The organism is Candidatus Accumulibacter similis (assembly GCA_013347225.1).
In the GTDB taxonomy this organism is placed as follows: Bacteria; Pseudomonadota; Gammaproteobacteria; order Burkholderiales; family Rhodocyclaceae; genus Accumulibacter; species Accumulibacter similis.
The window spans coordinates 460629-575971 of record CP054595.1 but is presented as its reverse complement, the minus strand read 5'-3'; the positions used below and the strand labels follow the sequence as shown (position 1 = coordinate 575971).

The 115343-nt window shown below is 66.5% G+C and carries 96 protein-coding genes and 3 pseudogenes (2 of these 99 cut by a window edge); 52 read left to right on the top strand and 47 right to left on the bottom strand.

The window, feature by feature from the left end:
* Positions 1–47 carry the beginning of a hypothetical protein gene (locus tag HT579_02545; GenBank protein QKS27930.1) on the bottom strand. Its footprint begins 601 nt before the window's first position, so only the first 47 of its 648 coding nucleotides appear in the window; the start codon lies at positions 45–47; the stop codon falls past the left edge of the window.
* A gap of 97 nt (positions 48–144) precedes the next feature.
* Positions 145–1599 (bottom strand): ribonuclease G, encoded by a 1455-nt coding sequence (rng, locus tag HT579_02540; protein QKS27929.1) that lies wholly within the window; start codon positions 1597–1599, stop codon positions 145–147.
* A 93-nt stretch (positions 1600–1692) separates the two neighbouring features.
* On the opposite strand from rng, the gene HT579_02535 reads away from it, so the two are divergent.
* The 6 genes from HT579_02535 to murB all read left to right on the top strand — a co-directional run bounded on the left by HT579_02535 (position 1693) and on the right by murB (position 10141).
* A complete protein-coding gene (locus tag HT579_02535; protein ID QKS27928.1) occupies positions 1693–3009 on the top strand; it encodes a tRNA 5-hydroxyuridine modification protein YegQ in 1317 nt (438 codons plus the stop codon).
* Positions 3010–3022: 13 nt separating this feature from the next.
* Positions 3023–4141: a hypothetical protein gene (locus HT579_02530; GenBank protein ID QKS27927.1), complete on the top strand. Its 1119-nt coding sequence runs from the start codon at positions 3023–3025 to the stop codon at positions 4139–4141.
* Positions 4138–4683 (top strand): ubiquinol-cytochrome c reductase iron-sulfur subunit, encoded by a 546-nt coding sequence (petA, locus tag HT579_02525; GenBank protein QKS27926.1) that lies wholly within the window; start codon positions 4138–4140, stop codon positions 4681–4683. The genes HT579_02530 and petA overlap by 4 nt, the downstream gene beginning before the upstream one ends.
* Before the next feature lie 31 nt (positions 4684–4714).
* A complete protein-coding gene (locus tag HT579_02520; protein ID QKS27925.1) occupies positions 4715–5104 on the top strand; it encodes a hemerythrin family protein in 390 nt (129 codons plus the stop codon).
* Positions 5105–5369: 265 nt separating this feature from the next.
* Positions 5370–9077: a methionine synthase gene (gene metH, locus HT579_02515; GenBank protein ID QKS27924.1), complete on the top strand. Its 3708-nt coding sequence runs from the start codon at positions 5370–5372 to the stop codon at positions 9075–9077.
* A 26-nt stretch (positions 9078–9103) separates the two neighbouring features.
* A complete protein-coding gene (gene murB / locus HT579_02510; protein QKS27923.1) occupies positions 9104–10141 on the top strand; it encodes a UDP-N-acetylmuramate dehydrogenase in 1038 nt (345 codons plus the stop codon).
* 26 nt (positions 10142–10167) lie between these two features.
* Here the strand turns inward: murB and HT579_02505 are convergent, their stop codons facing one another.
* Positions 10168–10869 (bottom strand): rRNA pseudouridine synthase, encoded by a 702-nt coding sequence (locus tag HT579_02505; GenBank protein QKS31454.1) that lies wholly within the window; start codon positions 10867–10869, stop codon positions 10168–10170.
* Between the two features lie 303 nt (positions 10870–11172).
* The gene (locus HT579_02500) at positions 11173–11517 is read right to left on the bottom strand and encodes an FKBP-type peptidyl-prolyl cis-trans isomerase (protein QKS27922.1); all 345 of its coding nucleotides are present in this window, start codon (positions 11515–11517) and stop codon (positions 11173–11175) included.
* Between the two features lie 437 nt (positions 11518–11954).
* Here HT579_02500 and HT579_02495 point away from each other — a divergent pair, with 437 nt between their 5' ends.
* Both HT579_02495 and HT579_02490 read left to right on the top strand, forming a co-directional pair.
* Positions 11955–12515: a sugar transferase gene (locus tag HT579_02495; GenBank protein QKS31453.1), complete on the top strand. Its 561-nt coding sequence runs from the start codon at positions 11955–11957 to the stop codon at positions 12513–12515.
* 207 nt (positions 12516–12722) lie between these two features.
* A complete protein-coding gene (locus HT579_02490) occupies positions 12723–13454 on the top strand; it encodes an SAM-dependent chlorinase/fluorinase (protein ID QKS31452.1) in 732 nt (243 codons plus the stop codon).
* Between the two features lie 46 nt (positions 13455–13500).
* On the opposite strand, the gene HT579_02485 is transcribed toward HT579_02490, so the two are convergent.
* Positions 13501–14442, bottom strand: coding sequence for a cation transporter (locus HT579_02485; protein ID QKS27921.1), 942 nt, complete (start codon positions 14440–14442; stop codon positions 13501–13503).
* Positions 14443–14966: 524 nt separating this feature from the next.
* On the opposite strand from HT579_02485, the gene HT579_02480 reads away from it, so the two are divergent.
* Positions 14967–15992, top strand: coding sequence for a DnaJ domain-containing protein (locus HT579_02480; GenBank protein ID QKS27920.1), 1026 nt, complete (start codon positions 14967–14969; stop codon positions 15990–15992).
* A gap of 7 nt (positions 15993–15999) precedes the next feature.
* On the opposite strand, the gene HT579_02475 is transcribed toward HT579_02480, so the two are convergent.
* Together HT579_02475 and HT579_02470 are read right to left on the bottom strand one after the other, a co-directional pair.
* On the bottom strand, positions 16000–17103 hold the full coding sequence (locus HT579_02475) for a VanZ family protein (protein QKS27919.1): 1104 nt from the start codon (positions 17101–17103) through the stop codon (positions 16000–16002).
* 34 nt (positions 17104–17137) lie between these two features.
* Positions 17138–18637 carry a sodium:solute symporter family protein gene (locus tag HT579_02470; GenBank protein ID QKS31451.1) on the bottom strand — a complete coding sequence of 500 codons (1500 nt, stop codon included), beginning with the start codon at positions 18635–18637 and terminating at the stop codon, positions 17138–17140.
* A 285-nt stretch (positions 18638–18922) separates the two neighbouring features.
* Between HT579_02470 and HT579_02465 the strand changes: the two genes are divergently transcribed.
* Positions 18923–19330 (top strand): YjbQ family protein, encoded by a 408-nt coding sequence (locus HT579_02465; protein QKS27918.1) that lies wholly within the window; start codon positions 18923–18925, stop codon positions 19328–19330.
* A gap of 72 nt (positions 19331–19402) precedes the next feature.
* Here HT579_02465 and HT579_02460 read toward each other — a convergent pair whose 3' ends face one another.
* From HT579_02460 to HT579_02450, 3 genes are all read right to left on the bottom strand, one after another.
* The gene (locus tag HT579_02460) at positions 19403–20824 is read right to left on the bottom strand and encodes a carbonic anhydrase family protein (protein QKS27917.1); all 1422 of its coding nucleotides are present in this window, start codon (positions 20822–20824) and stop codon (positions 19403–19405) included.
* A gap of 267 nt (positions 20825–21091) precedes the next feature.
* Positions 21092–22753, bottom strand: a complete 1662-nt coding sequence (locus tag HT579_02455) for a cation acetate symporter (GenBank protein QKS27916.1) — start codon at positions 22751–22753, stop codon at positions 21092–21094.
* Positions 22750–23076, bottom strand: coding sequence for a DUF485 domain-containing protein (locus HT579_02450; protein QKS27915.1), 327 nt, complete (start codon positions 23074–23076; stop codon positions 22750–22752). The genes HT579_02455 and HT579_02450 overlap by 4 nt, the downstream gene beginning before the upstream one ends.
* A 121-nt stretch (positions 23077–23197) precedes the next feature.
* Between HT579_02450 and HT579_02445 the strand changes: the two genes are divergently transcribed.
* Entirely contained in the window at positions 23198–24331 is a 1134-nt protein-coding gene (locus tag HT579_02445) for an efflux RND transporter periplasmic adaptor subunit (GenBank protein ID QKS27914.1), read from the top strand.
* A complete protein-coding gene (locus HT579_02440) occupies positions 24328–27390 on the top strand; it encodes an efflux RND transporter permease subunit (GenBank protein QKS27913.1) in 3063 nt (1020 codons plus the stop codon). The genes HT579_02445 and HT579_02440 overlap by 4 nt, the downstream gene beginning before the upstream one ends.
* A gap of 84 nt (positions 27391–27474) precedes the next feature.
* Here HT579_02440 and HT579_02435 read toward each other — a convergent pair whose 3' ends face one another.
* The 4 genes from HT579_02435 to HT579_02420 are packed head-to-tail and all read right to left on the bottom strand — an operon-like array spanning position 27475 to position 29791.
* Positions 27475–28440, bottom strand: coding sequence for a helix-turn-helix domain-containing protein (locus HT579_02435; GenBank protein ID QKS27912.1), 966 nt, complete (start codon positions 28438–28440; stop codon positions 27475–27477).
* The gene (locus HT579_02430) at positions 28437–29327 is read right to left on the bottom strand and encodes an EamA family transporter (protein QKS27911.1); all 891 of its coding nucleotides are present in this window, start codon (positions 29325–29327) and stop codon (positions 28437–28439) included. The genes HT579_02435 and HT579_02430 overlap by 4 nt, the downstream gene beginning before the upstream one ends.
* The gene (locus tag HT579_02425) at positions 29314–29589 is read right to left on the bottom strand and encodes a DUF1272 domain-containing protein (protein QKS27910.1); all 276 of its coding nucleotides are present in this window, start codon (positions 29587–29589) and stop codon (positions 29314–29316) included. The genes HT579_02430 and HT579_02425 overlap by 14 nt, the downstream gene beginning before the upstream one ends.
* Complete coding sequence (locus HT579_02420) at positions 29582–29791, bottom strand: hypothetical protein (protein ID QKS27909.1); 210 nt, start codon at positions 29789–29791, stop codon at positions 29582–29584. The genes HT579_02425 and HT579_02420 overlap by 8 nt, the downstream gene beginning before the upstream one ends.
* Before the next feature lie 301 nt (positions 29792–30092).
* On the opposite strand from HT579_02420, the gene HT579_02415 reads away from it, so the two are divergent.
* From HT579_02415 to HT579_02385, 7 genes are all read left to right on the top strand, one after another.
* Positions 30093–32033, top strand: coding sequence for a DUF47 family protein (locus HT579_02415; GenBank protein ID QKS27908.1), 1941 nt, complete (start codon positions 30093–30095; stop codon positions 32031–32033).
* A 12-nt stretch (positions 32034–32045) separates the two neighbouring features.
* Positions 32046–33707 carry a pyruvate, phosphate dikinase gene (locus tag HT579_02410; GenBank protein ID QKS27907.1) on the top strand — a complete coding sequence of 554 codons (1662 nt, stop codon included), beginning with the start codon at positions 32046–32048 and terminating at the stop codon, positions 33705–33707.
* Between the two features lie 470 nt (positions 33708–34177).
* Positions 34178–34687 (top strand): SH3 domain-containing protein, encoded by a 510-nt coding sequence (locus HT579_02405; protein QKS27906.1) that lies wholly within the window; start codon positions 34178–34180, stop codon positions 34685–34687.
* A gap of 71 nt (positions 34688–34758) precedes the next feature.
* A complete protein-coding gene (locus HT579_02400; GenBank protein QKS27905.1) occupies positions 34759–35031 on the top strand; it encodes a hypothetical protein in 273 nt (90 codons plus the stop codon).
* A 120-nt stretch (positions 35032–35151) separates the two neighbouring features.
* Positions 35152–36195 carry an AI-2E family transporter gene (locus HT579_02395; protein QKS27904.1) on the top strand — a complete coding sequence of 348 codons (1044 nt, stop codon included), beginning with the start codon at positions 35152–35154 and terminating at the stop codon, positions 36193–36195.
* 130 nt (positions 36196–36325) lie between these two features.
* Positions 36326–37240: a YihY/virulence factor BrkB family protein gene (locus HT579_02390; GenBank protein QKS27903.1), complete on the top strand. Its 915-nt coding sequence runs from the start codon at positions 36326–36328 to the stop codon at positions 37238–37240.
* 396 nt (positions 37241–37636) lie between these two features.
* On the top strand, positions 37637–39310 hold the full coding sequence (locus HT579_02385; protein QKS27902.1) for an anion permease: 1674 nt from the start codon (positions 37637–37639) through the stop codon (positions 39308–39310).
* Between the two features lie 136 nt (positions 39311–39446).
* Here the strand turns inward: HT579_02385 and HT579_02380 are convergent, their stop codons facing one another.
* The 3 genes from HT579_02380 to HT579_02370 form a co-directional block, all read right to left on the bottom strand.
* Positions 39447–40706, bottom strand: coding sequence for a patatin-like phospholipase family protein (locus HT579_02380; GenBank protein QKS27901.1), 1260 nt, complete (start codon positions 40704–40706; stop codon positions 39447–39449).
* Positions 40707–40858: 152 nt separating this feature from the next.
* Positions 40859–42310 carry a GntP family permease gene (locus HT579_02375; protein ID QKS27900.1) on the bottom strand — a complete coding sequence of 484 codons (1452 nt, stop codon included), beginning with the start codon at positions 42308–42310 and terminating at the stop codon, positions 40859–40861.
* Between the two features lie 257 nt (positions 42311–42567).
* The gene (locus HT579_02370; GenBank protein ID QKS27899.1) at positions 42568–45087 is read right to left on the bottom strand and encodes a mechanosensitive ion channel; all 2520 of its coding nucleotides are present in this window, start codon (positions 45085–45087) and stop codon (positions 42568–42570) included.
* Positions 45088–45593: 506 nt separating this feature from the next.
* On the opposite strand from HT579_02370, the gene HT579_02365 reads away from it, so the two are divergent.
* From HT579_02365 to HT579_02315, 11 genes are all read left to right on the top strand, one after another.
* Entirely contained in the window at positions 45594–46988 is a 1395-nt protein-coding gene (locus HT579_02365) for a DUF2252 domain-containing protein (GenBank protein ID QKS27898.1), read from the top strand.
* An 88-nt stretch (positions 46989–47076) separates the two neighbouring features.
* Positions 47077–48171 (top strand): efflux RND transporter periplasmic adaptor subunit, encoded by a 1095-nt coding sequence (locus HT579_02360; protein QKS31450.1) that lies wholly within the window; start codon positions 47077–47079, stop codon positions 48169–48171.
* Complete coding sequence (locus HT579_02355) at positions 48168–51236, top strand: efflux RND transporter permease subunit (GenBank protein ID QKS27897.1); 3069 nt, start codon at positions 48168–48170, stop codon at positions 51234–51236. Before HT579_02360 ends, HT579_02355 begins: the two co-directional genes overlap by 4 nt.
* A gap of 73 nt (positions 51237–51309) precedes the next feature.
* Entirely contained in the window at positions 51310–51816 is a 507-nt protein-coding gene (locus HT579_02350; GenBank protein QKS27896.1) for a Na+/H+ antiporter subunit E, read from the top strand.
* A complete protein-coding gene (locus tag HT579_02345; GenBank protein ID QKS27895.1) occupies positions 51809–52105 on the top strand; it encodes a hypothetical protein in 297 nt (98 codons plus the stop codon). Before HT579_02350 ends, HT579_02345 begins: the two co-directional genes overlap by 8 nt.
* Positions 52102–52395, top strand: a complete 294-nt coding sequence (locus HT579_02340) for a monovalent cation/H(+) antiporter subunit G (GenBank protein QKS27894.1) — start codon at positions 52102–52104, stop codon at positions 52393–52395. Before HT579_02345 ends, HT579_02340 begins: the two co-directional genes overlap by 4 nt.
* A gap of 51 nt (positions 52396–52446) precedes the next feature.
* Positions 52447–53412 carry a DUF4040 domain-containing protein gene (locus HT579_02335; protein ID QKS27893.1) on the top strand — a complete coding sequence of 322 codons (966 nt, stop codon included), beginning with the start codon at positions 52447–52449 and terminating at the stop codon, positions 53410–53412.
* Positions 53409–53729, top strand: a complete 321-nt coding sequence (locus HT579_02330; GenBank protein QKS27892.1) for an NADH-quinone oxidoreductase subunit K — start codon at positions 53409–53411, stop codon at positions 53727–53729. The genes HT579_02335 and HT579_02330 overlap by 4 nt, the downstream gene beginning before the upstream one ends.
* Positions 53730–53813: 84 nt before the next feature.
* The gene (locus HT579_02325; protein ID QKS31449.1) at positions 53814–55502 is read left to right on the top strand and encodes an NADH-quinone oxidoreductase subunit J; all 1689 of its coding nucleotides are present in this window, start codon (positions 53814–53816) and stop codon (positions 55500–55502) included.
* Positions 55503–55650: 148 nt separating this feature from the next.
* On the top strand, positions 55651–57093 hold the full coding sequence (locus HT579_02320) for an efflux transporter outer membrane subunit (protein ID QKS27891.1): 1443 nt from the start codon (positions 55651–55653) through the stop codon (positions 57091–57093).
* A gap of 87 nt (positions 57094–57180) precedes the next feature.
* Positions 57181–58458, top strand: coding sequence for a phospholipase A (locus HT579_02315; protein QKS27890.1), 1278 nt, complete (start codon positions 57181–57183; stop codon positions 58456–58458).
* Between the two features lie 93 nt (positions 58459–58551).
* On the opposite strand, the gene HT579_02310 is transcribed toward HT579_02315, so the two are convergent.
* Positions 58552–58959 (bottom strand): hypothetical protein, encoded by a 408-nt coding sequence (locus tag HT579_02310; GenBank protein ID QKS27889.1) that lies wholly within the window; start codon positions 58957–58959, stop codon positions 58552–58554.
* A 353-nt stretch (positions 58960–59312) separates the two neighbouring features.
* Here HT579_02310 and HT579_02305 point away from each other — a divergent pair, with 353 nt between their 5' ends.
* The 4 genes from HT579_02305 (at position 59313) to HT579_02290 (ending at position 63490) form a co-directional block, all read left to right on the top strand.
* The gene (locus HT579_02305) at positions 59313–60281 is read left to right on the top strand and encodes an amino acid ABC transporter substrate-binding protein (GenBank protein ID QKS27888.1); all 969 of its coding nucleotides are present in this window, start codon (positions 59313–59315) and stop codon (positions 60279–60281) included.
* A gap of 27 nt (positions 60282–60308) precedes the next feature.
* Positions 60309–60764: a glycine zipper 2TM domain-containing protein gene (locus HT579_02300; GenBank protein ID QKS27887.1), complete on the top strand. Its 456-nt coding sequence runs from the start codon at positions 60309–60311 to the stop codon at positions 60762–60764.
* A 30-nt stretch (positions 60765–60794) separates the two neighbouring features.
* Positions 60795–62030 (top strand): amidohydrolase, encoded by a 1236-nt coding sequence (locus tag HT579_02295; GenBank protein QKS27886.1) that lies wholly within the window; start codon positions 60795–60797, stop codon positions 62028–62030.
* A 242-nt stretch (positions 62031–62272) separates the two neighbouring features.
* A complete protein-coding gene (locus HT579_02290) occupies positions 62273–63490 on the top strand; it encodes a patatin-like phospholipase family protein (protein ID QKS31448.1) in 1218 nt (405 codons plus the stop codon).
* Positions 63491–63506: 16 nt separating this feature from the next.
* Here the strand turns inward: HT579_02290 and HT579_02285 are convergent, their stop codons facing one another.
* Together HT579_02285 and HT579_02280 are read right to left on the bottom strand one after the other, a co-directional pair.
* Complete coding sequence (locus tag HT579_02285; GenBank protein ID QKS27885.1) at positions 63507–67277, bottom strand: hypothetical protein; 3771 nt, start codon at positions 67275–67277, stop codon at positions 63507–63509.
* 294 nt (positions 67278–67571) lie between these two features.
* On the bottom strand, positions 67572–69038 hold the full coding sequence (locus HT579_02280) for a DegQ family serine endoprotease (protein QKS27884.1): 1467 nt from the start codon (positions 69036–69038) through the stop codon (positions 67572–67574).
* A gap of 302 nt (positions 69039–69340) precedes the next feature.
* On the opposite strand from HT579_02280, the gene HT579_02275 reads away from it, so the two are divergent.
* From HT579_02275 to HT579_02245, 7 genes are all read left to right on the top strand, one after another.
* Positions 69341–69553 (top strand): hypothetical protein, encoded by a 213-nt coding sequence (locus HT579_02275; GenBank protein ID QKS27883.1) that lies wholly within the window; start codon positions 69341–69343, stop codon positions 69551–69553.
* Between the two features lie 493 nt (positions 69554–70046).
* Positions 70047–71627: an alpha/beta hydrolase gene (locus tag HT579_02270; GenBank protein ID QKS27882.1), complete on the top strand. Its 1581-nt coding sequence runs from the start codon at positions 70047–70049 to the stop codon at positions 71625–71627.
* Positions 71628–72083: 456 nt separating this feature from the next.
* Positions 72084–73013, top strand: coding sequence for a hypothetical protein (locus HT579_02265; GenBank protein ID QKS27881.1), 930 nt, complete (start codon positions 72084–72086; stop codon positions 73011–73013).
* Positions 73014–73537: 524 nt separating this feature from the next.
* Positions 73538–73915, top strand: coding sequence for an SHOCT domain-containing protein (locus HT579_02260; protein QKS27880.1), 378 nt, complete (start codon positions 73538–73540; stop codon positions 73913–73915).
* A gap of 76 nt (positions 73916–73991) precedes the next feature.
* Entirely contained in the window at positions 73992–74579 is a 588-nt protein-coding gene (locus HT579_02255) for a hypothetical protein (protein ID QKS27879.1), read from the top strand.
* 303 nt (positions 74580–74882) lie between these two features.
* Entirely contained in the window at positions 74883–75971 is a 1089-nt protein-coding gene (locus HT579_02250; protein ID QKS27878.1) for an META domain-containing protein, read from the top strand.
* Between the two features lie 208 nt (positions 75972–76179).
* Positions 76180–76401, top strand: coding sequence for a DUF1049 domain-containing protein (locus HT579_02245; protein QKS27877.1), 222 nt, complete (start codon positions 76180–76182; stop codon positions 76399–76401).
* Positions 76402–76546: 145 nt separating this feature from the next.
* Here HT579_02245 and HT579_02240 read toward each other — a convergent pair whose 3' ends face one another.
* The 4 genes from HT579_02240 to leuA all read right to left on the bottom strand — a co-directional run bounded on the left by HT579_02240 (position 76547) and on the right by leuA (position 81911).
* On the bottom strand, positions 76547–77887 hold the full coding sequence (locus HT579_02240; protein QKS27876.1) for a citrate transporter: 1341 nt from the start codon (positions 77885–77887) through the stop codon (positions 76547–76549).
* 11 nt (positions 77888–77898) lie between these two features.
* Positions 77899–78921, bottom strand: coding sequence for an amino acid ABC transporter substrate-binding protein (locus HT579_02235; GenBank protein ID QKS27875.1), 1023 nt, complete (start codon positions 78919–78921; stop codon positions 77899–77901).
* Between the two features lie 621 nt (positions 78922–79542).
* Complete coding sequence (locus HT579_02230) at positions 79543–80034, bottom strand: hypothetical protein (protein ID QKS27874.1); 492 nt, start codon at positions 80032–80034, stop codon at positions 79543–79545.
* Positions 80035–80216: 182 nt separating this feature from the next.
* The gene (gene leuA, locus HT579_02225) at positions 80217–81911 is read right to left on the bottom strand and encodes a 2-isopropylmalate synthase (protein ID QKS27873.1); all 1695 of its coding nucleotides are present in this window, start codon (positions 81909–81911) and stop codon (positions 80217–80219) included.
* A 175-nt stretch (positions 81912–82086) separates the two neighbouring features.
* Here leuA and HT579_02220 point away from each other — a divergent pair, with 175 nt between their 5' ends.
* Both HT579_02220 and HT579_02215 read left to right on the top strand, forming a co-directional pair.
* A complete protein-coding gene (locus HT579_02220; GenBank protein QKS27872.1) occupies positions 82087–82557 on the top strand; it encodes an Lrp/AsnC family transcriptional regulator in 471 nt (156 codons plus the stop codon).
* Positions 82554–83180 carry a trimeric intracellular cation channel family protein gene (locus tag HT579_02215; GenBank protein ID QKS27871.1) on the top strand — a complete coding sequence of 209 codons (627 nt, stop codon included), beginning with the start codon at positions 82554–82556 and terminating at the stop codon, positions 83178–83180. Before HT579_02220 ends, HT579_02215 begins: the two co-directional genes overlap by 4 nt.
* 184 nt (positions 83181–83364) lie before the next feature.
* On the opposite strand, the gene gcvA is transcribed toward HT579_02215, so the two are convergent.
* The gene (gcvA, locus tag HT579_02210) at positions 83365–84297 is read right to left on the bottom strand and encodes a transcriptional regulator GcvA (protein QKS27870.1); all 933 of its coding nucleotides are present in this window, start codon (positions 84295–84297) and stop codon (positions 83365–83367) included.
* A gap of 113 nt (positions 84298–84410) precedes the next feature.
* Between gcvA and HT579_02205 the strand changes: the two genes are divergently transcribed.
* On the top strand, positions 84411–84737 hold the full coding sequence (locus HT579_02205; GenBank protein ID QKS27869.1) for a DUF2917 domain-containing protein: 327 nt from the start codon (positions 84411–84413) through the stop codon (positions 84735–84737).
* Between the two features lie 232 nt (positions 84738–84969).
* Positions 84970–85611 (top strand): glutathione S-transferase family protein, encoded by a 642-nt coding sequence (locus HT579_02200; protein QKS27868.1) that lies wholly within the window; start codon positions 84970–84972, stop codon positions 85609–85611.
* A 105-nt stretch (positions 85612–85716) separates the two neighbouring features.
* Here the strand turns inward: HT579_02200 and HT579_02195 are convergent, their stop codons facing one another.
* The 4 genes and pseudogenes from HT579_02195 to HT579_02180 form a co-directional block, all read right to left on the bottom strand.
* Complete coding sequence (locus tag HT579_02195; protein QKS27867.1) at positions 85717–86952, bottom strand: hypothetical protein; 1236 nt, start codon at positions 86950–86952, stop codon at positions 85717–85719.
* 85 nt (positions 86953–87037) lie between these two features.
* Positions 87038–87691 (bottom strand): annotated as a pseudogene (locus tag HT579_02190) (histidine phosphatase family protein).
* A 216-nt stretch (positions 87692–87907) separates the two neighbouring features.
* Positions 87908–88570, bottom strand: coding sequence for a carbonate dehydratase (gene can / locus HT579_02185; protein QKS27866.1), 663 nt, complete (start codon positions 88568–88570; stop codon positions 87908–87910).
* 224 nt (positions 88571–88794) lie between these two features.
* Positions 88795–89382: pseudogene (locus tag HT579_02180) on the bottom strand (phosphoenolpyruvate carboxykinase (GTP)).
* 260 nt (positions 89383–89642) lie between these two features.
* On the opposite strand from HT579_02180, the gene HT579_02175 reads away from it, so the two are divergent.
* The 3 genes and pseudogenes from HT579_02175 (at position 89643) to HT579_02165 (ending at position 91381) form a co-directional block, all read left to right on the top strand.
* Positions 89643–90047 carry a MarR family transcriptional regulator gene (locus HT579_02175; GenBank protein QKS27865.1) on the top strand — a complete coding sequence of 135 codons (405 nt, stop codon included), beginning with the start codon at positions 89643–89645 and terminating at the stop codon, positions 90045–90047.
* Between the two features lie 167 nt (positions 90048–90214).
* Positions 90215–90656: pseudogene (locus HT579_02170) on the top strand (transposase).
* Positions 90657–91039: 383 nt separating this feature from the next.
* Positions 91040–91381, top strand: coding sequence for a multidrug efflux SMR transporter (locus HT579_02165; GenBank protein QKS27864.1), 342 nt, complete (start codon positions 91040–91042; stop codon positions 91379–91381).
* Between the two features lie 488 nt (positions 91382–91869).
* Here HT579_02165 and HT579_02160 read toward each other — a convergent pair whose 3' ends face one another.
* Positions 91870–92235, bottom strand: coding sequence for a DUF1622 domain-containing protein (locus tag HT579_02160; GenBank protein ID QKS27863.1), 366 nt, complete (start codon positions 92233–92235; stop codon positions 91870–91872).
* A gap of 316 nt (positions 92236–92551) precedes the next feature.
* Here HT579_02160 and HT579_02155 point away from each other — a divergent pair, with 316 nt between their 5' ends.
* Complete coding sequence (locus tag HT579_02155) at positions 92552–93775, top strand: adenylate/guanylate cyclase domain-containing protein (protein ID QKS27862.1); 1224 nt, start codon at positions 92552–92554, stop codon at positions 93773–93775.
* Positions 93776–93860: 85 nt separating this feature from the next.
* Here HT579_02155 and HT579_02150 read toward each other — a convergent pair whose 3' ends face one another.
* The 14 genes from HT579_02150 to scpA all read right to left on the bottom strand — a co-directional run bounded on the left by HT579_02150 (position 93861) and on the right by scpA (position 109250).
* Positions 93861–94298: a nuclear transport factor 2 family protein gene (locus tag HT579_02150; protein QKS27861.1), complete on the bottom strand. Its 438-nt coding sequence runs from the start codon at positions 94296–94298 to the stop codon at positions 93861–93863.
* Entirely contained in the window at positions 94295–95080 is a 786-nt protein-coding gene (locus HT579_02145; protein ID QKS27860.1) for an SDR family NAD(P)-dependent oxidoreductase, read from the bottom strand. Before HT579_02145 ends, HT579_02150 begins: the two co-directional genes overlap by 4 nt.
* The gene (locus HT579_02140; GenBank protein QKS27859.1) at positions 95077–95619 is read right to left on the bottom strand and encodes a DUF3833 domain-containing protein; all 543 of its coding nucleotides are present in this window, start codon (positions 95617–95619) and stop codon (positions 95077–95079) included. Before HT579_02140 ends, HT579_02145 begins: the two co-directional genes overlap by 4 nt.
* Positions 95616–96911, bottom strand: coding sequence for an MFS transporter (locus HT579_02135; protein QKS27858.1), 1296 nt, complete (start codon positions 96909–96911; stop codon positions 95616–95618). The genes HT579_02140 and HT579_02135 overlap by 4 nt, the downstream gene beginning before the upstream one ends.
* Positions 96908–97432: a chalcone isomerase family protein gene (locus HT579_02130; protein ID QKS27857.1), complete on the bottom strand. Its 525-nt coding sequence runs from the start codon at positions 97430–97432 to the stop codon at positions 96908–96910. Before HT579_02130 ends, HT579_02135 begins: the two co-directional genes overlap by 4 nt.
* Entirely contained in the window at positions 97429–98664 is a 1236-nt protein-coding gene (locus HT579_02125) for a class I SAM-dependent methyltransferase (GenBank protein ID QKS27856.1), read from the bottom strand. The genes HT579_02130 and HT579_02125 overlap by 4 nt, the downstream gene beginning before the upstream one ends.
* Positions 98661–99425: a DUF1365 domain-containing protein gene (locus HT579_02120; GenBank protein ID QKS27855.1), complete on the bottom strand. Its 765-nt coding sequence runs from the start codon at positions 99423–99425 to the stop codon at positions 98661–98663. The genes HT579_02125 and HT579_02120 overlap by 4 nt, the downstream gene beginning before the upstream one ends.
* A complete protein-coding gene (locus HT579_02115) occupies positions 99422–100750 on the bottom strand; it encodes an FAD-dependent oxidoreductase (protein QKS27854.1) in 1329 nt (442 codons plus the stop codon). Before HT579_02115 ends, HT579_02120 begins: the two co-directional genes overlap by 4 nt.
* 17 nt (positions 100751–100767) lie before the next feature.
* The gene (locus tag HT579_02110; protein ID QKS27853.1) at positions 100768–101583 is read right to left on the bottom strand and encodes a GTP cyclohydrolase I FolE2; all 816 of its coding nucleotides are present in this window, start codon (positions 101581–101583) and stop codon (positions 100768–100770) included.
* A gap of 44 nt (positions 101584–101627) precedes the next feature.
* On the bottom strand, positions 101628–102182 hold the full coding sequence (locus tag HT579_02105) for a glutathione peroxidase (protein QKS27852.1): 555 nt from the start codon (positions 102180–102182) through the stop codon (positions 101628–101630).
* Positions 102183–102401: 219 nt separating this feature from the next.
* Entirely contained in the window at positions 102402–104390 is a 1989-nt protein-coding gene (locus tag HT579_02100) for an acetyl/propionyl/methylcrotonyl-CoA carboxylase subunit alpha (GenBank protein ID QKS27851.1), read from the bottom strand.
* A gap of 19 nt (positions 104391–104409) precedes the next feature.
* Complete coding sequence (locus HT579_02095) at positions 104410–105942, bottom strand: acyl-CoA carboxylase subunit beta (protein ID QKS27850.1); 1533 nt, start codon at positions 105940–105942, stop codon at positions 104410–104412.
* A gap of 102 nt (positions 105943–106044) precedes the next feature.
* A complete protein-coding gene (gene meaB, locus HT579_02090; protein ID QKS27849.1) occupies positions 106045–107043 on the bottom strand; it encodes a methylmalonyl Co-A mutase-associated GTPase MeaB in 999 nt (332 codons plus the stop codon).
* Positions 107044–107075: 32 nt separating this feature from the next.
* A complete protein-coding gene (gene scpA, locus HT579_02085; protein QKS27848.1) occupies positions 107076–109250 on the bottom strand; it encodes a methylmalonyl-CoA mutase in 2175 nt (724 codons plus the stop codon).
* 201 nt (positions 109251–109451) lie between these two features.
* On the opposite strand from scpA, the gene HT579_02080 reads away from it, so the two are divergent.
* On the top strand, positions 109452–110126 hold the full coding sequence (locus HT579_02080) for a GntR family transcriptional regulator (GenBank protein ID QKS27847.1): 675 nt from the start codon (positions 109452–109454) through the stop codon (positions 110124–110126).
* The gene (locus HT579_02075) at positions 110123–110902 is read left to right on the top strand and encodes an enoyl-CoA hydratase/isomerase family protein (GenBank protein ID QKS27846.1); all 780 of its coding nucleotides are present in this window, start codon (positions 110123–110125) and stop codon (positions 110900–110902) included. Before HT579_02080 ends, HT579_02075 begins: the two co-directional genes overlap by 4 nt.
* Positions 110903–110909: 7 nt before the next feature.
* On the opposite strand, the gene HT579_02070 is transcribed toward HT579_02075, so the two are convergent.
* The 3 genes from HT579_02070 to HT579_02060 are packed head-to-tail and all read right to left on the bottom strand — an operon-like array spanning position 110910 to position 114302.
* Entirely contained in the window at positions 110910–111710 is an 801-nt protein-coding gene (locus HT579_02070; GenBank protein ID QKS27845.1) for a sulfite exporter TauE/SafE family protein, read from the bottom strand.
* Positions 111711–111743: 33 nt separating this feature from the next.
* The gene (gene rfbB, locus HT579_02065; protein QKS27844.1) at positions 111744–112820 is read right to left on the bottom strand and encodes a dTDP-glucose 4,6-dehydratase; all 1077 of its coding nucleotides are present in this window, start codon (positions 112818–112820) and stop codon (positions 111744–111746) included.
* Between the two features lie 54 nt (positions 112821–112874).
* On the bottom strand, positions 112875–114302 hold the full coding sequence (locus tag HT579_02060; GenBank protein ID QKS27843.1) for a mannose-1-phosphate guanylyltransferase/mannose-6-phosphate isomerase: 1428 nt from the start codon (positions 114300–114302) through the stop codon (positions 112875–112877).
* Positions 114303–114465: 163 nt separating this feature from the next.
* Here HT579_02060 and waaC point away from each other — a divergent pair, with 163 nt between their 5' ends.
* On the top strand, positions 114466–115343 hold the 5' portion of the coding sequence (waaC, locus tag HT579_02055; protein ID QKS27842.1) for a lipopolysaccharide heptosyltransferase I. It continues 79 nt past the right edge of the window; the window shows 878 of its 957 coding nt (coding positions 1–878); the start codon lies at positions 114466–114468; its stop codon lies beyond the right edge, outside the window.

Genomic DNA, 115343 nt, shown 5'->3' with positions numbered 1-115343 from the left:
AGGCTCGCCGCAAACGACCACCACCGGGTTTTCAGGGTCGGACGCATCGCCTCTCCTTCCTTTTCTGGCTTGCCAGTCGTCATGATACCCCCCACATCGCCTGCCTCGGCACAACATGGGCCGCTGCGGACTGACGGTGGCGACTCACATCAGAACGATGTCGTACTGCTCCTGTGAGTAGCTGGGCTCGGCCTGCAGCGAGATCGGCTTGCCGATGAAGTCGGAGAGCATCGCCAGCCCCTGCGACTCCTCGTCGAGGAAGCTGTCGATCACTGCCTGGCTGCCGAGGACCCGATACTCGCGGGCATTGAACTGGCGCGCCTCGCGGAGCAGTTCGCGGAGAATCTCATAGCAGACGGTGCGCGCCGTCCGCACCTCGCCACGACCGCCGCAGGTCGGGCACTCCTCGCAGAGAACGTGAGCCAGCGACTCGCGGGTACGCTTGCGTGTCATTTCGACCAGGCCCAGCGCGGTGAAACCATTCACCGTCAGGCGGGTGTGATCGCGCGCCAACGCCTTGTTGAACTCGCTGAGCACTGCCGCCCGGTGATCGTCGTTCTCCATGTCGATGAAGTCGATGATGATGATGCCGCCCAGATTGCGCAGGCGCAGCTGGCGGGCGATCGTCTGCGCGGCCTCGAGGTTGGTCTTGAAGATGGTGTCGTCGAAGTTGCGGACGCCGACGAAGCCGCCGGTGTTGACGTCGATGGTGGTCATCGCCTCCGTCTGGTCGATGATCAGGTAGCCGCCGGACTTCAGGTCGACGCGGCGCGCCAGCGCCTTCTGGATCTCGTCCTCGACCCCGTGCAGATCGAACAGCGGTCGTTCGCCGACGTAGTGCTCGAGCAGCGGCGCCACCGTCGGCGTGTACTCGACGGCAAAGGCAGTCAGGCGCTGGAAGTTCTCGCGCGAATCGATGACGATGCGTGTCGTCTCGGGGTTGACGAAGTCCCGCAACACGCGTTGCGACAACGACAGCTCCTGGTAGAGCAGGGCCGGCGGTGCGGCCGTGGTCGACTGCGCCCGGATGTCGCGCCACAGCTTGCGCAGGTACTCGATGTCCTTCGCCAGTTCGGCTTCGGTCGCGCTCTCGGCCATCGTGCGGACGATGAAGCCACCCGGTTCGTCGCCGGGCACCAGCCGTCCGAGCTTCTCGCGCAGGGCCTCGCGATCGGCCTCGCGCTCGATCCGCTGCGAGATGCCGATGTGCTTGTCCTGCGGCAGATAGACCAGCATGCGGCCGGCCAGCGACACCTGGGTCGACAGGCGTGCCCCCTTGCTGCCCATCGGATCCTTGATGACCTGCACGAGAATGCTCTGGCCTTCGCACAGGAGGCGCTCGATCGGTCGCAGTGGCTCGTCGCCGGAGCGCGGTTCCCGGATGTCGGCAACATGGAGAAAGGCGGTCCGGCCGAGGCCGATGTCGATGAAGGCGGACTGCATCCCGGGCAGGATGCGCACGATGCGTCCGAGGTAGACATTGCCGACGAAGCCACGACTGGCACTCCGTTCGATGTGCAGTTCCTGGACCACACCCTGGTGGGTGACGGCGACGCGCGTTTCCTGTGGTGTGAAGTTGATCAGGATTTCTTCTGACATGAGATGTCGATCCGCGCAAAGGGAGTGGGAACTGCGGCAACGAGAGTAAGATTCCTGCTGGCCTCATTCTACCCTCTCCGACCGCCGCGCCGAATGTCTCTTCCCCCTGCAAAGCCCCGATCTCCCGAATTGCTCGCTCCCGCCGGGTCGCTGGCGATGCTGCGCACGGCACTGGCCTACGGTGCCGATGCGGTGTACGCCGGGCAGCCGCGCTACAGCCTGCGGGTGCGCAACAACGACTTCGGCGATCTGCAGGCGCTCGCCCAGGGTATTGCCGAGGCGCATGCGGCGCAGCGCAAGCTGTACGTCGTCAGCAACATCCTGCCGCACAATGCCAAGCTGCGCACCTACCTGGCGGACATGGCGCCGGTCATCGCCAGCCGGCCGGACGCGCTGATCATGGCCGACCCCGGGCTGATCGATCTGGTTCGTGAAGGCTGGCCCGAAATGCCGATACACCTCTCGGTACAGGCCAACACGCTGAACTTCGCTGCCGTGCGTTTCTGGCAGAAGCTCGGCATCGCGCGGATCATCCTCTCGCGTGAGCTGTCGCTGCACGAAGTCGAGGAGATCCGGCAGCAGTGCCCCGATATCGAACTCGAGGTCTTCGTCCATGGCGCTCTCTGTGTCGCCTACTCGGGACGCTGCCTGCTGTCCGGCTATTTCAACCACCGCGACCCGAACCAGGGCAGTTGCACCAACTCGTGCCGCTGGGACTACCGCCTGCACGCCGCCGGGCACGATGCGACGGGTGATCTGCAGCCTTTGTCCGGCGAAGCCGGTCGGGGGCGCGCGGCCGGCTGGCTGCTCGAGGAGAAGGAACGTCCCGGCGAGATGATGCCGATCGACGAGGACGAACATGGAACCTACATCATGAACTCGAAGGATCTGCGGGCGGTCGAGCACGTTGGCCGGCTGCTCGAGATCGGTGTCGATTCGCTGAAGATCGAGGGGCGGACCAAGTCTCCCTATTATGTCGCGCGCAGCACGCAGGTCTATCGTCGCGCCATCGACGATGCCGCTGCCGGCCGGCCGTTCGACCCCGCACTGCTCGGCGAACTCGAGGGCCTGGCTAATCGCGGCTATACCGCCGGTTTCCTGCAGCGGCACCACGAGCACGACATGCAGAACTACCTGCGTGGCCACTCGGAGTCCGGGCGCAGTCTCTACGTGGGCGATCTGCTGACCTGGGATGCCGTCGGGCAGCGTGTCCTGATCGAAGTCAGGAACCGCTTTTCGGTCGGCGACCGCCTCGAGGTCATCCATCCCTCGGGCAACCGCCGGCTGACACTGCAGTGCATGCACGACCTGGCGGGGCGCGCGATCGGTGTTGCGCCGGGCAATGGGCATCGCGTCTGGATTCCCTGTCCCGTCGAGCTGCCAGGCGCATTGCTGGCGCGTTTCCTCTGAGCCAAGCCGAAGCATGCCTGCCCCGCATCTCTTCGTCGACATCTCGGCGCACGGCTTCGGACACCTGGCGCAGGCAGCGCCGGTGATCAACGCTCTCGTCGAACGCCTGCCGACGCTGCGGCTGACCATCCGCAGCGGACTGCCGGTGGCAAAGCTGCACGAACGGCTGCGATGCGGCTTCAGTCACCTCGCCGCGTGTAGCGACTTCGGCTACGTCATGCTCGACGCGATGCGCGTCGACCTGGAGGCAACGGCGCAGGCCTACCGCCGCCAGCACGCCGACTGGGAACAACTGGTCGACCGGGAAGCACGCCTCTTCGCCAACCTGCAGCCGACACTGCTGCTCAGCGACGTCGCCTACCTGCCGCTGGGAGGCGCAGCCCGCGCCGGCATCCCGTCGGTGGCGCTTTGCTCGCTCAACTGGGCAGAGCTGTTTGCCCATTTCTTCGCTACCGCCGACTGGGCGCCGCCGATCCACCAGCAGATGCTGGCCGCCTACAACGGGGCCGAGTTCTTCCTGCGTCTGACGCCAGGAATGGCGATGGCGGATCTGTCGCGGCGACGGTGCATTGGCGTGGTGGCGGCCCTCGGCGTCGATCGCCGGCAGACGCTGCGCCGTCAACTCGCCTGTCGTGCCGACGAGCGGCTGGTGCTGATCGCCTTTGGTGGCATCGACACACAGTTGCCGATCGCCGACTGGCCCCAGACGACGGGCATCCGCTGGCTGGTGCCGCAGGGTTGGCGGCTGCGGCAGGCCAACACGACCGATTTCGAGCCGCTCGGCCTGCCGATGATCGATCTCCTGTGCTCGGTCGATGCGGTGATCGCCAAACCCGGGTACGGCACCTTCGTTGAAGCGGCGTGCAATGCGACACCACTCCTGTATGTACGACGACAGGAGTGGCCGGAGCAGGACTGCCTGATCGACTGGCTGCACGCGCATGCCACGTGCGCCGAGATCGGTGCGGCCGAACTGCGCGCAGGCCGCCTGCAGGCGGCACTTGCCGACCTGTGGCAGCGACCGCTGTCGCGACCGCCCCTGCCCACGGGCACCGACGAAGCCGCCGCTTGCCTCATGCCCTGGCTCGCAGCCGCCGCGTCACCGGTCGGTGGTCAGCCGTCTGCAACATGAGCCAGGAATCGACGCGCGGCCCGCAGCGCCGTCGCCTGCAGGTGGCGGCGGGCATCTGCATCCTCGGCGCCGGCCTGGGCATCGGCAGATACCTGGCGGAACGGCCGGGGCCACCGACCGGCAAGCCGATCCGCACCGACCTCTCCGATCTGCCGCCGGGCAGGCTGCGCGTGCTCGACTGGCAGGGACGGACGCTGTGGATTCTGCGGCGCTCCAGCGACGAGGTGGCGACGTTGGCGAAGGACGAGAGTCTCCTGCTGGATGCCGCCTCCGAGCACTCGCTGCAGCCGGAGAACTGCCGCAATCGCCATCGTTCGCTGCGGCCGGACGTCTTCGTTGCCATCGGCCAATGCACGCATCAGGCGTGTACGCCACAACTGCGCAGCATCGCCGGCCATGCCCCCGGGTTCCTGTGCCCGTGCCACAGTTCGAAGTTCGACCTTGCCGGCCGCGTCTACCGCGGCGGCCCGGCGCCGGCCAACCTCGTCATCCCGATCCATCGTCTGCACGGTGAGGCTCAGATCGTGGTTGGCGAAGCCTGACAGTCCAGCCAGACCTCCACCGGAGAACGCCGTGCCCGATCACCTGCCGACCACGCCAGCACGCAACGCCACCATGGATGGTGAGCACCGCATTCAACTCGAACTGATCGCCGCCCTGTGCGCCGCGGTCGATGCGCATGCCGGAAACGAGGAGATCAGCGTCATCCTGGAGCGGCTGCTCGACTTCAGCAAGGCGCATTTCCTCTCCGAGGAACTCCTGATGCGCCTCGACAGCCATGACGAGTTCGATGACCATGTCGAAGACCATGCGCAGATGCTCGACGCGCTGGAGGCCATGCTCGACACTCACCGGGTCGGTGGCACGGCGCTTCTGCCCGGCCAGGCCGGAAAGCTCCTCACGTTCCTCGTCCGCCACATCGAGACGCGTGACGCGCGCTACGCCCGGACACCAAGGATCTGATCGTGCCGGCGGTGCTGCCGCGCCGCCGCCGATGGTGACTGGCGTTGGCGTCGACGCCAGCTTGACAAGCCATGCCGTGGCGGGTAGATTCGCACCCCTGCCTCGGGTTGCAATGAGGTGGCGCCGATTTGACACCAACAGATTGCGGGCGCGTTAGAAATCCAGCTAAAGCGAGGCTCACAGCACAACCCGTCGCGCCTTGCGCCGACGGGTTTTTGTTTTGTCCCAAGCCACTCCTCGCCAGAGGGTAAATCAGGAAACCAGCATGCAGCCCGACCGGACCGCCGAACTGAGAGAACGCCTCGAACACCAGATCCTCGTTCTCGACGGAGCGATGGGAACGATGATCCAGCGCCACAACCTGTGCGAGGCCGACTATCGCGGCAAGCGTTTCGCCGCACACGCGCATGACGTGAAGGGCAACAACGACCTCCTGCTGCTGACGCGCCCGGAACTGATCCGGTCGATCCACGCCGAGTATCTGGCGGCTGGCGCGGACATCATCGAAACCAACACCTTCAACTCGACCAGGGTCTCACAGGCCGACTACCACCTCGAAAGCATCGTCCACGAGTTGAATGTCGCCGGTGCACGGCTGGCACGGGAAGTCTGCGACGAGTTCACTGCCGCCGATCCGGCCAGACCCCGTTTCGCCGCCGGTGTGCTCGGGCCAACCTCGCGTACGGCGTCGATCTCGCCGGACGTCAACGACCCCGGCTATCGCAATACCAGTTTCGACGAACTGGTCGCCAACTACGAGGAGGCCATAGACGGGCTCTGCCAGGGGGGGGTCGACCTGCTGCTGGTCGAGACGGTCTTCGACACGCTCAACGCCAAGGCGGCGCTGTTTGCCATCGCGAGCCATTTCGAGCGGGCAGGACGGCGCTGGCCGGTGATGATCTCGGGGACGATCACCGACGCTTCCGGCAGGACGCTGTCGGGGCAGACGGCCGAGGCCTTCTGGAACTCGCTCAACCACGTGCGGCCGCTGAGCTTCGGTCTCAACTGCGCTCTCGGTGCCGGCGAACTGCGGCAGTACGTCGAAGAGCTGTCCCGGATCTGCGACTGCTTCGTCTCGGCGCACCCGAATGCCGGGCTGCCGAATGCATTTGGCGGCTATGACGAAACGCCGGAACAGTTGGCGGCGGAGATGGCCGACTGGGCGCGGCACGGTTTCGTGAACATCGTCGGCGGCTGCTGTGGCACCTCGCCCGCGCATGTCGCGGCGATCGCCCGGGGCGTTGCCGGAATCCGGCCACGGCGGGTTCCGGCCAGCGAAGGAAAGATGCGCCTGTCGGGACTCGAGCCCCTCAACATTGGCCAGGATTCGCTGTTCGTCAATGTCGGCGAACGAACCAACGTCACCGGCTCGCGAGTCTTCGCGCGGATGATCCTGGAGGGGCGCTTCGATGATGCGCTGGCTGTCGCCCGGCAGCAGGTGGAGAACGGTGCGCAGATCATCGACATCAACATGGATGAGGCGATGCTGGATTCGCGGGCAGCGATGGAGCGCTTTCTCAGGCTGATCGCCAGCGAACCGGATATCTCGCGCGTGCCGATCATGCTCGACTCGTCGAAATGGGAAGTGATAGAGGCCGGGCTCAAGTGCATTCAGGGCAAGGGAATCGTCAACTCGATCTCGATGAAGGAAGGCGAGGCCGAGTTCCTGCGGCAGGCCAGGCTGGCGCGCCGCTACGGAGCGGCGGTGGTGGTGATGGCCTTCGACGAGTCCGGTCAGGCCGACAGCTTCGCGCGCAAGACGGCAATCTGCAGCCGCGCCTACCGGTTGCTCACCGAAGAGGCAGGCTTCCCGGCCGAGGACATCATCTTCGATCCGAACATCTTTGCCATCGCCACCGGCATCGAAGAACACAACGACTACGCCGTCGCCTTCATCGATGCCTGCGCCTGGATTCGCGCCAATCTGCCGGCAGCGCAGATCTCCGGCGGGGTATCGAACGTCTCCTTCGCGTTTCGTGGCAACGACGCGGTGCGCGAAGCCATCCACACCGTCTTTCTCTATCACGCCATCCGCGCCGGTCTGTCGATGGGTATCGTCAATGCCGGGATGCTCGGGGTCTACGACGATCTCGATCCGGAGTTGCGGGAAAAGGTCGAGGATGTGGTCCTCAACCGTCGTCCAGACGCCGGCGAGGCGCTGGTCGATTTCGCGCAGACGGTCAAGGAGGGCAAGGCGAGGGACAGTGGTCCCGATCTCGCCTGGCGCGCGCAACCCGTCGCCGAGCGTCTGACGCACGCGCTGGTCAGGGGAATCACCGACTTCGTCGTCGCCGACGCCGAGGAGTGCCGGGCGGCGCTGGCGGCTGCCGGCCAGCCGCCCCTGGCGGTCATCGAAGGGCCGCTGATGAACGGCATGAATGTCGTCGGCGATCTCTTCGGCGCCGGCAAGATGTTCCTGCCGCAGGTGGTCAAATCGGCGCGCGTCATGAAGCAGGCCGTGGCACACCTGATTCCCTACATCGAGGCGGAGAAGCTGCGCACCGGCGTCGGCAACAAGGGCCGGATCGTCGTCGCCACGGTCAAGGGAGACGTACACGATATCGGCAAGAACATCGTCGGCGTCGTGCTGAGCTGCAATGGCTACGAGGTCATCGACCTCGGCGTCATGGTGCCCTGCGACCGCATCCTGCAGGCGGCACGCGAGCACGCGGTGCAGGCGATCGGCCTGTCCGGACTGATCACGCCCTCGCTCGAGGAGATGAGCCATGTGGCGGCCGAGATGGAGCGACTCGGATTCGCCACCGCCGCTGACGGTGGCGCAGCGGTGCCGCTGCTGATCGGCGGCGCGACGACCAGCCGCGCACACACGGCGATCAAGATCGCACCGAATTACTCCGGACCCGTGGTCTACGTTCCGGACGCTTCGCGCGCGGTGGGCGTCGTGACGCGACTGCTGTCGGTCGACAGTTCGAGCGCGTTCGTCGACGAGGTCGCGGCCGACTACGCGCGGTTGCGCACCCAGCACGCGAACAAGAAGGGCAGCGTCCTGCTGCCGCTCGCCGAGGCACGTGCCAATCGCTTCGTCTGGAATGCTGACCCCGGCTACCGACCGTGTCCGCCGAACAGACCGGGACTGCACGTGCTGTCGCAGGTGGATCTGGCGAGCCTGGTACCGTTCATCGACTGGGGTCCATTCTTCCAGACCTGGGATCTCGCCGGCAGCTACCCGAAGATCCTCGACGATGCGGTCGTCGGCGGCACCGCGCGCGCCGTCTTCGCCGACGCGCAGAAGATGCTCGAGCAGTTGATCGCCGGGAAGTGGTTGCATGCCAACGCCGTCTTCGGGCTCTTTCCGGCGAACGCCGTCGGTGACGACATCGAAATCTATGCTGACGAGTCCCGTCAGGAACGGCTGATGACCTGGCACAACCTGCGCCAGCAACACGAGCGCCCACCTGGCAAGCCGCACTATTGCCTGAGCGACTATGTCGCCGGCCGCGGCACGCCGGACTGGGTCGGCGCCTTCGCCGTCGGCGCCGGTTTCGGCATCGACGAGAAGCTCGCCGAGTTTGCTGCGGCGCACGACGATTACCATTCGATCATGCTCAAGGCGCTTGCCGACCGTCTCGCCGAAGCCTGTGCCGAGTGGCTGCATCTGCAGGTCCGGCGGGACTACTGGGGCTACGCTGCCGGCGAGACACTCGAACAGACGGCGCTGATTCGCGAGGAGTATTGCGGCATCCGCCCCGCCCCCGGTTATCCGGCATGCCCCGACCACACCGCGAAGCGTGCGCTCTTCGATCTGCTCGATGCGCCGCACAACGCCGGCATGGCCCTCACCGAGAGCTTCGCCATGACGCCGGCAGCAGCCGTCTCGGGCTTCTACCTGGCGCACCCGCAGGCACGTTACTTCGCCGTCAGCAGGATTGGCAACGACCAGCTCGAGGACTGGGCGAAGCGATCGGGCTTCAGCCTCGATGAGTCGAGGCGCTGGCTGGCGCCCCTGCTCTGATCCGACCCCGGACCGAAGTGCCGTCGATGCCCGCGCGCGCCCTGCCCGACTTCGTCACTGCCGACGTCGATCTGGCCGGGCGGACGACGCTGGCCCTTCCCGGGCGCGCGGCGTATCTTGCCGCGATCCGCTCCTGTCGCCAATTGGCGCAACTCGCCGGGTGGCAGGCAACGCGACGCTTCGTTCTCGGTGGCGGCAGCAACGTCGTGCTCAGCGGAGACTTCGACGGCCTGCTGCTGCAGATGGCGATCGCTGGCCGCGAACTGGCCGGCGAGGATGCAGAAGCGTGGTACGTCCGCGCCGGCGCTGGCGAGAACTGGCACCAACTGGTTCTCTGGACGCTTGCCAATGGCTGGCCGGGTCTCGAGAATCTGGCGCTCATCCCGGGCACTGTCGGCGCGGCGCCGATTCAGAACATCGGCGCTTACGGGCTCGAGCTTGGTGATCGTTTGCAGTCGCTCGAGGTGTTCGACATGGATCGTGGCAGGCCGCTGCAACTAGATCGTCCCGCCTGCCGCCTTGCCTACCGTGACAGCGTTTTCAAACAGCAGGGATGGCATCTCGATGCCCGCCGTGTGGTCACCAGCGTCACCTTCCGCCTGCCAAAGAACTGGCGGCCACTGACCGGCTATGCCGATCTGGCCGCCGAACTGGAGCGTCGACAGCTCGCCCGGCCGGATGCGCGGCAGATCGCCGATGCCGTCATCGCCGTTCGCAGCCGCAAGCTGCCCGACCCGGCTGTTGTGCCGAACGCGGGCAGCTTCTTCCAGAATCCCGTGGTTTCGGCAGAGATCGGCGAGCGACTGCGGCGGCAGTGTCCCGATCTTCCATGTCACGTGCAGCCGGATGGGCGGCTGAAGATTGCCGCCGGCTGGCTGATCGAACAGGCCGGATGGAAGGGCCGCGACCTCGGCCGTGTGGGCATGTACGAGAAGCAGGCACTGGTCCTGGTCAACCGCGGCAGCGCCCTCGGGAGCGAGGTGATGGCGCTGGCCCAAGCCGTCCAGGATGCCGTGCGGCGGCGCTTTGCGGTCGAGCTGACGCCCGAGCCGGTCGTCCTCTGACGGCATTCCGGCGCCGCCGCCGAGCGTCAGAAGACCTCGTCCGGGCGCAGGAAGCGCCACTGCCCGAGCGGCAGGTCGCCGAGTCGGACGGCGCCGATGCGGACGCGCTTGAGGCCGAGCACGCGCAACCCGACCAGTTCGCACATGCGCCGGATCTGCCGCTTTCTGCCCTCGCGCAGAACGAAGCGGAGCTGATCGGCGTTCAGCCATTCCACTCGCGCCGGTTTCAACCGGCGATCATCGAGGCTGAGTCCGTTGTTGAGCAGCGCCAGCCCGCGATCGTCGAGCTGGCCATCGACGCGCACCAGGTACTCCTTGTCGATCTGCGAATCCTCGCCCACCAGCTGTCTTGCCACCCGCCCGTCCTGCGTCAGCACGAGCAGTCCGGTCGAATCGATGTCGAGCCTGCCCGCTGGAGCCAGTCCCCGCAGGCAGGAGGGATGGAAAGCTGGCGTATCCGCAGTGCGGAACTGCCTTTCCGGCTGGATCAGGGCCACCGCCGGCGTGCGGCCGGGTTCCGGCTGTCCTGAGACATAGCCGACAGGCTTGTGCAGCAGGATCGTCCGGCGCGCTTCCTGATTGGCCAGAGCCCGCCGGTCGAGGGTGATCACTGCGCCCGGGGAGGTACGGGTTCCGAGTTCGCTGACCCGCTTGCCGTCGACGAACACCCAGCCTTGCGCGATGTAGTCGTCGGCGTCGCGACGCGAGCACAGGTGACGCTCGGCCATCAGCTTGGAGACGCGAACGGTGGCTGGCGGAGCGCTGACGTCGGTCGCCCCCCCCGTCGGCTCGCCGGAAACCACTGCCGGCGATCGCTGTGGCGGTGCCCGCAAGGGCGGCGCCGTACGGCGGTCGACCTGCTGCCGCGGCGGGACCTGGCCTGTCGCTGCACTGCGCTGCGGTCGCGCAGCGCTATCGGCCGGCGCCAGCGCCGAGCCGGCCATCGCCTTCACCGGTCGCGTCCTGGATGCCTCCTGGGGTGGCGGCCGCGAATGCCCTGGCGACGGTCTGTCTGGCCGGGCAGCCATTGCTCAGGCGATGTCGAGCAACTCGATCTCGAACACCAGCCTGGCGTGTGGCGGGATCAGCTTGCCCGCGCCGCGCGCACCGTAGGCCAGCTCGGCCGGAATCGTCAGCTTGCGGATGCCACCGACGTTCATTCCAGGAACCCCCTCTTCCCAGCCGGCGATGACGTGGCGCCCGTCGAGAGGAAAGCGGAAGGGCTCGTTGCGGTCGACGCTCGAATCGAATTTCTTGCCATCGGCCAGCCAGCCAGTGTAATGGACGATGACGTGCTGGCCGGAGGTCGCCTTCGGGCCGCTGCCGACGATGATGTCTTCGATCTGCAGACCGCTGGAGGTGGTGACGATTGGCATTCTGGCTCCTCGATGATTGGCAAAGCCCGAAGTTTAGCCCAGCATGGCCAGAGACGGCCAGTGGCATGAAGCATGCGGAAGTGCTCATCGCTGCGTGCCGCCGGCAACCTGGCGGCGGCACGATCCGCTGCTTGGTCCGTCCCTGTCCTGCTCAGCGATGCAGCGGATGGAGCGGCGACGGCGACATCAACGGGGGCTTCGTCGATGGGTATTCTTGCTGGTATCATTCTTCCGGGCATTGAACGCATGGCTGGTGATCAGGCCAGGCAGGACGGGCCAGCGGTCGCAACCGCCGATGGCAGCCTGCAACCCCTGCCCGGTGGCTGCCAGGCTGCTTCTGCGGTCGCGGCGACAGCGTTGGGGCGACTCGACCGGCGAAGACGATATTCGCCTGCAGAACGGTGGGCTTCATGAAATTCCTTAGCACGCGTCCGGCAATGAAGCGTCTGCTCGACCTGGCCCTTGCAAGCATGGCGGCGCTCCTCTTCCTGCTGCCGGCGACCCTGATCGCATTGCTCATCAAATTGACGTCCCGCGGCCCGGCTCTCTACTGGTCTGATCGCGTCGGCCAGCACAACCGCGTCTTCCGGATGCCCAAGTTCCGCAGCATGCGGCTCGGTACACCGGCTGTGGCAACCCACCTGCTGGCGGATCCGCAGGCGTACCTGACTCCTGTCGGATCGTTTCTGCGCCGCTCGAGTCTTGACGAACTGCCGCAACTGTGGAGCGTCCTGGTCGGCGACATGAGCCTCGTCGGACCGCGACCGGCCCTGTACAACCAGCACGATCTCATCGAGTTGCGAACGCAGCGCGGCGTCCACAGCCTGCTTCCCGGGCTGACGGGTTGGGCACAGGTGAATGGCCGCGATGAGCTGCCGATCCCCGACAAGGTCGAATACGACGTCGAGTATCTGCGCAACCAATCCGCATGGCTCGATCTGCGCATACTCTGCCTGACAGCCGCCAAGGTCTTGTTCCGCGATGGCGTCAGCCATTAGGCACCGACACCCACGTCGCTGCGGCCCGCATGGGTCTGAAAGCCCGTGCGGAGTGCTCGTGAGGAAGTCGTCGCGAACGTGGCACGAGGTGGGGCACGCGCGCGGAGACCAAGCAGGGTCCCGGGTGGCACTCCGCGCCGTGCGCCGCCGTCAGCGGCTCGCGGTGCGCGTCATGCTGCTGGTTGATGAGCGACCGTGCTGCGCGCCATGATCGTCCTGTTCACCGATTTTGGCATCGATGACCCCTACGTCGGGCAGATGAAGGCAGCGCTGCTGCGGGCGGGCCGCCGTGACATGCCGATCGTCGATCTGCTGCACCGCGTACCCGACTTCGCCGCGCGCGCCGGCGCTCATCTGCTGGCTGCGCTGCAATCCACCTTCGACCGTGGCAGCGTCTTTCTCGCGGTGGTGGACCCGGGGGTCGGCAGCGATCGCCAGGCGGTGGTCGTGGAGGCAGACGGCAAGTACTATGTCGGCCCGGACAATGGCCTGCTGTCCGTGGTGGCAGCGCGTGCCCGCGAGCGGCGATACTGGCGCATCGTCTGGCAGCCCGAATGGCTGTCGACCTCGTTCCACGGGCGCGACCTGTTTGCTCCGGTCGCTGCCCGCATCGCCGCCGGCGACTGGCCGGCAGGCTGGCTGGCAGCGAGCGACGGGCTGCAGCAGACTCTGCCGGTCGACGACCTGGCGGAAATCATCTATGTCGATCACTATGGCAATGCGATGACCGGGATGCGGGCAGCGAACCTGCCGCAGCAGGCGAGACTGCGGCTTGGCAGGCGACACGTACCGCGGGCGCGAGTCTTCGCCGAGGCTGCTGCCGGTGAGGCGTTCTGGTACGGGAACAGCATCGGTCTCGCAGAAATCGCCGTCAACCGCGGCAGTGCCGCATCGCTCCTGCTGTTGGCTCCAGGGTCGCCGGTGGAAGTCGTCGGCTGAGGTGCCGTCCGGGGACCGGGGAGGCCGATCGCAGGAGAAGGGATGTTCAGGGCGACGCGATGTCGCGCCGCGGCCGCCGCTCGAGGTCCTGATCGCTCATCGACAGCGGGTCCTCGAGCGGTTCCAGGTGGGTCGTCACGTGTGCCTGCGGCAGAAGCCCGCGGATCTCGTCCTCGATGCGCTCGACCCGGTCGTGGCCCTGCTGCACCGTCCACTGCCCGGGAACGAGGACGTGCAGGCTGACAAAGCTGCGGCTGCCTGCACGGCGGGTCCGCAGCGCATGAAAGGCGAGGCCCTGCGCCCGATGCACTGCCAGCAGGGCTTCGATCCGTGCCAGCTCCGGGGGCGGCAGCGACACGTCGAGGAGACCGGAGAGCGACCGCCGCATCAGCTGGAAGGCGGTCCACACGATGTTTGCTGCAACGACGAGCGCGATCGCCGGATCGAGCCAGAGCCAGTCGCTGAGCCAGACGAGCGCGACACCGGCGATCACTCCCGCCGAGGTCCACACGTCGGTCATGAGGTGCTGTGCGTCGGCCTCGAGGCTGATCGAATCGTGCTCGCGACCGACGCGCAGCAGGATGCGGGCCGTCGCCAAATTGATGGCCGAGGCCAGCAGAGAAACCATCAGCCCGACACCCACCTCTGCGAGCGGCTGCGGGTCGAGCAACCGGACGAGCGCGGCATAGCCGATGCTGAGCGCCGCCAGCAGAATCAGGAAGCCCTCGAAGGCACTCGAGAAATACTCGGCCTTGCTGTATCCGTAAGCGTACTCATCATCGGCCGGAAGCGCCGCCAGGGTCAGCATCCACAGCGCCATCAGCGCACCGGCAAGGTTGACGAAGGATTCGATGGCATCGGAGAGCAGACCGACCGATCCGGTCAGCCACCAAGCCACACCCTTGAGGGCGATCGTCAGCGTCGCCGCGGCGATCGACAACCAGGCATAACGTGTCAGCGATGCCCTGCGCGGGGCGCCTTGGTTCATCTTGCCGGCCTTGTCCATGAGTTGCTGATCCTCATCGCTTCGCGCTGTCCTCCCGGATGTCCACGCGCCAGCCTGCCGCGGCCCCCCCTTGCGGCTCGCGGGCCAGGTTCTGCGTCCGGGCGGCGGCGGATACCCGGATCCAATTCCTGCCAGTCTACCGCAGGGGCAGCGCGAACGAGGAAGAAGAGGTTGCTGCGCCGGATCCAAGCGACGCACCAGGCGCGCCTTCCTGACCACCGCGACGCGCAGCACGAGGGCGAGGGTTGGGCTGTCGGCCGCGATGCCGGTCGCCTGCCGGCCAATGATCCGTCGCAAGCTCGGCGTAAGGAAGTCACGGCAGAATGGTGGTCTGCGGTGGACGGGCCGCTTGTGGCGGCACCGCACCGGCTGGCCCCGGACTGCTGTTGCTTGCCCCCATCGTTCGCCGCCACGCGCGTCGTCACCGGCCGACAAGCTTCCCAGCCCGGGATGTGCTGCGCTTTGTTCCGCTACTTCCCGAGCGTGCCTGCCGTGACAATGAGTCAATGACCACCTGCGAGGATCCTTTCGTCGTTCTCGGCGTTGCCCAGGAGGCATCACGCGAGGACATCAGGAGCGCCTACCGCCGGCTGGCGATGCGCTGGCATCCGGACCGCAACCCATCGCCGGCTGCTGCTGCCGAGTTCAAGCGACTCCATGCAGCCTACGAGTTGCTGCTCGACGACGAGCGCCTGGCCGCGTGGCGCGCGGCTTGCCACGGCGCCGCGGCGGATGGCGCGGCGGTCGGCGACGATCTCGTGCAGTCGTTGACGCTGACTCTCGAACAGGCAGCAGCGGGTTGCCACCGCACCGTCGAGCTGCTGCATCGCGTTCGCTGCAGCAGTTGTGCCGGCAGCGGCCGTGTGCAACACAGCCATTCGGTACCATGTCCTGCCTGCAGCGGTTGCGGCAGGGTCGTGCGCACCGGCGGCAGGACCGCTCGCTGCGACACCTGCGGGGGCCATGGCTACCTGCGCGAGACCGCTTGCACGAATTGTGCCGGCAGCGGCTGGCGGAACGAGCCGCGCACGCTCGAAGTGACCGTTCCACCGGCATTGGTCGGCGGCGAGCGCCTGCGCCTGGCGCGGCAGGCACCACTGTCACCGGGAGACGAGCGCAGGGTCGCCGGCGATCTCTACCTCGAGATCAACCTGGCTGCGCATGAACTGTTCGTCCTCGACGGGCTGGATCTGCACTGCCGGGTTCCGGTGAGCATCTTTCGCCTTCTGTGCGGCGGTCGCATCGAAGTCCCGACGCTGAACGGCACGACATGGATCGAGCTGCCGCCGTGGTCACCGACTGCCGGCGATCATCGCCTGGCTGGCCTGGGTTTCCCTGGCAAGGGGGAGCGTGCCGCTGGCGATCTGGTGCTGCACCCGCAGGGCGTCCAGCCACAGCTTGCCGCGCGCGAGGACTGCCAACTTCTCGAACTGCTCGACTGGCGACTCGCCGCGGACCTCGAGCAGCGCGCGCCGCTGCTGGCCGACTGGCAGCAGCAGCTGCGCGCGCGCCGGGAGGGGCCAGTCGTTTGAGGCTGCCTCAGAGGCGGCGGCCGACAGCGGTCAGGTAGGGCAGTGCCAGGAAGGGCCAGAGGCTGGCCATCCAGCGCGTGAGACCGTTGAAGTTGAGAAAATGGCCCTGTTTCCAGGCCGCGAGTGCCGCTTCGGAATAAGGGTTGGCCGGCGTCAGGTTGACCAGGGCCGTGCCCGCCATCAGCGCCACCGCGGCCAGGGCCACGCGCATCGATGCCGGCAGCAACAGGCTCAGGGCAAGCAGGACGCCGCCAATCAGCAAGCCGACCTCGGCACCGGGAGTCAGCCAGGCGAAGGCCTCCTGCGGCGCGACCAGGACCGCCGCGGCCAGCGTCCTGATCACCAGCGCGAGGCTGAAGAAGGCAAGCAGCGCCAGGTGCGTCGGCGAGCGGTCGGCGAGCAGGGTGCGTACAAACAGGCCGATGACGACCGTGTTGCAGCCGATGATCGCCGCTTCGAGGACGAAGAAGGAGTGTGCTGCATAGGGGACGGCCGGCGTCAGCTCGAGTACGTTGCGCAGGTCGCCGCAGCCGAAGAGCAGGGTCTCCGGAGAGGACTGGGTCAGCAGCCAGATGGCGAGGAGTACGAGCCCGGCCTCGGCCTGCGCCGTCGGAGCGAGCAGTTGCTGTTGCAGGCCAGCGATTCGGCGCAGGATGCGCTTGCCATTCCAGGCACCGAGCAGCGCGCCGATTGCCGTACCGGCGGCGTTGCAGGCCAGATCGAGATTCGAAGGTACGCGGGCCGGCAACCAGTTCTGTAGGCACTCGAGGCCGAGACTGAGCAGGCTGCCGACGAGCACCGCCACCGTCACCGCCGCCGCGCGTCCGCCCGGCAGGTGCCGCAAAGCCAGGGTCAGCAGAAAACCGAGGGGCAGGTAGGCGAAGACATTGACGGCGAGATCGAAAGCGGTCCAGTAGCGTGGCCAGCCCGCGTCGAGGAAGTCCAGCGGTGCAACGCCGAGATGGCGCCAGTTGGCGAAGGGGTAAAGGCTGGCGTAGACGACCAGCACCAGATAGGCCAGCGCCAGGTAGAGTGGCAGGCGTGTCGGTCGGGGCAGTGGCCGACCGGTCCGTCCGGCGCCGACCGTCGCGTCGCCGTTCGACCCGAACATCGGCGTGAGGCTTGCGTCCGATCGCGCCTGGTACTCACTTTCGACCATGCTGGTGCAGCGCTGTCGCGTGGTGCGTCTGGGCGGCTGCACGGTGGTGCATGCGGGCATGCAGATCATGCGCCGGAGTCGACCCACCGATCCGCTGCGGCAACAGCGAGCCGGCGATCATGCCGAGCATGCTGACCCCGAGTCCGATCAGTTGTGCGGGAACCAGCGGCGCGTCAACCAGCAGTTCGATCAGCAGCCAGGAGACGAGGCCGCCGACGATCGCCGCCAATGCGCCCTGGGTGGTGGCGCGCTGCCAGTAGGCGCCGAAGAACAGCGGCACGAAGGCGCCAGCAAGCGTCACCTTGTAGGCGTTCTCGACCATCTTGAAGATCGAGGCTTCGGAATTCAGCGCGAAGACGAGGACGATGGCGGCGAAGCAGACCAGCGTCAGGCGCATGATGCGCAGGAACGCGTGGTCGCCGATCGCGGGAAAGAAGTTGCGCACGATGTTTTCCGAGAATGCCACCGAAGGTGCCAGCAGCGTGGCTGAAGAGCAGCTCATGATCGCCGACAGGACGGCACCGAAGAAGATTGCCTGCGCGAAGACCGGCGTGTGTTCGAGGACCAGTGTCGGCAGGACCAGTTGGGCATCGCTTTCGATCAATGCGTTGAACTGCTCCGGATTGATCAGCGTCGCGGCGTAGGCGATGAACATCGGCACGAAGGTGAAGCAGAAGTAGAGCCCGCCGCCGAGGATCGAAGCGTAGATGGCGATCCTCGCCGTCCGTGCCGAGGTGACGCGCTGGAAGACATCCTGCTGCGGGATCGAGCCCAGCATCATCGTCATCCAGGCGGCGATGAACGCCAGCCACTCGGCAGCACCGGTGTCTGGGAAGAAGTCGAGCTTGCCGGCCGCTGCCGCCTGCCCGACGACGACCACGACACCGCCGCTGATGCCGGCAATCAGGTGGGCGATGTAGAGCATGCCTCCCATGACGACACTGATCTGCACGAAGTCGAGAACGGCGACCGAGAGCATGCCGCCGAAGGTGGTATAGGTGAGGACGATCAGGGTACCGAGAATCATGCCGGCGGCAGGCGGAATCGCGCCATCGGTGACGACACTGAAGACCAGGCCGAGGGCCTTGATCTGTGCCGACACCCAGCCGAGATACGAGGCGACGATGCATAGCGTCGTCAACACCTCGACCGTGCGGTTGTAGCGCAGACGGAAGAAATCGCCCAGGGTGAGGATGTTGAGCCGGTACAGCGTGGTGCCGTAGAAGATGCCGGCGATCACCAGGCACAGGCTGGCGCCGAAGGGATCGGCGACGACGCCGCGCAGACCGTCCTTGACGAAGGTTGCGGAAACGCCGAAGACCGCCTCGGCGCCGAACCAGGTGGCGAAGACCGTGGCCGTGACCACCGGCAGCGGCAGCGAGCGTCCGGCAACGGCGAAGTCCTTGCTGTTGTGCACGCGCGTCGCTGCATAGAGCCCGATGGCAATCGACAGCAGCAAATAGATGACGACGAACCAGATCAGCATCGCGAGGCCCCGGTTGCGCACGTGGTTCTTCCGGCAACGCACCGCAGACCGGAAGCTGTCGCATTTCGTCCGGCGTCGGCGCTGCTGCATCCGGCTTCCGGAGCCCCGTGCGGCGGGTTCGCGGCGTATTATCCCAGAAAATGCTGCGGCTTCGCAGCCCGCTGCCTTGCCTGACCGCCGCGCACGCGCGCTTCGCCGCTGGCCACGGAGGCCGGCTGCACGGCTGAAGACGGCAGCCGGTTGCCGCGGCCCGCAGCCGCTCGGCACGATCAGGGAGGGCAAAGCATGCGCGAGACGGTGACCATCGCTACCCAGCGGCGTGAGCAACTGCTGGACATCACGCACGAGGTGGCAGCGGTGGTGGCGCGCAGTGGCATCCGCGACGGCCTGGTATCACTTTACGCACAGGGTGCGACCTGCGCCATCATGATTCAGGAGAACTGGGACGAAAGCGTCCAGACGGACGTGGTCAACCTGCTGCAGCGGCTGATTCCACGTGGCGTCTGGCTGCACGACGAGCAGGACGGCAATGGCGACGCCCATCTCAAGGCCGGGTTGGTCGGTCCGTCCGAAACGATACCGCTGATCGATGGCCGGCTCGGCCTGTCGCGCTGGCAGAACGTCTTCCTCTGCGAGTTCGACGGACCGCGTCGCGAGCGCCGCGTGGTGTGCACGGTGATTGCCGATGCTTGACGGCTGGTGACGAAGCCGCGCCTGCGTGGCACCTGCCGAGGCGGCAGCCGGCACGGCGTAGCCGCCCCCGGCTCAGCGCGATTCCTTGACCATGCGACCGAAGCTCGGCTGGATCGGGCGGGCATTGTGCCGGTAGAGGCGGGAGAATATCGCCAGTTGCTCGGCGGAAATCTGCAGCGGTTGCCGCAGCACCAGCCACAGCACGCCCTCGCTGCAGGGCGGTGTGGTCAGCGAGCCCATGTAGGTGTAGTAGCTCCGGTCGGCCGGCAGCAGTTGGGCGAGATCGATGCCCAGGCCAGGGGGCATCACGTACTCCCCCTTCTCCAGCGGCAGGTTGTTCCATACCGTCTGGATCAACGGGTGCTCCATGCCCTTCTCGAGCAGGACGGCGACGACCGCCAGGCGGCCGTCGTCCGAGCGATGAACGAGATGCGCCACCATCTCGAAGGCCTTGCCGTTCACGCGCTCTTCCGACGGCCGATGAAAGTGGAACTGGATCAACTCGTAAGTCTTGCCGAGGAGGCTGATGCTGCTGCCGCCGACCTCGACCTGGATCGTGTGCCCGTTGTCGATGACGCGAAGCTCGGACTGACGATAGCGGAACTGGATCGGCTCCAGGTCAACGCGAAAGCCATCGCGTATGTCGATCGGCGACTGTCGCATGCCGGACGCGCAGAGGGCGTACTCGGGCTTCAGGTTGCCCCAGTGTTCCGGACCGGTCTCCCCTTCGTACGACCAGTCATGCGGTCGGGCTGGCCGCAGGGCGCCGCCGGGGTCGGAGCGGTCCACCGCCTGCGCCCTGCCGGCACGTGGCGTCATGGCGGTCGGCTCGGTGCGCGCGACCTGCGTGCCGCGCACGGAACGAGGCACCGGGGTGGCCGGGGCGGCGGAGGCGGCCGCGGCGGTCGCCCCGGCGGGCGGAACGCGCCGCGTGCCGGGCTCGGGCTCGGGTTTCGGGGCGGCCGGCGGCGGAGTCTGCAGGTTGGCACGGCGGACATCGTTCTGTACCAGTGCCTCGTTCGCCTTGCGCAGCTCGCCAGTGGCCTCGTTGACCTTGTCGGCGGTGCGGCGGGCGGCGATGGCCGCTTCGCCGCCGGGCTTTGGGCGACATACCTCGCGCAGCAGCTTGTCGTCGAGCATCCCCGAGCGAACCGGCATCTCGATCTGCACCTTGACCTCATCCTCCCGCAGCAACTGGCCTTCTTCCTTGAAGTAGCTGCGCTTGAGCGTGCTGTAGCTGCGCGCCGCACAATCGTAGCTGCTCAGCGCCTGGACGATGCGGTAGGCCGAGGAGGTCTTCGGATCGATGATCGGCTTGTCGAGGATGATGCGCCCGAGAGCGACGGTACGTCCGCGCTCGTCGCGAGTGATGCTGCCACGGTCGATCTCGATCCGCTTGCCCGGCTCGGCCGAGATCACCTGCCAGGCAGCCGGCGCCGGCGATGGCGCCAGCGCGATCAGAGTGGCGGCGATGATTCTGGGGTGTGGCTGCATCCGGCGGCTCCGCTGATTCGTTTCCTAGACGAGTGAGTTCACGGCGGTTGCGGAGATTTCTTTAGGCGCGTGCGATGCTGCGGCCAACGGGGCAGGCATCGGCGTGGCGAGGGCGGACGACAGGAGCTCTACGGAGGGGGACCCGCCGGAGCGGTGTGCAACAGCCGTCGGTCCATTGCAGCAGCGTTCGCTCGCCGTCGACAGCGCAGACGGCAAAAAGCCCTGGCGGGCTGCTGCCCCGCCAGGGCTGAAGGTGATGCGACCGACTCAGTGGCTGGCGCCGGAGGCGCCGAAACCGGTCTGGGCACGCACGTACTGGTCCTCGAAGGCGTCGATCTCGGCCTTGGCACGCGGACTGGTGTCACTCTTCGACATGATGTAGGCGAGGAGGAAGGCGATCGGCATGGCGAACAGCGCCGGCTGCGTGTAGGGGAACAGCGCCGCCTTGTTGCCGAGCACGTCGACCCACACCGACTTCGAGAAGAGGACGAAGAGGACGGCCGAGATGACGCCGCCGTAGCCACCCCAGATCGCGCCGCGCGTCGTCAGTCCCTTCCAGTACATCGACAGGATCAGCACCGGGAAGTTGGCTGCGGCAGCGACGCCGAACGCCAGGCCGACCATGAAGGCGATGTTCATCTTCTCGAACGCGATGCCGAGGACGATCGCCAGCAGGCCCAGACCGATGACGGCGTAACGCGAGACGCGCACTTCCTCCTTCTCGGTTGCCTGGCCCTTGCGGATGACGCGCGCGTAGATGTCGTGCGAGATCGCCGCCGCGCCGGCCAGCGCCAGCCCGGCAACGACCGCCAGGATGGTGGCGAAGGCGACCGCCGCCAGGAAACCGAGCAGCATGTTGCCGCCAACTGCCCTGGCAAGGTGCATGGCGACCATGTTGCCGCCGCCGATCAGCTTGCCGCCGACGACGCCGCCCTCGAAGAACTCGGGGTTCTGGCCGACGATGAGGACCGCACAGAGGCCCATCAGGAAGATGACGTTGAAGAAGAAACCGACGAAGCCGGAGGCATAGACCACCGATTTGCGCGCCTCCTTGGCGTTGCCGACGGTGAAGAAGCGCATCAGGATGTGCGGCAGGCCGGCGGTACCGAACATCAGGCCGAGACCGAGCGAGATGGCGGTGATCGGATCGGCGAGCAGGCTGCCCGGTGCCATCAGCCTGGCACCCAGCTTGTGCACCGCTTCCGCCTTGGTCAGCAGTTCGGTGAAGGAAAAGCCGAACTGCGTGTAGGCGAGGATCAGCGTCAGCGTGCCACCGCAGAGCAGCAGGCAGGCCTTGATGATCTGCACCCAGGTCGTCGCCACCATGCCGCCGAAGGCGACATAGACCATCATCAGGATGCCGACGATGAAGATCGCGATATTGTAGTCGAGGCCGAAGAGCAGCTTGATCAGCTGCCCGGCGCCAACCATCTGCGCGATCAGGTAGAAGACGACCACCACCAGCGACGAGATCGCCGCCATCGTCCGCACCGTGCCCTGGTCGAGCCGGTACGAGGTGATGTCGGCAAAGGTGAAGCGGCCGAGGTTGCGCAGACGTTCCGCCATCAGGAAGAGGATGATCGGCCAGCCGGCGAAGAACGCGAGCATGTAGATGTAGGCGTCGTAGCCCTGGCTGTAGGCCATCGCCGTCAGACCGAGCAGCGTCGCTGCCGACATGTAGTCGCCGGCGATCGCCAGACCGTTCTGGAAGCCGGTGATGCCGCCGCCGGCGGTGTAGAAGTCAGCCGTCGTCTTGGTCCGGCTGGCCGCCCACTTGGTGATGAACAGCGTCAGCGACACGAAGATCAGGAACATGATGATCGCGTGCCAGTTGGTCGCCTGCTTGGCGGCCGCTTCCACGGCCGGGCCGGCATGCGCCAGGCCGGCAAGGCCAAGGAACGCGAAGGCCGATAGGGTGCGTGCGATCATTTGCCCTCCCCCAGTTTCTGTGCTTCCTTGATCATTTCCTGCGTCAGGTCGTCGAACTCGCCGTTGGCGCGGCGGACGTAGACCAGCGTCAGCAGCCAGAAGAAGACGAACAGGACCATTTCGACCGTGTAACCGATGGGCCACATCGATCCCTCGGCGATCTTCTGCCCGAGCAGCCCCGGGTTGAAGGCGACGAACATGAAGAAGCCGTAGAACAGGATCAGGACGATCGCCGACAGGGTCCACGCGAAGCGCCCCCGCTTCTGGACCAGTTCCTGGAATTTGGGATTCACCCGCATTCGCTCATACATCACACTACTCATGATAACTTGACCTCCTCTTTGGTATTGTTTACGCCAATTTGCAGTGGTGTTGACCAGGTACAGACAAGACCATCCCCTTGCCGCGCGGAATACTAACCCAGATCAATGGCTTGTTCAAACGATGACGACAGGCAAGAACACGCGGATCGTCGCCTTCGCGGCGGCGGTAGCGACAGTCGCGATGGCCGGGTGCCAGCCGCAGGCATCCTCCTCCGCGCCGCAGCCGGCGGCCCGGCCGGCGCTGACGGTCAGCGCGGTGACGCCGGAACTGCTCGACTGGCCGCGGACGCTGGCGGCGGGTGGCAACGTCGCCGCCTGGCAGGAGGCGATCATCGGCCCCGAGCTGAGCAATTACCGCATCACCGAGGTGCGCGCCAACGTCGGTGACCGGGTACGCAAGGGCGCCGTCCTGGCGCGCATCGACAGCGATGCGGTCGACAGCGAACTGGCCGAGACGCGGGCGGCAGTGGCCGAGGCCGCAGCGACGCTGAGCGAGGCGCGCGCCAACCACGAGCGCGCGAAGCAGTTGCGCGACAGGGGATTCTACAGCCCACAGCAGGGGATCCAGAGCCAGACCGCCGCCGAAACGGCGCTCGCCCGGCTGCATGCGGCACAGGCCCGCCTGCGCTCGGCCGAGCTGCGGCGCGGCAAGGCAGATGTCCTGGCGCCGGACGACGGCATCATCGCCGCCCGCACGGCGACGGTCGGTTCGCTGACGCAGCCGGGGCAGGAACTCTTTCGCCTGATTCGCGGCGGCCGCCTCGAATGGCGTGCCGAGGTCACTGCCGGTGAGCTGGCGTACTTCCGGCGCGGCGTCCCGGCGCGCCTCGAGGCCCCCGGCGGCTCCCGTGTCGAGGGCAGCGTGCGCGCCGTCGCGCCGACCGTCGATCCGCAGACGCGCAACGGCCTGGTCTATGTCGATCTGCCGCCGGCTGCCGCCGATGTCCTGAGCGCCGGGATGTTCGTGCGCGGGCAGTTCGAGTTCGGGCGCCGCCCGGCACTGACGTTGCCACAGTCGGCAGTGCTCCTGCGCGACGGCTTCAGCTTCGTCTTCCGCATCGATGCGGCGGCGGCGGCAAGCGCGGAGCAGTTGGCGACCGTGCGCCAGGTGAAGGTTGGCAGCGGTCGTCGCCAGGGCGACCGGGTCGAGATCAGCAGCGGTCTGGCCGCCGGCGAGATGGTGGTCGCCAGCGGCGGCGCCTTCCTTGCCGATGGCGACACGGTTCGTCTGGTCGCTGCCGAGACGCGGCAATGAATGTCTCGGCGTGGTCGATCCGCAACCCGATCCCCTCGTTGCTGCTCTTCGCCCTGCTCACGCTGCTCGGCCTGATGGCCTTCAACGGGATGGGCATCCAGCAGTTTCCCGACGTCGACCTGCCGACCGTTGCCGTCAGTGCCAGCCTGCCCGGAGCGGCACCGGCACAGATGGAAAACGAGGTGGCGCGCCGGATCGAGAACTCGGTGGCGACGCTGCAGGGGGTCAAGCACATCTACACCAAGGTGCAGGACAGCCTGGCGACGGTCACCGTCGAGTTCCGGCTCGAGAAGCCGACGCAGGAAGCAGTCGACGACGTACGCGACGCGGTTTCCCGCATCCGCTCCGATCTGCCCGCCGACCTGAAGGATCCGGTGATCTCGCGGGTCACTCTCGCCGGTGCACCGATTCTCACCTACACCGTCGCATCGAGCCGCCTCGACGACGAAGCACTGTCCTGGTTCGTCGACAACACGGTGACGCGAACGCTTCTCAGCGTGCGCGGGGTGGGCTCGGTCACCCGCGTCGGCGGCGTCAGCCGTGAAATCCGCATCGAACTCGACCCCGCCCGCCTTTTGGCACTGCGGGCGACGGCGGCGGACATTTCGCGCCAGTTGCGCGAGGTGCAGCAGGAGGCCGCCGGTGGTCGCGCCGATGTCGGCGGGGCCGAACAGTCGGTGCGCACGCTGGCGACGGTGCAGTCCGCCGAGGAACTCGCGGCGCTGGAGATCGCCCTCGGCGATGGCCGGCGCGTGCGCCTGAGCGAGCTGGCGACGGTCAGCGATACTGTCGCCGAGCAACGCTCGGCAGCCCTGCTCGATGGTCGGCCGGTTGTCGGCTTCGAGATCGTGCGTGCCCGTGGCGCCAGCGAGGTGGCCGTCGCCCAGGGTGTGCAGGCGGCGCTGCAGGGCTTGCAGGCGGCACATCCGCACATCAGCATCAGCGAAGCGTTCAACTTCGTCGACCCGGTGGTCGACAACTTCGAGGGCTCGATGTGGCTGCTGCTCGAGGGCGCGTTCCTCGCCGTCGTCGTCGTCTGGTTCTTCCTCCGGGACTGGCGGGCGACGCTGGTGTCGGCAGTCGCCCTGCCGCTGTCGGTCATCCCGACCTTCGCCGCCATGTACCTGCTGGGCTTCACCCTGAACGTCGTCACCCTGCTCGCGCTGTCGCTGGTGGTCGGCATCCTCGTCGACGACGCGATCGTCGAGATCGAGAACATCATGCGCCACCTGCGGCTCGGCAAGACACCGTACCAGGCGGCGATGGAGGCCGCGGACGAGATCGGCATGGCAGTCATCGCGACCACCTTCACCCTGATCGCAGTGTTCCTGCCGACCGCCTTCATGAGTGGTGTCGCTGGCAAGTTCTTCGTCCATTTCGGCTGGACGGCAGCGATCGCCGTCTTCTTCTCGCTCGTCGTCGCACGCATGCTGACGCCGATGATGGCCGCCTACCTGCTGCGCCCGCCGCGCGGCAACCAGCCGGAGGCAGCCTGGCTCCGGCTCTACAGCCGTTGGGCGACCGTCTGCCTGTCGCACCGGCGGACGACGGTGGTCGCCGCGCTCGCCTTCTTCATCGGCTCCTTTGCGCTCCTGCCACTGCTGCCGAAGGGCTTCCTGCCACCCGACGACCTCTCGCAGACGCAAGTCTATCTCGCGCTGCAACCCGGCAGCAGCTTCCGCGAAAGCCTCGCCGCCGCCGAAGCGGCGCGGCGGATCGTCGAACGGAACCCGCATGTGCGAATGGTCTACACGGCCATCGGCGGCGGTGCGACCGGCAGCGATCCCTTTGCGCCGCGCGGCGCGGCCGAGGTGCGCAAGGCGACGCTGACCATCAACATGACGACGCGCGCCGAGCGCGGCGGCGTCAGAAAGCAGGACGTCGAGCAGCAGTTGCGTGCCGCCCTGAGCGCCCTGCCGGGTGTCCAGGTGAAGGTGGGTCTCGGCGGTTCGAGCGAGAAGTACATTCTTGTTCTGGCGGGTGAGGACGGCGCGCTGCTCGCCGAGCATGCGCGCGTCGTTGAACGCGAACTGCGCAGCCTGCCTGGAATCGGCGCCATCACCTCGAGTGCCGGGCTGGTGCGTCCGGAACTGGTGGTCCGGCCGGATTTCGCCGCCGCTGCCGACCTCGGTGTGACTTCGGCGGCGATCGCCGAAGCACTGCGCATCGCCACCGCCGGCGACTACGACCAGAGCCTCGCCAAGCTCAACCTGGCGCAGCGGCAGGTGCCGATCGTCGTCAAGCTGCCAGCGGCGGCGCGCCAGGATCTGGGCCTGCTCGAGCGTCTGACGGTACCGGGAACGAATGGCCCGGTGATGATCGGGCATGTCGCCAGCCTGAATCTCGCCGCCGGTCCGGCCGAGATCGACCGCTACGACCGCCTGCGCAACATCAACTTCGAGATCGAACTCAACCAGCAGCCGCTGGGTGAGGTCGAGGCGCTGGCGCTGGCGCTGCCGAGCCTGCAGAAGCTGCCACCGGGAATCCTGCAGACGACGGTCGGCGATGCCGAGGCGATGGGCGAGCTGTTCCGCGGCTTCGGGCTGGCGATGCTCACCGGCGTGCTCTGCATCTATGCCGTCCTGGTCCTCCTGCTGAAGGACTTCGTGCAGCCGGTGACGATCCTCGTCGCCCTCGTCCTGTCGGTACCCGGCGCCTTTCTCGCCCTCTTCGTCACCGGGACGGCGCTGTCGATGCCGTCAATGATCGGCCTCATCATGCTGATGGGAATCGCCACCAAGAACTCGATCCTGCTCATCGACTACATCGTCCTCGCCCGCCGGGATCTCGGTCTCGACCGCTGGCACGCCCTGCTGGACGCCTGCAGCAAGCGCGCCCGGCCGATCGTCATGACGACCGTCGCCATGGGCGCCGGCATGCTGCCGATCGCCATCGGCCTCGGTACCGACCCCAGTTTCCGCGCGCCGATGGCGATCGTCGTCATCGGCGGACTGATCACCTCGACCTTCCTCAGCCTGCTCGTCATCCCGGTCGTCTTCACCTACGTGGACGACGGTATCGCCTGGCTGCACCGGCTGCTGCCGCGGCGCCGCTCCTGACCGTCGCGTCGCCATACGAGCAGCGTTGTCGCCGCGGGGACGCTGCTGCGGCCGGCGCTGCTGAGCAACGAGACAGACGGACGGCTAGCAGCCCGCGCTCGTTGCCTTCCCTCGCCGCGCACTCGGGGCAGTGCCTTCGTGGCGTCGCCACACGCGGCGGAAGTCGCGTGCCGAATTGAAGCCGCTCAGTTCGGCGACGCGCTCGACCGACAGCCGCCGATCGCCAAGCAGTTCGCGGGCACGCGCAATCCGAAGGTGCTGCTGGTAAGCGGTGACACCGATGCCGGCGTGTTCGGCAAACAGTCGCGTCAGGTGCCGCTCGCTGACGTGCGCCCGTTGGGCCAGTTCAGCCAGCGTCCAGGCTCGCAGCGGTTCGCTCGCAATGGCGTCCTGCGCGCGATGCACGGCCGGATGCAGGTGGTTGCGATGGCTCAGCCATGGGGAAAGTTGCTCGTCATGGCCGCTGCGGCGCAGGTAGACGACCAGACGGCGCGCGACCCGCGCGGCCAGCGCGGCACCCGCATGGCGCTCGATCAGGTATAGCGCCAGGTCGATGCCGGTAGTGATGCCGGCGCTGGTCAGCACCGGTCCGTCCTCGACAAAGATCCGGTTCTCCTGCACCAGTGCAGTCGGTGCCGCCACCCGCAGATCGTCGATCAGGCTGTGGTGGGTCGTGCACTGGCGATGGTCGAGCAGGCCAGCAGCAGCCAGCAGCAATGCGCCGGAGCAGATGCTGGCGATGCAGGTGTCGGCGCGTGGCGCGCGGCGCAGCCAGTCGACGACGGCGAGCGCTTCCGGCCGCGCGTAGTCCTCCACTTCGCAGGCGTTGCCGGTGACGACGACCAAGCTGTGCGACGGCAGTTCGGGCGGCAGCGCACTCATTCCTGCGATGTCGACAGTTAGCGAGGTGGCGAGGCGCGGCGTCGGCGCGACGTGGTGGAGAAGGAAGTCGCCGCCCATCTCGGCGGCCATGCGCAGAGTCTCCGCGGGCCCGACGTAGTCGAGCAGCAGGACGTTCGGGGTGACGACGAACCACACCGACAGCGTCATGGTCGCACTCCGACCCGGACCAGCAGGCGGCGGCCGAACAGGTTGATGGCGAGGCCCAGCATCAGCAGCGCGGCACCGGCGAAGTGGACCGGTTGCAGCGTCTCGCCAAACGCCAGCCAGCCGGTCGTCAGCCCGACCAACGGCACCAGCAGGCTGAACGGCGCAACTTGGTTGACCGGGTAACGGGCGAGCAGACGCGTCCACAGACCGTACCCGAGCAGCGTCGCTGCCCATGCGAGATAGGCCACCGCGGCGAAGGAGCGGAGGCTCAAGGCGCCGATCGCCGCGTCGATCGCCGGCAGCCCCTCGAGCAGCAACGACAGCACGAGGAAGGGCAGCGGTGGCACGAGGCTGGCCCAGACGACGAAGGCGAGTTGGTTGATCGGCCCGCAGTGGCTCACGGCACGGGTGACGATGTTGCCAATCGCCCACATCGTGGCGGCGGCGAGCGTCAGGAGAAAGCCTGCCAGGGGCATCGTCAGGCCATGCGCCGAACCGATCAGCGCCAGGCCACCCGCTGCCAGCAGCAGTCCGCCGAGCTGGTGGCCCCGCCAGCGCTCGTTGAGCCAGAAGGTGGCGAAGACCATCGTCAGGAAGGCCTGTGACTGCAGGACCAGCGAAGCAAGGCCCGACGGCATGCCGAGGTGGATGGCCGAGAACAGGAAGGCGAACTGTCCGACCGAAATGGTCATGCCGTAGGCCAGATAGAGGCGCCACGGAACCTTCGGTGGGCGCAGGAAGAGCAGCGCCGGGAAGGCCGCGAGCAGGAAACGCAGCGCGCCCAGCAACAGCGGCGGCACGTCGGCAACCCCGATGCGGATGACGGAAAAGTTGAGGCCCCAGACCGTCACCACCAGCAGCGCCAGCACCAAGTCACGCGGCTGCATGGTTCCCGGGCCTGTCGCCGCTGCCGACAACCGCCGCCGGCTTGTAGACGCGCCGCGTGGACGCCGGGTGACGCGCCAGGCCGTCCGCCGGTCGCCGCGGACGACGCAGCAGTTCGCCGCGGCAGTTGGGGCAACGCCCGCCCAGTCGTGACTGGGCGCAGGCAGCGCAGAAGGTGCATTCGAACGAGCAGATCATCGCCTCGCTCGAGTCCGCCGGCAGGTCACGGTCGCAGGCCTCGCAGTTCGGGCGCAGTTCAAGCACGCGCTTCTCCCGGATCCTGCAGGCATTCGTCTACGCCCGGCACGGGCGCAAAGCGCCCGGCAAGCACCAGCTCGCTGTGATCCTTGATCTCCGCCGGCGGGACGGTGGGGCCGTTGCATGGGCGCGTCATGGCCGAGGTCAGAGTCGCGTCGATGGCGACGAGTGCGGCGCGGCGCTCGCCGGAAACCCCTGCTGCGGACATTTCTGCACCTCGATCAATGTGAACACCGCCAGCTTAACGCCAGCCAGAGAGGATGGCGATACCGTCGCCGGACGCGAAGCGGACATCATCCGCCATCCATGGCGGGGAACGGTGTGCGCCCGCGAGGGACTGGCGAATCGTCGCTCGCAGCGGCAGCGTCGCCCGGTCGCCCGGCTTGCGGCGTTTCCCGGCACTCGGCCACAGCCGGCGGCACCATCGTCATCGATCCGCAACCGCGAAGACATCGGGCTGCAACACAGGCCGTGCATTGTGCACCGGTCCCGTCACCAGGTCCTTACACATGACTGAAAAGCTCAAGATCGTCGGCGCGCTTGGAGAGGACGCGCTCCTGCTGCCGACGCTGGTCAACGATGCGCTGACCGCCAACGACCGCGCCAAGTACTACTTCTCGCTGCTGCAGGGCGCACGCTTGCGCGCCGACAACCTCGAGCGCCCCTTCTCCACACTGCGCGAGGAGCGCATCGCATCGTCCGTCGATCAGCCCGAACTCGACCAGGTGGTCGCTGCGGCGCGGCGCAGTCCAGAAGGCCCGTACCTGGTTCCGCACTCGGGGGCGATCGTGTGCCAGCTGCTGGCCGCGGTACGCGAGATGATCGCACCGCTGGCGGCAGTCGCCGACGGCGAGGTGAGCAGCAGCTACGGCGAGCGACTGGCATCGCTCGCGGTGGCGGCCACGACTGAGGACGACATGATCGAAGCCGAGTGCATCGACGCCATGACGCGTGCCGACCGCCACCATGGTGACAGCCTGCATCTGCTGGTGATGGACCTGCACAGGGAGCTCAACGTCCTGCAGGCGGCTCTGGCGACCGAATTGGTGGACGACGCGATGACCTACGGTCTGGCGGACGACGATCGCGAACTCGTCGCGGCCTTCATGCAAGGGGTCAGGCGCACGGCACCGCTGAAGTTCGATCATCCGGGACTCGGCACGACTGCCGCACGTTCGGGCGGGGTGGTGGTGATCCAGAACGACATCGGCACGACCGACGCGCATGTCCTGGTGATCCGTGTCGACGACCTGAGGGTGACGACGCTGTACTCGGATGTGCACCTGCAGCGACTGAACTTCTTCGCTTCGCTGTTCGCGTGCTGGGACGTACGCTGGGATGACATCCTGTCGCGCCACGACGGCGCCATGGACGACGGCCTCTATCACCTCGCGGTTGCGCGCCATGAGGCCGGCGACCGCGATGGGCTGCTCGACTTTCTCACCTTTCTCGGTTCCCGGCTGGTCTTCCTGATCGACTGGAACAGAGCGCGCAAACGGCTGCGCAGCCTGCTCGGCAAGGCCGACGCGGCCGAGCTGCTGAAATGGGCGGCCGACGAGGACATCGGACACATGGGCTTCCTCAAGTGCGGGGGCGAGGAACTGATCTATCGCGGGCTGGCGCTCGCGGCGAAGGGCGATTACCGACCCGGCCTCTTCCTGCACGACGTGCTGCCGCGCCATCTGGCGCGGCAGTTCATGCAGTTCGTCTTCCGCACGGCCACGCTCGGATTGCGCGAAGGCAAGCAGATCCTGCTCATCGAGGACGAGGTGGTCGTCGAACTGTCGCGCTTCTTCCGCAGCGCGGAAGAGCGGTTGCTGGACATGGCGGCCGAGCACGCGGCGCTGACCTGGGAGGTGGCTGCGGGCCTGCGCGACTGTCTGCTGCGCGCCCGCCTGGCCGACTGGCAGCGGCACTTCGGCAACAACGCCGAGCGCGCCAAGGCGTGGGAGTCGCAGGCCGACGAATTGGTCCAGTCGGCACGGCTGGCGATGCGCCGCAGCGACCCGGCGGCCTTTGTGACGCAGCTCATCGAAGCTGCCGACGAGGTCGTCGACTGCCTCGAGGATGCGGCCTTCCGCCTGACGACCCTGCCCGCGGAAAGCGGCGGCGAGCTTTGCCGCCAGCTCGAGACGCTGACGCGGCTGGTCCTGGCCGCCGCCCAGGAGTACGTCAAGGTCGTTGCCACCGCCCGCAGTGGTCGTGACGGAGCGTCACGCGAAGACATCCAGGACCTGCTCGCCGGTGTGCACCGCATCGTCGCCCTCGAGCATCAATGCGACGACGCCGAGCGCGCGGCCGAGGCCGCGCTGCTGGCCCGCGCCGGCAACTTCCGCGAGCTCCATGTCCTGGCGGAGACCGGCAAGAGCCTCGAACAGGCGGCAGACGAGCTGATGCGCGTCGCCCTGAAGTTCCGCGACCACGCACTGAGCGAAGTTGCCGCACACTAGGAGAATGACATCATGGCTGCAGCATCTGCATCACCACGCCCGGTGTTCCTGTTCGGCGGCAAGGTGGCCGCGTCGCGAACGGGCAGCGTAGACGAAATGGGCTTCAAGGCCTTCAACCTGGTGGCGATGACCGCTGCCGGGCTGCCGGTCCCGCAGGGCTTCGTCGTCTCCACCGGTCTCGCCAGGCAGGCCGTCACCGCCGCAGGCGGCGCAACGAGCGAATTGCGTGACGCACTCGCCGACGGGATCCGCCACATCGAACGGGAGAGCGGGCTCGGTTTCGGCGCGCGGCGGCGGCCGCTGCTCGTCTCGGTTCGCAGCGGCGCGCCGATATCGATGCCCGGGATGATGGAAACGCTGCTCGACGTCGGCGTCAACGATCTGACGGTCGACGCGATCATCCGCAGCACCGGCAATCCGCGCCTGGCCTGGGACTGTTACCGCCGCCTCGTGCAGGGCTTCGCCGAGGTGGTGCACGATTGCCCGGCAAGCGCCTTCGCCAGCGGTCTCGAGGAGTGCATGCGCGCCTGCGGCGCCGGCAGCCCGCGCGAGATCGATTTTCGCAGTCTCGCCGCGCTGACGCGCGACTATCTGGCGCTCTTCCAGGAACTCACCGGCGCACCGTTTCCGCAGGACCCGATGCGGCAACTCGAGCAGGCGGCAGTGGCGGTGGTTCGTTCATGGCAGGCGGAGAAGGCCGTAAGCTATCGCCGGGCGCGCAACATCGGTGACTCGCCGGGGACGGCAGTGACGGTGCAGCGCATGGTCTTCGGCAACGCCGGGGGCATGTCGGGTGCTGGTGTGGCCTTCTCGCGCGACCCGTCGACCGGAGCCAACGAGCTCGACATGGATTTCCTGTTCAATGCGCAGGGTGAGGACGTGGTCTCGGGTAGGCACGCGCTGGCGGACGAGGTGCCACTGGCGAAACTCTTACCGGACACCCGGCGCGAGATCGAGGCGATCGCCGTGAAGCTCGAGGTGGAGTTCGGCGACGCGCAGGAGTTCGAGTTCACGGTCGAGGATGGCAGGCTGTTCATGCTGCAGACGCGCGCCGCCAAGCGGACGCCACTGGCGGCCCTGCGCATCGCAGTCGAAATGGTGGCCGCCGGACTGATCGATCCCGCAGCGGCATTGGTGCAACTGCAGGGAATCGACGTGGCCGCCATCGAGGAAGTCACACTGGCACGACCGGACGAACTGCAGCTCCTGGCCAGCGCGACCCCGGCAGGAATCGGCATCGCCGTCGGTCGCCTGGTTCTCGACGTCGAAGCCGCGGAGCGGCTGGCAGCGGCCGGCGATCCCGTGCTGCTGGTGCGCCACGAAACCGCGACGGCGGACATCGCCGGGATAGCGATCAGCGCCGGTATCCTGACCGCCCTCGGTGGCCGCACCTCACATGCAGCGGTGGTGGCGAGACAGCTCGGCAAGGTCTGCCTGGTCGGCTGCCGCGAACTGGTGGTCGACCCGCAGGCGCGCCGCTGCCGGATTGGCAGCCACGACCTCGCCGAGGGCGACTGGCTGTGCCTTGACGGCAACGACGGCCGCATCCATGCGGGCAGGCCGGAAGTGGTCCGGAGGAGGCCGGACGACTTGTTGCAGCAGGTGGAGAAGTGGCGCCGTGGGCTCGCCGCCGACAGCGCGATCGATACGACTGCAGTCGCGCGCGCCGCCTGAAAAACTTCGCCGACAGCCGTACAGGCGAACGTCGGCCGTGCGTCAGCACTGGCTTGGCGGCAGCCCGGACGCGGCTTCCCGCGCGCCCCCTGCCGGCGCGGATCCCTCCCTGCGCGCACGCCGCAGCCGATCCCGTGCCGGGCATGGTCGGTGGTGCCACTCGTTGTTCAGCGACGCTGACCGCAAGCGGATCCCGCTTCGCCAGCGCTGGCGCGCGAGCCTGGGGCAGGACTGGGACCCCGGGCCGAACGGCGGGCACGGCTTGCGCGCCTCCTGGGCCTCGATCCATGATGGAAACTCACGTTGACCGGTGCCGCGGCGATCAAGGATAATTTCTCTCAGGTTCTCGAATTTCCATCCCTTTCGCCGGCATGCGCCAGTGACTTGGCCGCCATATGCCATTCCGGTAAGCGGCAACGAGCCAACCGCTTCGGGCGGTCTCCGCCGACGAGTCTGCGAAGGCGCTGCCGGTGGTGGGCAGTCGTGGCGCCAAGATTGAATCAACCTTCGACAGGATGTCTATGCTCAGGCCTCTGAAATTGGTGCTCGCACTGGCCCTCGCCGGTACCTCGTGCCTTTCTGCTGCGGCGGAACTGACTGCGACCACGACAACCTCTGTCAATGTCCGCGCGGGACCCGAAAAGAACTTCCCGACCGTCACTTGGCTCTTGAGCGGGACAAGGGTGACGGTTGTCGGCTGTGTCGCCAACTGGCGGTGGTGTGATGTCACTGCCGGTCGTGACCGCGGCTGGGTGTACTCTCGCTTCCTTTCCATCCCGTTCAATGGCAGCGCAGTCACCATTCTCAATGGCGGCCCCAACCTCGGCCTGCCGCAAACCGATTTCTCTCTCGGCGAATACTGGGACAGCCATTACCAGCGTCAGCACTGGTTCGGACGCAAGGCCTATTGGCAGAAACGCTGGGACCGCCGCCCGCCGCCGCGTGAGTGGCGCGAGCCCTCGTCGGCGGCAAGACAGTGATCGGTGATCGCGAAGCAGTGGCAGTTGCCACTGTGGAAAGGCGGTTTGGCACTGTTCGCTAGCCTGCCGACGTGATCCTGCGTCCATTCGCCGGGCCCGACCTGCCGCTGTCCAACGACGTCGCCCAACAGGCACTGCGGCGCCGGTTGGTTTGGCGCGCCATCAGCCACGGCACCGGATCTGAAGAGGGGTCCCGTGCCTTCGCTTGCCTCGTCAGCCTCACAGGGAACTGCGGTCGTCGCGGCGAAGCCGCCTGGCAGAGCCTCGGCACCGCCATCGCCGCCGCCACCGCTCGCAACGGCTTGCAGCTTCCCACGATCCCCGCCATCCCGGCAACCGTGTAGGCGAGTGAATGATCACGCGCGGAAGCCGCAGACCGACCGAATATCCGGAACGATCATGCAGCGCCAACGGGTGGTGGGATCGGCAGAGCACCATGACAGCGCGACTGTCAGGAAAGCGGGATGGATAGACTGCAACGGCTGGTGCACGCTACCGCCCTGATGCTGCTCGCAGGTTGGCTGCTGTACATCGGCAAGAACATCTTCGTTCCGGTCTTCTTCGGTCTTTTCGTAGTCTATGTGATCGTCGGCCTGGCGCAGGCCATGCACGGCGTTCCGGTACTGGGCAGCCTTCTGCCGCTGCAGGCGAGATACGCACTCTCGGTGCTCGCCATCACACTCTCATTGCTCGTCGTCGTCTATCTTTTCCTGATCAACAAGGACAGGTTCCTGGCAGTTGCCCCGCAATATCAGGAATCGCTTCTGGCCGCCATCCAGAGACTCGCGGTGTTCCTGCGCGTCGAGACTGAACCGACGTGGACGACCCTGCGTCAGGAACTTTTCGCCCAGATAAACATCCAGCGGCTGCTCGGCTCGATGCTGGCCTCGGTGTCGTCGAGCATCGTCAGCGTCATCGTGGTCTTCCTGTATGCCACCTTCCTGCTGGCCGAGCGGCGCTTTCTCCGCCAAAAGATCGAAAGCATGTCGAGCGATGCCGGTCGCGTGGCCCGGATTCGGGCGGTCACCGCTGACATCAACAAGCGAATCGGATCCTATCTGGCACTGAAGACATTCATCAACTTGTTTCTGGGAGCAACAAGCTGGGGGATCATGGCCTTCGCTGGACTTGAATTCGCAGCCTTCTGGGCCGTGCTGATCGCCCTTCTCAACTATGTTCCCTATATCGGATCATTTCTCGGGGTGCTGTTCCCAGGCATCATGGCGGTCATGCAGTTCCAGGATCCGAGCGTGATCGTCTGGGTGTTGCTGGGACTGGTACTCGCCCAGTTCCTGATCGGCAACTTTCTCGATCCTTATGTCATGGGCAGTTCGCTCAACCTGAGTCCATTCGCCATCCTGGTCAGCCTGGCGATGTGGTCCGAATTGTGGGGAATCGCCGGCGCATTTCTGGCGGTGCCGATTACCGCCGTGATGGCCATCATCTTTTCAGAGTTCTCCAGTACGCGCCCGATTGCCGTCCTTCTCTCGCGGAACGGCAGTCTGTGAGAGCAGCGAGAGGGAGTCCCGGCGACCCGGGACGTGCGTCGCGATCGTCCCTCACCGGATTGAAATGCTGGCCTTTGCGGGGCAGCACAACACTCGCGAAAAGTCTTGCTGACGGGCGGGGAATCGGACATTGAACTTCAGGGAGATCCTGGATCTCTTCAAGGCGGCTGCCGTGAACTGGGTGGATGACCACGCCCAGAGCATGGGAGCGGCCTTGGCCTTCTACACGATGTTTTCAATTGCTCCCCTGCTGTTGATCGTGATTTCAATCGCCGGGTTCTTTTTCGGCGAGCAGGCCGCTCGCGGTGAGATCTTTGCCCAACTGCAGGGATTGCTGGGGACACCAGGAGCGCTGGCCGTTCAGGGTCTGCTGGAAAGTGCGGGCAAACCAGCCGAAAGCGCGATGGCAGCAATCTTCGGACTGATCTTTCTCTTCATTGGCGCGACCTCCGTCTTCGCCGAGCTGCAGGACGCGCTTGATCGCATCTGGCGCGCGCCGCAAAAGGCGAGAACCTCCGGTATCTGGAGATTGGTACGCGGCCGCCTGTTGTCTTTCGGCATGATCCTCGGAATTGGCTTCCTGCTGACGGTTTCGCTGGCTTTCAGTGCGGGTCTGGCGGCCTTGAGCAAGTGGCTCGATCCGTATGCGACAGGTTGGGCCACGATCGAGAACACGAGCGAGGTCGCACTCGGCACCATGCTGGCGACGGCGGTTTTTGCCATGATCTACAAGACCATGCCGCGCGTCCGGATCCAATGGAGCGACGTCTGGGTCGGTGCAATCGTCACATCGCTCCTGTTCATCACCGGCAAGGCGCTGATCGGAGCCTACATCGGGAGAAGCGGCGTTTCACATCATTTCGGTGTTTCCGCCTCGCTGATCATCGTGCTGCTCTGGGTTTACTATTCCGCCCAGATCTTCCTGTTCGGTGCCGAATTCACCTGGGTTTACTCGCACAAGTTCGGTTCGCGCAAGGGGCAGGCGTGGCCAAGCCATGCCGGAACACTCCAGGGAACCGACGGCCGGCCAGGCGCCGGCCGCTGAAGGGGCCTCGCCACTTCCCTGCTGGCGCATTGCGAAGAGCTCCTGGCGATGGGCAGGCGCGCCCACGCGACCCGACCGTCTGCGCCCGGCGTGCGGAATGTCGACGGTGCGGGTTCAAGTCAGAAATCGTCGGGATCAGCCGTCACCTCACCGCCAGCCGGCCAGTAACCCAGGTCGCGACGAAGTTCGGTATGATTGCGGGCCCAGGGCCTATGCAAGCAGGCCTGCGCGGATCTTTCCGCAAGAATCCACCGTCGCCGCGTGAGGAGCAAGCATCGGGCCTGGAGATCCCGGATCGGAAGACCACGCTTGGGCGGTGAGCAGGAAACAGATATGTCGAGAAGGACAGTGGCCACCAAGGGACTGCCCGGCAGTCCTACAGGAAGGAGTCATCACTTGATCTACTTTGCCGCTCTGGTCGTACTCGCCACCCTCGTCGCCATGGCGTCGGGTCGGGTTCCTGCTGTCCTCGCACTGGCTGCAGCGATCTGCGTCGCGGGCGTCACCGGTTTGGCACCGGTGCCGACCCTCCTCGCCGGCTTGAGCAACGGCGGGATCATCACCGTGGCGGCGATGCTCGTCATCGCCAAGGGCATCGTCCATACCGGGGCGGTGTCGCGGGCGACCTGGGCGCTGCTGTCAACCGTCACCAGCGCCCAGAACGCCGTGCGTCGCCTTGCGCTGCCGATCAGTGTCGGATCCGGCCTGATGAACACCACGCCGATCGTTGCCATGCTCGTCCCGGCAGCCAAGGAGCTGGAGCAGAACCGCGGCATCAATGCCCGGGAGGTGCTGCTGCCGGTCGCACACATCACGACCCTGGCCGGCTCGGTGACCCTGATCGGCACCAGTTCGAACCTGCTCATCGCCGGCATAGCTGCGCCAGCGGGCGTCGACATGACGATGCTGTCGTTCGCCCCGGTGGCCTTGCCGGTCGCCATCGTCGGCGCAGTAATCGTCTATCTGATCGCACCGCTGATGCTGCGCGGCCAGGGGGAAACGGTCGTCGCCGCCCGCGACTGGCGAGTCGAAATCCCGGTCTCCGGAAAGGCGCTGGCGATCGGTCGCGTGGCTGCCGACTTCGGGATCGACCAGACACAGCAGTACGCCCTCGATGCGATCCGGCGGTGGGATGCTGACCTCGATCCGTCGGCGCCGATCGAGGCCGGCGACACCCTGGTCTTCTCGGCGACCGAGGGCGGCGTCACCGCCTTGTGGGGCAGCCCGCTGTTCGGCCTGGCCGAACAGCGTCTCTACCGGGTGTCGGTTGGCTCGGGCGCCAACGGAACGGTGCGCGACTTCGAGACCGACGGCGGCATCCGGGTCATCGCGGCGCGGACCAGCATCCCTTTGCGCGACACCGAGGTGCGCCCCGGCGCGACCGCGTTCGTCACCACCCCGAGCAAGTCCCTGCTGGTCGACCAGCCGGAGGTGGCGATCTTCGAGAAAGCGGCAGGCCTGAGCCCACAGCCGGCGAAGACCGCGTTCGCTCTGGCCATCCTCGTCTCGGTCATCGTTTCGGCGTCCTTCGGCCTGGTTCCGGTCGAGCTGGCTTCACTGACCGGGGCAGTCCTGATGGTGGTCACCGGCATCCTGACGCCGAAGTCCGCCGTGCGCGCCCTGGACTGGAACGTGCTGTTCATTCTCGTCGGGTCGGTGGCGCTCGGCGCCATCGTCGTCGAGAGCGGCCTCGCCACCGTCCTCGCCGACGCCATCGGGCGCCTCGCCGGAGGCAGCGTGCTGCTCGTCGTCATCGTCTTCGCGGTGACGACGGCGATCGTCACCAACCTCGTCACCAATGCAGCCGCGGCATCGATCCTGACGCCGGTGGCGATCGGCATCGCCAACGAACTCGGCATCAACCCGGTGTCACTGCTTGCGCTGATCGGGACCTGCATCTCGTTCACCTTCATCAACCCGTTCAGCCATCAATCGAACCTGATGGTGATGCAGCCCGGTGGCTACACCTCGGCCTCATTCGCCCGGTTTGGCATCCCGCTGGTCGCCGGATCACTGGTGACGGTCGTCGTAGTCACCTACCTGCTGCTGCACGTGCAAATGCGGTTCTAGCGGCAGCTCGCCGGCCGGCGGGGTCGCGCCACGCGCGGCCGCCGCGGCCAGGCCAGTCCCGTTCGCCGCGCCCGCGACGGCGAGCCGCGCTAGCCAACTCCGGCAACAAAGGCGCGCCAGCCTTCAGCGGGCAGAGTCAGGCCGACTCCGGGTAGCGGGCATCGTTCGGATACGAGGCAAAATCCTTGCCGCGTGCGCGCCAATCCGCCAGCCACTGTTCGGCAACCGTCTGCCCTTCCTCGCGAAGTTTGGCGAAATGGCCAGCGCTGCGGTCGAATTTCGACGTGTGCCGGAGACCCCAGGCGGTTTCGCGCCTCATCTTGATGGTCCGCACCTCGACGATCTTCCGGCCCTGCAGCGGCGGATGGCGATCGCCGTGTTGCGCGATCCAGCGATTGATCGTCAGGATGTGGTCGAGCTCCTGGTTGAGCGAGAGATTGCCGGCGAGGTCGTTCTCCCGATCCTTGATGTCCTCGAGGCTGACCTTCTGCGATTGCGGCGAGATCTCCTGAGGGTTGATGCGCACGACCCAGATTTCGTCAGGCTTTGCTGCCTTTGTCGCGGCGTCCAGGAGGTCGCGAACGGGAGGGTTCTGCGAATACAGGCCGTCCCAGTAGTATGCGTTTCGCGTCACGACCTTGTTCGCTTCGCAGGTGGGGAACATCGTGTTGCCGATGACTTGCGCCGGCAGGATCTCGGGCAGCGTCCCCGACGCTGCCACACCTTCGAGCGAGAAAGCCCGCCGCATGCGCCAGCGCGTGATGTCGTATTGATCGAACTTCGGTGGGTGGGCGAGCAGACCGAGTTCCTCGAGCGTCTTGTTGGAATCGAAGATCTCGAAGTTGCCGCTAAGCACCTCGATCGCGCCGACCAGGACGCGCCGCTCGGCCTTCGCCACCGCCGCCCAGTCGATCGTCGCGAAATCCGGACAGAGCGCGGCGAGCAGCTCCGGGAAACCCAGGTAGTCGCTGCGCGCACCCATCATCGCCAGCGCCGATAGACCGATATCGCCGTGCCCCGAGTAGGGATTCGATCCCGGGAACGGCATCCCCTGCGCCTTCCACTGCAGCAGCGTGCCGACCATCTGGTTGTGGGCGATTTCCGCCGGCGTCGTTGCAGCGAAGTTGTTCCAGAGGAAATTCAGCCGCTCGATCGCCTTGTCGAGCGTGCCGCAGTCGGCGTCCGAAGCGTTCGGGACCAGTCCGTACCAGGTGGCCAAGGCGCAAAGCGCTCCGGCAGAGGTGCCGCTGATCGAGATGATGTCGAACTTGCCTTCATCTCCCGCCTCGGCATCCCACGCCTTCTTGGTTTCCAGGATCTGCGTGAGAACGCCCCAGGTGAATGCTGCGTGCGTACCACCGCCTTGACAGGCGATGGCGATTTTCTTCGTGCTCATGTCAGGTCTTTCACGTTGATCAAGAAAATGGACGACGCCACGGCGTCCTCCCGGTTAACCGCGTCCGCTGCCGGGGGCCCTCAGGGTCGCTGCCCGGCGCGCGAGCGACACCTTCGCCGGCCGAGCCAGTGCAGGAGTCAAGACCCTCACGGCTAGAACGAACCGACTGTCGAGCCCACGGCAATGACGGCAGCGAGCGCCAGCAAGGCGCCGACAATCGCGACCATGACGATGTCGAGGTAGCTTTTCCGGTGCGTTGCGCCGCAGACGGCGAGCAAGGTCACGACGGCGCCGTTGTGCGGCAGGCTGTCGAGCGTCGCCGCACCGATCACCGCCACGCGGTGCATCAGTGCCGGGTCGATGCCATGCTCGGCGGCGAGCTGCATATAGGTTTCTCCGAGTGCGCCAAGGGCAATGGTCAGACCGCCCGAGGCCGAACCGGTAAGTGCCGAGAGCACATTGGTGGCGAGCGCCAGGCCAACCAGCGGACCACCTTCGATGCCCAGTACCCAGTCGCGCACAGCCGCGAAGGCGGGCAGTGACGCGACGACCGCACCAAAGCCCACCAGACTGGCAACACTCAGCACGGGCAGCGCCGACGCATTGAGGCCCGCGTCTACCGTGTCGCGCAGCGCCAGCAGACGGCCCCGGTTGAGCAGGTACAGCACGACGATCGCCAAAGCCAGCGCGACGATCACCGACCAGACGCCGCCGACGCTCGCCAGCGAGGTTTCGCCCCAGCGCAGCTCCGCCAGGTAGCTCGTGTCGAGGCGCGGCAGCACCAGCAGCGACATCGCCAGGTTGACCGCGATGACGACGATGAGCGGCAACAGGGCGACGCCGAATCCCGGCAGTTGCGGACTGCGCGTGCCGTGCTCGACCTCTGCCGGATCGAATTCGTGCGACGCCGTGGCGCGCTCGCGCACCACCGGGTCGTGCGCTGCCCGGGAGGCCGAACCGATGGCGGCGGCAAAACCTTCGCCGCCGCTGCGCGCGGCAGATTCGGCGCGCGTCAGCCACCAGAGGCCAAAGGCCAGCATGATGCCGGCGGCCATGAAGCCCAAGCCGGGCGCCGCGAACGGCGTGGTGCCGAAGAACGGCATCGGGATCGCATTCTGGATCGCCGGCGTGCCCGGGAGGGCCGACATCGTGAAGGTCGCGGTGCCCAGCATCACCGCCGCTGGGAGCAACCGGTTCGGAACGTCGGCGGCGCGGAACAGCGCCTGGCCCATCGGGGCGAGGACGAACATCGCGACGAACACGCTGACACCGCCATAGGTCACCAATGCGCCGGCCAGCACGACGGCCAGGATGGCACGGTTTGGTCCGAGTCGCTCGGTCATGAAATGCGCGATGGCGGTGACCGATCCGCTGTCGTCCATCAGCTTGCCGAACAATGCACCGAGCAGGAACAGCGGAAAGAACTGCGCGATGAATCCCGCGGCCGAACCCATGAAGGTCTGGGTCCAGTTGGCGAGCAGGGGATCGCCCGCAAAAGCTGCCGCGATCAGCGCCGCGACGGGAGCCAGCCCGAGCACGCTCCAGCCGCGAAAAGCCAGCCAGACGAGCAGTCCGAGGCCGAGCAGGATGCCAAGCAGACCCATGATCAGAGTGTCTTCAGCAGAGGGTGAGGTCGAGCATCCGGTGTTTGCCGCCGCCTTCAGCTTGCGCGTCGCCCGACCAGCCCGCCGGACGGCTCGCTTCTTCACGCCACGAGGCGTCATTCTATGGCAAGTACGAGGCGATCGTCCATCGCCCGTGTCGTTCCGGTCGTTCCGCCGCCACGCTGCGGGGCAGGCGGTGGCCCCGAGGATCAGGGTCGATGCCGGCAATCACCGTCGAGCCGGACATCTGCCGTCTGCTACCGCTGCCGATCGGCAGCCGGCGGCGGTACGAGTGCTCCGGACGCGCGCCGCAGGTGCAGTTCGCGTTGCGGCAACGGCACCTCGACGCCAGCCTCCGCCAGGCCGTCGCGAATCGCCACGGACAGTGTGCTGTGCACCGCCACCCAGTCGGAACCCGGGTTGGTCCACGCCCGCACGCTGAACTCCAGCGCCCCCGGGGTCAAGCCGGTCAGGACGGCGATCGGGGCCGGCGAAGCGGCGATGCCTTCGACCGCACGCGCGATGCTCACCAGCAGTTCGATGGTCTGTCCGGGGCGCACGCTGTAGCCCGTGCTGACGGCGACGTGAATGCGCCGGCTGCTGCCGCTGAGCGTCCAGTTCACCAGCTTGTCGGCCAGCAGCATGCCGTTCGGCACCACCACCTCGGCACCGTCGAAGGTGGTGATGGTCGTGGCACGCATGCCGATGTCGCGGACCTTGCCGCTCATCCCGGCCACATCCACCAGGTCACCCACCCGGATCGGTCGCTCGAACATCAGGATCAGCCCGGCGACGAAGTTCTTCACCACGTCCTGCAGGCCGAAACCGATACCGACGCCGAGCGCACCGAAGACGAGAGCGAGTTGCCCCACCTGGAAGCCGGCCATGGCCAGCGCCAGCAGAAGACCGATGAACAGGATGCCGTAGTAGGTCAGCGTCGAGATGCTGTCATCCACCCCGCGCGGCAAGGCCAGCGCTGGCAGAAGGTCTTCGTAGAGCACCAGACGGATCGTTTTGGCGAGCCAGAAGGCGGCCCAGATCGCCAGCGAAAATGCTCCGAGGCTGCCCAGGCTGATCGACAACAGGCCGAGCTGGAATTCATGTGTGAGCACTGTCACCAGCGCGGTGGACAGCGGGCGATAGACGCGGAACGACTGCAGCGCGTAGACCAGCCAGGCCAGCACCATCAGTGTGCGACCGAGGCGGGCCGCCAGCGGGATCAGCGAGCCGGAATGGCGCCCGGCGAAACGCGCCAGCGCCGAGCGGGGAACCAGTACCTGAAGCAAGGCCACCACTACCGTACTGCCGGCGTACAGGGCCAGCGCGGCATAACTGCTGTCGAGCAGCGCACCGGTGAGCATCGTCGCCAGTGAGATGTTGCCGAGGACGTTGGAACCCGCCGACGCGAGCAGGACGACGCAGGCCACCCAGCCAAGGAAAGTCAGCGCCCAGACGGGCATTGGACCGGCCTCGTCGGCATCGCGGCGCCGCGCGCGCAGCATGCGCCCGGACAATGTCAGCAACATCAGCAGGTTCAGGGCGAGGAGGACGCTACGGTAAAGCAACTGATCCCCGAGCAGCATCGAGGCCATGGTGTTGAGAAAATAGAACACCGCGCTGGAATAAGCCCAGGGACCGACGCTCGCGAGCACGCGGCGCTGGACAAGCGCCAGCACCGGAATCCAGGCAAGCAGCATCATCGCCTGCTGGCGGAAGATCGGCCCCTGGATGTCATAGACGACGGCGCCGATCAGGACGAGCAACAACCATGCCGCCCAGGGCCGCGAGAGAGCGCGCATGGACGGCTCGGTGGCTTGCCCGCTGGCCACCAGCGAGCGGGCGCGATACCGCAGCCAGACCATCGCCGGCAGGAGCAGCAGGGCGCCGGCCGCGAAGGCCGGCAGCCAGCGAACGTTGGCGGCGTCGTAACTGCTGGCGAACGCACGCTCGATGTCGAGGCTCCGGGTCACTCCGGCTGTCAGCGGCTCGCGTGCTTCGGCGTTGCGCAACGCCAGCCACAGCGGTGGCGTGTCCATGCTCATCAGCCGCCGATCCTGCTCTTCGACCATTCCCGCAAGCGAGGCGACTCCCTGTTGGATCTGGGTTGCCAGCGCGCCACCGGATCGTCCGAGAGCGAGCAATCCGGCAAGTGGCACCGAGAGGAGTTCTTCCGCGTCGTCGATCCGGGCGATCATCTCCTCAACGCGTTCACGCAGCGCGGGCGCGAGCCCTGCGGTTTGGTCGGTGGCTTGCCAGACCAGCCGTCTGTTCGCCAGTTCGGACACGTCCTCGGACCGGGCGTTGATCGTGCGCGCCAGTTCGGCACGCGTCTGCGCGACGGATCTCTCGTACAGCAGCCAATGGCGCTGCAGGCTCTCAAGCCGGCGCACCGACAGCGCGGCCAAGTCTCGCTTGCCGGACCGCTCCTCGAGTTGCCGGACGGCCGCGGAATGACGCGCCAAAGCCTCTTCGTAGCGCCGGGCGGCATCCGGCACCCGGGCGCGGTGCACGATGGCCTGGATGTCCTGTTCGTCGGCGTCGGCGCGGGCCGGTATGTCGGCGGGCCTGATGGCCAGTGCCTGTGGTGTGACATCGACCGGCGGATGGCTGTCGGCGCCAGCGGTGACCGCCTGCCCCCGAGCGGGTATCGCCACCAGCGAGAGCCACAGCAGCAACGTGCCGACGGCAAGCCAGGCATGGCTCGTCGACTGGCCAAACGTCCGGCGGCCGCCAGTCGACCGGTGGCTGCGCGCGAACAGAAGGAATGGACATCGCATGAGTCTCGTGGTCCCTGATCGTCAGGTTGGTGGGCAACGCCCGCGGTTCTGCAACCAGATGCCGGCGACCGATCGGGGCGAGGCTTTGTCGCTTCTGGTGCATCGGCGTTCCACATCGGGGCGCTGCAGCCGATTCTCCGTCGCGGAGTGTCGCATTCCTGCGGCAACGAAAGCAATCAGGGGCGAACGGACGCGCGCCTGCCGTCGGCCTGCTGGGCAAAGCTGCCCCAACCACGGGCGATCCAGAACCCGGCCAGGGAACCCGGGACGCACACCCGCTGCCAGTGGGTTCGCGCCGTGGCGAGGATCGCCGCGCCGGCTGGAGTCACCGCTTCGCGGTCCCCTTGTCGGTTGACAAGTCGCTGCCCGGGATGCATCCTCTGCCGGGCTTGAAAGATCAAGCGTGCTGGATATCCCATCTCCCGCTGGCCAGCCTGGCCACGGACCTACCCTGTTCATTGCAACCCTTCTGGCTGCACGCCAGAGGCGCTTCGAGGAGTGCCTTGATGACGGAGACCGACCCCAGCACGACTTCGCCGACAACGACGCCGGTGCACGACCTGCGGGAGACCGTCGAGGAGCGAAAGGCGACTGGCAAGCTGGCGCGCAAGCGGGCTCCGCGAGGCGCGCTTGCGCGTTGGGACGAGACCTCGCGCGGGCATGACGCCCTCGAAACGATCGTTGCCCAGAACGCGATCCGGGATCCCGGGTTGCTCCCCGTCCGACACGGTCGCATGGTCGCCTCGCCGTGGAACTACTACCGTGGAGCAGCAGCGGTGATGGCCGCCGATCTCGCGTCCCGGCCCCACAGCGGGCTGCTCGTGCAGCTCTGCGGCGACGCCCACGTGCTCAACTTTGGCCTCTGGGCGACGCCCGAGCGGAACCTCATGTTCGACCTTCGCGACTTTGACGAGACGCTGCCCGGGCCTTTCGAGTGGGATGTGCAGCGACTCGCCGCCAGCCTGGTGGTGGCGGCCCGGGAGGACGGTCTCAAGGCGGCGACGGCGGATGAGGCGGTGATCACGGCAGTGGAGGCGTACCGGGACCGCATGGCCCGCTGCGCCAGGATGAGCGAGCTCAGCCTCTGGTACGACGGCACGCACGTCGACAGCCTGATCAGCTACTTCACACCGGCCGACCGCGAACTGATCGCGGTGCACATCGAGAAGGAGTCGAGGAGCCGCACTCACCTTGGCGCGTTCGCCAAGCTCACCTCGATGGTCGATGGCCGGCCACGGATCGACGAGGACCCACCATTCCGCTTTGCCATCGACGACGAAGAGCAGGACGCGCTGACCGACCAGTTCCTCGCTGGCTACCGGATGACCTTGAGGGAGGATCGGCGCTTCCTCTTCGACCGCTTCACGCCGGTTGACGTGGTTCGCCAAGTCGTGGGGGTGGGCAGCGTCGGCATGCGCGTCTATCTGGTCCTCCTCGAGGGCCGCAGCGGCAGCGACCCGCTGTTCCTGCAGATCAAGCAGGCCGGTCCGTCGGCATATGAGTCCTGCCTCGGCCGCAGCCAGCACGACAATCATGGGGCCCGGGTGATCTCCGGCAAGCGGGCGCTGCAAACGGCGACCGGCATCTTCGTCGGCTGGGGCTCGTTCCGGGGCAGGGACTACTATGTGCGGCAGTTCCGTGACATGAAGATCATCCTCGATATCAAACTGCTCGCCCCCTGCCTGGTCGAGTTCGCTGCCGCCTGCGGTGAGACGCTGGCGCGCGCCCACGCCCGCTCGGGCGACGCCGTGGCGATCAGCGCGTACCTCGGCAAGGGCTCGCAGTTCGCTACCGCCCTTCGCGACTTCGCCCGCCTTTACGCCGACCAGAACGAGCGCGACCACGCGCAACTCGAGCGTGCCATCGCCGCGGGTACGGTCGCGAGCGCGCCCGGTTGGTAGGACCAAATCTGCAATCGCCTGTCTCGGGCTTGTCCGCCAAGCCAGCAGGACTTTGACAAGGAGCCGCTCCGTGTCCGTAAACTTCGCCATCCAGCGAACCGCCTTCCTGTCCGGAACCAACGCCCTGCTGACGCTCGCCGCGTTGACGCTGCTGGCGGCCTGTCAGCGCGCCGACGAAGCGTCGGCGCCGGAGATCCGCCCGGTGCGTGCAATCACCATCGAGAGCCGTGCCGCGAATGGGATGGTCTCGCTGACCGGCGTCGTGCAGGCGCAGACCGAGATCAACGAGTCCTTCCGCATCGACGGCCGACTGGTCGAGCGGACGGTTGACATCGGCGACAGCGTCAAGCCCGGGCAACTGATCGCGCGACTCGATCCGCAGAACGAGGAAAGCAGCCTGCAGGCGGCACGTGCGCAGCTGGCGGCAGCAAGGGCGCAGTTGGTCGAGGCGCGCAGCAATCATGCGCGCATGCGCGAGCTGGTCGCCGAGGACGCCGTCTCGCGCGCCTCGTTCGACCAGGCCGTGGCCGTGCTGAAGACCACCGAGTCGCAGGTCGAGGCGGTCCAGTCACAGGTCAGCCTGGCGGAAAACCGCTTGAGTTACACGCGCCTGATGGCCAACGTGGCTGGCGTCGTGACGGCGCGCGGGCCGGAACCCGGCGAAGTCGTTTCGGCCGGACGGATGATCGTGCAGGTGGCGCGCGAGGGTGCGCGCGACGCCGTGTTCGACGTGCCGGGCCGGATCAAGGACATCGCGCCGAAGAATCCGGAGATCACCGTGGCGCTGGCCGATGACCCGCGGGTGACGGCTGCCGGCCGGGTACGGGAAGTCGCGCCGCGCGCGGATCCGGTGACCGGCACCTTCGCCGTGCGCGTACGCCTGATCGACCCGCCTGCGGCCATGCGCCTGGGCAGCACCGTTACCGGCAAGATGCAACTGCCCGAGGCGCTGGCCATCGAGGTGCCGGCTTCGGCGCTGGTGCGCGCCGACGGCCAGACCGCGGTCTGGGTGGTCGACCCGGCTTCGAGCGCCGTCGCGCTGCGCAGCGTCGAACTGGGCGCCACCAACGCCAAGGCCGTGCAGGTGACCAAGGGGCTGAACCCCGGCGACGTCGTCGTCACGGCCGGCGCGCAGGCCCTGCGTCCCGGCCAGAAGGTGCGCCTGCCGGAGGCCCGCTCGTGATCGGACCGAACCTGTCGGAATGGGCGCTGAAGAAGCGCTCGCTGGTCGTCTTCCTGATGATCCTGGCCGTGGTGGCCGGCGTCATGTCCTTCTTCAAGCTGGGACGCGGCGAGGACCCGGCCTTCACCGTGCGCACCATGGTCGTCGCTGCCGCCTGGCCCGGCGCCACCGCGGAAGAGACCATGAAGCAGGTGACCGAGCGGCTCGAGCGCACGCTGCAGGAGACCGACTACCTCGACCGCCTCCGCAGCTACACCGTCGCCGGGCAGACGACGATCTTCGTCGACCTGAAGACGTCGACACCGCCGGCCAAGGTGCCCGATATCTGGTACCAGGTGCGCAAGAACATCGGCGACATGCGCCACACGCTGCCGCAGGGGGTACTCGGGCCGTTCCTCAACGACGACTTCGGCGACACCTTCGGCATCATCTACGCGTTCACCGCCGACGGCTTCAGCTTCCGCGAACTGCGCGACCATGTCGAGGAAGCGCGCTCGCGGCTGCTGCAGGTGCCCGACGTGTCGAAGATCGAGGTGCTCGGCGCGCAGGACGAGCAGATCTACATCGAGTTCTCCACGGAGCGGCTTGCCGGCCTGCGCCTGAACCTGAACCAGATCATCGCCACGCTGCAGGCGCAGAACCTGGTGCGTCCGGCCGGCACGATGCAGGGCGAGCAGGAGCGGGTATTCCTGCGCGTGACCGGTGCCTTCGACAACGAGCGCGACATCGAGGCGGTGAACATCGTCGCCGGCGAGCGCATCTTCCGCCTCGGCGACATTGCCAAGGTGCGCCGCGGCTTCACCGATCCGCCGCAGCCGATGTTCCGCGTCAACGGCAAGCCGGCCATCGGCCTGGCGATCGCCATGCGCGATGCCGGCGACATCCTCGCCCTCGGCGACAACCTGCGCAAGGTGATTGCCGAGATCGTCGCCAACCTGCCGGTCGGCATCGAGACGACGCTGGTCGCCGACCAGGCGGTCACCGTCGACCACGCGATCAGCGACTTCATGACCTCGCTGTGGCAGGCGATCGTCATCATCCTGGCGTGCAGCTTCGTCAGCCTGGGAGTGCGCCCGGGCACGGTGGTGGCGCTGGCCATTCCGCTGACGATGGCGATCGTGTTCGCGGTCATGGACGTGGCGCACATCGACCTGCATCGCATCTCGCTGGGCGCCCTGATCATCGCGCTCGGGATGCTGGTCGACGATGCGATGACCACGGTGGACGCGATGCTGCGCCGGCTGGGTGCCGGCGACAGCCCGGACCACGCCGCGACCTTCGCCTACCGCACTCTGGCCGCGCCGATGCTGATCGGCACGCTGGTCACCATCGCCAGCTTCGTGCCGATCGGCTTCGCCAGGAGCTCGGCCGGCGAGTACACGTTCTCGATCTTCTCGGTGGTGGCCATCTCGCTTCTCGTCAGCTGGCTGGTGGCGGTGATCTTCGCGCCGCTGATCGGCAAGGCGCTGTTGAAACCGCCGCAGAAGCAGGAGACCGAGCCCAAGCCGGGCAAGCTGCTGCAGATCTACAGCGGCTTCGTGCAGGGCGCGATCCGCATGAAGTGGCTGACCATCGGCGTCACGCTCGCCGCGTTCGTTGCCGCGGTGGTCCTGTCGAGCCAGGTGTCAAGGCAGTTCTTCCCGTCCAGCGATCGCCCCGAGCTGACGGTCAATCTGACGCTGCGCCAGAACGCATCGATCTTCGCAACGGAACAGGATGTCAAGCGGCTGGAAGAATTCCTGAGGATCGACCCTGACGTCGATCACTTCAGCAGCTACGTCGGCCGCGGCGCGATCCGCTTCATCCTGACGCTGGACGTGCAGCTGGCCAACCCCTTCTTCGGCCAGTTCGTCGTCGTGGCCAAGAACCTCGAGGCGCGCGAGCGGCTGCACGACAAGCTGGAGAAGATGCTGGCCGAGCAGTTCCCCGACGTTGTCGCGCGGGTCTCGCCGCTGGAGCTGGGGCCGCCGGTCGGCTGGCCGCTGCAGTACCGCGTCTCCGGCCCGGACAAGGACGAGGTGCGGCGCCTGGCGATGGAGCTGGCCAACGTGGTCGGCAGCGACACGCGCGCGCGGCACGTGCACTTCGACTGGATGGAGCCGGCGCGCCAGCTGCGCGTCAAGATCAACCAGGACCAGGCGCGGCAACTCGGCGTCAGTTCGGCGGCGATCGCCGGCGTGCTCAACGCTGCCATCTCCGGCACGCCGGTGACGCAGGTGCGCGATGACATCTATCTGGTCAACACCGTGGTTCGCGCCAGCGACGGCGAGCGCGCCTCTTTCGAGACGCTGGCGTCGCTGCAGGTGCCCACGCCGAGCGGGCGCATGGTTCCGCTGCAGCAATTCGCGACCTTCGTCGAGGAGCAGGAGTTCCCGCTGGTGTGGCGCCGCAACCGCGTGCCGACGCTGACGGTGCGCGCCGACGTCATCCGTGGCGTTCTGCCCGACAGCGTGGTGGAGGCTCTGGCGCCAAAGATCGCCGAGTTCAACGCCGGGCTGCCCAAGCCCTACAAGGTCGAGACCGGCGGCCTGTTCGAGGAGAGCCAGGTCTCGCAGGCCTCGGTGTTCGCCGTGGTGCCGCTGATGATCGTCCTGATGCTGCTGGCGATGATGGTCATGCTGGTCAGCTTCCGCCGCCTGGCGATGGTGGTGGCGATCATGCCGCTGGGGCTGATCGGCGTGGTGACATCGCTGCTGGTGTTCAACCGGCCGCTGGGCTTCGTCGCGATTCTCGGCATTCTGGCGCTGATCGGCATGATCGCCAAGAACGCGGTGATCCTGATCGTCAGCATCGAAGAGGAGCGCGCCGCCGGCCGCGGCGTGCGCGATGCGGTGCTGAGTTGCGCCACGAATCGCTTCCGGCCGATGATGCTGGCCGCGATGTCTACCGTACTCGGCCTGCTGCCGATCGCGCCCACCGTGTTCTGGGGCCCGATGGCCTTTGCCATCATGGGCGGCCTGCTGGTGGCGACGGTGCTGACGCTGGTCGTGCTGCCGACGCTGTACATGACCGTGTTCGGCAACGAGACGACGCCGACGGCCGAGGCCGTGGAGCAGTCCTCATGAGGTCGTCGCCGGCGGCGGCCAGCCCGGCCGTTGCTGAGGGGATCCCGGCGGACGTGGCAGCGAGGGGCGTGCGATGAGCGCCGCGCCCGCCGGCAACCCGACCCGTGCCCTGGCGGTGCGTGCGCTGTTGTACTTTGCGCTGTGGATGGTCGTCGACCAGAGCGCCAGGCCGGCGAACCTGCTGTTCGGCCTGCTGGCCAGCGCTGCCGCCACCTGGGCCAGCGCCAGGCTCCTGCCGCCGGCCGACGACCGCGTCCGCCTCGGCCAACTGCTGCTGTTGCTGCCGCGCTTCCTGTGGCAGTCACTGCTCGCCGGCGCCGATGTCGCGCGCCGCGCCTTCGCAGCGCAGCCGCGCCTGCAGCCGGGTTTCGTCGACTATCCCGTCGGGCTGCCACGCGGCGCGGGGCGCAGCGCCTTCGAGCTGATCGCCAGCCTGATGCCGGGCACGGTGGCGAGCGGCGGCAAGGCGGACATGATCGAGTTCCATTGCCTCGACACGGGGCAAGCGGTGGTCGAGCAACTGGCCGCCGAGGAGCGTGCCTACGCCCGGGCGCTGCAACCGGAGCTGCGGGATGGCTGATTTTCTGCTCTCGGCGGCGGCCTTCGTCGTGCTCATGGTCGCCGGCGGCCTGGTGCGCGTGGCGCGCGGACCAGGCCGCGCCGAGCGCATGATGGCTGCGCAGTTGTTGGGCAGCGGCGCCATCGGCGCGCTGCTGCTCTTCGGCGCGGCCTCCGGCGAGAGGGCGATGTTCGATGTGGCGCTGACGCTGGCGCTGCTCGCGGCCTTCGCGTCGATCGCCTTCGTCAAGTTCGCGCTGCGCCAGGACGAGAAGGTCGCCGACGACGACGCCACCGAGGGTAACCGGTGAGCGTCGTGCTCGATGCCTTCAGCATCGTCGCCATCGTCGCCGGCCTGGTGTTCTTTCTCGCCGGTACGGTCGGCCTGTTGCGCTTTCCCGACGCCTACACGCGGCTGCATGCGCTGACCAAGGCCGACAACCTCGGCGTCGCGCTGGTGGTCACCGGTCTGCTGCCGCAGATGGATGGTTTGCTCGCGGCGCTGAAGCTGCTGCTCGTGTGGCTGCTGCTGATGCTGTCGAGCGCGGCGGTATCGCAGCTAATCGCGCACTCGGCAAGGCGCCGGGACTGCAGCGAATGAGCGCGCCGGACCGTTGCCGGGCGCTCATCGCGCAACGCGCGGGGTAATCGCATGACGCCGCTGCTCAGCCTGGTCGTTGCCTTGCTGCTGCTCTGGCTGGCGCTGTGGACCGTGGTCGCACGCGATGCCTTCGTGGCAGTGGCCGGTTTCGTCGTCTATGGCTTGCTGCTGTCACTGGTCTGGGTGCGCCTCGCCGGCATCGACGTCGCGCTGACCGAGGCGGCCATCGGCGGCGGCCTGACCGGTGCGCTGCTGCTCGGCGCGGTGGGGCGCCTGCGCAGCACCGAGGCGGCGGCCGCGACCGAGCGCAGCGGCGCCGGTACGCGCGCATACGCGGCGTTGCTGTCGCTTGGCGTCACCATGGTGCTGGCGCTGTGCGTGCTGGTCTTGCCCGAGCCCGCGCCGACCCTGGCGCCGCTGGCGGCCGACAACCTGCCGGCCACCGGCGTCGGCAACCCGATCACCGGCGTGCTGCTCGCCTTCCGTGCGCTGGACACGCTGCTCGAGGCGATCGTGCTGGTCATCGCCCTGCTCGCCGTCTGGTCGCTGGCGCCGGACCGCTTCTGGGGCGGTCGCCCCGGACCGCGCTACGCCGCCGACCCCGACGGCGTCCTCACCTACCTGGCGCGCGTGCTGCCGCCGATCGGCATCGTCGTCGGCCTCTACCTGTTCTGGGCCGGTGCCGATCACCCGGGTGGCAAGTTCCAGGGCGCCACCATCCTGGCGGCGATGTGGCTGCTGGTGCAGATGGCCGGCCTGGGCGATGCGCCGCGCAGCGACGGCCGCTGGCTGCGCGCCGGCATCGTCATCGGACCCCTGGCGTTCGTCGCCGTCGGCCTGCTCGGTGCCTGGCAGGCGGGCGCCTTCCTGGGCCATGCGGACGGCTGGGCCAAGCCGCTGATCGTGGTCATCGAGCTGGCACTGCTGCCGACCCTGGTGCTGGTGCTGGCCTTGCTGTTGAACGGCGCGCCGGCGCGCAACAGCGGCAACCTGCCAGCCCGGGATGGCGGGCGATGAACGTCGAGACGCTGTTCGCGCTGTGCGCCTGCGCGCTGGTGGGCATCGGCCTGTACGGCCTGATCGTGCAGCCACACCCACTGCGCAAGCTGGTGGCCTTCAACATCATGGGTTCGGGCGTCTTCGTCCTCTTCGGCGCGCTGGCCAGGCGCGGCGCCGCGGCCGGCATGGCCGCCGACCCGGTGCCGCAGGCGCTGCTGATCACCGCCATCGTCGTCGCCTTCGCCGCCACCGCAGTGACCGTTGCCGTGCTGCTGCGGCTGATCGAATCCACCGCCACCGCGTCGCTGGCCAACGAGCCACCGTCCGGCGAGTGAACGGACGCACCGGCGGTGGCACTCTCGACGGGCACCCAAGCAGGCGCGCTGCTGGCGGCGGCAGTGCTGTTGCCCTTCGTCGGCATGCTGCTCGGTTTGCTGCTGGGCGGGCGCCAGGTGCAGTGCGTGGCCTTCGCCTCCATGCCCTTGGGTCTGGCTCTGGCGCTCGGCATCACGGTCGCCTGGCTGCGCGAAGGCCAGACGCTGGTCTACCTGCTCGGCGGATGGGCGCCGCCGCTGGGCATCGCGCTGCGCGCCGACGGGCTGGCGGTGGCCATGCTGCTGGCGGTGGCCGCGGTGGTCTGCGGCATCGGCCTGTACGCGCGCGCCGACTTCGCCACGCCGCCGGACGCCAGGGAATCGCGCGCCGCGTTCAGCTACTGGCTGCTGCTGATGGCGGTGTGGGGCGCGCTCAACCTGGTGTTCGTCAGCGGCGACCTGTTCACGCTCTATGTCGCGCTGGAGCTCCTGACCTTCGCCGGCGTGCCGCTGGTGTGCCTGGCCGGCAGCGGCGAGACCCTGCGCGCCGCGTTGCGCTACATACTGTTCGCGCTCTGCGGCTCGGTGCTGTACCTGCTCGGCGCGGTCCTGCTGTACGGCGGCTACGGCACGCTGGACATCCCGCTGCTGGCCGCCGCGGTGCAGCCCGGAGCGATCGCCCGCACGGCTCTGGCGTTGATGACCGCCGGCCTGCTGGCGAAGACGGCGCTCTTCCCGCTGCACATCTGGCTGCCGCCGGCGCATGGCGGCGCCCCGGCGGCAGCCAGCGCGGTGCTCTCGGCGCTGGTGATCAAGGGCTCGTGGTTCCTCGTCCTGCGACTCTGGTTCGACGTGATGCCGGGAGTGGTGACCTGGGCCTCGGCGCAACTGCTGGCGGGACTCGGCGCGATGGCCATCGTCGCCGGCAGCATCGTCGCGCTGCGGCAGGAGCGGCTGAAATTGCTGGTCGCCTATTCGACGGTGGCGCAGATCGGCTACCTGTTCCTGATGTTCCCGCTCGCCTTCGACGCCACCGGCAACGCGCTGGTACACGGCGCGGCATCGACCGGCGGACTGCTGCAGGCGGTGTCGCATGCCACTGCCAAGGCCGCCATGTTCATGGCCGCCGGCCTCGTCTATGCGGCGCTCGGTCACGACCGCATCGCCGACCTGGCCGGCGTCGCCCGTATGCTGCCGGTCACCGTGCTGGCGTTCGTGCTCGCCGGCATTGCGCTGATGGGAGTCGTCCCGAGCGGCGCCTATCTGGCGAAGAAGCTCCTGCTCGACGCCGCCGATGGCTCGCGGCAGTGGTGGTGGACGATCGTGCTGCAAGGCGGCGCCGCATTCACCGCCGGCTACGTGGTGCTGGTGCTGGTCAATGTCCTGCGCCGTCGCTCCGCTGCACTGATCCCCGTCAAGCGCGTTTCGCGCCTTGCCGAGTTCGCGGCCCTGCTGCTCGCCGTCGGCTCGCTGGCGCTGGCCCTCGCCGCACTCGGGCCGCTTCCCGGCCATCCCGTGTCGAGCCCGCTGGCACCGAAGGAACTGGCGACGACGCTGCTGGTGCTGTTGGGCGGCGCGCTGCTGGCGCTGGGACTGTCGCGCGCGCCGTTGCTCGCTGCGCCGGGGCCTGCTGCGGGCGCTCCTGCCGGCCGGCTGCGCCAGGCGGCGCTGGCGGTGGGGATGGCCTTCGAGCAGGGCGACCGGCTCGTTCGGCGCTGGTCGTTCGCCAGCATCGGCCTGCTCACGCTGGCGGCGCTGTTCGGCGCCCTGCTGCTCGTCGGGCCAGCGACATGAGTGCCGCGCGGCCCCCCTCAGGGAACCCCGAGCGCAGGTTGGCGCGGATGAGTATTGCTACAATGCGGGCCGGGGCATCTCGCCGTGCACGGCGTTCGACCAGCGGTCGCCGCCGACCGCTGCTCCGCATCACAGGAGAGTAAGCGACATGAGGATCAACGTATTCGTGGCACTGCTGGCCAGCGGCCTTGCCGGCTGCATGGTCGGGCCCGACTACGTGCGCCCGACGGTGGAATCGCCCACCGCATGGCGCATCGATTATCCGATGGCGGCCGACGTGGCCAACACCAGATGGTGGGAGCAGTTCGGCGACCCGGTGCTGAACGATCTGGTCGACGGCGCGCTGCGTGAGAACCTCGACGTGCGCATCGCAGCGGCGCGAGTGGATCAGTTCATCGGCGCGCTGACCGCCACCCGCTCGCAGTTGTACCCGCAGGTCGGCTATGGTGCCGAAGCCAGCCGGACGCGGGCCAGTCGTGTCGGCCAACCGCCGCTGCCGCCCGGCGCCGACCCGTATTTTTCGCTCTACGAGGCATCGCTCGGCGCGTCCTGGCAACTCGACCTGTTCGGTCGCGTGCGCCGCCTCAGCGAGGCCGCGCAGGCGCAGGTCTATGCCAGCGAACAGGCGCAACGTGGCGTCGTGCTGTCGCTGGTGACGAGCGTCGCGACCAGCTACATTTCGCTGCGCGCACTCGACCGCCAGTTGGAAATAGCACAGGCAACCGCCAGGAACTTCGGCGCCACCGCCAGGCTGTTCCACCTGCGCTTCAAGGCCGGCATCGTCGCCAGGACGGAGGTGATGCAGATCGATTCGCAGTACCAGCAGGCGCTGGCCGCGATTCCGGCGTTCGAGCAGGCGATCGCGGCGCAGGAGAACCTCATTTCGATCCTGCTCGGCCGCAACCCGGGGCCCATTGTACGGGGCAAGGCCATCGACCAGCTCGTCGCCCCCCTGATCCCGGCCGACCTTCCCTCGACACTGCTGCAACGCCGGCCCGATATCCTGCAGGCGGAGCAGAACCTGGTGGCGGCGAATGCCAACGTTGGCGCCACACGCGCACTGTACTACCCGAGCGTCTCGATCACCGGGCTGCTCGGCAGCGTCAGCACGGCCTTCAGCAGTGTCTTTACGGGCCCGGCAAGCGCCGGCCTGGTCGCTGCCGGCGTCAGCGGGCCGATTTTCACCGCCGGCGGGATCGCCGGCCAGGTCGGTTCGGCCGAGGCACAGTACCAGCAGGCGCTGCTGGCCTATCAACAGACCGTCCTCGGAGCGTTTCGCGAGACCAACGATGCGCTGACCGGGTCGCAGAAGAAGATCGAGGAAGTCGCGATGCAGAGCAAGCGGGTGGACGCCTTGCGCGAGTTCGCCCGCCTTTCGAGGCTGCGCTTCGACAAGGGCGTGGCGGCTTATCTCGATGTCCTCGTCGCCGAGAACGAGTTGTTCGCAGCCGAGCTGGCAGGGGTGCGCTTGCTGGCCGATCGGTATGCGCAACTGGTCAATGTGTACCAGGCGATGGGCGGCGGCTGGGTGGACCTTGCAGCCGCGATGGCGCCGACGGCGCAAAGCCTGACGACCGCGCAAACGCAGTAGCGGCCGTCCGCCGTCTACCTGACTGTCCCACCGCCAGCGCAGAAGTCGAGACAAACCGCAAACCGACACCTATTCGAAGGAATGACCTTGAGCCACCATCTTCGCAGCGCACCGAGACGCGCTCTCCCCGTCGCGGCGCTTGCCGCGATGTTCAGCCTGGCCCCGGCTCTCGCGCCGACGATCGCTCGGGCCGAAATCAACCTCATTGCTCCGGGCCGCACCATCGATCCTGCCGCACCGTTCAGGCTCTCGCTGATGGTGACCGGTGAGGCCGAATCGCGTTCGTATGCCCTGCCCGAGGTACTTCGCGTCAACCTGACGCCTGACCTGGGCGCCGTGGCGCGTGTGGAATTGCGCCGTGAGACGCCGGTGCCCGACCAGATCAATCTGCGCCGGGGAGAATTCCGGCGCATCGATTATGTCGGCGAGGTGCCGGCGAACCTGCGCGGCCGGATTCGCGTCGACGCCATCGACATGGATGCTCCGGCGATGCTGGTGCAGCTCTCCACGCCGATGCAGGCAGCAGCGGCAGAAGCCACGCTGCCGCCAAGCGGCGGCGGCGAACGCCTGGCACAGGCCGACGCGGCAGCGACACCCGACCGCGCGCCAGTGACGATGCTGAGCGTGCGCTCCGACAACGACCCAAACCGGCAGGATGAAGGCCGCCTGAGCTTTCACGAACCCATGTTCTTCGTTGCCGGTGCCGGCAGCGATGCCAACGCGCAGGCGCAGTTGAGCTTCAAGCTGCGCCTCTACGAACCGGCCGACAAGAACTCGCGCCGCTTCCTCGACAACCTGTACTTCGCCTATACGCAGGCGGCGTTCTGGGATCTCACTGCGGATTCAAAGCCCTTCCTCGACACCAACTACATACCCAGCTTCTTCTACTACGTCCCCAATACCGACTGGCGCGTCGGCGGCAATGCTGTGGGCATCGCGGCCGGTTACGAGCACGAATCCAACGGCAAGGACGGTGACGATTCACGCAGCATCGACACTCTGTTCGTGCGACCGTACTTCAGCTTCGGCGACACCGGCGATTTCCACTGGACCTTCTCGCCCAAGCTCTACGTCTATATCGAAAAGAGCGAGAACCCCGATATCCAGAAGTACCGTGGCTACGGCGACTTCCGCTTTACCTACGGCAAGAACGACGACTGGCAAGCGGCGTGGATCCTGCGCAAGGGAACCAAGTCCAGTGCGTTCAGCTCCGACCTGCAATTCACCTACCCGCTCAACAGGCTGTCAGCCGGCCTGTCCGGCTACCTGATGGCACAGTATTTCACCGGCTACGGCGAAACCCTGCTTGACTACAACCAGCGCGAGCCGTGGAGCGTGCGTGTCGGCTACGCCATATCTCGCTGACGGGGAAAGCCGCTCGGGCAAGGCCAGACCGCCGCAATGAGGGCATGGCGGCGGTTTTCGTCAATCAGCAGCACACCCGAAGAAGCACTCGGATCAGCGTTGGGCCATGGCCGCATCGCGCCTGGCCTTGGCGGCGGCCATGGCTTCATTCCGGGCTTCGATGATCGGCTTCATCTTGGCGTCGAAGTCGGGCTTGGTGGCCTCCGTGGCCTGCCTCCTGGCAACGCGCCCGGCGACCACCGGATCCTTGCCGCTCGCCTTGGCTTCGGCCACGGCCTTGTCTACAGCAGCCTGAACGGTAGCAGCACGTTCCGCACGGATGGGCCTGGCGGCTTCATTGAACGCATTCCGTGCAGCACGCTGCTCGTTGCGCATCACCACGATCGGGTCGCTACTGGCCTTGGCTCCGGCTGCGGCTGGGGCAGGCGCTGACGTCTGGGCATGCACAGGCCCACCCATCAGGGCAAGCGACAAGGCGGAGGCGACGATCAGATTCTTCATGGCAGTTCCTTCAACGATTGTAAGGGTAGCGGGACGGGGAAGACCGACCGCGCCAGCAGCCGCTGAGCTCGCCACAAGACGGTCGCGAAGGCAGTGTAATGGTGACAACCTTCTCTGGTCAAACACGAGCCAGACCGGCGGAGCCCCCGCACAGGCGCAAAGGATCCGCAGGATGGCAACGACGTCGCGGGGGGCGAGTGAACCGTGCCAGGGCACACACCACGCAGGCCAGTCTGTTCCGTTTGCGCCGGTCGTGAGAAGGGCATGGTCGGTGTGAACGGCCACCGCCCCGGTGTTCGAACAGCGGCTGCCCAGGTCGTTCGTCGCGGCGAGTGCCGAGACCGGAGCATGTGATGGGGCGAAGGGCTGTAGTACACTGTGCTGCGGATGATCCAACCATAGGGAACGGACGATGCCGCTTCCTCCTCTCACTCCGACATGAAATCGAGGACTCGATGATCAAGACTCTTCTTCTCGCGGCACTCGTCGTCACCACTGCACTGATCGGCGGCACCGCCCAGGCGCAGGCCGGCTCCGCAACGCTGGCCAGGATCAAGTCCGCCAAGCTCATCAACGTCGCCTATTCCCCCGATTCGCTGCCGTTCTCGTTCGTGGGCGACAACAAGGAGCCGGCCGGGTATTCGATCGACCTGTGCAGACGCGTCATTGCGCAGATTGCGCGTGCGGTCGGCGACGCGAACCTGAAGGTGAACTGGATTGCCGGTTCCGTCAGCGAACGCCTGCAGATGGTCGCCAGCGGGCGCGCAGATCTGGAGTGCGCCAACACGACGCAGACGCAGTCGCGCTTGGCAAAGGTCGACTTCTCCAATCTCATCTTCATCGATGGCGGCGGGTTTCTCGTCAAGGACGGATCGCCGATCAATCAGTTCACCGATCTGGCGGGGAAACGGATCGCGGTGCTCAAGGGAACGACCACCGAGAGCCGACTCAACGACATGCTGCGCCTGTTGCAGATCAGCGCCACTGTGGTGACCGTTGCGGATGCGACGAGCGGCCTGGCGATGCTTGAGGCGGGCGACGTCGAGACCTACGCCGGCGACAAGATCAAGCTCGTCGGCCTGGCGGTGCAGGCAAAGGAACCCGCCAAGCTGGCGTTGCTGGCGGAAGACCTGTCGATCGAACCCTACGCGATGGCCCTGCCACGCAATGACTCGGCTTTCCGTCTCGAGGTCAACAAGGCGCTGACGCAGGTCTACATGGGCGGCGACATCGAACAGATCTTTGCCCGGTGGTTGGGCAAGCTGGGGCGGCCGACCGGCTTGCTGTCGGCGATGTTCCTGCTGAGTTCGATTCCCAACTGAAGAGTCCATCCATCCGCACGGGAGAGAATGAAAATGACCCAGCTTTCGCCATGGCAGCGTTTTGCCGCCGTAATGAGTACCGCCTTCGCGCTGCTGCTGACCGGCTGCGAAACCACGCCGGCGTTCCAGGTTTCCGGGCCCGCGTGGCGTGACGGTACGGTCGAATCGATCGTTCAGGACACGGTGCAGAGCGGCAACACCACCGCCGGTACCCTCGGCGGTGCGCTGATTGGCGGCCTTCTCGGCAATCAGGTCGGCGGTGGCAGCGGTCGGACCGCGGCGACCATCATCGGTGCGGGTGGTGGCGCCTTCATCGGCAACCAGGCCGCGCAGCGCCAGACGCTCGTCTGGCGCATCGGTGTGCGCTACGACGACGGCTCTCTGGCCACGATCCAGCAGACGACGGCGCCAGCCCTGCGCATCGGCGACCGTGTTCGCGTCACGGCGAACGGCATCGAGTTGCTCAGACAGGGTCCCAACTAAGGATTTCCTTCCCGCTGCGACGGGACCGACATGAGCCCATTCCGGGCCGAGCGCCGGCGCCTTCTGCTCGGCGCGGGCGCCGCCGCCTGCGGGCTGCTCGCGGGCTGTGATCTTTCCCTGCGCGACGGAGTGTTCAATGCCTGCCTTGCCGAACTGCCGGCCGAACTGCGCGGACATCCGCTCGTCATTGCCGCATGGAACGGGCTCGACGCCGCCAAGGTCTGGGACACCCATTGCCATGTGTTCGGCAACGGCGACTCCGGCAGCGGGCTCTGGTTCGACCCGCGCATGGAGCGGATCTGGAATGTACGCGGCTACGTGCAGCGCGAGTTCTATCTCAATGCCTCTTGCGTCGACGAGCGGCCGGGCAAGGTCGACACGAGTTTCGTCGAGCGTCTGCTGGCACAATGCCGGAACATGGCGCCCGGTTTTCGTGCGCTGCTCTTCGCTTTCGACTGGGCGCGCAACGAGGCAGGCGCGCCGATGGCGGATCGCTCGACCTTTCATGTCCCGGACGACTTCGTCGCCGGTCTTGCCTTCAGCCATCCCGAGCATTTCCTTTGGGCGGCATCGATTCATCCGTACGATCCGCGCGCGCTCGACCGCCTCGACACGGCGGCGGCGCTTGGCGCGCGGGCCATCAAGTGGCTCCCTTCGGCACAGAACATCGACCCCGCAGACGCACGCTGCGACCGCTTCTACGCCCGGCTCGCCGCCTTGCGCATGCCGCTCATCACGCATGCCGGCGACGAGCGCGCGGTGCATGGCTTCGGCGAACACCTGGGCAATCCGCTGCGCCTGCGGCGACCGCTCGACGCGGGCGTGCGGGTGGTGGTCGCGCACTGTGCGTCGCTCGGCAGCGGACACATCGACGACCTGCGCTCGACGAAACTCAGCAACTTCGACCTGTTCGCGAAACTGATGGACGATACGGACTACCGCGCCAACCTGTTCGGCGATATCTCGGCAATCACGCAGGGCAACCGGATGAGCGTGGTCGCGTCGTTGCTCGAGCGTCGCGATTGGCACGAGCGTCTGCTGAACGGATCGGACTATCCCCTGCCCGGTGTCGTGCCCCTGATCTCCCTGCAGGCGCTGGTCGATTGGCAGTTGCTGGATGCAGGCGCCGTCGATGTTCTGCGTCGGCTGCGCGACATCAATGTCCTGCTCTACGATTTCGTTCTGAAGCGCAGCCTGCAGAAGGACGGCCAGGGCTTTGCGAAGCCGGTGTTCGAGACGGCGCCGTTTTTCATCCCTTCGGCATGAGTGGAGAAGCCTCCCAGCCGATCGACTGCCGTTGATACCGCCTTGTGGAGCCCACGCGAACCACCGCCCGGTCAGCGAGCTTCATTCGCTTCCTCGAGCGGAGGGGAGCCCCGATGATAGAGCGGACGCCGTTGTCACCCCTGCAGCCACTCGCCCGACTGAAACGCTGCGCGCTGCTGGCGCTGGCGCTGATGCTCGTCGGCTGCGGCTCGCTGCCGCGCAACGGGGTGCCCAGGGAGTTGATGTCGAGCGCCTCGATCCCGGGCATGCCGGACGTGCGTGCGCCTGCCGGGCTGCGAAGCCCGGTGATGGAGCGCGACGTGGTGACATCCTTTGTCCAGGAGTCAGCCAGCGACTTCCCGGCAATGGCGGACGGCACCGTACTTCATCCGCACCTTGCCCTGTCCGGTGGCGGTGCCAACGGGGCGTTTGGCGCCGGCTTTCTGAACGGCTGGTCGAGCACCGGCAAGCGGCCGACCTTCAAGGTGGTGACCGGCGTATCGACCGGTGCGCTGATGGCGCCATTCGCCTTTCTCGGGCAATCCTGGGATGAGGCCCTGCGCGAGTTCTATACCACCACGCGCTCGCGGGACATCTTCGCGCTTGGGGCGTTCCTGTCGACCGTCAGGGAGTTGTTGTTCGGCGAGAGCATCGCCGACACGAGTCCGCTCATCGCGCTGATCGAGCGGCACGTCGACGAAGCCTTGCTGCGCGAGGTCGCGCTGGCCCACCAAGGCGGCCGGCGCCTGTACATCGGGAGCGTGGATCTCGATTCGCAGCGCTTCATCATCTGGAACATGGGTCTGATCGCCAGCAGCGGCCATCCCGCTGCGCTGCCGCTCTTCCGCCGGGTCATGCTGGCTTCGGCCGCCATTCCGATCGCTTTCTCGCCGGTACTCTTCGAGGTGGAGGCCGCCGGACAGCGCCACGACGAGATGCATGTCGACGGTGGCGTGGCGGCGCAGGTATTCAGCATCGGCGGGCTGCTCAGTGCGCGCGAACTACGTCGGCAGGCCGGCCATGGGGCGCTGCGCGAGGACATCTATATCATCCACAACGGCCAGCTGGCCGCCGATCCCGCGACCACACGCCGCTCGATTCCGGACATCGCGCGACGCACCTTGCAGGCCGCCGGCAAGTCAGCCGTCGTCGGCGACCTCTTCCGCATCTACGCGCAGGCGCTGCGCGAACACTCGGGGTATCACTGGATCACCATCCCCGAAGGCATCAACCTCGCGGGCAACGAGACCTTCGATCCGCTGGTGATGCAACGGCTCTACGACATCGGTTACGCGATCGCACGTTCCGGACCGCTCTGGAACGTCGTGCCGCCGGGCGTCAGCGGCGAAACCGGAGCGATGCGGGATGGCGTCGATCAGACTGGCGCAAGGTCATCTGGTGGGCAAACACCCGCGGGCGGTGGCCGACAGCAGGGGCGGGCCGATGGCGCGGCGCAGTGAGCGTCGAACTGCCGGGTCAAGGCCCGGGATCGCGCTCACGCATCGGGTTCGTGCACACATCGGCGCCATCGCGCGGCAACGGACCGAGTGTAAACCACTCGATCGGCAGCAGAATCGGTGATGCGATCAGGCGCAGAACCGATTCGAGCAGGTCGCGCGGCTCGATGCCGAAGCGGAAGTCGGTGAGCGTTCCACTGACGCGCAACGGGGTCTGCAGGCGAAACACGGCCAAGCCCTTCCCACGCGGGCGAAAGACGAATGCCAGCTGGTCCCGGGCCAGGTTGGCGCTGCCCGTACCGCGAACGCGCACCCGCGTCGTATCGATGATGATCCTGTCGTCGCTGAGCCTGCCATCCTTGAGGTCGAAGCGCCCAACGACACAGTTGAGAACCGCGTCGCCGCCCGGATCGATCAGGGGCACCACCGTCAGCAACAGATTCACCGACCACAGGCTGAAGACGCCGCTTTGCAGCGCAGTCGGCCAAACGGCGAAATCGACCTGGCCGTCGGCGTGGTGCATGATCGTAGCCAGCGACGGGGCTCTGCCGGCAAGAGCCAGGTTCAGGCTGACGAGTCCTCTGAGGTTGTCCGCCCGCCCGAGGCGGCGAGCGATGATGCCGTAGTCGAAGCGCTCGACATAGGCGCCGGCGGCGAGCGCGACATCGGATTGGCTCGGGTCGTACTCGGCGGCGAGCCGCAGGGTTCCCCCTGGGATGTTGACCTCGGCCGGGCCAATGAAGACGCGCCCGTCGACGACCTGGACGCGCAGGGATCCGTCGGCCAGCCGGTCGTCCCCGGCCAGCACCTCCTGCACTTCGACAGCGATGTGGGAATCGAAGCGGCGCAGGAACCCGGCACCGAGCAGTCGCTCGCTGCGCACGACGACCGTGCCTGCCGACCGGCGCAGGCGTTCGGCAGCGCTGACAGGTGGCGACGGATCGGCCACGCGCTCCGGCAGAGGGAAGTCGTCGAGTTGGATGCTCGGGGCGCTCAGCCGCAGGTCGAGCCGTGGCCGTGGCCGGCTCATGTCCAGCGTGCCACTGCCCTTGAGGCGGCTCTCGCCGACTCGCAGCTGGAGTCCCGGCACCTCGTAGCCGCTCGCCGTCATGTGCAGCGGGCCGCGCAGCGACCAGGGACCCCACGCCGGGAGTTCGACGCGCGCCAGTCCGCTGAGCATATCCAGCCGTTCGCCGCTCATCTCGAGGTTGAGCTGACCGGTGCGCCCGAGCGGCAGCGCCACCTCGCCGTCGAGTGTCAGCCTTGCTCCAGCCGCCTGCGCAGCCAGCGCGAAGGGCAGATGCGTCGCATCACGCAGCAGGTCCGCGAGCGTCCCGGTGCTCAAGGTTAGGTCGAACGCGGTCTGCTCGAGCGTTCCGTCGAGACGCAGCCGGATCGGCTCGTTCGGTTGGACCGCGATCGCTGCCTCACCGACGCGGAAATCGACGAGCGAGCGCTGCAGGGTGCCGAGGACGCTGATGTGGCCGCCGACCACGCGCACCTCGAATGCCGACAGGCTGGCGAGCTCGCGCAGGGTGTTGCCGCGCCCGCGCAGGCTGATCTGCAACCTTTCCGCACGCCCGGCGGTGTCCTCGGCGGCGCCCAGGTCACGCAGCAGGGCGCCGAGGTCGACTTCGCCGGTGGCCAGTTCGAACCGGGCTTCAGGCCGCCCGCCGCGCAGGTCGAGTGCGACGAGCCCGCTGAACGGCTCGCCGGCGACCTTGCCGGCGAAGGTCGAGGGCAGCAGACCGCCGGCGCGGACGCGGCCGGCGAAGCGGACGTCCAGCAGATCGGTGCGGCCGAGAATGACGCGCTGCAGCGCCAGATCGAGGTCGATGTCAGCCAGATCGACGGCGTCGGGAAAAAGCGGCGCGTCGTGGCTGCGGGCGGTGCCGACGCGCAGCGTCGCGAGTTGCGGAACATCGATCAGCCGACTGCGCACCGCGGCGACGACGACCGGCTGGCCGTCGCCACGGGTACGCCGGGCGTCTACCGTCAGCTCGCTGCGGCCGAGCCTGAGCGTCGTCTGCTCGAGGGACCACGCGTCACTGGCGATCCGCATGCGCCCGCGCAGGGCGAGGGGCAGCCTTGATTGCGGCGCGACGCCCAGCCAGCGCGCCAGCTCACCGGTACGGCGGGCCTGCAGGGCGAAGTCAAGAGCCGTTTCGTGCTTCGCCACGGGGTGCGCGAGCATGCCCTCGATGCGCAGCTTCGCCGGCGCCGCGGCGATCTCGAGTTCGACCGGCATGGCCAGCCCGCGCAGCATGTCGGGCAGCGTGCCGCCGTGCAGCGAGAGTTTCAACGGCTCGGCCAGCAGCGTCGCGCGCCCACTGCCACGCAATCGTTGCCCACGGGGCAGGGCAAGTTCGAGTGTTTCGAGCGTGCTGACGAGCGGACGACCGTCGGCCCGGTTGCCACTGCTCACGCGGGCGTCCCGCGCCGCCAGCGACAGCTCCAGGTCACTCAACAGTGCGCCGGCCGTCTCGCCACGGCCGCCGAGGCGCAGCTCGATCTGCCCGAGCCTGCCTGCGCCATCGGCAGCACCGGTCATCTGCCGCACGAGGCCGTCGAGCGCGACATCCTGCGCTGCGAAGCGCAGCGCCAGCGTCGGCGTCGGTGCCGCCGTATCGAGGTCGACGCGACCGGAGAACGGGATGCCGGCCAGCGTCGCGCTGATCGGCATCCGCACGCCAGTAACGTCGGCACGCAGGTCGAACTTCGCGTCGTCAACATCGACCGGCAGGCCGCGCCACTCGCCGATGTGCAGGTCGAGGCCGATGTCGAGGGGCACGAGGTCGCGCAGCAGCATCTGCCCTTGCTGCGCGACCGCATCGGGGGCATCGTCCGGTGCATCCTGACGGCTCGCGTAGAACGGGCGCAGGTCGAGGGCGGCAATGCTCAGCGCCCCGCTGAGTCGCGGTCGGGCGCCACCAAAGGCGAGCCTGAGCTGCCCGGCAAGTTCGTTCGTCGCGGCGGCGGCGCGCGACTCATCGCCGGCAGCAGCCGGGGCAAGCGCGGCGGCATCAGGGCCGAAGGCGAAGCGCGCCTCGCCCTTGCTCGCGTCGACGGCACCGCTGGCATGCAGCCGCGCGCCCGGAGCTTCGATGTCAAGGATGAAGGGCCACGGCTCCGCCGCTTCCCGGATCAGGCGCAACGGCCCACCCTCGGCGGTGAGCGCGAACGGAAACTGCGTGCCCATGCGGCCACGCATCGTCAGGTGCAATGTTTCGTTCGACCCTCCGCTCACCAGCAGTTCGTCGAGATCAAGGGCGTGGTGTGTCGCCGAGCGCGCATCGCGGTAGTCGACGGCAAGCCCGTGCAGGGCAATCTGCCCGACCTCGATCCGGCCCGATGAGGAAGCCGCAGCATCCCTTCGTTCCAGGTCCCAGTTGCTGCGCCCGTCGCTTGCCCGTTCGAGCGACAGGCGAACGGTGCTGGCCTCGAGGCTGCGCAGGTGCAGCTCACCAGACAGGGCGTCGAGCAGATCGATGCGGACGCGCGCATCGGCCAGAGCAAGAAACTCCCGCGCCGTAAAACGGGGCGGGTTGTGGATTCGCACCGCGCCGACGCGCAGCTCCGCCATGCGGCCCAGCGACAGCTCGAGGGGCCCCGCCAGGAAGACCGGGCGTCCGAGGGCGATCGAAGCCCGCTCTGCTGCCCAGTCGCGCCAGCGCGAAGCGTCGATCGTCGCTCCGGTGATGAGCAACGCGACGATGGCGAAGAGCGCCGCGGCGAAGGGGAGAGCGACCAGCGCCGTGAGCGCGACGGGAAACCAGCGCCAGCGGCTCATCGAAACCGGCGCGCCGCATGCCGATGCAGGACGCGCCCGGGAAAGAGAAGGATTTTCAACCCGGCAACCAAAGACAACCCAGAGTGAGCCGAAGTATCGTTGCCTTGCATGCCACGGTCAATGCCTGCATTCCGCTGGGGAGAACGTGCAGGACCGCGCATCCTGCCCCTGTCGCCAGCGGCCGTGAGTTGCTCCTGCCCGCCCGTCGGGTGGCACGACCGGCTTGCCCGCCAGGCAAGCGGGCAGCGAAGGGGACTGGATCCGGCGCCAGCCGCCCTCGCTCGGCGATCCGGCCTAGCCCAGTTCGACGGGAATGAAGATCCTGGCGTTGCCGCGGTCGACCAGGACAGCGATGCGCTTGCCGGCCTTGTTGATCAGGTCGCGCAACTGTTCCGTACTGGAAATCGCCTCGCCGTTGACCGCGACGACGATGTCACCCGGCTTGATGCCTGCCCTGGCGGCTGCTCCGGTGACGTTCTGCACGACGACACCGTTGCTGACATCGGAGCGCCGCTGCTCGTCCGGGGTGAGCGGACGCACCGCCACACCGAGGCGTCCCTTGCCGGCGTCAGGGGTGCCGTTGCTGGCCACCTGCTCATCGGCGAACTTGCCCACCTCGACATCGAACGGACGCGTTTCGCCCTTGCGCCACACCTGCAGCTTCGCCTGCTCACCGGGCTTCATCGACGAGACGATCGCCGGCAGCTCATTCGAGGAACCAATCTCCTTGCCGTTGATCGCCAGGATGACGTCGCCTGGCTCGAGACCGGCCTTCGCGGCTGGGCTTCCCTTTTCCACCGACCCGACGAGGGCTCCGGCGGGTTTCTTGAGCCCGAAGGAGTCGGCAAGCGACTGATTCACCTCCTGGATCGCGACGCCAAGCCGGCCGCGCTGTACCTTGCCGTGGGTGAGGATCTGTCGTTCGACGTTCATCGCAACCTCGATGGGGATCGCGAACGAAAGCCCCTGATAGCCGCCACTGCGCGAATAGATCTGCGAGTTGATGCCGATCACCTCACCCGCCATGTTGAACAGGGGTCCACCCGAGTTGCCGGGATTGACCGCGACGTCGCTCTGGATGAAGGGAACGTAGCTGCCGTCGGGGAGGGACCGCGAGGTGGCCGAGACGATGCCGGCACTGGCGCTGCTCTCGAAGCCGAAGGGCGAGCCGATGGCGAGGACCCATTCGCCGACGCGGGTGTTGCTGGCGGAGCCGATCCGGACTGCCGGCAGATCCTTGGCGTCGATCTTGAGGACGGCGACGTCGCTGGCAGCATCGAGGCCAAGCACCTTGGCCTTGAATTCGCGCTTGTCGGTCAGCTTGACGATGACCTCCTCGGCGCCATCGACGACGTGGGCATTGGTGAGAATCGTGCCATCCGGACTGACGATGAAGCCCGATCCCAGACCGCGAGCCGGTGCATCGCCCCGGTTCTGCGGAGCGCCAAAGCGGCGGAGGAAGTCCGGGATCGACTCGTCATCGTCCAGTTGCGGTGATCCGTGTCCGCGCGAGCCCGCCTTGCCCGTGCCCGATACACTGATATTGACCACGGACGGACTGTTGCGCGCAACGATGCCGCTCATGTCCGGCAATGCGGCGCCCGCCGCTGCGACCGCCGGGGTCATCGTGGGAGGAAGAGTGACTTGCGGTGCAGGCGACTGCGACGCGGGGGCGTCGGCGTGGCCGAAAGTGTAGGCGCCGGTCAGCGCCGCCGCGACCGCGGCTGCGCCCGCGGTCAGTTTGAGCTTGTTCGAGTTCATGGCGTTCTCCTGGGTGAGTTCCGGGCAGGCAAGATGCCCACCGACGGGAGAAGCATGCCCCGGCAAGACTTAAGGCCGACTTAACCCATGTTCAACAGCCCATCCGGCGACTCAAGGAGGAGGCCATGGCTGCGCTTTCGTTGCTGGCGATCTTCCCGGCCAGCCGGTTGCCCAACTGCAGGCCTGGCGAGATCCGGGCGAAACCGCAGCTACCCGGGGTGAAGCGCGAGGAGGCGCGGGCAGGAGAGTGAAGGGGAAGCACACGCTGTCTCCGGCGGATGGTTCGCGTGCCGGTGGCGCTGGTGAAAGTTGCGATGGGCGACGACGGGCACCTGCGCGGTTGGCTCCACGCGGGTGTCGTCCTCGGGGGGATCGGCGCCGGTCATGCTCCCGTGGCGGTCGCCCCTGTGGTCGGCGACCTTGCTGCGAAGACTCCGGTGGTGCTCGCCAGCCGTGCAATGACCGCCCACGTGTTGACGCAGACCTCGGCCATCCGGGCGCCGAGATCGACCTGATCAGGCGCCGGGCCGTCCCCTGCCGGGATCTCTCGGGCCTCGAGGCGCTGCTGGAGATCGTCCTGCGGTCCGCGAAGGGTGCCGCCAGGATTTCCGCGGCGTTCGCGCCCCATCGCTGGATGCCGGGGACATTCCCCGGGCTTGTCGGATCCGGAGCATCTTCGTACCCGTTCCCTGACTTGAATGAGCTCGGGAAGGGCAGAACGCGTGCGGCGCTCCGTTGGGTTTCTCCTGTCTCTCGGCGCCGGCCGTGCAGGCTCGGACCGGCATCGGTCTTCTCCCTGGTGACGCGTGACTTGCCGCGAGCCCCTTGCATGACCGGCGTCCCGCCGGGCTCCCTGTGGCTTCGTCGCGGCTGCCGTCAGCCGGAGCTCTTTTCGATTGACTGCCGGCTCTGCGACCAGCCATACTTTCTCGCGCAGGTTTGAGTTTTCCTTCCATCCAACATGGCGTGCTGCAAGGCCGATGCCAGGAAACATTTCAAGGCGAGAGTATGCTGGGAACTGTCGGACGAATCCTGAAGTGGCTGCTGCTGTTGATCCTTGTGGTGAGTGTGGCGCTGCTGGCCTTGCGCTCGTTTCGTGTGCTCGGCGGCCCGCCGTTGCAACCATGGCATACCTTCGTGCCAACGGAACTTTCGGCGGAGCAGCTCGACGCTGCCGACTGGACTCGCTACCTGGCACAGGAGGACGAAATCTTGGCCAGCGTACGCGGCGAGGTCAGCCAGAAACTGGCGAACGACCAGCGCGTGCCGATCAATCGCTACTTCGAGGCGAGTCCGGTATATCCCGCGCGCTTTGCGCAGGACTGGAACCGCTCGTACGTCATGGAACCCGAAGGCAAACCGCTTGGCGTGGTCGTCCTGCTGCATGGTCTGACCGATTCGCCATATAGCCTGCGGCATGTCGCGAGACATTATCGTGCCCACGGATTCGTCGCCATCGGCCTCCGTTTGCCAGCCCACGGCACTGTGCCTGCCGGCCTGACCAACATCCGCTGGGAAGACTGGATGGCGGCAACCCGCCTTGCCATACGCGAAGCACGTCGGCGAGTGCCTGCTCCGGCGCCTCTGCATCTGGTGGGGTTCTCGAACGGCGGCGCGCTGGCCATGAAGTACTCGCTCGATGCCTTGGAAGATCCGCGACTCGCGCGCGCCGAGCGCATCGTCCTGTTCACGCCGATGATCGGCATCACCCGTTTTGCCCGCTTCGCCGGTCTGGCCAGCCTGCCCGCGCTGCTGCCGCCATTTGCCAATGCCGCCTGGCTGAGCGTCGTTCCGGAGTTCAATCCGTTCAAGTACAACTCGTTTCCGGTCAACGGCGCGCGCCAGTCATTCCGCCTCACCGACTCGCTGCAGGCGCAGATCCAGCGCCTTGCTCGAGCTGACAAGCTCGGCGCCCTGCCGCCCGTGCTGACGTTCCAGTCGGCGATCGATTTCACCGTCAGCACACCGGCGATCCTGACGGCACTCTACGCGCATCTGCCGGACAACGGCAGCGAGATCGTTCTCTTCGACGTGAATCGGACGCTCAAGTTCGCCCCGCTGCTGCGCCCTTCTTCCTACGTCGCAGTCGACCGCCTCGCCCCCACGACACCAGTAAGCTATCGTTTCACCACCATCGCCAACGCGAGCGACGACAGCGACATGACGGTCGAGCGAAGCATCGCGCCCGGCCAGTTGCAACCCGTTGTGCGCCCCCTGAACCTGCCATACCCGCCGGGAATCTTTTCGCTGTCGCATCTCTCGATCCCGATCCCGATGGATGATCCACTGTACGGAATGCATCCCGACCCGAAGACAAAGGACGATTACGGGTACAACCTGGGCGCCATGGATGCCCGCGGTGAACGTGGCGCACTGATCGTCGACCAGGACTTTCTGACACGGCTGTCATCAAATCCATTCTTTCCATACCTGCTCGAACGAATCGACGGCGAAATCGAGCGCCCGTCGGGCCCGTCGGGGCTCAACATTGCCACGCCGGCGCAAGCGGGACTGCCGGTCAGATTCGAAGCCGTGTTTTCCACACTGCTGCCGTCCGATGAAGAGTTGCAGCCATTCTCGGGACCCTGAAGGCAGCCATCGGCCTGCGGCCAGCATGCCAGGCGCGTCGCCCGGAGGTCGTCGCCAAGGTCGCGCCGCGGCGTCGCCATCACCGCCGCTCCAGGGAATTCTCGCCTCGTCATCGAGCGGCCAGCCGGGAGCGTGCTGGCTGGCAGCTTGGCCAGGACCGTGACATTCTCCTGGCCTCGCGGTCAGCGAGGCTGCTGGCGACGCGCGTGCATGACTGAACCGATGGTCGCCCGGCCGGTGCAGGAGTACCGCAATGCGAAAGCCTCGCTCGCCTTGCCGCGTTTCGTTCGCCGTGACGCATGACACCCTGTTGCCACCGTGCAACGGTAGACCCGACGGGCAGCGAAGTCGCGGGCAGGCGACGCACCACCCCATCCACATCCACGCTATGCTGCGGCCAATCCGGTGAACTTTCTTAGCGAGGGTCGTATGAACGTTTCGTCTTGGCGCGTTGCGATGGTGGTGCTGCTGGGTGCGCTGCCCGTGGCGGCTGGCCCGGCGCGGGCCGGTGCCTATGTCGACCCAGTCACGGATGCTCCCCCGACGCAGGGGCGCGGAGCCACAGCCTGGCAACCCTTCGTTTCAGTCACGCCGCTCTACCAGGGGAGCGCAGACCTCGACAACGGGGGTGACTTCACGGTCGGCGGCGCAGTCGTGAGGGGCGGCGCTTCCTACGACTTTGGCGGCGGCACGCGGGCAGGCGTGACGCTCAACTACGACTATCTCGACTATTCCTTCTCGGGCGCAAGGTCATGGGGCGGCAGTTCACCCTGGGGCGTCGTCCAGCGTTATGGTGTAAGCCTGCCGGTGTCCTTCGCGGTCGGCGATGGCTGGCGACTGGCGGTAGCGCCCTCGGTCGACTGGTTCAGGGAAAACGGTGCGAGCACGGGCGACTCGCTCGTCTGGGGTGCCCTCTTCTCTGGCACCAGACGGTTCGCTGATGGCAATCTCATCGGTCTGGGAATTGGCGTATACGACGGGATCGAGAAGACCAGCGTGTACCCGTTTCTGCTCGTCGATTGGCGCCTCGGTGAGCGCTGGCGCCTGATCAACCCCCTGGCGAGCGGGCCGACCGGCCCCGCCGGCATCGAACTCGACTACCAGTTCGATGGCGGTTGGACCGCGGGCGTCGGTGTGTCCTACCGGGCCATGCGCTTTCGTCTGAGTGACGATGGTCCGACACCGGACGGGGTTGGCGAGGAGCGCGGGGTGCCGATATTCCTCCGGGTCTCGCGCCAGTTCACCGACCAGATGGCGCTGCATCTCTACGGCGGCATCGTGGTGGCCGGGCAACTCCGGGTGGAAAATTCATCCGGCAACCTGTTGCGCAAGGACGATTTCGATCCGGCGCCCCTTTTCGGCGCCACCTTCATCGGGCGGTTCTGAACTCGGCGAGCGGGCCGGCCGGCTCCCTCGCCCGAAGCCCCCGCATCGGCGTCTTGCCAAGCAGCCAGCGCGGGACAGCGGCGCACGGGGCTTTGCCCAAACGTGCTTTCGCTACTCGCTGCGCAATGCCGGCAACTGGCCGGGATTCTGCACACGCGGGCACCACTTCGAGCGCCCGCGAGCCTGACCTCGCGGCCTGCACCGGTCCACTCCATCGACGGTCTCTCGTAGCCGGCCGCCTGAAGGCGCAATCTCGCTCCGGCCACGGCGAAGCTCCGCTCGACAACGACCGGCGCCTTCGCTTCATTTCCGCCATTTGGCGCTGACGGCGCCGGTCAAGGCGCCACGGCGCTGCTCACGGTTGCTCATCGGCAAAGCGATGTCATGCCAAGGCAGTGAGCTCCGGGGGCGCTGGCGAATCGGTCGCCGAGCCCTTGGCCGAAACTTGCTGCGCGACTCGACCCAGGGCACAATGCAGCAGGCGGCATCTTGCAACTCCAGCGGTTTTTGAAAGGTGGTTCTTGATGAGCAATTTCTGGGATTTCATGTGGCTGATCGCCTCGGCGTTCCTGTTCGTGGGATATCTGCTGATCCTGTTCCGCATCGTTTCCGATCTCTTCACGGACAGCGAACTCGGGGGTGGCTCCAAGGCCTTGTGGCTCATCTGCCTGCTCTTTCTGCCCATGTTGACCGCACTGGTGTACGTGATCACTCGCGGCAAAGGCATGGCCGCGAGGCAACGCGCCTCGTATGAGCATTCGCGATCCGAGGCGGAGTCCTACATCAGGCGGGTGGCCGGAAGGTCGCCCGCCGAACAGATCGCCGACGCCAAGGCGCTGCTGGACGCCGGTACGATCACTCCGGAAGAGTTTTCCAAACTGAAGGCCAAGGCCCTCGCCTGATCCCGATTTGTCGAGCCGTGGCAGCGAGCCATTCGCGCTCCAGCCCCCTACCACTCACCCACTTTGGAGCAAGTCCATGAAAAACAATTCATTCTTCCACGCGACCCTGGGCGCAGCCGCGCTCGCACTCGGCCTCGGCTCGACGCTGGCCGAAGCTCAGTCGCGCGTGCAGTACGGGCGCGTGACCAACGTCGTGGCGACGACCGTCACCGACACGACTGCCCAGAACGTCGGCACCATCGTTGGCGGCGGCATTGGCCTGTTGACCGGCAGCGGGCAGTCCGGCAGCAATCGCGCCCTGCGCACCATCGGCGGCGCAGCCGCCGGGCGAGGGGTTGGCCATCTGGCCGGCCGCTCGCAGTCCTTCGAGTACACGGTACTGACCACCGGCGGCGCGACGGTGCGCATCGTTTCCGACCAGGCGGGCAAGGTCGTCGGGGATTGTGTGGCCGTCGAACAGGGCCAGTTCAACAACATCCGGCTCGTCTCCGACGACCGCTGCGCCCCCACGCGCACCGCACAGCCGACCGTTGCGGCAACAGCGGCTGCCGACGTGCAGGCTGCCAATGCCTGCGACCAGGCCAAACAGCAAGCCCTGAATGCCGAAACCGACGAGGCATTCACCCTTGCCGAGCGCCGCATTCGCCTGTTGTGCGGCGAGTGATGGTGACCAGACCACAGGCTGGCGGCTCGCGTCGGCAGCGGTGGTGGTACCGCGAGTCCTGGCGTCCGGGTCTTGCCGGGCTGCCTCGACGCTCAACACGGGCGCAATGATGCGGCGGCAGGGCATCACGAAGCGACGACATGGATGCCGCAGCGAACGCAAGGGATGGCGTTGCCGGCGGGTCGACATTGCCGGTTCTTTCGCTGGCTGCCGGCCCCGGAATTCCAGCACAAATGCGCACCCGACCACGCCGCAGGTGGCGCGTGCCGTTGCAGGGTTTTCTTGATCGGGGATGAACCGGACATGTTGAAGTTCGCCGCTGCACTCGGGGTCTCCCTCGCCTGCTCACTGCCTGCCACGGCAGCGGAGGCATCGCTGATCTGTTTCGGCAATGAGCCTTCGTGGAGCCTGTCGTTTGCCCCACATGGCACGGCACGGCTGGAGTTTGCCGATCAAGGGCCCATCGAGTACCGCGGCAGTGAGACGCGTCCGGAGATACCGACGGAACGTGCATGGCGCGGCAGGCCGACCAGCGGCCGAACTGGTGAACTGGTGGCCTTCCTCACCGGTGCAACCTGCAGCGATGGCATGTCCGAGGTGCAGCACCCCATCACCGGGCGCGTGTCGCTGCCCGATGGACGTCTGCTCGTCGGCTGTTGCCGGGTCCCGGCTGCGACCGGGACGCCGCCGCCGGCCATGACCATCGAGGGTCCGACGTGGCGCCTCTCCGCCATCGCCAGCAGAGAGCCCGGCACCACCGGCCAGACCGGGCAGCCGGTGACGGCTCGCTTCGAGGCCGGGCGAGTCGTCGGGTTTTCCGGTTGCAACCAGTTTTTTGGCGGCTACACGATCGCAGGCGACCGCATCACCTTCGCCCCGCTGGCCGGGACCATGATGGCCTGCCCGCCTTCGGCAATGGCACTCGAGAAGGCGGTTCTGGCCGCTCTCGCCGGCACCGTTCGCTACGCGGTCGATGGCGACCGGCTGACGCTCACTCCGGCAGCGTCTGCGGCGCTCGCTTTTCAGGCCGAACCTCCGCCAACCCTGACAGGCGTCGTCTGGCATGTCACCGGTTTCAACAACGGCCGGGACGCGGTGGTGGGGCCCCTGGCCGGTACCGATCTGACGCTGTCCTTCGACGCTGGAATGATACAGGGGCACGCCGGCTGCAACAGCTTCCGCGCGCCTTACTCGAGTGACGGTGCGCGGATGACCGTCGGGCCGGCGATGACGACGAGCAAGGCCTGCGCCGGCGAAGGCGTGATGCAGCAGGAACGCGAGTTCCTGGCGGCGCTGGCAACGGCAACTGTGTGGAGCGTGCGCGGCGGCATGCTCGATGTGCATCGCGCAGACGGGCAGCGTGTGCTCAACGCCAACGCAGAAGCCAGGTAAGGCAAGCCCTGCCAACGACTCGCCACGGTACGCCGCAAGCGCAGATGAAGGGTCAGCCGACCTGCCGGCACGCACCGGATCGACCGCCGGCTGCGCGCCGCCGCGCGACGTCGCGGCATTCCTGCTGGCACTGGTGCCGCGCCCCTTGGTTTGTGCCGGACTTCGCAGTCCCGCCAGGATTCGACACTGCTACAACGGAGGAGATGAAATGCGTTACGTCTATATCGGACTGGTCGTGGTTGCCACCGCCATCGTACTGCTCTTCAAGGTCCAGAACCTCAACGCGGTCACGGTGTCACTGCTGGGAATGAGTGCGACCGTCCCGGTCTTTCTCCTGGTCATCGGCGTCTACCTTCTCGGCATGCTGACGGGCAGTTCCCTCGTGACCCTGCTGCGCGACTGGATTCGCCACGCCAGAGGAGGCGACTGACTCTGCCTGACAGGCTGCGCGTAGCGCCTCACCAGCGGCAGCGCCCTCGGCGCACGGGGAGCCCTGCGGTCGCGCGCCCTGTGAACTCTCGGCAAGGCGCGGGCTCGCCATCAGCGCCGTCGGACGACGTCCGGACACTGGGCGGCTAATCCAGAATCGCAGCCAGAGCCCAGACGTAGAGCGCTCCGACCGACAACTGCAGCGCCGCGATCGGCAGCCCGATACGCAGGAACTGGGCGAAGCTCACACGCTGGCCATTTGCCCCGCAGATGCCGACGGCGACGACGTTGGCGGCGGCGCCGATGAGCGTGGCGTTGCCGCCGAGGGTGCCGCCGAACATCATCGCGACGAATACCGGCAGCGTTGTCGATGGCCAATTGACGAAACCCGGGGCCAACGCGATCTCAGGGGCGGCACCCGCCGCCACCAGGTAACCGGTGACCATGACCAGAGCCGCAGCGACAACGGGGATGTTGGCCAGCAGGCTGGACAGCACCCCGATGCCGGCGAGCAATACGAAGGCCACCGGCATCAGGTCGGCGCCGAGCCACTGGTAGACCTGGATCGACAGCCCCTGCAGCAACTCGGTCTTGATGAACGCCTGGACCAGCGCGAAGATGGCGCCGAGAAACAGGATCGTCTTCCAGTCCACGTCGCGGATCACCTCGCCGACCGGCTCGACGCGCACGCCATAGACCAGGAGCAGCGCCAGCGCCGCGCCGATGATCGCGACCTGTGGCGGGACGATGCGCGTCGGCAGGTACTCGCCAAGCATGAACAGGGTCACCATGAGCAGCAGCACGAGCAGTGACAATACCAGGAAACCAGGACGTTCCAGGGGAGCGGGTGGGCGGGCCTCCGGCAGGGCCACCCGCGCCGCCCAGACCTTCGGCAACAGTAGTGGCAGCAGCGGCACGATCGCGAGCACGGCCAGCAGACCGCCCAGGCTGACCTGCCGCAAATAATCGGGAAACGACAACCCTATCGCGCTGCCCACCAGAAAGGTGGCGGGGTCACCCACCAGCGTCAGCATCCCGGCGGCGTTACTGACGATCGCCGTGATGATCAGGGGCCCGACGAAGTCGACCTGGAGCGCCCGGCAGACGTTGACGATGACCGGCGCCACCAGGATGACCGCGGTGGCGTTCGGCAGGACCGCGCAGATGGGCGCGACCATCGCGACGATCAGCAGCAGCAGCCGCTTGCCGCTGCCGCCGCTGGCGCGCAGGAAGATGTCGCCGATCCGCTCGAAGATCCCCGTCTTGCCGATCACCCGCGCCACCACCATGCCACCGAAGAGCAACGACAGCGGCCCACCGGCGGTGTGCACGATCGGCATCAGGTCGCTGCCGTCGAGGATCCCGAACGCGATCAGCGTACTCACCCCGAGCAGGGCAGCGACCACCATGTCCACAAGATCGAAGGCGATGCAGATGATGACCGCGGCAAAGACAGCGATCGTGAGGTTGATCTGGAAGTCTGTCATCCGGGCATCGCTCAGTCGATCGGTGGCGAGTAGTGGAGTCCACCGTGCATCCACAGCCGGTTGAGACCGCGCTCGATCTTGAGCGGGCTGTTTCGCCCGACGTTGCGCTCGAAGACCTCGCCGTAGTTGCCGACGGCCCGCAGCGCCCGGATCCCCCACTGGGGCTCGATCCCCAACGCCTGGGCGATGATCTTGCCCTCGTACGGATCCTGCCGCAACAGGGGGTTCCTGTTGTCCCTGATCTCCTCATCAATCCGGTCACGGGTGACGCCGTATTCCTCGCCGAGGATCAGCATGTTCAGAACCCAACGGATCACCGTCGCCCACTCCGGATCGCCACCCCAGACGACCGGGCCGAGCGGCTCCCTGGAAATGCGTTCGGGCAGGATCACGAAAGACCCCGGACCACCCGGCGCACGCAGACGCATGGCCGCGAGCTCGGCGGAGTCCGCAGTATAGGCCTGGCATTGGCCGGCGAAGAGGGCCGCCGCCGCTTTGTGGGCCGAGGCCATGGGCAGAAGGCGGAACGACCTGCCTTTCGCCTTGAAATAAGCCTCCAGGGTACGCTGGTGCGTCGTTCCCTTCTCGACGCAAATGGTCGCACCGTCCAGGTCGGCGAGCGTGGCCACCTTGGCGGCTGCGACCATGAAGCCCTGGCCATCGTAAAGGAGGATGCCGGGAAAGCGCACCCTCAATACGGCCTCACGGGTGAGGGTCCATGTCGTGTTGGCAAGCAGCAGGTCGACCCTGCGCGTCTGCAGCGCGGGAAATCGTGCGGTCGTCTGCAGCGGCACGAACTCCACTTTCTCGGGGTCGTTCAGCACCGCCGCAGCGACCGCACGGCAGAAGTCGACTTCCAGCCCGCGCCACTGTCCGTTGGCATCGCGCTCGGAGAAACCAGGAATGTCCTCACTCACCCCGCAGCGCAGTTGCCCACGCGATGTCACACCGTTGAGAACCTCGGCGGACTCGACCTGTGGCACGGCCGCGAGCATCAGAGCCAACAGGGCCGCACAGCAAGCAGCCAGTTTCATCCGGGATCTCCGAAATCGCGGGACGATGGATTCATTCGTTGTCATGGTCCGGCATGCAAACCCCGACGTCGACCCAAGCTCTCGCGGCATCTGCGCGGCACGGACGAGGGTATCGTCGCCGTGCGAAAGCGACGGACGCAAGTCTCGGCTTCCGGCATCACGGGCTGGTTGAGTGTACCGTCGTACCCCCCCAAGATCGAGATACTGCGCGGGATACTACCCAACGCACGCGAATCACGCAATGCTGTTCGGTGACTCGGCCGTCATCGTTGGCACGGGAAGCGCGTCGTCAGTGCGAGCATCGCCACCGTGTCGAAAGCAAAGGGCGGCCCGGGCAGATTTCCGCCGCTGCTCGACAGCACGGCCAACAGCATCAGGGGCCAGCGCGTGGCTGGATTCCGTGGCCAGCTTGCGAAAGTCTCGGGCTCAATCCTTGTGATCGGCAGCGATTGCCCTCGAGGCCGCCACGAGGAAGAGGGTTCCGCACCGCGAAATCCGGCGCGGGGCACCCGTTCCCAAGTGAGAAAGTGCTGCCGCGTGCCGGCGTGGCACACGGGGGGCAGTCGAATCGCTCCTGGCGACGGGAGCGGTTCCGGGCTGCCTCCCGGCGACAGGCATCGGTCAGGAGCAGGTAGTCCGCAGGCGCCGCAAGGACTCATTGGCCTTGGGCAAGACGGCCGGGTTCTCGTCCGGGAAGTAGCGCTGGCCCTTGGGTATCTGCTTGCTTCCCAGCGGTGGCCAGCCACGCACCGGGATGACCTCTGGCACCAGACCCGACAGGTCTATGCTGCCGTTGTCGACATCTCGCTGGCAGACAAACAAGACTCCATTGGCGGCGGTCACCCGATCTCGCACGGCGGCGAGCGGTGCCGCTGCGGTCCGTGAGAGCGCACCGGTTTCGGGTGGTATCGACAGGAGAAAGAAGCGCCGGCCCTCAGGATTGTTCGCCATGGCCTGCTCGGCCGCAGCCTGGAAACTGAAGCCTGCGCCAGCGATGTACAGACCGCCCTGCGATTGCGCGGAAACCGGCCCTGCGACGCTCGCGACACAGATGGTGGCGGCGAACCTGACGACCTGTGATCGCCAAGCGCATCGTTCATGAAAGGGGGACATGGGTTGGCTCCTCAGCGCCGACCAGGAAGAATATCAGGATTGCGCAGGAGATCCATGCGATTCCGCGCAATGGTCATGGCGCGCCGGCTGGGCCGATCAGGACATGCCATCCGGTCAGCTGCCGTGGGGCCCCTCATCAGCCAATCCCGCAATCGCCGAACGGACGATGTCGTGACCAGCGCTCAGGCGGCGCGCGTCTCGCCGCCGCTGTCAGCGGCGCTCGCCGACAGGCGATTGACGCCATTCACCAACGCCCTGATCGAGGCGGTGACGATGTTGCCGTCGATGCCTACGCCATAGCACTCACGGCTGCTGCCGGCGCGGGCCAGTTCGAGGAAGGCGCAGGCGCTGGCAGCGCTGCCCGTGCCGGCCATTGAACGCTCCTCGTAGCTGCGCACCTGGACGCCGACGCCGATGCTGTGCAGGGCATGCACGGCGGCGTCGATCGGCCCGTTCCCTTCGCCCGCGAGCAGGTGCACCTGGCCGTCGATCTCGATCGTCAGGCGGATTCCCTGCGCCTCACCGTGCTCGACGAGGTGATGCTCGACATAACGCATCGGCGTCTCGCCAGCGAGGTAGGTGCTGGCGAACAGCTGCCAGATCGCGGCTGCGCTCATCTCGCCGCCATGGCTGTCGGTGTGCGCCTGCACGACGCGTGAGAATTCGACCTGCAGCCGACGCGGCAGGACGACGCCGTACTCGGCCTCGAGCAGGTAGGCGATGCCACCCTTGCCCGACTGACTGTTGATGCGGATCACCGAGTCGTAACTGCGGCCGACATCGGCCGGATCGATCGGCAGATAGGGAACGCGCCAGTGGCCCTCGGTACTCTGGACGCCGAACCCCTTGCGGATCGCATCCTGATGCGAGCCGGAGAATGCGGTAAACACGAGGTCGCCGACGTAGGGGTGACGCGGGTGGATGGGCAGGCGGCTGCAGTGCTCGACGGTGCGGGCAACGGCGTTGATGTCCGAAAAGTCGAGTTGCGGCGAAATCCCCTGCGTGTAGAGGTTCAGCGCCAGGGTGACGATGTCGACGTTGCCTGTGCGCTCGCCGTTGCCGAACAAACAACCCTCGACACGCTCGGCGCCGGCCATCATCGCCAGTTCGGCCGCGGCGACGGCCGTGCCGCGGTCGTTGTGCGGGTGCACGCTGAGGATCACGCTGTCACGACGGGCAAGATGGCGGTGCATCCACTCGATCTGGTCGGCATAGACATTCGGCGTCGTCATCTCGACCGTGGTCGGCAGGTTGAGGATCACCCTGTCGTCCCGGTTCGCGCCCCAGGCGGCAGTGACCGCATCGCAGATTTCCAGCGCGAAGTCGAGTTCGGTGGCGGTGAAGGTCTCCGGGCTGTATTCGAGCACCCATTCGGTCTGCGGGCGCTCGCCCGTCAGCTGGCGGATCAGGCGCACGGCGCTGACCGCCATGTCGACCACTTCCGCCCGGCTCATGCCGAACACGTTCTCGCGGAACGGCTTCGAGGTGGCAGTGTAGACATGGACGATGGCGCGCCGCGCACCGGCAAGCGAGTCAATCGTCCGCCGGATGAGGTGCTCGCGCGCCTGCGTCAGCACCTCGATGGTCACGTCGGCGGGGATGTGCTGCCCTTCGATGAGGCTGCGGACGAAATCGAAGTCCGTCTGCGAGGCAGACGGGAATGCGACTTCGATCTCCTTGAAGCCGATGTCGCAAAGCGTATGGAACATCCGCATCTTGCGCTCGACGCTCATCGGCTCGAAGAGCGCCTGGTTGCCGTCGCGCAGATCGGTGCTCATCCAGATCGGCGCCCTGTCTATCGTGCGGTTGGGCCACTGCCGGTCGGTGAGCTTGACCGGCGGGAAAGGCGAGTACTTGCTGGCGGGATTCTTCAACATGTTGCGGCTCCTTGAATGCCCTGCTGTGATTTGCTGACGGCTGGAATGCTACCAGCAAGGCGCCGGCAGGTGGTTGCGTTGTTGCCATCGGTTGCCGGGCGGTTTGGCACAATATTGCGCCGCCAGCCAAGAATGGTAAGATTTGTGTCTTGACTTTCATCGGGATTGCAATCTCGTGCAACTGGATCGTTTCGACCGCAGGATCCTGCAGGTGCTGCAGGAGGACGGGCGGATCAGCAATCAGGATCTCGCCGAACGCATTGGCCTGTCGCCATCGCCCTGTCTGCGGCGAGTGCGCGCGCTCGAGGAAGCCGGTCTGATCATTGGCTATCGTGCGCTGGTCGACCCGCGAGCCCTCGGTTTGTCATTGATGGCGCTGATCCACATCTCGATGGACCAGCACACGCCGGAGCGCTTCAGCCAGCTCGAATCGGCGATTCGCGAGATCCCGGAGATCATCGAATGCCTGCTGATTACCGGCCAGGCTGCCGATTACCAGCTCAAGGTGGTGGTGCAGGACATGGATGCCTACCAGGACTTGCTGCTCAACCGGATCACCGGCATCAAGGGGGTGACCGGGGTGCATTCGAGCTTCGTTCTGCGGCGCGTGGTCGACAAGACGGCGCTGCCGATCGGCGAGCGATGAGCATCGAGGCGCTGCTCTACTGGGTCGGCATGGCAGCTGTGGCGGTCAACGCGCTGACGGGGGTCCTCGACTCCGGTCGCAAGCACATGGACCTGATCGGCGCGCTGCTGGTGGCCGTGGCGACCGCGCTTGGCGGCGGCACCGTGCGTGACCTGCTGCTCCAGCGCAACGTCTTCTGGGTCGTCGACCAGACCTACCTCGCCGCGGCCCTGGGCACCGCCGTCGTCACCTTCTTCGTCGCCCGCGCCTGCCGCGTACCGCCGCGCCTGTTCCTGATTCCCGACGCCATTGGCCTGGCGCTGTTCACCATCGTTGGCACGCAGGTGGCGCTGCAGTGGCATGCTCCGTGGCTCGTGGCGAGCCTGATGGGGGTGATCACCGGTGCCGTCGGCGGCGTCCTGCGCGACATCCTGTGCAACGACGTGCCGCTGATCTTCCTGCAGGGCGAACTCTACGCTTCGGCGGCGTGGGTCGGTGCGCTGACGATGATCGCCGTGCAGGAGGCTGGCGTTGCCCCCGTCTACGCCTCCTGGGCCGGGATGGCGATCGTCCTCGGCCTGCGCCTGGCGGCGATCCGCTTCCGGCTGGTGCTACCGACCCTGGCGCAACCGAAGAGAAGTTGAACGGCCGACGTCGACATCACCGGCGACGCTGCCGCCGGTCGTGCCAACCACAGGCACACACATCGTTCCAAGCATGCACGAGAGCAGACAGCCGCCACCGCCGGCGATGGTTGCGGGGCGGATGCAGGCGGCAGCGCGCGGCCGGTCGAAGCGGCTGCGCGACGACAGCCCGCCGTCGCCGGCGCTAGTCGCGTTCCGGACGGGCAGACGTCTCCGCCGCTGCCGGCGGGCGATAGGAGGCCGCCTCCCGGAAGAGCCAGTCGCGGAACGAGACCACCGCCGGCTGCTGCTCGTCGGCGGGACGCGAGAGAAAGTAATACGAGAGCGGCGACTCGATGATCGTCGTGAACAGGCGCAGCAGACGACCGCTCGCGAGATCGTCCACCGCCAGCGTGTGCCGCGCCAGTGCAACACCCTGTCCGGATGCGGCGGCCATCAGCATCAGGCTCGAGTCATCGAAGATGGCGCCGCGCTGCGGTTCGTCGATGACCAGCCCAGCAGCGCTGAACCACGGTTGCCAGTGCTCGTCCGGCGATCGCAGCAGGGGAAGTGCGATCAGTTGCGCCGGGCTGCTCAGCTCGTGGCGATGCTGGAACTCTGGCGAACAGACCGGGTAGTACCAGTCCTTCATCAGCAAGCGGCAGCTCAACCCCGGGTAGTGGCCATCACCGAAGCGCAGCGCGACATCCGCTTCACCGCCCTTGATGTTGGCCAGGCGGGCGCTCGACTGTACCTCGACATCGCAGTCGGGATGGCGGGCAATGAAATTGCCGAGCCGTGGCAGCAACCAGCGTGCAGCGAAGGAGGGCATGCAGCTGACCCGCAGGCGGCGGTACGGGCGGCTGGCAAGCAACCGCTCCGTGGCTTGGTCAATGTCGGCCAAAGCACGAGCCAGTTGCTCGGCATAGGCAGCGCCGTCCGCCGTCAGCCGGAGGCCGCGGCCATGGCGCTCGAACAGGGCGATGCCGAGATGGTCCTGCAACTGCCGCAGCTGGTGGCTGACCGCACCATGCGTCAGGTGGAGCTCGGCGGCGGCGCCGGTGACGCTCTGGCTGCGTGCCGCAGCGACGAAGACGCGCAGGCTGCCGAGTGCTGGTGTGCGCCGGTGATCCGCCAATTTTCCTCACATGTCAGGTGAAAACATTTCGATTGTAACGGCGCCGGCGGCGGCTGAAAATGGCGTCGTAGGTGCCGCGTGCGCCGGCATCGGGAACAGGAAAGGAGAAGCTCATGGCAATCCGCAGACCATCAATTGAATTCGCGGTCGGTGCTGCCGAGGCGATGTCTCTCGAACGGCTTGCCGGCTGGACCCTGACCGCAGTCAGCGACCGCATCTGGCTGACCGAGGAAGAAGGGGGTCGCGACGTCTGGCTGCTGCCCGGCCAGCGCCACATCATAGCCGGTGCCGGCAGGGTGGTTGTCGAGCCGTGGCTGGGAAAGGGCGGTGCGGCAGCATGCGCGGCGACGATTCGCCTGCTGCCGCCGGCGGGATCCTGCTCGCGTCAATGGCGCCTGCCCGGGTTGCGACCGCGCGGCCTGGCCGTCGCCTGCGCCTGAGAGGTGCCGTGGAAGTCGTCGCCAGGGCTGGCGACGAGGCCAGGAGCGCCGCCGCGACGAACGGGCGCAAGCCGACCATGTGGCGGCAGTGGCAGGATTGCGCTGCGCTCTGCCGCCGCCAGTTGCCGCAGCGGCGGGCCGCGCCGCGGGTCGACCGCGCGGCAGATTCATCAACGCCTCTGCACCCGTGACGACCGGCGGGGAGCAGCGTGATTACGATCGGAGACTGAAGATGACGCAAACGACGAACGGCGGGCAACATCAGTTGCTTGGCCTCTACGATTCGCCTTTCGTCCGCCGGGTGGCGGTGAGCATGACGCATTACGGGATTCCCTTCGAGCATGTGTCGCTGTCGGTGTTTCGCCACATGGACGCCATGCGACCGCTCAACCCGCTGTTCAAGGTGCCGATGCTGATGCTGCCCAACGGCGAGAGGCTGTACGAAAGCGCCTACCTGCTCGACTACCTCGATGAACTCGCGGTCGAGCGCGGCATCTCCCCGCTGACGCCGCGCAGCGGTGCCGACCGCCGCCAGGTGCAGCAGTTGATGGCGCTGGCGATGGTCGGAACGGAAAAGGCGGTGGCCATCGAATACGAACGCAAGCGGCCGGCCGAACTGCAGTGGCCCGACTGGACGAGTCGCCTGCGGGCACAGATGCGGCAGGCGTTCGCGATGCTCGAGGAGCGCCTCGACGGCGACTTCCTGTTTGCCGGGCGCCTGACGCAGGCCGACATCTCAGCGGCCGCCGGTATCGGCTTCATCCGCTACGTGCTGCCGCACGAATGGCCGGCGGGATCCTATCCGGCGCTCGAGCACCTCGCCGCGCGACTCGAGGCTAGCGAGGCCTTCAAGGCGGTGCCGATCGAGGAGTGACGCGCGCTGCGAAGATCCACTGGCTGACATGCGGCGAGCACTGGCTGACATGCGGCGAGCTCGTCTGGCGCGCGGACGCGTCGCCCCGATCATCCTGACGGCCACTCAGGCGTCGACGGCGGTCCGTTCCGGTTCGGCGAGGGCGGCAACCCAGTCGGCAATCTGGCGGTAGACGCGGGCATCGGTCAGCAGTGCCATGTGTCCCAGCCTGCCCAGGGTCGCCGTCTGTACGTCGCCGGCGACCGCCTGAGCGGTGGCGCTGCAGAGCGTGACCAGCCCGTCGCCGAGCAGGCGGCCGAAACGGTGCTCGACGTCTTCGGCCAGGCTGCCACCGAGAAAACGATAGGCAATGTGGCCGGCTGCCGGATGCGCCCGCGCGACGCCCGGCCCCTGTCGCAGATCCTGGATTCCCTGACTGCGCGCCGTGGCGATCCTTGCAAGGGGTTGCGTGACCGGTGATACATGCAGGGCCGAGGTGACGAGGTGACCCAGCCGCTCGAGGGGCGAACCGAGTTGCGGTGCGCCGAGGCAGATCAGCATGCGCATCGCCTGCGGCCAGCGCATGCGAGCCGCTGCGGCCTGCTCACACGCGGCGATCGCGACGAGGCCGCCCATACTGTGGCCGATGATGATCAGCTCACTGTCCGCCTGCGGCCACGTGGCGAGCAGCCGTTCGAGCAACGCGGCCAGTTCGCCGCCGTTGCGGCTGATCGGCAGGCCGCTGTTATAGCGCAGGTAGAGCGGCGTGTAGCCCATGTCGGCCTGCAGTCGCCGACCGAAATCGACTGCCGATGCGCCGCCCGTGGCAGCCGCGCGCGGCTGCCACGAAGATTCGTCGCACGCCAGACCGTGCACGAAGACACACACTCGCCGGCCAGAAACCGGCAGCGGGCTGCACGGAGAATCTCCGTCGAGGCTGAGGACGATGCCCTCGTGACGGAGTGTCATGGCGATCGCCAGGCGGTTGTCGGTGGCGGCGAGATGATCGCCGAAGACGCCGTTCAGCGCGCTGTGCACGCGCGTCGCGAGGCCACCGCGCGGCTCCGCCGGTGGCTGCTGCAATCGCCGTTCCTCGATCAACGCCGCGGCGCCGAAGACGACGCCACTGGTGTGATGAATCGCTTGGTAGACGCCTGCGACGATACCATCGTGGGCGAGCTGTACGAGTCTTGTCGGACCGGCCAGCAGGGGCACTCGCCGCAGGACGGAAAACGACTTGGCGGCGATTGCGTGATGCATTTCGCGCACGCGTGCCGTCGTCTGCTGCACCGCCGTCTTTGCCGCGTGGCTGCCGCCGGCACGCGGCGAGCGGCTGACGGCCTTGGTCTTTACCAGTGGCATGGGGTTGCGTCCTTGAAGTAGAGTTGCAAAGCGTCTTCAGTATATGGCAGTGTCGCCACCAATGGGCAGGCGCTGACCAACGGTGTCAGCGGCACGAGCACCCTGCCTGGGTTCGCCCACATTTCTCGTCGTAGTGCGAAACGTCGTTGAGCAAGTGCAAGCGGGCACTTACGGCGCTCGTGAAGTCGAGGATGCTCAGCGCTGCCGGACTTTGCTCGAGGCGGTCACGATAAGCCCGCACGTCGAGGCCCAGCAGGCTGCTGATCAGCAATCGGTTGGTCCCCTTGTGGGATACCAACACGACCGTTCACTGCCGATGCCGCTCGACGATCGTGCGCAGTGTGGGCAGTGCGCGGTTGAGTACATTGACACCGGATTCTCCACCCAGAGGAGCGACGGCGAACGGATCTTCCTGCCAGAGGGCATACTCGGCCTGAAACAGGCTTTCGATCTCCGACCGACGCAGTCCCTCCCAGTGGCCATAATCGATTTCGCGCCGGCCGGGATCGGCGATCGGCTTCAGACCATGGGGGAGCGCCAAGGTGCGCGCGGTTTCCATGGTGCGTTGCAGCGGACTGGCGTAGACGGCATCCAGCGTCGCTCGTTTCAGCCGCTCGGCCAGACACGCCACCTGTCGGCGGCCTGCGTCCGCTAGAGGCACATCAGAGGAGCCGGCGAACCGGTCTTCGGCAGTTAGATCGGTGGCGCCGTGGCGCACCAGGTAGATTCTGGTCGGCATTCGAGTTCCAGTGTTCGTTCCTGCCGGGTGTGTTTCCCGTCAAGCGGGCTGCGCGTGGCACCAAGGCAAGGGCTCATTGATGCGGACGAGCTGCCGGCCATGGACGGCCCCACCGATGGTCGCCGCGCCCGGAAAGCCCATGGCGACCACGCCAGGCGGCATTCACGAAGGATCGGGCGGGAACACGCCCGCTCCCGTGCCGCCTCATGGCGAGTGTCAATTCCTCAGGTAACGCGACCGGATCGTTGCCACTGCCGCGGCGATGACCGAATCAACTTCGCCGGCCTCGCTGCACGATCCCGGCAGGTCTTGCAGAAGACCGTCCTCCAGCCCATAGATCCAGGCATGCAGAATCAGGGGCTGGCGTCGCTTCCAGGCATCGCCGACCAGCGTGGTGCGAGCGACGTTGCGCACCTGCTCGATGACGTTCAGTTCACACGGGGCGCGCCAGCGGCTCCTGTCGTCCGGCAGCGCGGCCAGGAAGTCTACGTGCCGATCGCGCACATCCTGAATGTGACGCAACCAGTTGTCGATCAGTCCGAGTGCGGGCCCTTCGAGGGCGGCCCGGACACCGCCGCATCCGAAGTGCCCGCAGACGATGACGTGGCGGACCTTGAGCACATCGATCGCGTCCTGCATCACCAACAGGCAATTGAGATCCGTATGCACCACGACGTTGGCGATATTCCGATGGACGAACACTTGGCCCGGCTTGAGACCGGTGATCTGATTTGCCGGTACCCGGCTGTCCGAACAGCCGATCCACAAGTAGTCAGGATCCTGCAGGGCTGCCAGCCCCGCAAAGAAGTTGCGGTCGGCAGTTCGCATGTCGTCGGCCCAGCGGGCGTTGGCGACAAACAGTTCAGGCAGGAACTTCATGCTGGAGTCCTGCAATGAATACGGCGCGCGCTGGCGCCGGCGTGCCGACTGCCCGACGCCACACCTTGGTCGACGGGCCTCGCCCGTGATCAAGAATCTCAGTTCCCTCCCCGCAAGGCGCGAGTTCAGCTATCCCCTCGACGACGCCCGCTCCGGGGATGGGCAGGAAGCGCCGCTGGCAGCAGGTTGCCAGCGGGCGCAACCGTACGGTCAACGACGAAGGCTCAATGAGCCTCATGCGCCAGCTCCCGTTTGTCTGGCGAACGCCAAGGCCATGAGCGCAGCATTTCACGTTCGCAGATGGACTCCTTGGGCAGGTGGTCGACGAACATGTCGAACTGCTCTGCGTGGGCACGCGCCTCGGACGTGCCCGCCTTGCCGCCGACCGACATCAGGTCATGGAAGATGTTGCGCGAAAGGGGGTCCGCCATGTTGTAGCTACGGAACGGCAGCATCGCCATCGGGTCTCGACGCATCGCCGCCCGGCCAATGGCCGCGGCTGTCGCTTCCGAACCCATGGTCGCGGCCAGATACAACCCGTGGCTCCAGTTGAAGGCCTGGAAGACCAGTGGCATGTCCTTGCTCATCCTGCCACCGAACACGAAGGCGCTGATCGGCACGCCGTCCGGGTCTTCCCAGTCCGCGTCGATGCTCGGACACTTGCTGGCCGGCGCCGTGAAGCGCGCGTTGGCATGCGTCGCGACGCGGCCGCAGTCGGGAGTCCAGTCCTCGCCCTTCCAGGCGATGGCATGCGCCGACGGCCGACCGTCCAGTCCTTCCCACCAAACATCGGCGTCGTCGGTGAGCGCGGCGATGCCCCTCCTCGGCGGCATCCAGCGACCGAAGCGCATCACCGGCGGGCAGGCGCCACCACGCTCGCCGCGTGCCGCAGAAACCGGGATAATCGGCAGCTGACTCGCGCGCAGGAAGCAGCGCCGGCGCCCGACAATGAGGCACCAATCCCTGCATCGTCACTGAGGCCACATGCATGATCATCGATGATTCCCAGCGGGGCTCGGGCTTCCTCCTGACGGAGTCCGCGCGACTGCTGCGCAAGCTGGTCGACCGACGGTTGCAGCCGCTCGGACTGACGCGTGCGCAATGGTCGATACTGGCGATCCTGTCGAAGCAGGAGGGGCTTTCGCAGTCGCACATATCCGCCAGGCTCGAGATCGAAAAATCCACGGCCGGCCGCCTGATCGATCAGGTCGAGAAGAGCGGCTGGATCGAACGCCGTCGAGTTGCCGGCGACCGACGCGCATGGGGCATTCATTTGACCGACCGAGCGCGGCAACTGCTGGCCCAGGTCGAGACGGTCATTCGGTGCAGTCGAACGGAGATGCTCCACGGCCTGTCAACGGAGCAACAGGAGCAATTGTCCAAGATCCTGACAACCGTCAAGTCGAATCTCGCCGCTGCCCTTGAACTTGACCGGTCGGAATCTCCTGCGCCCGATTCGGCAGAAGGAACCATCTGAGTTCTCGCAGTGGGCACCGCCAGCCCGAGCGCATCAAGATCACGCCGGGAACGCCCGACCGCAGGCCCGGTGCGGGTTGGCGCGGCAGCGTTGCCCGGCCGCGACTCGACGGCCCGCAGCTGTCAGGCGAACTTTTCAAGGGCGATGCCATGGCAACGCAACGGGCCAAGCTGATGGAACGTATCGGCCGACTCAAGCAGAAGAGCCGCGGCGCCAGCCAGCACTAGCAGGTTCATTCCGTCACCGAGGAAAGGGGGCACGACGGTGACGGCGATCACCTGGCAGAAGGACCGGTTCCCGGCACGATGGCCACACATCCCGGCGCCCCTTGCCTGCGGACCAACGAGCTCGCCTGGGAGGACGCGAAGCTCTGGCGGACCTGCACGATGCTGACCGTCCTGGAGGGTGTGTTTCGCAGCCTGAAACGGCGAGCTCGGCTTGCGAGCCATTCATCACCATCTGGAAGCGCGCTCGGACGGACATCTTTTCGTCAACGCCCCCGCCTGCCGGTGCGTCCAGTTCCTGCGCGCAAAGCTCAAGGCCGTGCGACTCACCGACAACCGGGCGACCCTGCGGGCCATTCTCTTCGTGCAGCGTCAAGTGATCGCGCCCGCCGCACAGCCGTTGCTCGACAGCGGCATCCTCAACGCTTTACTCAGCGTGATACTGGTCTGGTGATGAACGATGCCCGGCGACCACGAAGGTGCGCGGTGGGCCGAAAAGAGGGTCGGGCACGCGAGCGCTGCCGGCGGAGTATCGCAGCATCGACCGACCGCTAACCATCCGGCCGCGACTCGCCGCTCGCAAACCCCGGCACAGACCAGGCGATTGACTTTGTCTCGCTCGGCCATACAATCCCGGCCAGTACGGGCAGCATGACGGCCTGGTCCGGCAGTCCCCGCCAGCCGCCGGATCGCGGGCAGCCCGCCCGCACGCCTTCCGCAGCAGCAAGCGGCAGTTGCCATCAATGGTCATCCTGGAGAAACACCCGCATGTCGCACTGGACCTGCCTGGCGATCGCCATCGTCGCCGAAGTGATCGGCACCTCGTTTCTCAAGAGCTCGGAAGGCTTCACCAGATTGCTGCCGTCGGCGATCGTCGTCGTCGCCTACCTGATCGCCTTCTACTTCCTGGGACTCACCCTGAAGACGCTGCCGGTTGGCATCGCCTACGCGGTGTGGGCCGGCGCCGGCGTGGCCCTGATCACGCTCGTCGGCTACCTGTTCTTCGGCCAGGCGCTGGATGCGCCCGCGCTCGTCGGCATCGTGCTGATCGTGGCGGGCGTGGCCGTCATCAACCTCCTCTCCGCCAGCGTCAGGGACGGCGGGAGCTAGGAGCGCTGGGGGCCGACCTGGCGCCCGTGGCAAGCAGAGGTGAAAGTGGTTGCAGCAACGACCAGGAGGCTGGGCCGTAATGACGCGCGCTGACGAGGGTTTGGCCACTGGTCATGGTAGGGTCCAGGCTTCCGGGGCTCTTGTGGGTACACCATCAACCATGCAGCGCCAGTGCGCAGACGCAGTTCGCATTCCGGGTCGGGACGAGTTGCTTCGGTAGCCCCAGCAGTTGCCTGGAACGCGCCCGTGCTCGACAAGGGCTTCCGGATGAGGCACCGAACGTGCTCAAGCAGCCGCCAATCGGCAGCAGCCGGCGCCGCGGTCAGGCCCCGGAAGATGCGAGGCCAGTTGTGCGTCACCGAAGATCACGCGCTCTTGAAGCCGCGTGCAGCACCTCCTCGCCGCTTCGTTCCCGTTCCGTTGCTCCTGATGCTGCCGCCCCCCATCCACCCGGCGATTGACCAGCCAGCAAACCGCCAACGCGTCGCTCACTCTTCCCCTGGCCGGGTTGAGCCCTCACTTGCCCGCTGCCAAGGCCAGCGGCCCTCGAGTTCGACCTGCAACGCGGTGCTCAGGAAGGTCCGAATGAGGACGATGAGGCCGAGGACGAGGACGCCCTCGAGCGTCGGCGTCACCGCCACGGTGCGGATGATGTCGGCGGCCACCAGGAACTCCAGGCCAAGCAGGATTCCTCGGCCGATGTCCTGGCGGAACAGCCGGTAGCGATCGGTTGCTGCTCGATGGCGGATGACCAGCCGAGCGGCTGCGACCAAGGTGCCGAGGACGATGACGAGAACTCCAAGGCCGTCAAACAGCAGGCCGACGATTTCGGCAACTTCATTGAACGATGACATCGAATGGTCCTCCCGTCGTGCCGTGTTTGCGTCCCGGGAATCGGGCGCAGTCTGCTCCCGGTCCGCAAAGCGGAAGCAGCCGCCAGCTTCCGAGGCGATCGCCGACCGTCATTCTATCCCGAGCCGCCGGCGGCATCCTGATCGCCTCGCTCACCGACGGCAACTTCGGGCTGGCGCTGCCGATCAACTGCCGTCGCCTTCTGCAGTCGAATGGCCCATGCCCGCTGAGCGTCGGCCGCAGCCGCCGTTTGACCGCCGTCGCCGGAGGGCGGATACTCCGCGCGCCGCCTTCAAGGCCCAACCGGACTTCCTGATCTTGAGCGATCCAGGCAACGCGCGCGATTTTGTCTTCACCGATGTGGCTTTCCGCCAGTATCGGCGGCGTCGGGCCGAGCGCCTGCTGCGCACGGGGATCGGCTTCCTCGTCACCTACGCGGCCATCTGGAGCATCGTCGCGCTGAGCCGTGACGACATGCCGACGCTGCTGCTCCAGGGCGTTTCCTTCTGCGGTGCTGCGTGGGTGTGGTCCTGCCTCTCGCGAGGACAGCTCGGGCTCGCCAGCCACAGCTACTTCTGGGTCGTGATTCCCGTCGTCGCCGGCCTGATTGCACTGGAAGGAGTCGCCAGCCCGTTTCGCAGCATGAGCCACCATCATCTGCTGCCGCTGACCATCGGTGCCTACCTTCTGTTCTTCGAGCACGGCAGCCGGGCACGGGAGCTGTACGCACTGGTCTGCCTTTTGATCTTCGTTGCCGTCGAACTCGGGTTGCTGTCGTTGCCGCCCGTCGGCCTGCCCTACTCGCTGGAAGCGCAGGAGACCGGTCGCTGGATCCTGTTCTTTGCCGGCCTTTCCTCGCTGATGTACGTCGCCCATCTTTTTCTGGCCGACCTCGCCGAAGCCGAAAGACAACTGGCGGGCGCCAACAGGCGGCTCGAGGATCTTCTCGAAAACATGCTGCCGGCGTCGATCAGCCGGCGCCTGCGTCGTGAAGGGCGGACCTTTGCCGATGCGTTCAGTGACTGCAGCGTGCTCTTCGCCGACATCGTCGGGTATACCTCGCTCTCGGAGTCGGTGCCCAATGTCGTCGGCCTGCTCGATGCGATCTTCTCGCGGTTCGACGACCTCACCGAGGAAGCCAGGCTCGAGAAGATCAAGACGATCGGCGACGCGTACATGGTGGCCGCCGGCATCCCGGAGGCGCGTGCCGACCACGCCGTGGCGCTCGCCGACCTGGCGCTGCGACTGCGGACGGCGATCAGGGAGTTCCCGGGGCTCGAGATTCGCATCGGCATCAACTCGGGTGCCGTCGTCGCCGGCGTGATCGGCAAGAAGCGCTTCATTTACGACCTCTGGGGTGACACGGTCAACATTGCCTCGCGCATGGAGTCGCAAGGCATCTCGGGTGAGATCCAGATCAGCGAAACTACGCGTGCCCTGCTCACACCGGACTTCGTCTGTGATGAGCGGGGCGAGATCCAGATCAAGGGCAAGGGATCGATGCGCGTCTTCCTGCTCAAGGGACGTGCGGCTGCTGGCTGAGCACTTGTGCGGACGGACATGGCGCGTCGTTCGCCCGGTCGCGTGTGGCATCTCGGTCGGCTCGAGACGATGCCTGAAGTACCTCTCAGGCAGCCAGCCTGCGCTGCATGCGACGCATCAGCCAGCCGAGCAACGGCAGCTTGGCGTACAGTTCTTCGGCGGCGTCCCAATAGTCGCGATGCCAGCTCACCTTGCCATCGCCCGCAAAACGCAGGTGCGACACACCACGGATGACCTGCGGGGCACCGCCGCGACCGTGCGTGGCCAGCCGGAAATGCAGTTCCCAGACGAGCACTGCCGCCTGCCCATCGACGAAGCGCTCGGCGACGATGAAGCGGGGCTCGCTGATCTGGGCAAACATGTGGGTGAAGATGCGCTGGATTGCCGGCACGCCGCGCACATCGTTGAACGGATCCTTGAAGCAGGCGTCCGCCGCATAATGGTCGGCAAGGAAGCCCACGTTGTCCGGGTCGAGGTGCTCGAAGAACCGCACGAGTGCATCTACGGCGGCGCGCGTGTTCATGGCAAGCGCCCGCCGGCGCCGGTCAGCATGCGCACGAGCGGGAAGTAGAGGCGGTAGGGCAGATGCGCCAGCAGCTTCATTGCGCGCGTGAAGCGCTTCGGGAAATGGATCTCGAATGCCCCGCCGGCGAAACCGGCGATGGTCTCCTGCGCCGCCTGTTCCGGCGTCAGCAGCGCCGGCATGGCGAAATCGTTGCCGGCCGTCAGCGGCGTGGCGACGAAGCCGGGGTTGATCACGCGCACACCGATGCCCTGCGGCCGCAGGTCGAGGTAGAGGGCCTCGGCGAAGTTGATCAGCGCCGCCTTGGTCGTTCCGTAGATCAGCGACTTCGGCAGGCCGCGATAGCCGGCGACACTGGCGACGAAGGCGATCTGGCCCCGTTTCTGGCGCAGCAGTTGCGGCACGACGCAGTGGGCGAAGGCAACGGCAGCAACCAGATTGACATCGATCATCCGCCGCGCCTGCGGCAGGTCGATGCTCCAGGCGCGCATCGGCCGATAGTCGGCGGCGACATAGATCGCCAGGTCGACGCCACCCCAGGTCGCCAGCAGGGTCGCCCATGCGCCCCGCAGGCTGTCCTCGTCGGCCGCATCGCAGGGCAGCACAAGCGCCCGTTCGGCGCCGGCGGCGACCGCATGCAGCCGCTCTGCGTTGCGCGCCGAGAAGGCGACGCGGGCGCCACGCTGCAGCAGCGCCCTGCCGAGCGCCGCGCCGATGCCACTCGAGGCTCCCAGAAGCCAGACGCGGCAGTCACGCCAGTTAGTGATCGCCGGATTGCTCATCGCTTGCGAAGGCTCAGGGTCACCTCGCCGAGGTCGAAGCCGAACTTCGACATCCGTGCGCGGTTGAGCATCACCTGGTCATCAACAAGGAACATCCAGTCGTCGAAATCGACGTGCCAGACGCGACCATCGACCGGCAGCGCCAGCACGTAGCGCCAGTGCAGCGCGTTGCCGGCGACTTTGCCCTCGGCATCGCCGACGACGTCGTCGGCGCGCCCGACGTAGCGCCCGTCAGCGCTGCGGGTGATCGTCCACACGCGCCGCGAGGTGCTGCCATCCGACCAGGAGAAGTGCTCGTCGAGGGTGCCGACAGCGACGCCATCCCGCGTCGCCCAACTGGCGTCGATGACGACATGGAAGCGCTTGACGACCTGCCCGGAGCGATCCTGGAAGATCCCCCAGCCATCTACGGTGCCTTCGAAGTACCGCGCGAGGTCGAGCACCGGTTGCTCGCCACGATAGCGATCCACCGCCACGCCGCCACAACCGCCAAGGCCAAGGACGCCACACGCGAGACAGAGCAGCCACAGCCCCTTCATCGCCCCATCTCCAGCGAGTCCCGCCAGCGCCAGGCGAGGAGCGCGGCGCCACCCTTGAAGGCAAGCGGCAGCAGGCAGTACACAGCGACCAGACCGGCAGTGTCCCCGGCAGTGCCCGGGCGATAGCCGACGAGGTCCAGCAACGGCAGCGAAAGGCCCGCGGCAAGGGCGAGATTGAGCTTGGCAACCAGATTCCACCAGCCGAAGTAGGCACCGGCGCGCGCCCGGCCGGGGCGTTCCCCGCAACCTTGCGACGGCTGTTCAGACATGTCGGCAAGCAGCGCCGGGGGCATCGTCAGATCGGCGCCAAGGGCGGCGCCGGAGAGCAGGCAGACGAGCGCAAAGGGCCAGAGGTCACCTGCGCCGAGACCGGCAGCCCAGACGAAGGAAGCGACGGCGACCAGCATCGACAGCAGCCAGGACCGGACACGCCCGAAGCGGCGCGCGAGTCCCACCCAGAGCGGCAGGAAGGCGACGGCGCTGGCAAAGTAGAGCGCCAGGAAGGCGCCGCTCCAGGCGTCCGCCTGCAGTACGTCGGCAACGAAGAACAGAACCAGCGTTGCGGGCAACGCTGCGGCGATGCCGTTGAGCACGAAGACCAGGAGCAGCTGCCGGAAGCGGCGGTCGCCGAGAACGCTGCCGAGGTCGCCGAGAAGGCTGGCGCGCAACGGCGTCCGGCCCCCCGCCGCCGGCGTCGCCAGCAGCGTCCAGCTCGCCAGCATCAGCAGCAGCAACGGGAAGAGCCTGGCGAAACCCGAGAGTCCCTGCGCCAGGTCGCTCGACAGCAATCCGGGCAGGGCCGCCGCGACGATGACACGAAGCAGGCCGAAGCCCTCGCGGCTGGCGGTCAGGCGCGTCCGCTCAGCGGTGTTGCTGCCAAGCTCCGCACCCCAGGCCTGGTGGGCGACGCTGGCGAGCGAGAAGGCAAAGTAGGTCAGCAGCAGTGAGGCCAGCAGCCACAACGGGGCTGCCGTCGACGGCGGATGCAGCAGTGCCAGCATGCCGATGGCGAGGCCAGGCAGGGCGAACAGGATCAGACGTTGACGGCGACGGGAGCGGTCGCTCCAGGCGCCGAGGAGCGGGTCGATGGCGGCGTCGAGGAGGCGCGCGCCCAGCAGAAGCGCGCCCAGCAGACTCAGGCTCATGCCGGCGGCCTCCGCATAGAGGCGCGGCACGTAGACATAGACCGGCAGGGCCGCCATCGCCAGCGGCAGGCCGAGGGCACCGTAGGCCAGCAGCGCGCTCCGCGGCAGGGCAGCCGGCAGGACGGCGCAGTCCGGTGACCGGCTCATGTCCCGGGCCGCCTGAGGAGCGCCGCGCGCAGCGCCGGACTGCGAGTGCGCGGATCGAGCCAGATGGCGAAGAAGTGGCGCGCGAAGTCGGCATCGAGCACCTCGCCAGTCGGGCGGCCGCGATGATAGAAGATGGCTCCGCGACCGGGGATGTGCAGACCGACAATGCTGTCGCCCTCGCGCACGTCGGGGAAGACGCGGAGCAGCTCGGGTCGCCAGCGTTCGAGCTGGGCTTCACGGGCGCCAAGACGGCGCATTTCGTCGATGCTGGTATCGACGAGGCGCTCACGCGCGATGTCGCGGCGGTAGTCGAGTTGCAGCGCCGATGCCCAGGTCTCCGGCGGATTGTCGGCCGCATCGCCGCGCACCCAGAAGGTGGCCCGATAGAGGGCTATACCGAACCAGCTCATATCGCCGCTGCCCCATTGTCGCCAGCCGGGATCGCCGTTGCGCAGATCTTCCGGCAGCGCGCTCGCAGCGGTGCTGCCAAAGAACATCAGGAGCGCCAGCAGTGTCTTCATGGCGCGTGCCGCAGTTCGAACTGGACGACGTCGGTGCACTTGCTGCTGAAGCCCGCCTGGCAGTAGGCAAGATAGAAGCGCCACAGTTGCCGGAAGCGCTCGTCGAAACCGAGCGCGGCAATGCGTGTCCACTGCCGTTCGAAACGGGCGGACCATTCGGCCAGCGTGCGCGCGTAGTCGTTGCCGAAGCCGAAGGCATCATGCACGAAAAGACCGGCTGCCGCCGCCCCCTGCCTGAAGGCGGTGCGGCTCGGCAGCATGCCGCCGGGAAAGACGTGCTGCTGGATGAAGTCGGTGCCACGCCGGTAGCGCGCGAAGAGATCGTCGCGGATCGTGATGCTCTGCACGAGGGCGCGGCCATCGGCAGCCAACAGCCGCTTCAGGGTACCGAAGTAGGTCGGCCACCAACGTTCGCCGACAGCCTCGAACATCTCGATCGATACGAGGTGATCGAACCGCTGTGCGCCGACGTCGCGGTAGTCGCACAGTTCGATCCTGACCTGGTCAGCGATGCCGGCAGCGTGCATCCGCCGGCGGGCGAATTCGGCCTGCGCCGGCGACAGCGTCAGACCGACTACCCGCAGATCGGCTTCCCGCGCCGCGGTTTCGGCGAAGCCGCCCCAGCCGCAGCCGATCTCGAGGACGCGCTGGCCCGGACGCGCGTGCAGGCGCTGCAGGATGCGTCGATACTTGGCAAGCTGTGCGCCGGCGAGCGCGAGTGGCGCATCATCGGCATAGAGTGCGCTCGAGTAGCTCATCGTCGGATCGAGCCACAGTCGATAGAAGTCGTTGCCGAGATCGTAGTGCGCCATGATGTTGCGCCGTGAGCCCGAGCGGGTGTTGGCATTGAAGAGGTGCCGCAGGCGTGCCGCGAGCAGGCTCCACCAGCGGCCATAGACGGCACCGGCAATGTGCTGCCGGTTGTTCGCCAGCAGGGTCAGCAATGCAACAAGGTCCGGGCTGTGCCAATCGCGGTCGATGAAGGCCTCGGCGAAGCCAACGTCACCACGTTCCAGGATGCGGTCGAAAACGGTCCATGAAGCGATCTCGACTGCCGCCGTGCCGGTTCCCGGCCGGCCGCTGTGTACCGTCGAGCCGTCCGGGAGCCGGATTTCGAGGCTGCCGAGCTGCATCGTGTCGAGCAGCGCAAGGACGATGCGGGCGCTTCGTGGCAGGCGTGCGACTGGGCTGGATGCAAGGGGAAGGCGGAGGACGTTGTCCAGTGCGTTCATGACGAGAGTTCCTCGGCGGGAGGTTGTGGCTTGGCGAAGAAGGGCACGCGCCTCAGCCAGAGCCGCAGCGCCTGCCAGTGGATGCGCAGGACGATGCCGATGGTCAGCAACGGCAGTCGGCAGAAGGCGCGCAGAAGCGGACCGGTGCGCAACGGCTGCGCCGCACCGGAAATCGAAGTGTGCAGGAGGTCACCGCCGGCATCGGCGTGCTCGATTCGCGCCAGTCGGCGGCCAGCGCGGGCGTGGAAGCGAAAACGGTAGTGACCGGCCACCGCGATGAATGGCGAGACATGGAAGACCTTGCTGCGTTCGATCGTCTCGCCATCGCGGATCGGCCGGCCGTCGGCGTGCGCCAGGAGGTACAGATGACGTTCGCCGAAGGTGTTGTTGACCTCGGCGAGGACGGCGACCAGTTCGTCGTTGCCATCGTTGCAGAACCAGAAGCTGACCGGGTTGAAGACATAGCCAAGAACGCGCGGAAAGCACTGCAGCCAGATCTCGCCGTCGGCGGCGATTCCGCGCCGCTGCAGCAACTGCCGGATCCAGTGGAGCGGGTGCGAACCGTCACGGGCACCATGGTCGGCATAATGGAAGCTGAACACATTGCGCCGATTGATCGAGAACAGGAAGCTTCCCGCCGCGTCTACGCGCGTCAGCGGCAGGAGGCAGTAGTACACGGGATAGACGAAGCGATTGCACACGGGCCGCAGCCGCCGGTGCATCACCTGCCCGACGAATAGGCTGGCAGCCGGCGCGCTCATGCCGCGAGCCCGGCTTGCGAAGGTGCCGGCAATGGGGCTGGCACCACGGTCGGTGATTGCCAGGGTGCCCGGCAGCCGAGTGCATTGGCCACGCGCAGTGCCGACCGCAGCCCGTCCTCGTGGAAGCCGTAGCCGTTCCAGGCGCCGGCAAACCAAACGCCGCTGGCGCCGGAGATCCGGGGCAAGTCGCGCTGCGCGGCGATCGCCGCCTGGTCGAAGATCGGGTGCTCGTAGTCGAACTCGGCGATCACTCTGTCGGCGCGGGGCTCGCGCTGCGGATTCAGGGAAACCAGCAAGGGCGTGCGGAACGGCAGCGGCTGCAGGCGATTGATCAGGTAGGAGACGCTGACCGGCCGCCCATCCAGCTCGTGGTTGCTCGACAGGTAGTTCCACGCGGACCACAGGGCCGGCGAACGCGGCAGCAGCAAGCGGTCGGTATGCAGGACGGCGCGGTTCGGCGCATAGCGGATCGCTCCGAGGAGCGATGCTTCAGCTTCCGTTGCCGAGTCGCCGAGGATCGCCAGAGCCTGGTCGCTGTGGCAGGCAAGCACCACCTGGTCGTAGCGCTCGACAGCGACGTCGGTTGCGAGCTGCAGCCCATGCCCACCGCGCTGCACGCCGCGTACCGGCGTCGCCAGACGCACGTCGGCGAGGCCGGCGGCGAGCTTGCGCACGTAGTCGCGGGCACCGCCGCTGACCGTGCGCCAGCGAGGCCGGTCGAACACCTGCAGCAGGCCGTGGTTGCGGCAGAAGCGGATGAAACTGGTGAGCGGATAGTCGAGCATCTGTCGTGCCGGACAGGACCAGATGGCGGCCGCCATCGGCAGCAGGTACCATTCGGCAAACGGTCGCGAATAGCCGCCGGCAGCGAGGAATTCGCGCAGGCTGCCGTCATACTCCGGATACTGCTTGAGCCAGGCGACACTCTCGCGGTTGAAGCGCAGGATGTCGGACAGCATGCGCCAGAAGTCGCGGCGCAGCAGGTTGCGCTTCTGCCCGAAGACGGTGGCGAGGCTGCTGCCCGCCCATTCCAGTTGCGGATTCTCGAGGCTGACCGAGAACGACATCTCGCTTTCGATCGACGCTACCTTGAGATGCGCAAACAGTGCGGTCAGGTGCGGGTAGGTGCGAGTGTTGTAGACCAGGAATCCGGTATCGACCGCATGGGTGCTGCCGTCGAACGTCACGTCGACGGTATTGCTGTGACCGCCGAGGTAGTTGCCGGCCTCGTAGAGGGTCACCACATGCCGTTGCGAGAGTAGCCAGGCGCTGGCCAGGCCAGAGATTCCAGAGCCGACGACGGCGATGCGCTGAGCGGAGTCCATGGGCAGCTCCGGGGAGTTCAGGCGCCGCGACCAGCGGCGTTGCGACCGCTGATCTCGGCAAAGGCCGAGTGGTTGTGGATAGACTCGAAGTTCTCGGACTTGACGGTCCACTCGGCGATTCGCGGCTCGCGCATCAGGCGCAGCGCGATGTCGCGAACGAGGTCCTCCACGAACTTCGGATTGTCGTACGCGCGCTCGGTGACCCATTTCTCGTCCGGTCGCTTGAGCAGACCGAAGACTTCGCACGAGGACTCCTCTTCGGCGATTCGCAGCAATTCCTCGGGACTCATTCCCGAGCGCAGGCGGACGGCGATCGTGATGTGCGAGCGCTGGTTGTGCGCGCCGTAGTCGCTGATCTCGCGTGAGCACGGACACAGGCTGGTGACCGGGGCGACGACCTCCAGATCGAGCTCGACCGGCTCTCCCGGGCGTTTGCCGACGATCATCCGCACGTCGTAGTCGAGCAGGCTCTCCACGCCCGACACCGGCGCCACCTTGCTGACGAAGCAGGGAAAGGCCAGTTCGATGTCGCCGCTGTCGGCGTCGAGATGCTGCAGCATTTCCTCGAAGAGACGCAGCAGGCGGTTGAGGTTGAGTGGCGCACGCCGCTGCTCGAGAATCTCGAGAAAGCGCGACATGTGCGTTCCCTTCTGCTCGGACGGCAAACCGACCGTCATCGAGAGCTGGGCGACCGTGTGCTGCACCTTGCCCGACGCGTCGAGCAATGCCAGCGGGTAACGCAGCCCCCGGACGCCGACCTTGTCGATGGCGAGCCGGCGAAGGTCGGCGCTCGCCTGGATGTCGGGGAGGAAGAAGCGTTCGGGTGCGTTCATGATGTGGTCTCCAGGGAGATGAGGGGTTTGCACCGCAGCGATGGCTAGCGACCGAGAAACTCTTCGATCCTGGCGAGCAGCGTCCTGTCGTCAGGCCCGACACGGCTGCCGAAGCTGAGGACCCGGCGGCCGTCGCGGTCGATCAGGTATTTGTGGAAATTCCATTGCGGCGCGCTGCCGCTGCTCGCTGCCAGTTGCCGGTAGAAGGGATTGGCCTGCTCGCCGACGACCGTCGTCTTGGCGAACATCGGGAACTGGATGCCGTAAGTGAGGCGACAGAAATCGGCGATCTGACGATTGTTGCCCGGCTCCTGATCACCGAAGTCGTTGGCGGGAAAGCCGACGACGACGAGACCACGCGGCTCCAGGCGCGCATAGAGTTTTTCGAGCCCATCGTACTGCGAGGTGTAGCCGCAGTGGCTGGCGGTGTTCACCACCAACAGGACCTTGCCGCGCCACTGACACAGCGACTGTGGCTTCTGGTCAGTCAGGGACGGGAAGCTGTGATCGAGCAAGCGAGGGCAGTCAGCCGCCGCCGATGCCGGCAGGGCGCCTGCGAGAAGCGCGACGGTGACGAGGTTTCGAAGGATTGGTCTCATGTTGTCCTGGACAAACAGCAGTGCACGACGCGAATATAGGCATTCCGCGCTGCCGCGTCAAGATGTTTTCTCGTGGTGTCCAGGACATTGAAGTCCTGATGTCCGTTGAACTTCACTTGCGCCGGGTTGCAGGTGGCGCGGGCAGCGCCCGAGGCGGGCGAAAAAAAAGCCCGCCGGCTGGCGGGCTCTGCTTGCGGTGAGGCTACCGGCGATGCCAGCTCACTCGAATTCGATGATGACCTGATCGACCGACAGGCTTTCACCCGGGGCGGCGACGACCTTCTTCACCTTGCAGTCGCGCTCGGCCTTGAGGACGTTCTCCATCTTCATCGCTTCGATCACTGCCAGCTTCTCGCCCGCAACCACCTGCTGCCCGTTGGCCACCGCCACCTCGCGCAGCAGACCCGGCATCGGCGACAGCAGGAACTTCGACAGGTCCGGTGGCACCTTCTTCGGCATCAGCGCCAGCATGCGCGCTGCATTGGCGGTCATCACCGTCGCCTTGACCTGCTTGCCGAAATGGACGACGCGATAGAGCAGACCGATGCGCTCGAGCTGCAGGCAGATCGGCGCTCCGTTGCAGGTACCGCGGAAGACTAGTTCACCAAACCTCCAGTCGGAAACGAGGTCGTATTTGTCGACACCATGGGTGACCGAGTAGCCGCCAGGGATCGCCACCACCGAAACCGGGTAATCCTTGCCCTCCATCTGGACGACCCAGTCCCGGCCGACCTTGCGCTGGTGCCCGGGCATCTGGTCGCTGATCTGAACGGCACGATCGATATAGCGACGACGACCAAAAGCGGCGAGCGCGGCGAGCAGGCCTGGGTCCTCGTGCACCACGCAGGACTCGTCGAAGCCGTTCGGAAACTCTTCGGCGATGAAAGAGGTGGTGAACACCCCCGAGAGGAAGCGCTGATTCTGCATCAACGCGGCCTGGAACGGTATGTTCGAGTCGATGCCGCGGATGACGAAAGCGTTGAGCGCGTCGCGCACGCGGCTGATCGCCTGGTCGCGAGTGCCGCCATGACAGATCAGCTTGGCGATCATCGAGTCGTAGTACATCGAGATCTCTCCGCCCTCGAAGACGCCGGTATCGACGCGCACCTGGCCTTCGGCAACCTCTGGCGGCCGGTACTTGACGAGACGCCCAACCGACGGCAGGAAGCCGCGGAACGGATCCTCGGCGTTGATCCGGCACTCGATGGCCCAACCGTTGATCTTCAGGTCTTCCTGGGCAAACGGCAGCTTCTCACCGGCAGCAACGCGAATCATCAGTTCGACGAGGTCCAGCCCCGTGATCATCTCGGTGACCGGGTGCTCGACCTGCAGGCGGGTGTTCATTTCCAGGAAATAGAACGACTTGTCCGAGCCGACGACAAACTCGACCGTGCCCGCACTCTGGTACTTCACTGCCTTTGCCAGTGCCACCGCCTGCTCGCCCATGGCCTTGCGGATCTTTTCGTCGATGAACGGCGACGGCGCTTCTTCGAGAACTTTCTGGTGCCGGCGCTGGATCGAGCACTCGCGCTCGAACAGGTAAGCGGTATTGCCGAATGAGTCGGCGATGATCTGGATCTCGATGTGATGCGGTCCCTCGACAAACTTTTCGATGAACACGCGATCGTCACCGAAGCTGTTGCGCGCCTCGTTGCGGCAGGCGTCGAATCCCTCCGCCGCTTCCTGGTCGTTGAAGGCGACCCGCAGGCCCTTGCCGCCGCCACCGGCGGACGCCTTGATCATCACCGGATAACCGATGCCACTGGCGATCGACACCGCCTGCGCGGCGTCGGCGATCTCGGCATTGTAACCAGGAATGGTGTTGACCCCGGCCTGCATGGCCAGCTTCTTGGAGGCGATCTTGTCACCCATCGCCGCCACCGAATAGTGCTTCGGGCCGATGAAGACGATACCGCTCTCCTCGAGTCGGCGCGAGAACTCCTCGTTCTCCGACAGGAAGCCGTAGCCCGGATGGACAGCTTCGGCACCGGTCCGCTTGCAGGCGTCGATGATCTTGTCGATCACCAGATACGACTCCTTCGATGGTGCCGGACCAATGCAGACGGCCTCGTCGGCGAGCAGCACGTGCATCGAATCCTTGTCCGCTTCGGAATAGACGGCCACCGTCTCGATGCCCATCTTCTTGGCTGTCTTCATCACCCGGCAGGCAATTTCGCCCCGGTTGGCTATCAGAATCTTCTTGAACATCACTATTTCTCCCCGGGTATCAGAGCGGAATGTTGCCGTGCTTGCGCCACGGGTTTTCCAGCTTCTTGTTGCGCAACATCGCCAGTGAGCGGCAGATGCGCTTGCGCGTCTCGTTCGGCATGATCACGTCGTCGATGAAGCCGCGTGCGCCGGCGACGAAGGGGTTGGCAAACTTCGCCTTGTACTCGGCCTCACGTGCGGCAAGCTTGGCCGGATCGTTCTTCTCCTCGCGGAAGATGATCTCGACCGCGCCCTTCGGCCCCATGACCGCGATCTCGGCCGACGGCCAGGCAAAGTTGACGTCGCCGCGCAGGTGCTTCGACGCCATTACGTCGTAGGCACCTCCGTATGCCTTGCGGGTGATGACGGTGATCTTGGGCACCGTACACTCGGCGTAGGCATAAAGCAGCTTGGCGCCGTGCTTGATGATGCCGCCGTACTCCTGGGCTGTACCCGGCATGAAGCCCGGCACGTCGACGAAGGTGATCACCGGAATGTTGAAGGCATCGCAGTAGCGGACGAAGCGGGCAGCCTTGATCGAACTCTTGATGTCGAGGCAGCCGGCGAGCACCAGCGGCTGGTTGGCGACGATACCGACCGTCGAACCGTCCATGCGGGCAAAGCCGATGACGATATTCTTGGCGTACTCGCGCTGCAGTTCGAAGAAGTCGCCATCGTCGGACACCTTGATGATCAGTTCCTTGATGTTGTACGGCTTGTTGGGGTTGTCGGGAACCAGCGTGTCGAGCGAGAAGTCGAGGCGGTCGGCCGGATCCTGCGACGGTACGCGCGGCGGCTTCTCGCGGTTGTTCGATGGCAGAAAGCTGATGAAGCGGCGCAGCATCATCAGCGCCTCGACGTCATTCTCGAACGCCAGATCGGCAACACCGGACTTGCTGGTGTGGGTGATCGCGCCGCCGAGTTCCTCCGCGGTGACATCCTCGTGCGTGACCGTCTTCACCACTTCCGGACCGGTGACGAACATGTACGAAGAGTCCTTGACCATGAAGATGAAGTCGGTCATCGAAGGACTGTAGACGGCGCCGCCGGCGCACGGACCCATGATCAGCGAAATCTGCGGCACGACACCGGATGCCAGCACGTTGCGCTGGAAAACCTCGGCATAGCCGGCGAGCGAGGCGACGCCTTCCTGGATGCGCGCCCCACCCGAGTCGTTGAGACCGATCACCGGCGCCCCGACCTTGATCGCATGGTCCATCACCTTGCAGATCTTCTCGGCATGCGCTTCCGACAGCGAACCGCCAAAAACCGTGAAGTCCTGCGAGAAGACGAACATCAGCCTGCCGTTGATCGTGCCGCAACCGATGACCACGCCATCGCCGGGGACCGACTGTTCAGCCATGCCGAAATCGTGGCAACGATGTTCCATGAACATGTCCCACTCTTCGAACGAACCACTGTCAAGCAACAGCTCAATCCTCTCACGGGCTGCCAGTTTGCCCTTGCTGTGCTGGTTGTCGATGCGTTTCTGGCCACCACCAAGACAGGCCGCCGCGCGCTTTTCTGCAAGCTGGCGAATGATGTCGTGCATAAGTCCTACTCCCTAACGGTCGCGTCAATCAGAACTACGGAAACAGGTCGGAGATATCGCTGGAAATTGTCTGGCAGTCGGCTTCTTGTTTTTCTGTTGCATTCAGTGTTTCAGATAGGCCAGCAGACGTGACGCCGCGGCACCGGGCGTCGTTCGGCCCTCGGCGACGTCGCCAGTGAGGACCGGCAGCGCCGAGCGCACGGTCGCGTGCGAGCGAAAGTACTGCCGCAAACCGGAATCGATCAGGTTCCACATCCAGTCGACGGCCTGCCGACGTCGCTTGTCGTCGAACTCGCCACTGGCGATCATCGTCGTCCGATAGCGCTCGACCTCGGTCCAGAACTCGGCTATGCCGCTCCTGGCGAGAGCACTCATCGTCAGCACTGGCGGCCGCCAGTTCGGACTCGTGCTGCGCAGCATGGTCAACGCGGCGCGCATCTGGTTGCGGGCAAAGGCCGCTGCCCGTTCGTCGATGTCGGCCTTGTTGAAGACGATCAGGTCGGCGATCTCGACGATGCCCTTCTTGATGGCCTGCAGGTCATCGCCGGCATTGGGCAGCTGCAGCAGGACAAAGGCATCAACCATGCCGGCCACGGTGGTCTCGGATTGCCCGACGCCAACGGTCTCGACGATGATGACATCGAAGCCGGCAGCTTCGCAGACCAGCATCGCCTCGCGCGTCTTGTCGGCGACCCCACCCAGCGACCCGGATGATGGACTCGGGCGGATGAAGGCTTCGTCGCGCTGGCAAAGCAGTTCCATTCGCGTCTTGTCGCCAAGGATCGAACCCCCGGAGACCGACGACGACGGGTCGACGGCAAGCACGGCAACCCGTCGGCCGGCCTCGATGAGGTAGAGGCCAAGCGACTCGATGAAAGTTGACTTGCCGGCTCCGGGAGCACCGGAGATGCCGACCCGAATCGTTCGCCCGGTATGCGGCAGCAGCGCCGCGAGCACGTGGCGTGCGCGTCGCTGGTGGTCACCATGGGTCGACTCGACGAGGGTGATGGCTTTCGCCAGCGCCCGTCGGCGACCGGCGAGAACGCCATCAACGAGATGCTGGTCGGCAGCCGAAAGACTGCCGGCAGTTGCACTGGTCATAACCACTTCCCGCTCGCCGGCAACGAAACCGCTCAGGCGGCGGCGTGTGCGCGTGCCTTGCGGATCTCCGCGAGAACGGTCATCGCCGAATCCTCGATGCGTGTGCCCGGACCGAAGATGGCTTTCGCACCGGCCTGGAAGAGGAAGTCGTAGTCCTGCGCCGGAATGACGCCGCCGGCAAAGACGATGATGTCATCGGCTCCCTGGTCCTTGAGCGCGCGCACGAGCGCCGGCAGCAGCGTCTTGTGGCCCGCGGCGAGAGATGAGACGCCGATGGCGTGGACGTCGTTCTCGATCGCCAGCCGTGCAGCTTCTTCGGGCGTCTGGAAGAGTGGTCCGACGTCGATGTCGAAACCGAGGTCGGCGAAGGCGGTGGCGACCACCTTGGCGCCACGGTCGTGGCCATCCTGCCCCAGCTTGGCGATCATGATCCGTGGCCGGCGTCCCTCGTCCTCGTTGAACTTGAGGATTTCGGCCTTCAGGGTTTCCCAGCTCGCCATCCCTTCGACGACCGCGCCATAGACACCGGAAACCGTCTGCTGTGTCGCACGGAAGCGTCCGAAAACCTTTTCCATGGCGTCGGAGACCTCGCCGACGGTGGCCCGCAGCCGCATCGCGCGCACCGTCATGTCGAGCAGGTTGCCTTCACCGGTTTCCGCGCAGCGTGTCAGATCGGCAAGCGCCGCCGCGACGCTGGCGCTGTCGCGGCTTTCACGAACCGACTTCAGGCGTGCCACCTGCGCTTCGCGCACGGCGTTGTTGTCGATGTCGCGGATTTCCAGGTCATCTTCCTTCGCCAGCTTGTACTTGTTCACACCGACGATGACGTCCTTGCCCGAGTCGATGCGCGCCTGCTTGTCCGCGGCGCAGCCTTCGATCTTCATCTTTGCCCAGCCGGACTCGACGGCATGCGTCATCCCGCCCATGCTCTCGACCTCCTCGATGATCTTCCACGCCTCGTCGACCAGATCCTGCGTCAGTTTCTCCATCATGTACGAGCCGGCCCACGGATCGATGACGTTGGTGATGTGCGTCTCTTCCTGGATGATCAGCTGTGTGTTGCGGGCGATGCGCGCGGAGAACTCGGTCGGCAGCGCGATCGCCTCGTCGAGGGCGTTCGTGTGCAGCGACTGCGTGCCGCCAAAGACGGCAGCCATCGCCTCGATCGTCGTGCGCACGACGTTGTTGTATGGATCCTGCTCGGTCAGCGACCAGCCGGAGGTCTGGCAATGGGTGCGCAGCATCATCGACTTCGGGCTCTTCGGCGAGAACTCGCGCATGACTTTCCACCACAGCAGCCGCGCGGCGCGCAGCTTGGCGACCTCGAGGTAGAAATTCATGCCGATGGCGAAGAAGAACGACAGCCGGCCGGCGAATTCGTCGACGTCAAGGCCCGAGGCCAGCGCCGTCTTGACGTACTCGCGCCCATCGGCGATCGTGAACGCCAGTTCCAGAGCCTGGGTCGCGCCGGCTTCCTGCATGTGGTAGCCGGAAATCGAGATCGAGTTGAACTTCGGCATGTGGTGCGCGGTGTAGCCGATGATGTCGGAAATGATCCGCATCGACGGCTTTGGCGGATAGATGTAGGTGTTGCGGACCATGAACTCCTTCAGGATGTCGTTCTGGATGGTCCCTGACAGTCTTTCCTGCGGCACGCCCTGCTCTTCGGCGGCGACGATGTAGCCGGCCAGGATCGGCAGCACGGCGCCGTTCATCGTCATCGAAACCGAGATCTTCTCCAGCGGGATGCCATCGAAGAGGATCTTCATGTCCTCGACCGAATCGATCGCCACGCCAGCCTTGCCGACGTCGCCGGTCACCCGCGGATGGTCGGAATCGTAGCCGCGATGCGTCGCCAGATCGAAGGCCACCGAGACACCCTGCCCACCGGCAGCCAGCGCCTGGCGATAGAAGGCGTTCGAAGCCTCGGCGGTGGAGAAGCCGGCGTACTGGCGAATGGTCCATGGACGCACCGCGTACATCGTCGCCTGCGGGCCCCGGACGAATGGCGCCAAGCCGGGCACGGTGTCGGTGTATTGCAGGCCCTCGACATCCTTCTTCGTATACAGAGGCTTGACGACGATCCCCTCGGGCGTCACCCAGCTCAGGGCATCAACGTTGCCACCCGGTGCGGACTTGGTGGCGGCCTTCTTCCAGGCATCGAGATTGGCGGAATTCGGCAGATCAGGGCTGTTCTCGTTGGACATGACGGAACCTTTCAGGAAATCTGTGGATTGGGGCGGGCAGGCCAATAGGCGACGCCGCAGCCATGGTATTCGCGGCGGGAGACGCGCTGCCTAGCGCAGCCTGTTCGAGCTCTTGACACCCCGCCCAGCGAATAATACTGTATCCATAATTATGAAAGCAAGTTTCCGGGATCCTGACTCACCGTACGAAGAAGAACAGCCATGGCGCCGAGTCGAATAGCGCAGACGGCCCTCTACCAAGAAGTCGCCGAGCGGCTGCGACAACAGATTTTTGCGCACGAGCTGTTGCCCGGAATCCGCATCGACGAGCAACAATTGGCCGTCGACTACGGCATCAGCCGGACGCCACTGCGCGAAGCCCTGAAGGTGCTCGCTGCCGAAGGGCTGGTCACCCTGCGGCCACGCCGCGGCGCCTTTGTCACCGAGATCTCGGACCAGGATCTGGACGAGATCTTCCCCCTGATGGCGATGCTCGAGGGCCGCTGCGCCCTTGAAGCGACGACAAGGGCGAGGCCGGAACAGGTCGCCAGACTCGAGGCACTGCATCGCCAGTTGCAGCGCTTTGCCGCCAGCAACCAGATTGGACGCTTCTTTGAAACGAACCAGGAGTTTCACTTACGCATCCAGGAAATGTCCGGGAACCGCTGGCTGCGGCAGGTGATCCAGGACTTGCGCAAGGTGCTCAAGCTGACCAGGCTGTTCTCGTTGAGCATCGACGGTCGACTGCAGCAATCGCTGGATGAGCATGCCGGCATCCTCGAGGCGATCAAGGCCGGGGACGCGCTGCGCGCGCAGACGATGATGCACGACCATATCCTTGCCGGCCGCCAGGCGCTGGCGCGTGGCACGGTCGAGGAGGCAGGGGCCATGCCGTGAGTGGCAGCATCCAGTACGATTGCGATGGCGAGGTGGCAACCGTCACGCTATCGAATCCGGCGAAACTCAACGCCGTCGACTCCGTCATGTGGCGGCAACTGGCGTTGGTCGTCAGCGAGCTGGCTGCCGACAACCGGCTTCGCTGCCTGGTGCTGCAGGGTGAGGGAGAACAGGCCTTTGCCGCCGGCGGCGACATCGAGGAGTTCGCCAGTCGGCGTGATACCGTCGAGCACGCGATGGCCTATCACGCACAGGCCGGAGCCGCGCTGCAGGCAGTCGGTGACTGCCCCCTGCCGACGATCGCGCTGATCCGGGGCGCCTGCATCGGAGGCGGCCTGGAGATCGCCGCACAATGTGACCTGCGCATCTGTGGTGAGTCGGCCCGCTTTGGCGCGCCAATCAACCGGCTCGGCTTCTCGATGTATCCGGTCGAGATGGTGGCCCTGTTGCGCCTTGCTGGTGCGCCGACAATGCGTGAACTGCTCCTCGAGGGTCGTATCCTGGGAGCCGCCGAGGCACTCGCCAAGGGGCTTGTCACGCGTGTCGTTGCTGACGAGGCAGTCGCCGCGGAAGCCTCCGCCACAGTCCGGCGAATCTGCCAGGGAGCGCCGCTGGTCGCGCGCTGGCACAAGCAGTTGCTGCGCCGTCTGCAACAGGATCTGCCGCTGAGCGACCAGGAATTGCGTGATTCCTTCGCCTTCCTCGAGACAGCTGACTACCGTGAGGGAGTGGCGGCCTTTCTCGCCAAGCGGGCACCAAGGTTTCGCGGCTGCTGATCGGCAGTCACGCCAGCAGCCGCCAGAGCATTCGCGCCGCGAGCACGACCAGCAGCGCGGCAAAGAGGCGTTTCAGGGTCGCCACCGGCAGGCTGTGCGCCAGCTTCGCACCGAACGGTGCCATCAGCATGCTGCTCGGCACGAGCCACAGGAAAGCCGGCAGGTAGATGTAACCGATACTCCCGGCTGGCAGGCCGGGATGCTGCCAGCCATTGAAGAGATAGCCCAGCGAACCGCCAACGGCGATCGGGAAGCCGATGGCCGCCGAGGTGCCGATGGCGTTGTGGACGCGCACGTTGCACCAGGTGAGGAAGGGGACGGTCAGCGACCCGCCACCGATCGACACCAGGGCCGAGACGGCGCCGATGCCGATGCCGACTGCGACCAGGCCGATGCGTCCAGGCAGTTCGCGCGCGGCCTTGGGCGTCAGGTTGAAGACCATCTGCCCCGCCACCAGCGAGACGAAGATACTGAAGAAGATGGCCAGCGGCTGCGCCGGCACGCTGGCCGCCAGCAGCGTCCCCAGCAGCGTGCCAAGCAGAATCCCGGGCGTGATCTGGACGACGACCGGCCATGACACGGCACCATGACGATGGTGGGCCAGTAGGCTTGAAAGCGAGGTGAACAGGATCACGGCCATCGAGGTGCCGAGGGCCAGATGCAGGGCCTCGTCCGCCGGAAAGCCGGCCTGCGCGGCAAAGATGATGGTCAGCGACGGTACCATCACCAGCCCGCCGCCGATTCCCAGGGCGCCGGCCGCAAAGCCGGCAAACAAGCCCAGGGCGACATACGCCAACCACCAGCCCAACGCCGCCTCCCGGAAGAAGAAACTTGCAGGCGGCTATGATCCCACTTTTTTCCGGTCGCCGTAGTTCTTCTCGACCCAGTCGCGGTACGCGCCGGACTGCACGTTGCGCACCCAGTCCTCGTTCGCCAGGTACCAGCGAACGGTCTTGTCGATGCCGGAAGCAAAGGTCTCGGCAGGCTTCCAGCCAAGGTCGCCCTCGATCCGACGCGCATCGATCGCGTAGCGGCGATCGTGGCCGGGACGGTCAGTGACGTAAGTGATCTGCTGGCGATAGGGCCTGCCGTCGGGACGCGGGCGCAAGTCGTCAAGCAGTCCGCAGACGGTGTGCACGATTTCGAGATTCGCCTTCTCGTTGCCACCACCGACGTTGTAGGTGGCGCCCGGCAAGGCCGCCGCCAGAACTCGCCGAATCGCCGCACAGTGATCGCCGACGTAAAGCCAGTCGCGAATCTGCTGGCCGTCACCATACACCGGCAGCGGCTGGCCCGCCAGCGCATTGACGATCATCAACGGAATCAGCTTCTCGGGAAACTGGTAGGGACCGTAGTTGTTCGAGCAGTTGGTGGTCAGCACCGGCAGGCCGTAGGTGTGATGATAGGCGCGCAGTAGATGGTCACTGGCTGCCTTGCTCGCCGAATACGGGCTGTTCGGCTGATAGGGATGGTCTTCGGTGAACGCCGGTGCGTCGGGTGCGAGCGAGCCATACACTTCGTCGGTCGACACGTGCAGGAAACGGAAGCTTCGCTGGGCGTCCTCCGGCAGCAGCTTCCAGTACGCGCGGACTCTCTCCAGCAACTGGAAGGTGCCGACGACGTTGGTCTGGATGAACTCGGCGGGGCCGTGGATCGACCGGTCCACGTGTGACTCGGCAGCGAAGTTGATGATCGCCCGCGGCTGGTACTGCGCGAGGAGGCGGGAGCACAGTTCGCCGTCGCCGATGTCTCCGTGCACGAAGATGTGGCGCGCGTCGCCGGACAGCGAGCTGAGGCTTTGCCGGTTGCCGGCATAGGTCAGCCGGTCGAGATTGACGATCGGCTCGTCGCTCGCCGCCAGCCAGTCGAGTACGAAGTTCGCGCCGATGAAGCCGGCACCGCCAGTAACCAGTATCATGTCCTCAAGCCTTCGAATGCGGCTGCCGTCGGCGACGCGGCTGCGGATCCCTGGTCATCTGCCATAGGTGTCTTCGAGACGGACGATGTCGTCCTCGCCGAGATAGCTGCCAGACTGCACTTCGACGATCTCGAGGTCGATCTTGCCCGGATTCTCCAGGCGGTGAACGACACCCAGCGGGATGTAGGTAGACTGGTTCTCGGACAGCAGCAGCGACTCGTCGCCGCGAACGATGGCGGCGGTGCCCTTGACGACAACCCAGTGCTCGGCACGATGGTGGTGCTTCTGCAGGCTGAGACTGGCGCCGGGCTTCACCAGGATCCGCTTGACCTGATAGCGGGAGCCGTGCGCGAGGCCCTCGTAACTGCCCCACGGCCGGTGGACGACGTGGCGGTACTCCGTCTCGCAGCGGCCAGCGCGCTTCAGATCGTCGACGAGCACCTTGACATCCTGCGCCTTCGCCTTGTCGGCAACCAGCACCGCGTCGGGAGTCGCGATCACAACCAGGTCCTTGACGCCGACGGTCGCCAGCAGCCTGCCCTCGGCGAACAGCACGCAGTTGCTGGTATCGACACTGCGCACGTCGCCACGCCGGGCGTTGCCGTCGCTGTCCACCTGGCCGATCGTCGCCAGCGCGTCCGATGCGCCGATGTCGTTCCAGCCGGCATCGAGGGGAATGACGACGCCGTGATCGGTCTTTTCCATCACCGCGTAGTCGATCGAGTCCGACGGGCTGGCGGCGAAAGCACTTTCGTCGAGACGGACAAAGTCGAGATCCAGCCGCGCCGCCTGGCAGGCTGCAGCCACCTGCTGGCGCATCACCGGCGCAAAGCGCTGCAGCGCGTCGAGAAAGCTGTCGGCACGGAACAGGAACATGCCGCTGTTCCAGAAGTAGTCACCCGCGTCAAGGTACGTCTTTGCCGTGGCCGCGTCGGGCTTTTCGACGAAGCGGTCGAGCACATAGCCGCCGGGCAGCGGAGCGCCGCGGCGGATGTAACCGTAGCCCGTCTCCGGGCGGTCCGGCAGGACACCAAAGGTCACCAGAGCACCGGCCTGCGCATGCGGAATTGCCGCCTGCACTGCTTCCTGGAAGGCAGCGATGCCAGCGATGACGTGATCGGAAGGCAGCACCAGGAGCAGTGGCGGCGCCTCGCTGCCAGCGTCGGCGAGTGCCCTGATGGCGGCCGCTGCGACGGCCGGTGCCGTGTTGCGGGCCGCGGGCTCGAGCAGGATGTCTGCCTTGAGGCCAATCTCGAACAACTGCTCGGCAACCAGGAAGCGATGGTGCTCGTTGGCAACGGCGATCGCCTTGCCCAGGCCGTCGAGCCCGGCGAGTCTGCGCAGGGTGTTCTGCAACAGGGAATGGTCGTCGACCAGGCAGAGGAACTGCTTCGGATAATGCGTCCGCGACAGAGGCCACAGACGGGTCCCGGATCCTCCACAGAGAATGACCGGACGAATCACGGGGGATTTCATTTGCATCGTCTCCAGACGGAACCGACTTGCCACGCAGCGCGGGCGCGAGGCGGGATTATAGCCGGCAGATGATGCCCCGGCCACGACCGGCGAGGACCGGCGAGGACCGGCGAGGACCTATAATGCGCACTTCCCGCCCGCCACCGATCTTCGTCACCCTGACCCGGCGATGCATATCCTACTGCTCAAGACGTCGTCGCTCGGTGACGTAATTCACAACCTGCCGGTAGTCAGCGACCTGCGGCGCAGTTTCCCCGAAGCCGCCATCGACTGGTGCGTCGAGGAGAATTTCGCCGACATTCCACGCCTGCATCCCGCGGTTGGCGAGGTGATTCCGATCGCCATCCGGCGTTGGCGACGCCAACTTGGCCAGTTCGCCACCTGGCACGAGTTGCGCGACTTCCGGCAACGGCTGCACGCCAAGGCCTACGACTTCATACTGGACACCCAGGGCCTCGTCAAGAGCGCCCTGGTCAGCCGGCTGGCAAGAGGGCGGCGCCTCGGCTACGCCGCCGAGGCGGCACGCGAATCACTCGCCGCGTACTTCTACGACGACACCTTCGTCATTCCACCCAATGTGCACGCAGTGCAACGCAATCGCTGGCTGGCGGCCGCGGCTTTCGACTACCCGGTCGACCTGCCACTCGACTTCGGGATATCCGCGCCGGCCATGGACATCGGCTGGCTGCCGGCAGGACGGGTTGCGGTCCTGCTGACGGCGACCAGCCGTGACGACAAGTTGTGGGATGAAGTACACTGGCGCGCACTTGGCCGTGAACTGTCGCGCAACGGGGTGACCACGGTGTTGCCGGCCGGCAACGCCCACGAGCGGGAGCGTGCCGAACGAATCGTCTCTGCCGTGGACGGAGCGATCGTCGCGCCACCGCTCGGGCTGCGGGAGATCGCAGCGCTGCTGGCGAGAGCCAGCGTCGCGATCGGGGTCGATACCGGCCTGGCACACCTTGCCGCGGCCTTGCGTGTGCCGGTGATCGCCCTCTACGTGGCGACCGATCCGGCGCTGACGGGGGTCTTTGGCAACGGATTCGT

Excerpts from the sequence above, each read along its gene's own strand:
- rng (QKS27929.1), bottom strand. The coding sequence starts at position 1,599 with ATGTCAGAAGAAATCCTGATCAACTTCACACCACAGGAAACGCGCGTC.
- HT579_02535 (QKS27928.1), top strand. The coding sequence starts at position 1,693 with ATGTCTCTTCCCCCTGCAAAGCCCCGATCTCCCGAATTGCTCGCTCCC.
- HT579_02530 (QKS27927.1), top strand. The coding sequence starts at position 3,023 with ATGCCTGCCCCGCATCTCTTCGTCGACATCTCGGCGCACGGCTTCGGA.
- petA (QKS27926.1), top strand. The coding sequence starts at position 4,138 with ATGAGCCAGGAATCGACGCGCGGCCCGCAGCGCCGTCGCCTGCAGGTG.
- metH (QKS27924.1), top strand. The coding sequence starts at position 5,370 with ATGCAGCCCGACCGGACCGCCGAACTGAGAGAACGCCTCGAACACCAG.
- murB (QKS27923.1), top strand. The coding sequence starts at position 9,104 with ATGCCCGCGCGCGCCCTGCCCGACTTCGTCACTGCCGACGTCGATCTG.
- HT579_02505 (QKS31454.1), bottom strand. The coding sequence starts at position 10,869 with ATGGCCGAGCGTCACCTGTGCTCGCGTCGCGACGCCGACGACTACATC.
- HT579_02500 (QKS27922.1), bottom strand. The coding sequence starts at position 11,517 with ATGCCAATCGTCACCACCTCCAGCGGTCTGCAGATCGAAGACATCATC.
- HT579_02495 (QKS31453.1), top strand. The coding sequence starts at position 11,955 with ATGAAGCGTCTGCTCGACCTGGCCCTTGCAAGCATGGCGGCGCTCCTC.
- HT579_02490 (QKS31452.1), top strand. The coding sequence starts at position 12,723 with ATGATCGTCCTGTTCACCGATTTTGGCATCGATGACCCCTACGTCGGG.
- HT579_02485 (QKS27921.1), bottom strand. The coding sequence starts at position 14,442 with ATGAACCAAGGCGCCCCGCGCAGGGCATCGCTGACACGTTATGCCTGG.
- HT579_02480 (QKS27920.1), top strand. The coding sequence starts at position 14,967 with ATGACCACCTGCGAGGATCCTTTCGTCGTTCTCGGCGTTGCCCAGGAG.
- HT579_02475 (QKS27919.1), bottom strand. The coding sequence starts at position 17,103 with ATGTTCGGGTCGAACGGCGACGCGACGGTCGGCGCCGGACGGACCGGT.
- HT579_02470 (QKS31451.1), bottom strand. The coding sequence starts at position 18,637 with ATGCTGATCTGGTTCGTCGTCATCTATTTGCTGCTGTCGATTGCCATC.
- HT579_02465 (QKS27918.1), top strand. The coding sequence starts at position 18,923 with ATGCGCGAGACGGTGACCATCGCTACCCAGCGGCGTGAGCAACTGCTG.
- HT579_02460 (QKS27917.1), bottom strand. The coding sequence starts at position 20,824 with ATGCAGCCACACCCCAGAATCATCGCCGCCACTCTGATCGCGCTGGCG.
- HT579_02455 (QKS27916.1), bottom strand. The coding sequence starts at position 22,753 with ATGATCGCACGCACCCTATCGGCCTTCGCGTTCCTTGGCCTTGCCGGC.
- HT579_02450 (QKS27915.1), bottom strand. The coding sequence starts at position 23,076 with ATGAGTAGTGTGATGTATGAGCGAATGCGGGTGAATCCCAAATTCCAG.
- HT579_02445 (QKS27914.1), top strand. The coding sequence starts at position 23,198 with ATGACGACAGGCAAGAACACGCGGATCGTCGCCTTCGCGGCGGCGGTA.
- HT579_02440 (QKS27913.1), top strand. The coding sequence starts at position 24,328 with ATGAATGTCTCGGCGTGGTCGATCCGCAACCCGATCCCCTCGTTGCTG.
- HT579_02435 (QKS27912.1), bottom strand. The coding sequence starts at position 28,440 with ATGACGCTGTCGGTGTGGTTCGTCGTCACCCCGAACGTCCTGCTGCTC.
- HT579_02430 (QKS27911.1), bottom strand. The coding sequence starts at position 29,327 with ATGCAGCCGCGTGACTTGGTGCTGGCGCTGCTGGTGGTGACGGTCTGG.
- HT579_02420 (QKS27909.1), bottom strand. The coding sequence starts at position 29,791 with ATGTCCGCAGCAGGGGTTTCCGGCGAGCGCCGCGCCGCACTCGTCGCC.
- HT579_02415 (QKS27908.1), top strand. The coding sequence starts at position 30,093 with ATGACTGAAAAGCTCAAGATCGTCGGCGCGCTTGGAGAGGACGCGCTC.
- HT579_02410 (QKS27907.1), top strand. The coding sequence starts at position 32,046 with ATGGCTGCAGCATCTGCATCACCACGCCCGGTGTTCCTGTTCGGCGGC.
- HT579_02395 (QKS27904.1), top strand. The coding sequence starts at position 35,152 with ATGGATAGACTGCAACGGCTGGTGCACGCTACCGCCCTGATGCTGCTC.
- HT579_02380 (QKS27901.1), bottom strand. The coding sequence starts at position 40,706 with ATGAGCACGAAGAAAATCGCCATCGCCTGTCAAGGCGGTGGTACGCAC.
- HT579_02375 (QKS27900.1), bottom strand. The coding sequence starts at position 42,310 with ATGGGTCTGCTTGGCATCCTGCTCGGCCTCGGACTGCTCGTCTGGCTG.
- HT579_02370 (QKS27899.1), bottom strand. The coding sequence starts at position 45,087 with ATGCGATGTCCATTCCTTCTGTTCGCGCGCAGCCACCGGTCGACTGGC.
- HT579_02365 (QKS27898.1), top strand. The coding sequence starts at position 45,594 with ATGACGGAGACCGACCCCAGCACGACTTCGCCGACAACGACGCCGGTG.
- HT579_02350 (QKS27896.1), top strand. The coding sequence starts at position 51,310 with ATGAGCGCCGCGCCCGCCGGCAACCCGACCCGTGCCCTGGCGGTGCGT.
- HT579_02345 (QKS27895.1), top strand. The coding sequence starts at position 51,809 with ATGGCTGATTTTCTGCTCTCGGCGGCGGCCTTCGTCGTGCTCATGGTC.
- HT579_02335 (QKS27893.1), top strand. The coding sequence starts at position 52,447 with ATGACGCCGCTGCTCAGCCTGGTCGTTGCCTTGCTGCTGCTCTGGCTG.
- HT579_02330 (QKS27892.1), top strand. The coding sequence starts at position 53,409 with ATGAACGTCGAGACGCTGTTCGCGCTGTGCGCCTGCGCGCTGGTGGGC.
- HT579_02325 (QKS31449.1), top strand. The coding sequence starts at position 53,814 with ATGCTGCTCGGTTTGCTGCTGGGCGGGCGCCAGGTGCAGTGCGTGGCC.
- HT579_02320 (QKS27891.1), top strand. The coding sequence starts at position 55,651 with ATGAGGATCAACGTATTCGTGGCACTGCTGGCCAGCGGCCTTGCCGGC.
- HT579_02310 (QKS27889.1), bottom strand. The coding sequence starts at position 58,959 with ATGAAGAATCTGATCGTCGCCTCCGCCTTGTCGCTTGCCCTGATGGGT.
- HT579_02305 (QKS27888.1), top strand. The coding sequence starts at position 59,313 with ATGGGGCGAAGGGCTGTAGTACACTGTGCTGCGGATGATCCAACCATA.
- HT579_02300 (QKS27887.1), top strand. The coding sequence starts at position 60,309 with ATGAAAATGACCCAGCTTTCGCCATGGCAGCGTTTTGCCGCCGTAATG.
- HT579_02295 (QKS27886.1), top strand. The coding sequence starts at position 60,795 with ATGAGCCCATTCCGGGCCGAGCGCCGGCGCCTTCTGCTCGGCGCGGGC.
- HT579_02290 (QKS31448.1), top strand. The coding sequence starts at position 62,273 with ATGTCGAGCGCCTCGATCCCGGGCATGCCGGACGTGCGTGCGCCTGCC.
- HT579_02285 (QKS27885.1), bottom strand. The coding sequence starts at position 67,277 with ATGAGCCGCTGGCGCTGGTTTCCCGTCGCGCTCACGGCGCTGGTCGCT.
- HT579_02280 (QKS27884.1), bottom strand. The coding sequence starts at position 69,038 with ATGAACTCGAACAAGCTCAAACTGACCGCGGGCGCAGCCGCGGTCGCG.
- HT579_02270 (QKS27882.1), top strand. The coding sequence starts at position 70,047 with ATGCTGGGAACTGTCGGACGAATCCTGAAGTGGCTGCTGCTGTTGATC.
- HT579_02265 (QKS27881.1), top strand. The coding sequence starts at position 72,084 with ATGGTGGTGCTGCTGGGTGCGCTGCCCGTGGCGGCTGGCCCGGCGCGG.
- HT579_02260 (QKS27880.1), top strand. The coding sequence starts at position 73,538 with ATGAGCAATTTCTGGGATTTCATGTGGCTGATCGCCTCGGCGTTCCTG.
- HT579_02255 (QKS27879.1), top strand. The coding sequence starts at position 73,992 with ATGAAAAACAATTCATTCTTCCACGCGACCCTGGGCGCAGCCGCGCTC.
- HT579_02250 (QKS27878.1), top strand. The coding sequence starts at position 74,883 with ATGTTGAAGTTCGCCGCTGCACTCGGGGTCTCCCTCGCCTGCTCACTG.
- HT579_02245 (QKS27877.1), top strand. The coding sequence starts at position 76,180 with ATGCGTTACGTCTATATCGGACTGGTCGTGGTTGCCACCGCCATCGTA.
- HT579_02240 (QKS27876.1), bottom strand. The coding sequence starts at position 77,887 with ATGACAGACTTCCAGATCAACCTCACGATCGCTGTCTTTGCCGCGGTC.
- HT579_02235 (QKS27875.1), bottom strand. The coding sequence starts at position 78,921 with ATGAAACTGGCTGCTTGCTGTGCGGCCCTGTTGGCTCTGATGCTCGCG.
- HT579_02230 (QKS27874.1), bottom strand. The coding sequence starts at position 80,034 with ATGTCCCCCTTTCATGAACGATGCGCTTGGCGATCACAGGTCGTCAGG.
- leuA (QKS27873.1), bottom strand. The coding sequence starts at position 81,911 with ATGTTGAAGAATCCCGCCAGCAAGTACTCGCCTTTCCCGCCGGTCAAG.
- HT579_02215 (QKS27871.1), top strand. The coding sequence starts at position 82,554 with ATGAGCATCGAGGCGCTGCTCTACTGGGTCGGCATGGCAGCTGTGGCG.
- HT579_02205 (QKS27869.1), top strand. The coding sequence starts at position 84,411 with ATGGCAATCCGCAGACCATCAATTGAATTCGCGGTCGGTGCTGCCGAG.
- HT579_02200 (QKS27868.1), top strand. The coding sequence starts at position 84,970 with ATGACGCAAACGACGAACGGCGGGCAACATCAGTTGCTTGGCCTCTAC.
- HT579_02195 (QKS27867.1), bottom strand. The coding sequence starts at position 86,952 with ATGCCACTGGTAAAGACCAAGGCCGTCAGCCGCTCGCCGCGTGCCGGC.
- can (QKS27866.1), bottom strand. The coding sequence starts at position 88,570 with ATGAAGTTCCTGCCTGAACTGTTTGTCGCCAACGCCCGCTGGGCCGAC.
- HT579_02165 (QKS27864.1), top strand. The coding sequence starts at position 91,040 with ATGTCGCACTGGACCTGCCTGGCGATCGCCATCGTCGCCGAAGTGATC.
- HT579_02160 (QKS27863.1), bottom strand. The coding sequence starts at position 92,235 with ATGTCATCGTTCAATGAAGTTGCCGAAATCGTCGGCCTGCTGTTTGAC.
- HT579_02150 (QKS27861.1), bottom strand. The coding sequence starts at position 94,298 with ATGAACACGCGCGCCGCCGTAGATGCACTCGTGCGGTTCTTCGAGCAC.
- HT579_02145 (QKS27860.1), bottom strand. The coding sequence starts at position 95,080 with ATGAGCAATCCGGCGATCACTAACTGGCGTGACTGCCGCGTCTGGCTT.
- HT579_02140 (QKS27859.1), bottom strand. The coding sequence starts at position 95,619 with ATGAAGGGGCTGTGGCTGCTCTGTCTCGCGTGTGGCGTCCTTGGCCTT.
- HT579_02135 (QKS27858.1), bottom strand. The coding sequence starts at position 96,911 with ATGAGCCGGTCACCGGACTGCGCCGTCCTGCCGGCTGCCCTGCCGCGG.
- HT579_02130 (QKS27857.1), bottom strand. The coding sequence starts at position 97,432 with ATGAAGACACTGCTGGCGCTCCTGATGTTCTTTGGCAGCACCGCTGCG.
- HT579_02125 (QKS27856.1), bottom strand. The coding sequence starts at position 98,664 with ATGAACGCACTGGACAACGTCCTCCGCCTTCCCCTTGCATCCAGCCCA.
- HT579_02120 (QKS27855.1), bottom strand. The coding sequence starts at position 99,425 with ATGAGCGCGCCGGCTGCCAGCCTATTCGTCGGGCAGGTGATGCACCGG.
- HT579_02115 (QKS27854.1), bottom strand. The coding sequence starts at position 100,750 with ATGGACTCCGCTCAGCGCATCGCCGTCGTCGGCTCTGGAATCTCTGGC.
- HT579_02110 (QKS27853.1), bottom strand. The coding sequence starts at position 101,583 with ATGAACGCACCCGAACGCTTCTTCCTCCCCGACATCCAGGCGAGCGCC.
- HT579_02105 (QKS27852.1), bottom strand. The coding sequence starts at position 102,182 with ATGAGACCAATCCTTCGAAACCTCGTCACCGTCGCGCTTCTCGCAGGC.
- HT579_02100 (QKS27851.1), bottom strand. The coding sequence starts at position 104,390 with ATGTTCAAGAAGATTCTGATAGCCAACCGGGGCGAAATTGCCTGCCGG.
- HT579_02095 (QKS27850.1), bottom strand. The coding sequence starts at position 105,942 with ATGCACGACATCATTCGCCAGCTTGCAGAAAAGCGCGCGGCGGCCTGT.
- meaB (QKS27849.1), bottom strand. The coding sequence starts at position 107,043 with ATGACCAGTGCAACTGCCGGCAGTCTTTCGGCTGCCGACCAGCATCTC.
- scpA (QKS27848.1), bottom strand. The coding sequence starts at position 109,250 with ATGTCCAACGAGAACAGCCCTGATCTGCCGAATTCCGCCAATCTCGAT.
- HT579_02080 (QKS27847.1), top strand. The coding sequence starts at position 109,452 with ATGGCGCCGAGTCGAATAGCGCAGACGGCCCTCTACCAAGAAGTCGCC.
- rfbB (QKS27844.1), bottom strand. The coding sequence starts at position 112,820 with ATGATACTGGTTACTGGCGGTGCCGGCTTCATCGGCGCGAACTTCGTA.
- HT579_02060 (QKS27843.1), bottom strand. The coding sequence starts at position 114,302 with ATGCAAATGAAATCCCCCGTGATTCGTCCGGTCATTCTCTGTGGAGGA.